The sequence below is a fragment of the Kitasatospora sp. NBC_01539 genome (assembly GCF_045040525.1).
Classification (GTDB): Bacteria; Actinomycetota; Actinomycetes; order Streptomycetales; family Streptomycetaceae; genus Kitasatospora.
This window is the reverse complement of record NZ_CP109390.1, coordinates 6,348,016-6,462,654: the sequence shown is the minus strand read 5'-3', so window position 1 is coordinate 6,462,654 and position 114,639 is coordinate 6,348,016. Positions and strand designations below refer to the sequence as shown.

Genomic DNA, 114,639 nt, shown 5'->3' with positions numbered 1-114,639 from the left:
TCTCGGCGTTCGCGGCGTCGACGGTGGGGCAGCTCGCCGTGGGCCGGCTCGGCGTGCGGCGGGCGCTGCCCGTGGGCTGCGCCGTGCTGGTCGTCGGGCTGGTACTGCTGGGCGGGTCGCTGCTGCGCGAGGTGCTGGTGCTGCTGGTGCTGAGCGCGCTGGTCGGCGGGGCGGGCCAGGGGCTGTCGCTGCGCGGCGCGGTCGGCGCGGTCGCCGGGGCCGCTCCGGCGAAGGAGCGGGCGGCGTCGCTGTCGGCGCTGTTCGTGGTGGCGTACCTGGGCATCTCGATCCCCGTGATCGGGGTGGGCCTGCTGACCGGGCCGCTCGGTCTGGAGGAGGCGGGCATCGTCTTCATCTGCTGCATGACGGTGCTGGCCGCACTGGCCGGGGTCCGGCTGGTCCGCCGGCCCGCCCCGGCGGGCTGAGGGCCCGGCCCGCGCCCCTGCCGGGGGCGTGTGCGAGCAGGGCGCGGGCGGATGCGGGGTCGCTCGGGACGGCCGACGGGGACGGCGCAGACGTGCGCCGTCCCCGGGGTGTCCGGATGGGTCAGAAGCCCTGGGCGAGGCGGTGGTAGGCCTGGTTCCAGCGGAGTTCGCGGGTGAACTGGCGCATGGTGGTGGTCTCGTCGATGACGACGAGTTCGACGGCGAGCATCTCGGCGAGGTCGTCGAGTTCCTCGGTGCCGATGGCGGTGGAGAGCACGGTGTGGTGCGGGCCGCCGGCGGTGAGCCAGGCCTCGGTGGAGGTGCGCAGGTTGGGGCGGGGCTGCCAGACGGCGCGGGCGACGGGCAGGTTCGGCAGCGGTTCGACCGGCTCGACGACGTCGATCTCGTTGGCGACGAGGCGGAAGCGGTCGCCCATGTCGGCCATGCCGACGACCACGGCGGGGCCGGTCGCCGCGTCGAAGACCAGGCGGACGGGGTCCTCGCGGCCGCCGATGCCCAGCGGGTGGATCTCGCAGCTGGGGGTGGTGGAGGCGATGCTGGGGCAGACCTCCAGCATGTGGGCGCCCAGGATCAGTTCCCGGCCGGGCTCCAGGTGGTAGGTGTAGTCCTCCATGAAGGAGGTGCCGCCGGGCAGGCCGTGGGCGACGGTCTTCAGGGTGCGCAGCAGGACGGAGGTCTTCCAGTCGCCTTCGCCGCCGAAGCCGTAGCCGTCGGCCATGAGGCGCTGGACGGCGAGGCCGGGGAGCTGGCGCAGGCCGCCGAGGTCTTCGAAGTTGGTGGTGAAGGCGCCGAAGTCGCCTTCGGTGAGGAAGTGGCGCAGGCCGAGTTCGATGCGGGCGGCGTAGCGCAGGGAGTCGTGGCGCTCGCCGCCGGTGCGCAGCTGGGCGTCGAGGCGGTAGAGCTCTTCGTATTCCTTGACGAGTTCGGTGACGTCGGCGTCGGTGCTCGCGTCGACGGCGGCGACGAGGTCGTTGACGCCGTAGGTGTTGACGGAGACGCCGAGGCGGTACTGGGCTTCGACCTTGTCGCCTTCGGTGACGGCGACGTCGCGCATGTTGTCGCCGAAGCGGGCGAGTTTGAGGGTGGTGAGCTCGGCGCGGCCGGTGGCGGCGCGGGCCCAGGAGGCGATGCGGCGGGCGACGGCGGGGTCGGTGGCGTGGCCGGCGACGGTCTTGCGGGCGATGCCGAGGCGGGACTGGATGTAGCCGAACTCGCGGTCGCCGTGGGCGGCCTGGTTCAGGTTCATGAAGTCCATGTCGATGGTGGACCAGGGCAGGTGTGCGTTGGCCTGGGTGTGGAGGTGGAGCAGGGGCTTGCGCAGGGCGTCGAGGCCGGCGATCCACATCTTGGCCGGGGAGAAGGTGTGCATCCACACGATCAGGCCGACGCACTGGTCGGCGGCGTTGGCCTCCAGGCAGGTGCGGCGGATCGCTGAGGCGTCGGTCAGGACGGGCTTCCAGACGATGCGCACGGGCACCTCGCCGGTGGCGGCGATGGTGTCGGCGACCTGCCGGGACTGCTCGGCGACCTGCTGGAGGGTGTCCTCGCCGTAGAGGCCCTGGCTGCCGGTGAGGAACCAGATCTCGCGGCCTTCGGTGGGGTTGCTCATGGGGTGGTTCTCCTTCACCGGGCCGCAGGCACGGACGTGGTCGCGGGTGCGGGCGTGGTCGCGGTCGTGGTCGCGGTCGTGGGCTGCTGGCCGTAGACGTTCTGGTAGCGGTGGTTGAGGGCGTCGATGTCGGCCTGGGCGATGGGCAGGGGTTCGCCGAGCTGGCGGGAGATGTGGACGGTGCGGGCGACGTCCTCGCACATGACGGCGGCCTTCACGGCGGCCTTGGCGTCCTTGCCGATGGTGAAGACGCCGTGGCTCTTCATCAGGACGGCGGGTGAGCGGTGGCCGGTCAGGGTGTCCACGATGCCGCGGCCGATGGAGTCGTCGCCGATCAGGGCGAACGGGCCGACGGGGATCTCGGCGCCGAACTCGTCGGCCATCGCGGTCAGCACGCACGGCACCGGCTCACCGCGCGCCGCCCAGGCGCAGGCGTACGTGGAGTGGGTGTGGACCACGCCGCCGACCTCGGGCATGTGCCGGTAGACGTAGGCGTGCGCGGCGGTGTCGGAGGACGGGCTGTGCCCGCCCTCCACCACGTTGCCCTCCAGGTCGCACAGGATCATGCTGGCGGGCGTCAGCTCGTCGTAGGACACGCCGCTGGGCTTGATGACCAGCAGGTCCTCGCCGGGCACCCGGGCCGAGACGTTGCCGGCCGTCCACACGACCAGGTTGTAGCGGACCAGCTCCTGGTGCAGGTCGCTCACCTGCCGGCGGAGCAGATCGATCAGGTCACTCATGACGGGTCAGACCTCGCTGTCGTGGGTCGCGGCGGTGAGGGCGGTGTTGCGGATGGCGCGCAGGCGGTGGAGTTGCTTGTCGGGGCCGGTGCCGAAGTGGTCGTGCAGGAGGCGGTACTCGGCGAACAGCGCGTCGTAGGCGTCCGCGCGGGCGGCATCGGGGAGGTAGGCGCCCCGCTGGACGCGGCCCATCGCGGCGGACGCGGTACGCACGTCCGGGTAGGCACCGGCGGCGACCGCGGCGTGGATCGCGGAGCCCAGCGCGGGGCCCTGCTCGGAGACCGCCAGCGAGACCGGGCGGCGCAGGACGTCGGCGTAGATCTGCATCAGCAGGGCGTTCTTCTTGAGGCCGCCGGTGACGACGAACTCGGTGACGGGGACACCGCCCTCCTCGAAGGCCTCGACGATGGTGCGGGTGCCGTAGGCGGTGGCCTCCAGCAGGGCCCGGTAGATCTCCTCGGGGCGGGTGGTGAGGGTGATGCCGATGATGACGCCGCTCAGGTGGTGGTCCACCAGGGTGGAGCGGTTGCCGTTCATCCAGTCCAGGGCGATCAGGCCGTGACCGCCCACGCTCTGGCCGGCGGCCTTGCGGGTGAGGAGCTCGTGGAGGTCCTCGCCGGTGGTGTCGGCCTCCAGCTGGTAGTGGGCGGGGACGCCCTGGCGCAGCCACCAGGCGAAGATGTCGCCGACCGCGCTCTGGCCGGCCTCGTAGCCGTAGGAGCCGGCGATGATGCCGCCGTCGACGACGCCGCAGATACCGGGGACGTCCGCGAGGGCGGCGCCGTTGACGACGTGGCAGGTGGAGGTGCCCATGATCGCCAACAGTTGGCCGTTCTCGACCGCACGGGCGGCAGGGGCCGCGACATGGGCATCCACGTTGCCGACGGCCACCGCGACGCCCTCCGGCAGACCGGTCCAGGCAGCGGCCTGCGCGGTGAGCGAGCCGGCGCGGGCGCCCAGCGGGGTCAGGGGGTGCTCCAGGCGGGTGGCCGCGAAGTCCGCGAAGCCGGGGTTCAGCGCGGCGAGGTAGTCGGCGCTGGGGTAGGCGCCGTCCTGGTGGATGCCCTTGTAGCCGGCAGTGCACGTGTTACGGCTCTCGGCGCCGGCGAGCTGCCAGACGATCCAGTCCGCGGCCTCGATCCACCGCTCACACGCGGCGTACACCTGCGGGTCCTCCTCCAGCACCTGCAGCGCCTTCGCGTACTGCCACTCCGCGGAGATCTTCCCCCCGTAGCGGTGGATCCACTTCTCACCCCGTGCATGGGCGAGGTCGTTGATCCGGTCGGCCTGGCCCTGCGCGGCATGGTGCTTCCACAGCTTCGGCCACGCATGCGGACGCCCCGCCCACAACTCGGTCTCGGCCAGCGGCCTGCCGTCCGCCAGCGTCGGCAGCACCGTGCAGGCGGTGAAGTCGGTGGCGATACCGACCACCGCACCCGCATCCACACCCGAGGCCGCCAGCGCTGCGGGCACCGCCGTACGCAGCACGTCCCGCCAGTCCTCCGGATGCTGCAGCGCCCAGTCCGGCGGAAGCTGCTCACCACTGCCCGGCAACCGCTCCTCGATCACGGCGTGCGCGTACTCGTGCACGGCCGAGGCGAGGATCTCACCGTCACGCACCCGGACCACCACCGCACGGCCGGAGAGCGTACCGAAGTCGACACCGACCACGTAGGTGTCCCCGTCACGGGCGGGGGAAGTCTCGGTCACGGTCTCATCCTTCGTACGGGGGTGGGGAGTTCTGGTACCGGCCGCCGGCTGGTCCGCTTCGTCGCGGGCCGGCGGCCGGCCGGAGTTCCGTGCCCTCGACCCTCACGAGGTACGGAACGGTGGCCGCCGGCCGGGCGGACCGAAGCGGGGTGGTCGCCCGGCCGGCGGAGTGGGTGGTCGCGGCGGCCGGGGTGGTGACCTGAGCGGCGTGGCTGCTGTGATTGTTAACGTTCACAATTGGACTGTCAAGGGCGCCCGCCCGAGGTCGGCGCCCCGGGCGGGCGAACGGGAGCGGTCAGGCCTTGCGGCGCACGGTGATCAGGCGCTGCAGCACGATGAAGACGAAGAGCAGCGCACCGATCGCGATCCGGGTCCACCAGGAGCTGAGGGTGCCCTGGAAGCTGATGATCGTCTGGATCAGGCCGAGCACCAGCACGCCGAGCACGGTGCCGAGCAGGAAGCCCGAGCCGCCCGTGAGCAGGGTGCCGCCGATCACCACCGCGGCGATCGCGTCGAGCTCCAGGCCCACCGCGTGCAGCCCGTAGCCGGAGAGCATGTAGAAGGTGAGCAGCACGCCGCCGAGCGCCGAGCAGAAGCCGCTCACCGCGTACACCGTGATCTTGGTGCGGGCCACCGGCAGGCCCATCAGCAGCGCCGACTGCTCGCTGCCGCCCAGCGCGTAGACGTTGCGGCCCAGCCGCGTGTGGTGCAGCACCACGAAGGCGGCCGCGACCACCACCACGGCGATCACCACGCTCGGCGAGACGAACATGTCGCCCGGCAGCGGGATGCGCGTCTGCGCCATCGCCGTGTACGACTCGTCGGTGATCGAGATCGACTCGACGCTGATCGTGTAGCAGAGGCCGCGGGCCAGGAACATGCCCGCCAGGGTGACGATGAACGGCTGGATCTCGAAGGTGTGGATCACCCAGCCCATCACCCACCCCGCCCCGGCACCCATCGCCAGCACCAGCGGGATCACCAGCAGCGCGGGCCAGTGGTGCTGCTCGACCAGCCAGGCCGAGACCATCGTGGACAGGGCGACCACGGCGCCGACCGACAGGTCGATGCCGCCGGTGAGGATGACGAAGGTCATGCCGATGGCGACGACCAGCAGGAAGGCGTTGTCGATCAGCAGGTTGAGCAGCACCTGGCCGGAGAAGAAGCCCTCGTACTGCACCGACCCGGCGCTGAACATCGTGACCAGCAGGACGGCGGTGACCACCAGCGGGATGTGCTCGCGGAGCTTGGTGGCGACGGTGGCGTTCATGCGCCGACCTCCAGGTTTGCGGGTGCGGCCGGCTTCCCCGCCGCGGTGCGGTGGTGCGCCCCGCGGCGCCGGGCCAGCTTCGTGCGGAACTGCGGCGACTGGATGAGGCAGACGGTGATCACGACGACGGCCTTGAAGACCAGCGTGGTCTCCGGCGGGATGCCGATGGTGTAGATGGTGGTGGACAGGGTCTGGATGACCAGCGCACCGAGCACGGTGCCCCCGAGGGAGAACCGGCCGCCGTTGAGCGAGGTGCCGCCGATCACCACCGCGAGGATGGCGTCGAGCTCGATCCACAGGCCGGCGTTGTTGCCGTCCGCGGCCGACACGTTGGAGCTGATCATCAGACCGGCGACGCCCGCGCAGAGCGCGCTGAAGACGTACGCCAGCGCGATCAGCCGCTGCGCGCGGATGCCGACCAGGCGGCTGGCGACCGGGTTGCCGCCGACCGACTCCAGCAGCATGCCGAGCGCCGTGGAGCGCGTGAGCAGCGCCGTCAGCAGCACCATCAGCGCGGCGAGCAGGATGGAGAACGGCGCGGTCAGCCAGTAGCCGCCGCCGATCAGCTTGTACGGCTCGCTGGTGATCGTGATGATCTGGCCGTCGGTGATCAGTTGGGCGACGCCGCGGCCGGCCACCATGAGGATCAGTGTCGCGATGATCGGCTGGACGCCCACCTTCGAGACCAGCAGGCCGTTGGCCAGCCCCAGCACCAGGGCCACGGCCAGCGCGATCGCGACCGCGCCGAGCACCGTGCCGAGGCTCGCCGGGTCAGCCGACTCGCTGATGTGCAGGCACGCGAGTGCGCCCGCGATGGCCACGGTGGAGCCGACCGAGAGGTCGATGCCGCCGGTGGCGATGACCAGGGTCATGCCGAGCGCCACCAGGATCAGCGGGGCGCCGAAGTGCAGGATGTCGATCAGGCTGCCGTAGAGGTGGCCGTCCTTGATCCGGATCGCGAAGAAGTCGTGCGTGAAGGCCACGTTGGCCAGCAGGAGGGCCGCGAGTACGGCCGCGGGCCAGAAGAGGCGGTGCTTGGTCATCGCTGGGCTCCGCTCGCGATCGTCGTCATGATGCGCTCCGGGGTCAGCTCGCCGTCGTTGTGGAGCTGGGCGACCATGCGGTGGTCGCGCAGGATGCCGACCTTGTGGCTGAGCCGCAGCACCTCCTCCAGCTCGGCGGAGATGAAGAGCACGGCCATGCCCTCACCGGAGAGCTTCGCGACGAGCTTCTGGATCTCGGCCTTGGCGCCGATGTCGATGCCGCGGGTGGGCTCGTCGAGGATGAGGAGCTTCGGGTCGGTGATCAGCCAGCGGGCCAGCAGCACCTTCTGCTGGTTGCCGCCGGACAGGTTGCGCACCAGCGCCTCGGGGTTGTTCGGACGGATGTCCAGCGCGCGGATCCAGCGGATGGCCAGCTCGTCCTGGGCGGTGCGGCCGAGCGGACGCGTCCAGCCGCGGGCGGCCTGCAGGGCGAGCACGATGTTCTCTCGGACGGTGAGCTCGCCGACCAGCCCCTCGGTCTTGCGGTTCTCCGAGCAGAAGGCGATGCCGTGGCCGATGGCAGCCCGCGGGCTGCGCAGCGCGGTCTCCTCGCCGTTGATGCGCACCGTGCCGCCGTCCGCCTGGTCGGCGCCGAAGAGCAGCCGGGCCGCCTCGGTCCGCCCGGATCCCAGCAGCCCTGCGAGACCGACGACTTCACCCGGCCTGATGGCCAGGTCGTAGGGTTCGACGGCGCCGCGGCGGGCCAGCTTGTCGGCCCGCAGGAACGGCGCGCCGCCCTTGAGCTCGGCGGGCTGCTTGCGGGCACTGTCCGAGAGGTTCTCCAGCGTCGCGAGTTCGGAGCCGATCATCCGGGAGACGAGCTGCATCTGGCTCAACTCGGAGGTGAGGTACTCGCCTTCGAGGCGGCCGTTGCGCAGGATGGTCATCCGGTCGCAGACCTCGTAGATCTGGTCGAGGAAGTGCGAGACGAAGAGGATCGCCACCCCGCGGTCGCGCAACCGCCGCATCACGGTGAAGAGTTGGGCGACCTCGTCACGGTCGAGGCTGGAGGTCGGCTCGTCCAGGATCAGCACCTTGGCGGAGACGTCCACCGCGCGGGCGATCGCCACCAGCTGCTGGATCGCGATGGAGTGGCTCGACAGCGGGGTCGTGACGTCGATGTCGAGATCGAGAGCGGCCACCGACTCGGCCGCCCGGCGCCGGAGTTCGGCCCAGTGGATCAGGCCGCGGCGGCGCGGTTCGCGGCCGATGAGGATGTTCTCCGCCACCGACAGGTTGGGGCAGAGGTTGACCTCCTGGTAGACCGTGGAGATCCCCGCCTCCTGCGCCTGCAGCGGGCCGGAGATCCGCACCGGGCTGCCGGCCAGCAGCACCCGGCCGCCGTCCGACTCGTACACACCGGTGAGCACCTTGATCAGGGTGGACTTGCCGGCGCCGTTCTCACCCATCAGGGCGTGCACCTCGCCGGGGAAGAGCCGGAAGTCGACCCCGTCCAGCGCCAGCACGCCCGGGAACTCCTTGCGGATCCCGTGCACTTCCAGGACCGGTTGCTGTGACATCGGCCCTCCTCTCGTCGTGTCGGGGGTGCGGGGCCGCCCGCCCGGGTCAGGTGCGGGCGGGCGGCCCCGGCCTCCGGGCCGGATCAGTACTGGCGGGTCGGCAGCGCCGCCGTGGCCTGCTCCGGGGTGAAGGTGCCCTCGACGGTCTTGATCCGGCGCTCGACGCTCTCGCCGGCCTTGACCTTCTTCGCGAGTTCCATCAGCTGGTCGCCGAGGAGCGGGTTGCACTCGACGTCGTAGTTGATCTTGCCCTGGGACATCGCGGTGAAGGCGTCCTTGACACCGTCCACGGAGACGATCTTGATGTCCTTGCCCGGCTTCTTGCCGGCCTCCTCGATCGCCTGGATCGCACCGAGCGCCATGTCGTCGTTGTGCGCGTAGAGCACGTCGATCTTCGGCTGCGACTTCAGGAACGCCTGCATGACCTCCTTGCCCTTGGCACGGGTGAAGTCACCGGTCTGCGAGGCGACGACCTTGAACTTCGGGGTGCCCTTGATCGCGTCCGCGAAGCCCGACTTGCGGTCGTTGGCCGGGGCCGAGCCCGTGGTGCCCTCCAGCTGCACGATGTTGACCTCACCGGCGGCGGACCCGTACTCCTTGACCAGCCAGTCGCCGGCCTTCTTGCCCTCCTCGACGAAGTCCGAGCCCAGGAAGGTCACGTAGAGCGACTCGTCCTTGGAGTCGACCGCCCGGTCGGTGAGGATCACCGGGATCTTCGCGGCCTTCGCCTCCTTCAGCACGGTGTCCCAGCCCGACTCGACCACCGGCGAGAAGGCGATCACGTCGACCTTCTGCTGGATGAACGAGCGGATCGCCTTGATCTGGTTCTCCTGCTTCTGCTGCGCGTCGGAGAACTTCAGCGTGATGCCGGCCTTCTTCGCCGCGTCCTGGACGGACTTGGTGTTCGCCGTACGCCAGCCGCTCTCCGCACCGACCTGGGAGAAGCCCATGGTGATCTTGCCGTCGGAGCCCTTGCTGTCGGAGGAACCGGCACCCGAGGAGCAGGCGGACAGGCCGGCGATCATCGCGCCGGCAACCACGGCTGCGGCAACTCTCTTGTTCATGGGGGACTTCCTCTCGATGGAGCGCCTCCGGCCGCGCCGCCGAGGGGCAGCTACGGCGCACGGCCGGAGGACGGGTGGGGCGGCGGGCGACCGCGGGATGCGGTGGCGCCGCCGGGTGGAGAAGGCGACCCGGGAACCCGGGACGGGGGGGTGACGCAGGTGGGGTGGTGCAGGTGGGGCGGTGCAAGCAGTGCAGGTGGTGCAGGCAGCGCAGGCGGTGCGGGGTGGTACGGCTGGTGCGGATGGAGCCGTCACGCAGGGTGGAACCGGGGCCGTGCCGTGCGGGCCCCACGCGCCCGCTGCGGTCACGTGATGCACTCGCTGGACGAACGGGCTTGATGCAGAAGCGACTTGTCAGATGTCCCGGATGACACAGGGCCCGGGACGAGGCATTGCGGGATCACGCCGCCGGAGCGCGGGATCGCGCATCCGGTGAACGGGATGTGGCCGAGCTGTTTCGCTCGATGGAGATTGTTAACGCTCACATTTGGCCGGGGCAAGAGCTCTGCACGGCGTTACCCAATCTTGACCGCAGCCCCGCCGCGCCCCCGGCACGCCGACGAGGCCGCCCGCCGGAAGGGCGGACGGCCTCGTCGGGACCATCGGGGCAGGTCAGGGCGGTGCAGGGGCGGCCGCCGGTCGTCCGGGCTCAGCCCACCCGCGGGGCAGGCCCGGTGGAACGCCGCAGCACCATCTCCGGGGAGACCAGCACGTGGCTGCGCACGTGCGCCACCCCCACCAGCTCCTCCACCAGCAACTCCAGTGCCCGGCGTCCGAGTTCTCCGAAGTCCTGTCGCACGGTGGTCAGCGGCGGCGTGAAGTACGCGGACTCGGGGATGTCGTCGAAACCGATCACGCTGATCTCGCCCGGCACCGGCCGCCCCGCCTCGTACAGCGCCCGCAACAGCCCGAGGGCCATGTGGTCGTTGGCGCAGAAGACGGCGGTGACCTCAGGGTCCGCCGCGATCCGCAGGCCCGCCTCGTATCCGGAGCGGGCACTCCAGTCGCCGCTGTAGACCTGCGGCACCGGGGCCGCAGCGGTCTCCAGGGTGCGCCGCCAGCCGTCCTGGCGGTCCTGGCTCTCCAGCCAGCCCGCCGGGCCGGCGATGTGGTGCACCGTGGTGTGCCCGAGGTCGAGGAGGTGACGGGTGGCGGCGGCGGCACCGCCGAGGTTGTCGACGGCCACCATCGGCACCCGGGAGCGGGTGCCCGAGCCGACCGCCACGACCGGCACGGAGCTGGAGACCCGGGCGACCGCGCCCACCGCGGATATCTGCGGGGCGATCACCGCCACGCCCTCCACACCCTGGTCGCGCAGCCGGTCGACGGCCTCCTGCACCGAGCGGGTGTCGAGCGAGCGCAGGCTCGCCACGCTGACGAAGTAGCCCGCACTGCGGGCCGCCTGTTCGAGGCCGTCCAGCATGGAGGCCGGGCCGTACAGCGTGGAGGCGAAGCTCACCACGCCGAGGGTCTGGGAGCGGCGCGTGACCAGCGCCCGTGCGGCGGAGTTGGGACGGTAGTCAAGTTCCCGGATGGCGGCGAGCACCTTGTCACGCGTGCCGGGCCGGACGTGCGGGGCGCCGTTGAGGACGCGTGACACGGTCTGGTGGGACACTCCGGCGAGCTTCGCCACATCGGCCATCACAGGCTGTCGGGGATCCATCCCGGCAGTCTCAGTTCCCACTCGCAGCCCCCTCTTCGGTGCCGAGCCAGTTGCGCGGTGCAACTGTCTCACGAGCTTTGAGGGGAGTGTAATTGTTCACGCTCACATATCAATCGCCGTGATCGGCTCCGGAGCGTGACCGGCCGGCGGCCCACGGGGTGGCGGTGGCGTGCGACGGCCCCACGGCGTCCCGGGTCAGGCCGGGACGGGCGCGGGGCCGAAGGAAGGGGGGTCGAAGGAAGGGGGGTCGACGCGGCCGACCGCGGTCGCCGGCCGTTCACGGCCCGGTCCGGCCGGTTCAGGCGGCGGCCACCGGAGCGGCCCCTGCCATGGCGGCGGCCTCCCGCTGCCGCCCGGCGAGCAGCGCCCGCGCCCGGACGAGGGCGGGCTGCGGCTCGTGGACCCCGGTGCAGATGCAGAGTGTGTACTCGGCGTCCGCGCGGCGGCGCTCCTGGTCGGCGTCCGGTGCGGGCAGGGCGGCGAGCGTCTCCAGCTCGTCGACGAGCTCACTCAGCACGGCGTAGTTGATCAGCGGCACGCGCACTCCTCAGGTCGTGGGACGGGCCGGACGGCTCCGCATCCTGCCGCCGCGCGTACCCGGGCGCCGCCACGGCAAGCCCACCACCCTCGGATGGACGCATCCTCTCCACAACTCCCCCGCACCACCGCGAGCCCCTCAGGCCCACCGCGCACCCCCGCTCCCACCCGCGCCCCGGCCGACACGGAGGCCGGGGCCGCGGGCCGGGGCGCCGGCCTCCGCGCCGACCGCGGGGCCGACCGCCGGGTCACCGGCCGGTCAGCGGGTGTCCCAGGGGGTGCGCGGCGGCTGGAGCGGCGGCACCGGCGGCACCGGCGGCGGCGGCGGGGGGTAGAGCGGCGCCTGCGGCTGGAGGGGCTGCTGCGGCGGGTGGGGGTGGTGGTGCGGGGAGCGCCGCGGCGGGGCGAGCGGGCGGTCGGTGTCGGGCGGTGGCGGGGCGTTGCGGCGGCGGCCGGTGCGTCCGGTGAGGCGGCGCAGCAGGCTGTCGTGGGGCAGCACGTCGGCCCAGCGCTCGGGGTACTCGGACGGGGCGTGGTCCTCGTCGTCGTCGGTGTCGTCGTCGTCGGCGCCGTCGGCGAGGCCGAGTTCGCGGACGAGGCGGGCGCGCTGGACGGCGCGGCGGGCGGCGGCCTCGCGGACGACGGTGGCGGCGGCGGCCTCGCTGGCGCGCTCGTTCTCGGCGCGGGCGTCGGCGGTCTCGACGCTGGGCCAGCGGCGGTCGATGGCGGCGTTCATGGCGGCGCCGATGAGGACGGCGAGGGCGACCACGAAGATCCAGAGCAGCACGGCGACGGGTGCGGCGAGGGAGCCGTACACGGAGGGGCCCTCGACGGAGCTGACGAGGTAGACGCGGAGCAGGACGCTGCAGACGACGAGGACGAGGAGGGCGACGAGTGCGCCGGGGATGTCCTCGCGCCAGGGTGTGCTGGCGGGTACCGCGACGTGGTAGAGGGTGGTGAGGAAGATCACCAGCAGCAGGATCGCGGCGGGCCAGTAGAGGGCGTTGACGAGGCCGGCGGAGTCGGGGAGGGCTCCGATGACGAGGCCGGGGCCGGCGACCAGCAGCGGCAGTACGAGGGAGCCGATGAGGAGTGCGCCGAGGTAGAGCCCGAGTGACATGAGGCGGGTCTTGACGATGCCGCGTTTGCCGTCGAGGCCGTACATGACGGTGATGGTGTCGATGAAGATGTAGAGCGCGCGGGAGCCGGACCACAGCGACAGCAGGAAACCGATGGAGATGAGGTCGGGTCGGCCGCTGTCGAAGACGCTGGTCAGCAGGGGTTTGACGATCTGCTCGACCGACTCCGGTGAGAGCACCGTCCCGGATGCCGAGACGACATCGTTCTTGAGGCGGTCGATGGTGCCGGCGCCGAGGATGTCGTCGAGGTAGCCGAGGGTGCCGGCGAGGCAGAGCAGCAGCGGCGGGATGGACAGCAGGGTGAAGAACGCCGCTTCGGCGGCGAGGCCGGTCACCCGGTACTCGACGCAGGTGTTGGCGGTGTCCTTGAGCAGGGCCCACAGGGTTCGGCGCCATCCGTCGCGCCGGGCGCGACGGCGGCCGCCCCTGCGGCGCGAGGGGCGTTCGGCGGCCGGGCCGGAGGTCTCCCGCGGAGTACTGCCTGCTGATTGCACGCCCCTACCGTACTGGCCCCTGTTCCCCTCCTCCGCGCCCGCGCGCGCGATAGGACCGGGGTGGGCCCTCCGGAGGGTGCGGGAGGGGCTTCGGGGGGCCTGGAAGGGCGTGGTCCGGTACCCTCGGCAGCGCTGTGACGACGGGCTATTCGGCCACCATCTCACGATGCGACACATACGCGTCCAGAATGCGGACGTTAGTGGACCGAGGGTCGTTCGCCGTGCGAATCTCTTGCCATGCCAAGCGCCGGAGCCACCCTCGTAGGTCGACTGCACGTCGATCTCCTCCGCGTGTCCAGCGCCATCTGTCCGGTGACCTGAGCCCTACCCGCCGCCTGCACGGCACCGGCGCCACACCTCGCCATCCCCGCCGAAGCGGATGTGCGGGTGCCCACCGGCCGAGGACCACTGCCCCCGTGAGGCCCGCAGCACCAGCGCGGGCCGGGGCGGTTCCGTGCCCGGGTATGCCGACATCCCTCATCAGAGCCAGCTGCCAGAAGGACGAGACACCATGGCCCCTAGCCCCGAACCGGTCGAGCCCACGGTCTCCGGCGCCCCCGTGCGCCGGCCCGCCGCCGCCCGCAAGGTGACCCGCCACCGCGGCGAGGGCCAGTGGGGCATGGGCCACTTCACGCCGCTGAACGCGAACGAGCAGTTCAAGAAGGACGACGACGGTCTCAACGTGCGGACACGCATCGAGACGATCTACGCCCACCGCGGCTTCGACTCCATCGACCCGGCCGACCTCCGCGGCCGCATGCGCTGGTGGGGTCTGTACACCCAGCGCAAGGAGGGCATCGACGGTGGCAAGACCGCCATCCTCGACCCCAACGAGCTGGACGCCGAGTTCTTCATGCTCCGCGTGCGCATCGACGGCGGCCGCCTGACGGTGGCGCAGGTGAAGGCCATCGCCGAGGTCTCCGAACTGTACGGCCGCGGCACCGCCGACCTGACCGACCGGCAGAACGTCCAGTACCACTGGATCCGGATCGAGGACGTCCCCGCGATCTGGCAGAAGCTGGAGGCCGTCGGCCTGTCCACCACCGAGGCCTGCGGCGACACGCCGCGCGTCATCCTCGGCTCCCCGGTGGCCGGCGTCGCCGAGGACGAGATCATCGACGGCACCTCCGCCATCGACGAGATCCAGCGCCGCTTCATCGGCAACCCGGAGTTCTCCAACCTGCCGCGCAAGTTCAAGTCGGCGGTCTCCGGTTCGCCGCTGCTCGACGTGGCGCACGAGATCAACGACATCTCGTTCGTCGGCGTCGTCCACCCCGAGCACGGCCCCGGCTTCGACCTCTGGGTCGGCGGCGGCCTCTCGACCAACCCCAAGCTCGGTGTGCGGCTCGGCGCGTGGGTCCCGCTGGACCAGGTCGCCGACGTCTACGGCGGTGTCATCGGCATCTTCCGCGACTACGGCTACCGCCGCCTGCGCAACCGCGCCCGGTTGAAGTTCCTGGTCGCCGACTGGGGCGTGGAGAAGTTCCGCCAGGTCCTGGAGGACGAGTACCTCAAGACCAAGCTGACCGACGGCCCGGCCCCCGCCGAGCCGGTCGCCCGCTGGCGCGACCACGTCGGCGTGCACCGCCAGAAGGACGGCCGCTTCTACGTCGGCTTCGCGCCGCGCGTCGGCCGGGTCCACGGCAAGCTGCTCGGCCAGATCGCCGACCTCGCCGCCGAGCACGGCTCCGACCGCCTGCGCACCACCGCCGAGCAGAAGATGATCATCCTCGACGTCGCCGGGGACCGCGTCGAGTCGCTCGTCGCCGGTCTGGAGGCGCTCGACCTGCAGGTCAAGCCGTCGACCTTCCGCCGCGGCACGATGGCCTGCACCGGCATCGAGTACTGCAAGCTCGCCATCGTCGAGACCAAGGAGCGCGGCCGCAGCCTGATCGACGAGCTGGAGCAGCGCCTCCCGGAGTTCGACGAGCCGCTCACCATCAACATCAACGGCTGCCCCAACGCCTGCGCCCGCATCCAGGTCGCGGACATCGGTCTCAAGGGCCAGCTGGTCACGGACGACAACGGCGAGCAGGTCGAGGGCTACCAGGTGCACCTGGGCGGTGCGCTCGGCCTGGAGGCCGGCTTCGGCCGCAAGGTCCGCGGCCTGAAGGTCACCAGCGCCGGCCTGCCCGACTACGTCGAGCGTGTGCTGACCCGCTACCAGGAGGACCGCAGGGACGGTGAGCGGTTCGCCCAGTGGACGGCCCGCGCCAGCGAGGAGCAGCTGTCGTGAGCGAGCGCGCGGCGCCGTTCTTCTGCCCGTACTGCGGCGACGAGGACCTGCGTCCCTCGGAGGCCGGGCACGGATGCTGGGAATGCGCGGCGTGCCGCCGGGCCTTCCAGCTGAAGTTCCTGGGGCTGCTGTCGACGAAGAACGGGGGTGCCGCGCATGAGCACGGCAACTGACTACGAGGCGATCGCCACCGCGGCCGCCCGCGACCTGGAGGACGCTCCTGCGCAGGAGATCCTGCGCTGGGCCGCCGACACCTTCGGCAAGCGGTTCTGCGTCACCTCCTCCATGGAGGACGCGGTGGTGGCCCACCTCGCCTCCGGCGTCTTCCCCGGCGTCGACGTGGTGTTCCTCGACACCGGCTACCACTTCGCGGAGACCATCGGCACCCGTGACGCGGTGGCGGCCGTCATGCCGGTCAACGTCATCACGCTGACGCCCCGGCAGACCGTCGCCGAGCAGGACGCCGAGTACGGTCCCGCCCTGCACGACCGCGACCCGGACCTGTGCTGCTCGCTGCGCAAGGTCGAGCCGCTCAACCGCGGCCTCGGCGCGTACGACGCCTGGGCCACCGGGCTGCGCCGCGACGAGTCGCCGTCCCGCGCGAACACCCCGGTGGTGGCGTGGGACGCGAAGCGCCGCAAGGTGAAGCTCGCCCCGATCGCCCGCTGGACGCAGGACGACGTCGACGCCTACGTGCAGGCGAACGGCGTGCTGCTCAACCCGCTGCTGTGGGAGGGCTACACCTCCATCGGCTGCTCGCCGCTGTCCTGCACCGCCAAGCCCGGCGAGGGCGAGGAGGGCCGGGCCGGCCGTTGGGCCGGCTCGGGCAAGACCGAGTGCGGCATCCACCTCTGACCATCCGTCCGTCCGACACGATTCCAGGAGACCCATCGTGACGACAGCCGACACCCTGGGCCGCGGGGACTCCGCCGGGTACGCCGCGGCGGCCACCGCGGCCGACCCCAGCGAGCGCGGCGCCACCGTGTGGCTGACCGGGCTGCCCAGCGCGGGCAAGACCACGCTGGCCTTCGCCCTCGCCGAGCGGCTGCGCGCCGAGGGCCACAGGGTGGAGGTCCTCGACGGTGACGAGATCCGGGAGTTCCTCTCCAAGGGCCTCGGCTTCACCAGGGAGGACCGGCACACCAACGTGGCGCGGATCGGCTTCGTCGCCGAGAAGCTCGCCGCGAACGGCGTGAAGGTGCTCGCCCCGGTGATCGCCCCGTACGCGGACTCCCGCGCCGCCGTCCGCGCCCGGCACGCCGCGCTCGGCACCGACTTCCTGGAGATCCACGTCGCCACCCCCGTCGAGCTCTGCGCCGAGCGCGACGTCAAGGGGCTGTACGCCAAGCAGGCCGCCGGCGAGATCTCCGGACTCACCGGCGTGGACGACCCGTACGAGGCACCGGAGAGCCCGGAGCTGCGTCTGCAGACCCAGGGCCGCGCGGTGGCCGACTCGGCCGCCGAACTTCACGCCTTCCTGACCGAGAGGGGCCTGGCATGACGACCGCCACGCACAGCCTCCTGGACACCCAGGAGAACCCGTACGCGCTGTCGCACCTCGACGCCCTGGAGGCGGAGTCGGTGCACATCTTCCGCGAGGTGGCGGGCGAGTTCGAGCGGCCGGTGATCCTCTTCTCGGGCGGCAAGGACTCGATCGTCATGCTGCACCTGGCGCTGAAGGCCTTCTGGCCGGCCGCGGTGCCGTTCTCGCTGCTGCACGTCGACACGGGGCACAACTTCCCCGAGGTCATCGAGTACCGCGACCGCGCGGTCGCCCGGCACAACCTGCGGCTGCACGTCGCACACGTGCAGGACTTCATCGACGACGGCCGGCTGCGCGAGCGCCCGGACGGCACCCGCAACCCGCTGCAGACCGTGCCGCTGCTCGACGCGATCGAGGGCAACAAGTTCGACGCCGTCTTCGGCGGCGGCCGCCGCGACGAGGAGAAGGCCCGCGCCAAGGAGCGCGTCTTCTCCCTGCGCGACGAGTTCGGCGCGTGGGACCCGCGCCGCCAGCGCCCCGAGCTGTGGTCGCTCTACAACGGCCGGCACGCCGTGGGCGAGCACGTCCGGGTCTTCCCGCTCTCCAACTGGACCGAGCTGGACGTCTGGCAGTACATCGAGCGCGAGGGCATCGAGCTCCCCGAGATCTACTACGCCCACCACCGCGACGTGTTCAAGCGCGACGGCATGTGGCTGACCGCCGGCGAGTGGGGCGGCCCGAAGGACACCGAGCCGGTCGAGCAGCGCCTGATCCGCTACCGCACCGTCGGCGACATGTCGTGCACCGGTGCCGTCGACTCGGACGCCGTCACGATCGCCGACGTCATCGCCGAGATCGCCGCCAGCCGCCTCACCGAGCGCGGCGCCACCCGTGCCGACGACAAGATGTCCGAGGCCGCGATGGAAGACCGCAAGCGCGAGGGGTACTTCTAAGATGACCACCACTCCGGAGACCATCGCCGCGACCTCGCTGCTGCGGTTCGCCACCGCCGGCTCCGTCGACGACGGCAAGTCGACCCTCGTCGGCCGGCTGCTGCACGACTCCAAGTCGGTGCTGAGCGACCAGCTGGAGGCCGTCGAGCACGCCTCCCGCAACCGCGGCCAGGAGGCCCCCGACCTCGCGCTGCTCACCGACGGCCTGCGGGCCGAGCGCGAGCAGGGCATCACCATCGACGTCGCGTACCGCTACTTCGCCACCGCGCGGCGGCGGTTCATCCTCGCCGACACCCCGGGCCACGTGCAGTACACCCGGAACATGGTGACCGGCGCGTCGACCGCCGAGCTCGCCGTCGTGCTCATCGACGCCCGCAACGGCGTCGTCGAGCAGACCCGCCGGCATGCCGCCGTCGCCGCACTGCTGCGCGTGCCGCACGTGGTGCTGGCGGTCAACAAGATGGACCTGGTGGAGTACGCGGAGCCCGTCTTCGCCGCCATCGCCGAGGAGTTCACCGCGTACGCGGCCTCGCTGGGCGTCAAGGACGTCGTCGCGGTGCCGATCTCGGCCCTGGCCGGCGACAACGTGGTCGAGCCGTCCGCGCACATGGACTGGTACGGCGGCCCGACGCTGCTGGAGCACCTGGAGACCGTCGCGGTCGTCGGCGACCCCAGCAGCGAGCCCGCCCGCTTCCCCGTGCAGTACGTCATCCGCCCGCAGACCGAGGAACACCCCGACTACCGCGGCTACGCGGGCCAGCTCGCCTCGGGCGTGCTGCGCGTCGGCGACCCGGTGACGGTGCTGCCCTCCGGCCGCACCACCACCGTCGCGGGGATCGACGTGCTCGGCACGGAGACGGACGTCGCCTGGGCCCCCCAGTCGGTGACCGTGCGCCTCGCCGAGGACATCGACGTCTCGCGCGGCGACCTGATCGCGGCCGACCCGGCCCCGGTGCCCACCAAGGACATCGAGGCCACCGTCTGCCACCTCAACGAGCGGGCCCTGCGCCCCGGGGCGAAGGTGCTGCTCAAGCACACCACCCGCACCGTGCGCGCGCTGGTCAAGGAGATCTCCTACCGCATCGACATCGACACGCTGGAGCAGCGTTCCGGTGCCGACGGCCTGGAGGTCAACGACATCGGCCACGTGGTGCTGCGCACCGCGGAGCCGCTGGCGCTCGACAGCTACTCGGACAACCGCCGGACGGGCTCCTTCCTGCTGGTCGACCCGGCCGACGGCACCACCCTCACCGCCGGCATGGCGGGCGAGGCGTTCGACACCGTGCGCACCACCACGGACGACATCACTTCGGGCGACGAGGAGGACTGGGTCTGATGCCCAGCGAGGCGTTCTCGGGCATGGACAAGGAAGGCGGCCGCATCGGCAGCGGCGTCCTCGGCAGCGGCCAGGGCGGACTGACCCGATGTGGGGGCGGACAGGGGCATTGATCCCCTGTCACCGGGCCGGTCTCTTCCCACAGCAGACACCGCCCGGCTTGCCCGGCATGCGACATGCCGTCAGAACCGCACCGATCCTGCCTCCTTGGCGCCGCACAGGCGCCCCACCATGAACGGGACACTCCTCATGGCACCCAGCACCTCCTCCACGCATACCCCGGCGCGCTTCGGCAGCGGCCGTTTCAGACGCTCCGCCGTGGCCGCCGTCGCGGCGCTCACCGCCACCACCCTGCTGTCGGCCTGCAGCTACGGCGCGAACAAGAGCGACGACAAGGCGTCCGCCGCCCCCGCCGCTTCCGCCGGTACGGCGAAGCTCTCCGCGGACACGGTGAAGATCGGCTACTTCGCGAACCTCACCCACGGCACGGCGCTGGTCGGCCTCAAGGAGGGCCTGATCCAGAAGGAGCTCGGCTCCACCACGATCAAGCCGCAGATCTTCAACGCCGGTCCCGCCGAGATCGAGGCGCTGAACGCGGGCTCCATCGACATCGGCTGGATCGGCCCCTCCCCGTCGATCAACGGCTTCACCAAGTCGGACGGCAAGTCGCTCCGCATCCTCGGCGGTTCGGCCTCCGGCGGCGTCAAGCTGGTCGTCAACCCCGACAAGATCAAGACCCTGGACGACCTCAAGGGCAAGAAGATCGCCACCCCGCAGCTCGGCAACACCCAGGACGTGGCGCTCCTCAACTACCTGTCGACCAAGGGCTACAAGGTCGACGCCGCGTCCGGCGCGGGCGACGTCAGCGTGGTCCGCACCGACAACAAGGTGACCCCGGACGCGTACAAGTCCGGCTCGATCGACGGCGCCTGGGTGCCCGAGCCGACCGCCTCCAAGCTCGTCTCGCTCGGCGCCAAGGTGCTGCTGAACGAGAAGGAGGTGTGGCCCGAGGGCAAGTTCGTCATCACCAACATCATCGTCTCGCAGAAGTTCCTCAAGGAGCACCCGGACGTGGTGGAGGCCGTGCTGCGCGGCTCGGTGAACACCAACGCCTACATCAAGGCCAACCCGGAGAAGGCCAAGGAGGCGGCCAACGCCGCGATCAAGGAGGCGGCCGGCAACGCGCTGGACGCCAAGATCCTCGACCCGGCCTGGCAGGACATCGAGTTCATCGACGACCCGCTGGCGAACACCCTGCAGGCCGAGGCCGACCACGCGGTGACCGCCGGCCTCCTCAAGAAGCCGAACCTCACCGGCATCTACGACCTCACCCTGCTCAACAAGGTGCTCGCGGCCCAGGGCAAGCCCGCCGTGGCGGACGCCGGCCTCGGCGTCAAGTGACCCGCACCCGATAGCCCCGCGGTCCGCCCCGCCCCCGCCCAGTCGATGCCCAGTCACCGGGCGGGGGTGGGGCCGGACCCCGGCCCCCGAGCCACCAGCCGCCATCCCTCCTTGCCCGCAGACGGACAGGAGGGGCCCACGTCCACTCACGGAGGAGGTCCCCGGATGACCCCGGCACTGACCACCACGGAGCCCGCCACCCTCACCGACGCGCCCGCCGACAGCCGGCCTGCCGTCCGCCTCTCGCACGTGCACAAGTCGTTCGGCCGTCCCGGAGCCGCCACCCACGTCCTGGACGACATCACGCTGGACGTCGCCCCCGGGGAGTTCGTGACCCTGCTCGGCGCCTCCGGCTGCGGCAAGTCGACCCTGCTCAACCTGGTCGCCGGCCTCGACCGGCCCACCGCGGGCGACATCGAGGTCGCGGGCGGACGCCCGGCCCTGATGTTCCAGGACCACGCGCTCTTCCCGTGGCTCACCGCCGGCAAGAACATCGAGCTCGCCCTCAAGCTCGCGGGGGTGCCCCGCGAGGAGCGCCGCCCCGAGGCCGAGCGGCTGCTGGAGCTCGTCCGTCTCGGCGGCTCGCACGGGAAGCGCGTCCACGAGCTGTCCGGCGGCATGCGGCAGCGCGTCGCGCTGGCCCGCTCGCTCGCCCAGGGCGCCAACGTGCTGCTCATGGACGAGCCCTTCGCCGCGCTCGACGCCATCACCCGTGACGTCCTGCACGACGAGATCACCCGGATCTGGGCCGAGCGCAAGCTGGCCGTCCTGTTCGTCACCCACAACGTGCGCGAGGCCGTCCGGCTCGCGCAGCGCGTCGTGCTGCTCTCCTCGCGCCCCGGCAGGGTCGCCAAGGAGTGGCGGATCGACCTGCCCCAGCCGCGCCGCATCGAGGACTCGGGCGTCGCGGACCTGTCCGTCGAGATCACCGAAGAGCTGCGTGGGGAGATCCGCCGCCATGTCCAGCACTGACACCCCCACCCTGGTCAAGGACCGGGACGACACCGCGAGCGTCGAGGCAGGCCTCGACGCTCTCGACGCCGTCCAGGTACAGCGCACCCCGGTGACGGAGGTCCTGCGCCAGAAGGTGCTGCCGCCCGTCCTCGGCATCCTGCTCGTCCTCGCCGCCTGGCAGCTCGCCTACAGCCTGGAGCTGACCACCTCGGACAAGCTGCCCAGCCCCTCCGACGTCTGGCAGTCGCTCAGCGACCTCTGGTACGAGGGCACGCTCTTCTCCATCATCTGGACGAGCGTGTGGCGCGGCATCTCCGGCTTCCTCGCCGCCGTCGTCATCGGCACCCCGATCGGCCTGCTGGTCGCCCGGGTCAGGCCGGTGCGGGCCGCCCTCGGGCCGGTGCTCGCCGGCCTGCAGTCGCTGCCCTCGGTCGCCTGGGTGCCCGCCGCCGTCATCTGGCTCGGCATCAACAACTCGGCGATGTACGCGGTGATCCTGCTCGGCGCCGTGCCGTCCATCGCCAACGGCCTGGTCTCCGGCGTCGACCAGGTGCCGCCGATCTACCTGCGGGCCGGCCGCACGCTCGGCGCCACCGGCCTCGCCGGGGCCCGGCACGTGCTGCTGCCCGCCGCCCTGCCCGGCTACCTCGCCGGGCTCAAGCAGGGCTGGGCGTTCTCCTGGCGCTCCCTGATGGCCGCCGAGCTCATCGCCGCCTCCCCCGACCTGGGCGTCGGCCTCGGCCGGTACCTGGAGAACCAGCGCGAGTTCTCCGACATGTCCGGAGTGCTGCTCGGCATCATCCTGATCCTCGTCGTCGGCGTCGCGATCGACCTGATCGTGTTCTCCCCGCTGGAGCGCCGCGTGCTCCGCAACCGCGGCCTGCTGGTCACCACCCGCTGAGGACGACGGCCATGCGCACCGGCACACCGCCCGCCCCCACCGCCCCCGGTGGGGCGGGCGGTCCTGCCCTCCTGCTCGTCGCCCACGGCAGCCGCGACCCGCGGCACGCCGCCACCGTGGACGCGCTCGTCCACCGGGTCCGGGCGCTGCGGCCCGGCCTGGCCGTCACCACCGCCTACCTCGACCACTGCGCCCCGCGGATCGCGCAGGTCGCCGGGCGGCTCGGCGAGGCCGTCGCCGTGCCGCTGCTGCTCAACCGGGCCTTCCACGCGAAGACCGACATCCCCGCCGCCCTGCGCGCGGCCGGCGCCGACCTGCCGCTCGCGGACGTGCTCGGGCCGTCCCCGCTGCTGCTGGACGCCCTCGACCGCCGCCTCTCCGAGGCCGGCCTCCCGATGCGCACCGCCGCGCAGCGCGCCCGCACCGGTGTGGTGCTGGCCGCCGCGGGCTCCTCCGACCCGGCCGCCGACACCGCCACCCGGGCGCTGGCCGCCGCCTGGCGGCGCAGCCGCGGCTGGGCCGCCGTCGAGGTCGCGTACGCCTCCGCGGGCGGGCCGCGGGTGCCGGAGGCGCTCGCCGCGCTGCGGGCCGCGGGTGCCGTACGGACCGCCGTGGCGCCCTACCTGCTGGCCCCCGGGCGGCTGCCCGACCGGATCGCGGCCGCCGCGGGCGACGCGCACGTGCTCGCCGAGGTGATCGGCGCGGCCGAGGAGGTGGCGGTGCTGCTGCTGGACCGGTACGACGCGGCGCTGTCCCTGGCCGGCGCCCGCCGGGCGCTCTCGGCCTGAGCCGCCCGGCCGGCCGCGCTACGCCAGGCCGTCCACCGAGTCGTCGAGCAGTTTCCGCTCGTAGTCGCCGAGGCACGGGAAGAGCGTGCCGCAGTCGCGGCAGGCCCGGGCGAACTGGGCGACGAACGTGGGCCGTGCTCTGAACAGTCTCGGCCGGGGGAACTTGAAGTGCAGGAAGTTCGGCGCGAGCGCCTCCGTCGTCAACTCCCCCACCGGGCTGAGCCGGTCCGACCCGCACACTCCGCATCGCATACCGCGCACCCTACCGGCGCGGTCACGGCCGGCGCCGGGGGTCCGTCAGATCCAGGTCGATCGGGAACGGCAGGTCGAGCGCGAGCCGCTCGCGGTGGATTCCCATGGGCACGTACGTACCGGTCGTGGGCTCCAACTCGAACACGCGGACGGGGAGTTCGCCCTCCTCGTGCCGGTCGGGGCCGTCGGCGGCCCACCCGCTCCCGGGCGGGACCGGCGAGGTCGGCCGGGGTACGGCGGCCATCAGCCACCGCTCCCGGGGGCCGCGTTCTCGCCGGTGGCTCCGGCGCACCCGGCGGTTTCGGATGATCACTCACCCGAACGGGTGATCGCCGCCCGGTAGCGCGGGTCGCCGGGGTCGGCGTCCGCCCAGTGCCAGGCGCCGGCGGCGCACGCGCGTTCGTACGGGGTGCCGGTGGCGAGGACGGTGAGCAGGTGCTCCTGCAGGCGGCGGGCGCCGACCGCGGTGACGAGGGCGGCGGCGAGCCAGCGCGGGGAGCTGGGGTCGTCGTCGTGGACGAGGGCGGTGAGGACCTCCCGCTCGTGGGCGCGGGTGAGCGCGCGGTCGGCGGCGAGCGCCCGGTAGGCCGTCTGCCGCTTGTGGCCGATGCGGTGGTACTGCGGGTAGTGCGGGTGACGCGCGGCGAGGGCGGTGACGCGGGGGTCGTCGTCCGGCGGGGCGCAGGTGAGGCCGAGCGCGGCGAGCAGGGCGTCGAGGCTGTGCTCCTGGCGGTCGAGGCGGTGGGCGGGGGTCACGGGGCGGCCTCCTCGCGGAGGTTCATCCGGGTGAGGGTGTGCAGGCCGGCCCGGACGGTCTCCGGGTCGACGTCGCCGAAGAGGGCCTGCTGGGCGATGAAGCCCTGGGCGGTGGCGATGAGGGTGCGGGCCACGTCGTCGGCGTTCGTGTCGGGCGGCATCAGGCAGGCTGCGCGGTAGTCCTCGGCGAGGTCGGTCCAGATGACGCGCATCGCGGTGTAGCCCTCCTGGAGGGCGGCGGCGAGCACCTCGTTGCGCAGGGTCTCCGTCCAGACCTGGACGATCAGGCGGGCGAAGGCCCGGCGGTCGCCGTCGGGCGACGCCTTCTCGAAGACGGCGCCCAGCACCCGCGGGAGCAGGATGTCGGGGGTGGGCGGCGGTACGGCCGCGGCGGCGTCCGCGAACGCGGCGCGGACCTGGCGGAAGCACTCCTCGGCGATGGCGGCGACGATCTCGTCCTTGCTCGCGAAGTAGCGGTACACCGCACCGGCCGACAGCCCGGATTCACGCAGCAGGTCCTGCATGGACGTGGCGTGGAAGCCGTTGCGGGCGAAGCAGCGGGCCGCGCCGTCGAGGATCTGACGGCGGCGGGCGTCGAGGTGTGCCTGGGATACGCGGGCCATGGTCGAAATTCTAAAACGAACGTTCATTCTTGACAAGGCGCCCCGCCGGGCGGACAGTGGTGCCTGTAAAACGAACGATCCTTCTCTTTGAATCGAGGGCAGCCATGTCCGACACCCCCATCGCCCGGGCCACGACCGCCCCGGACCACGCTGCCCCGCCCACCGGCACCCGGCGGCTGCCGGCCCTGCGCAGGCTCCTCACCGTCTGGGTGCTCGTCCCCGCCATCGCGGCGCTCGCCCTCTGGGCGTTCGCCTGGCCCGCCGCCCGCACCGCCCCGCGCGACCTCCCGGTCGGCGTCGCCGGCGCACCCGCCGCCGTCTCCGCGATGGAGAAGCAGCTCTCCGCACACCAGGACGCGTTCGAGATCCACCGCTACCCGGACGCGGCCGCCGCCCGGCAGGCCGTCGAGGACCGCGCCGTCTACGGCGCCCTCGTCGCCGGCCCCGCCGGACCCGAACTCCTGACGGCCTCCGCCGCCGGCCCGACCGTCGCGCAGATGCTGCGCACGGCCGTCGCCGAGGGCCCCGACGGCACCGCCGTCCACGCCACCGACGTGGTCCCGGTGCCGGCCGCGGACCCGCGCGGCGCCGTGTTCGGCGCGGGCCTGCTGCCGCTCGTCCTCGCCGGGGTCGCCTCCGGCGCCACCGTCACGCTGCTGCGGCTGCGCGGCGCCCGGGCGATGGCCGGCCTGGCCGGCGCGGCCGTGCTCGCCGGGCTCGTGGGCGCCGCGATCGCGCACAGCTGGCTCGGGGTGCTCACCGGCTCGTGGTGGGCCGAGGCCGGAGTGATCTCCCTCACCACCCTCGCGGTCGGCTCCGGTGTCGCCGGCACCGCCGCACTGATCGGCACCGCCGGCATCGGGGTCGCCTCCCTGGTGATGGTGCTGCTCGGCAACTCCTTCGCCGGGGTCACCTCCGCGCCGGAGCTGCTCCCCGCCCCGGTCGGCGACCTCGGGCAGCAGCTGCCGCCCGGCGCGGCGGGCACCCTGCTGCGGTCGGTCTCCTACTTCGGCGGCGCCGGGGCGGGCGGCCCGCTGTTCACCCTCGCCCTCTGGGCCGGACTCGGCCTCACCGCCACCGGCCTGGCCGCCGCCCGCCGCCGCACACCCGCGCAGGACGAGGCCGTCGTGGTGCCCGCACCCGTCGGCGTGCCGGCCTGACGCGGCCCGCAGCCCTGCTGGGCGCCACCGGGCCGCACCCGGTCAGGCCACCCGGCGCAGGGTGAACCCGTCGACGTAGGTCCCGGCGAACAGCAGGTCGAGTCGGCCCGAGAGCCGGTAGACGCTGCCGCCGGGACCTTCGGTGACGGCGGTGACCGCCCGGTCCACGGACGGCGTGAGGGAGGCGAGGCGGGCCGTGCGCCAGCCGTCCTCGGAGCGGAGCACCACGTCGGCGTCGCGGGTGTCGGGGCCGAGACTGTTGGTGACGGCGCGGATCGTGCCGGACGAGCGGCGCAGCATGCCGTCGAGGTGGCGGAGGGCCCCGGCGGGTGCGTCGACGGGGATCCGGGCGAGGGCCGCGGGGTGGTCGATCGGCACCCGCCACAGGGTGCCGTCGTCGGACTTGCCGATCACCAGGGTGCCGCCCTCGCGGACGATGCCGTTGAGGCCGACGGCCCCGTCCGGGGCGGCGAGCCGGGCGTCGCGGACGAGCACGGAGGCGGTGCCGTCGGGCGTGATGCGGTAGACGACGGGGGCGAAGGTGTCGGTGACGTAGGCGGTGCCGTCGGGTCCGAACGCGAGGTCGTTGGCGAGGTGCGGGCCGCCGTCCGCGGCGACCGCGGCGAGGTCGGCGAAGAAGAGCCGCCGGCCGGTGGCGAGGTCGTACGCGCCGACGCCGGCGAGGGTGCGGGTGGTGGCGGGGGTGCTGCGCACGGAGACGCCGAGGTCGCCGGTGGCGGCGAGCACGCGGCCGCGGGCGGCGTCGGCGTGCAGGCCGATGACGGAGACCAGCGCCGGGTCGTCGACGAGGCGGGTGGTGGTGCCGTCGGGGCGGACGGCGTCGACGGTGCCGTGCCGTACGGAGCCGACGAGGAAGCGGTGGCGGGCGGCGTCCCAGGTGGCGCCCTCGGGGTGGAGGGTGGCGGCGCTGCCGACGACGACCGCGGGGTCGCGGTGCGGGTGGTGGAGCGGTGCGGCCGCGGCGGGCACCGCGGTGAGGACGGCGGTGAGTGCGGCGGCGAGCAGGGCCGGGGAGACACTGCGGCGGTTCATCTGATATCCCATCGGAGGAGCTGTGGTGATGTCTCGATCCTCGGGTCGGCGGGCCGGCCGCGGCAGTGCGTGCTGATGGGGGTAGTGCGGCTACCAGGACGGGTGGGGACGGACGTTGACCGGTACACAGGTGCGTCGCAGGGCGCTGTCGTCGTTCCTGCGCAGCCGTCGGGCGCGGCTGTCGCCCGCCGACGTGGGGATGGCGCCCGGGGTGCGGCGCCGCACCCCGGGGCTGCGGCGGGAGGAGCTGGCGGTGCTCGCCGGGGTGGGGGTGACCTGGTACACGTGGCTGGAGCAGGGCCGGGACATCAACCCGTCGCCGGAGGTCCTCGCCGCGCTGGCGCGCACGCTGCGGCTGGACGAGGCGGAGTCGGCGTACCTGTTCCGGCTGGCGGGGTGCGCGCCGCTGCCCGCGGTGCCGGAGGCGGCGCCCGAGGTGCCGGAGGTGCTGCGGCGGCTGGTGGAGTCGCAGGCCCCTGCGCCGGCGCTCCTGGTGGACGCCGCCTGGGACGTGCGGGCGTGGAACGCGTCCGCGGAGGCGCTGTTCGCGCTCTCGGCGTGCGCAGCGGCGGAGCGCAACCTCGCCTGGGCGGTCTTCGCGAACGACGCGCACCGGGCGCGGGTCGTGGACTGGGAGCGGCACGCCCGCCGGACGCTGGCGGAACTTCGCTCCGCGTTCGGGGAGTTGGGCGGGGAGTCCTCGCCGGCCGGGGCCCGGCTGGCGGCGCTGATCCGGCGGCTGCGGGCGTCGTTCCCCGAGGCGGACCGCTGGCTGGACGAGCACGCGGTGCAGCAGCGCCACGGGACGGAGAAGACGATGCTGCACGAGACCGTCGGCGAGCTGCTGATCGACCAGGTGGCACTGCGGGCCGCGGGCGGCTTCCAGCTGGTCGTGCTGGCGCCGCGCGACGAGGCGACGGCCGAGCGGCTGACCCGGCTCGCGTCGGCGTCGGCACCGGCACCGGCACCGGCCTGATCGGCGACGCCGGGTGTGGAACGTGCCGGAGGGGCGCCGGACCTCGGTGGTCCGGCGCCCCTCCGGGCGGCCTGGTGCGGCCGGTACGGCTGGTGCGGCCCGGTCAGTCGGCGGCGCGGCGCTGGCGGCCGGTGCCGTAGTTGCCGCCGCTGCGGGAGCCGCTGCCGGGCTTGGCGCGGCCGGCGGAGCGGCCGATGAAACCGGCCGCGGTGCGGCTCGCGCCGCCGCCGCCGGTGCCGGCGCCGGCACCCATGCGCTGCTTGGGCCGGGCCTGGCGGGCGTTGCCGTTGGCGTCGACGTCCTTGGGCAGCGTCGAGCGCTTGCCCGGGCTGCGGCGCCGGCCGCCGGCCGCGCCGGTGCCCTCGGCCTTGACGGCCGGTTCGGCGGCCTCGGGCACGGCGAGGGCGACGGGCACGCCGCTGGGGGTGCGGGCGCCGGTGATGCGGCGCAGCTCGGCGTCGTCGGGGCGGACCTTGGTGACGGTGGGCCGGATGCCGGCGGTGCCCATGAGCTTGTTGACGTCGCGGCGCTGCTCGGGCAGGACGAGGGTGACGACGGTGCCGGACTCGCCCGCGCGGGCGGTGCGGCCGCCGCGGTGCAGGTAGTCCTTGTGGTCGATCGGCGGGTCGACGTTGACGACGAGGTCGAGGCCGTCGATGTGGATGCCGCGGGCGGCGACGTTGGTGGCGATCAGCGCGGTGATGCGGCCGTCCCGGAACTGGTCGAGCACCCGGTTGCGCTGGGGCTGCGACTTGCCGCCGTGCAGGGCGGCGGCGCGGACGCCGGTCGCGAGGAGCTGCTTGGCGAGGCGGTCGGCACCGTGCTTGGTGTGCACGAACATGATCACCCGGCCCTCGCGGGAGGCGATGTGCGCGGTCGCGGACGCCTTGTCGGCCGGGTCGAGCTGGAGGACGTGGTGGTCCATGGTGGTGACGGCGCCGGCCGACGGGTCCACGGAGTGGGTGACCGGGTCGTCCAGGAAGCGGCGGACGAGGCGGTCGATGTTGCGGTCGAGGGTGGCGGAGAAGAGCATCCGCTGGCCGCCCTCGGCGACCTGCTCCAGCAGCTTGCTGACCTGCGGCAGGAAGCCCATGTCGGCCATCTGGTCGGCCTCGTCGAGCACCGTGACGGTGACGTCGGAGAGGTCGACGTCGCCGCGGTTGATGAGGTCGTCGAGGCGGCCGGGGGTGGCGACGAGCACCTCGGTGCCGCGGCGGACCAGGTTGGCCTGGCGGCCGATGGGCATGCCGCCGACGACGGTGGCGATGCGCAGCTGGAGGGCCTGCGCGTACGGCGACAGGGCCTCGGTGACCTGCTGGGCGAGCTCGCGGGTGGGCACCAGCACGAGGGCCAGCGGGCAGCGGGCGGCGGCGCGCTTGCCGGCGGTGCGGGCGAGCAGCGAGAGGCCGAAGGCGAGGGTCTTGCCGGAGCCGGTGCGGCCGCGGCCGAGCACGTCGCGGCCGGCGAGGGCGTCGGGCAGGGTCGCGGACTGGATCGGGAAGGGCTCGGTGACGCCTTCACGGGCGAGGGCGGCGAGGAGCGGCTTCGGCATGTCCAGTTCGGCGAAGGTGGCCGCCGGCGGGCGGGCCGGGGTGCCCTCGACGACGGTGAACTCCTGCGTCGCGGGGGCGGCGGTGCTGCGGGGTGCCCGGGGGGCGCGGCGGTCGCCGGCGGCCGCCGTGCGGGTGCTCGCGGCGCGCTGGGGGCGGGCCGTGCCGCCGGTGCGGCGGGAGGTGCCGCGCTGCGGGCGTGCTTGATCGGTCATGGTGCTCCGTCCTGATCGGCCGGCGGTCACGGTGGTGCCGTGCGCTCGGACCTGGTGGGTCGGCCGTCAGGAGTGGAAGCGGGGCCGCCCCGGCCGTTCGGCGGCAATGCGCGAGGGCCCGCACCCTGGGGGTGCGGACCCTCGCTTCACAACGTGAGTCGGCTGTGCGCCGGACTCAGATGGGGCGAATGTTCTCGGCCTGCGGGCCCTTCTGGCCCTGCGTGACGTCGAACTCGACCTTCTGACCCTCGGCGAGCTCACGGAAGCCCTGGGCGTTGATGTTCGAGTAGTGGGCGAAGACGTCGGCGCCGCCGCCGTCCTGCTCGATGAAGCCGTAGCCCTTTTCGCTGTTGAACCACTTCACGGTGCCGGTAGCCATGACCGTCTCCTCTACCTGGGGGAACCAGGAGCCTGCACCTCGCAGACCCCGAGTAGCCGCGATCCCCATCCGGAGACAGAACACCGGATAAAAACAAATGCGCCTGTTGGTTGGTACCAGCAGGCGCACACACACGTTCATGGGAACCAAAACTGCAACTGCACCGACTGTAGCACGGGGTGCGGGGTGATGATCGGGAGAGTTTCCCTCGTCACACCGGGGGTTGACCTGGGCACGGACGGGGCATGCACGGTAGTTCGCATGCCCCGTCCGCGGGTGCCGGACGGGTCAGATCCGGCCGGCCGGCTCCGGCTGCTGCTGCAGCGCGGGGCCGGTGTCGCCGTGTCCGGCGGCGTCGGCGCCGTGGCCGGGCCACCAGGCGGCGCGACCCAGGAGCGCGGTGAGCGCCGGGGTGAAGAAGAGCGCCATCACGAACGCGGAGACGGTGATGCCGAAGGCGATGGAGAAGCCCATCTGGCTGAAGAGCGAGTTGCCCGCCAGCAGCATCGTGGCGAAGGTCGCCGCGAGGATGAAGCCCGCCGAGGCGACGGTCGGACCGGCGTGCTTGATCGCCTCGCCGGCGGCCTCGCGCGGGGTCCGGCCCTCCTTCACCTCTTCACGGAGGCGGGCGATCATCAGGATGTTGTAGTCGGTGCCGATGGCCACCACGAAGAGGTAGATGAAGATCGGCAGCATGAACATCAGGCCGGGCTCGCCGCCGAGCCTCTGGAAGACCAGCGAGGTGGCACCGAGGGTGGCGCCGAAGCCGAGGCCCACGGACGCCATCAGGTACCAGGGGGCGACGACGCTGCGCAGCTGGAGCGCCAGGATGATCAGGATCAGCAGCGCGGCGACCGGGAAGACCAGCGAGTAGTCGTGGGCCATCGCGGTGTTGATGTCCTTGTACACGGACGTGATGCCGCCGACGTACGCCCGGGTGCCGTCCGGGGCGGCGGCGTGGGCCGCGGTGCGCAGGTCGGTGACGGTGTCGATGGCCTCGTTGGTGGCCGGTGCGTCCTTCAGCATGACGGTGAAGTCGGCGGTGAGGCCGTCCTTGCTGAGGGCGGGCTTGGGCTGCACCTGGGCGACGCCGGCGGTCTTGGCGAGGGTCTCGCCGTAGCCGGGGAGGGCCGCCGCGTCGAGCGGGCTGCCGTTGGTGGCCGTCAGGTAGACGTGGCTCGGGTCGGCGGCGCCGGCCGAGAACGCGCCCATCAGCGTGTCCTGGACGACCATCGACTCCTTGGTCTTCGGCATGGAGCTGCCGGCCAGGTCGAAGGTGCCCTTGTAGCCGAAGGCGGCGAGGGTCAGCACGAGCAGGACGAGGCCGGAGGCGAGCGCGGCGACGGCGGGGCGGCGGCGTACGGCGTCGCCCATGGTCGCGAAGCGGGTGCCCTTCTTGGCCTGCATCCAGTGCTCGGGGAAGCCGCCGCCGGGGCGGGGGCTGCGGCACCGGCCGGCGAGCCACTTGAGGTGGCGGCCGTCCCAGCGGAGCCACTCGACGACGCGGCGGAACAGCACGCGCTCGGGGAGCACGGACAGCACGGCGGGCACGAGGGTGATGGAGGCGAGGGCGGTGACGGCGACGGCGATGGCGAGGGCCGGGCCGAGCGCCTTGAACATGCCGAGGCTGGAGAGCACGAGCACGGCGAAGGCGACGACGACGGCGCCCGCGGCGGAGGCGATGGCCTCGCCGACCCGGCCGACGGCGTTGACGACGGCCTCCTTGCGCTCGTCGCCGGCCCGCAGCCGCTCGCGGTAGCGGAACATGAGGAAGAGGAAGTAGTCGGTGCCCACGCCGAAGAGCACGACGATGAGGATCGCGGACATCGACGAGTCGGCCTTGAGGCCGAAGAGCTTGCTGGCGTCGGCGATGAGGCCGTTGGCGACCATCGAGTAGACGAAGATCGACAGGATCGGCAGCAGCGCGATGATCGGGCTGCGGAAGAGCAGCCACAGGGTGAGCAGGATGATCAGCACGGTGCCGAAGCCGATCAGCGCCTCGGCGATCTTCGAGGAGTCCTGCTGGTCGAGGTTCATCGCGGCCTGGCCGCCGAGGAGCATCTTGACCGGGGTGCCGGCGGTGAGGGCGGCGCCCTCCTCGCGCAGGGCCTTGGCGGCGTCGCCGGCCTCGGGCTTCTGCATGACCGTCTTGTCGATGGCGATCATCGACAGGCCGTACTTGCCGTCCTTGGAGAACGACTGCGGGCCGACCGGCAGGACGGTCTCGACGTACTCGATGTGCTTGGCGCCGAGGCCCTGCACGACCTTGCCGACGGTGGCCTTGTCCGCCTCGTCGAGCGCGCCGCCGTCGGTACGCTCGAACATGGCGATCGCGCCGGGCGTGAAGTTCGCCGGGAACGCCTTCTCCTGGAGCTGCGAGGCCTGGATCGACTCGTAGTGCTTGGGCAGGAACGCAGCCTCGTCGGTCTGCGCGGTGATCGTCGGCGCGCTGCCGATGATCGCGACGGCGGCGACCAGCCAGGCGCCGATCACCCACCAGGCCCGCCTGACGACGAATTGTCCGATTCGGTGGAACATGCTCGTGATGCCTCCTGGGCATGGTTCACCGCAGCCCCGGGGGGACGGAGACCGGGCAACGGCAGGACCGGCCGGGGATCATCCCCTAGCCGGTCGGCAGGTAAGTAGTGGTGGGCATCCTACGCGACACTGCTCGGCGCCCGGCGGGTCACCCCGTCACCGGGGACACCCCTAGGGGGTGTCGTCCGCCCGCCCCCGTCCATCCTCACCCATGCGAGGCCGCCCCCACCTCCTGCTCCGGGTGGATCCCCCTCCCCCTCAAGGTGGATCCCGCCCCTGAGACGGCCTCGGATCCCGGCCGCGGGAACCCTGCCTTCCGCCCCGGGACGCGGTAGGGAAAACCCCACCCCCGGCCTCGGGACAGGCCCAGGGTCGACTCACCCGCCAGCCGGATCCCCCGCGGGCCCTCCGGTTCCTAGGGTTTTCACCAGCAGCCGGGAGCCCGGACTGCCGGCCCGGCGGGCCCGAACCGCCGCTCTCCCAGGGGGACCTGTGACACCCAAACTCGGACTCGCCGCCGCCATGGGCGCGTGGAGCGCCCGGCATCGCAAGACGGCGGTGTTCGGCTGGCTGCTCTTCGTCGTCCTCGCCGCCGCCCTCGGCGGCCTGCACGGCAGCACCGAGGTGACCGACGCCGAGGCGATGCCGGGCGAGGTGACCCGGGCCGCGAAGATCCTCGACGAGGCCGGGATCACGACCCCCGCAGGGGAGACGGTGCTCGTGCAGAGCGCCACGCTGACCGCCGACGACCCGGCGTTCCGCGCCGTCGTCGAGCAGGCCGCCGCGGCCGTCGCCGCCACCGGCGCAGCCGCCGACGTGCGCAGCCCGTACGACACGCAGGCGCTCTCCGCCGACCGGCACTCGGCGCTCGTCCAGTTCACCGTCAAGGGCGCCGGGGGGCGCGAGGAGGCGGTGGAGAAGGTCCCGGTGCTGCTCGACGCCGTCGCGAAGGTCCAGGCGCAGCACCGCGACCTGACCGTCGAGGAGTTCGGCGAGGCCAGCTCCGGCAAGTGGTTCGAGGACCAGTTCGCGAACGACTTCAAGCGCGCCGAGTGGACGGCCGTCCCGCTGGCGCTCGGCATCCTGCTGATCGCGTTCGGCGCGGTCGTCGCCGCCGTCCTGCCGGTGGTGCTGGCCATCACCGCGTTCGTCGCCGCGGGCGGCCTGGTCGCCCTCACCAGCGGCGTGCTGCACACCAGCGACGACGCCAGCTCGGTGATGCTGCTGGTCGGCCTCGCCGTCGGCGTCGACTACTGCCTCTTCTACCTGCGCCGTGAGCGGGAGGAGCGGGCCGCCGGACGCGACGCCGCCACCGCCCTGCGGATCGCCGCCGCCACCTCGGGCCGGGCCGTCCTCGTCTCCGGTGTCACCGTGGTCGTCGCCATGGCCGGTCTCTTCCTCACCGGCATCGCGGACTTCCAGGCGATGTCCTTCGCCACCATCCTGGTCGTCGTCACCGCCGTGCTCGGCTCGCTCACCGTGCTGCCCGCCCTGCTGTCGATGCTCGGCGACCGCGTCGACAAGGGCCGGCTGCCGCTGCTGCACCGGCTGCGCCGCCCCGACACCGGCAACGGCGGACGGCTCTGGAACGCCCTGCTCACCCCCGTGCTGAACCGCCCGCTGGCCGCGACCGTCCTCGCCGGCGGCCTGCTGCTCGGCCTCGCGGCCCCGCTGCTGACCATGCACACCGCCAACCTGACCTTCCAGCAGCAGCTGCCGAAGGGCAACGCCCTGGTCGCCACCTCCCAGCGGATCGAGGCGGCCTTCCCCGGCAGCCCCGCCCCGGCGACCGTCGTGGTCAGGGCCCGGGCGATCGACTCCCCCGAGATGCGGGCGGCCATCGCCGACCTGCGGACCAGGGCCCTGGCCACCGGCCGGATGCACGGGCCGATCCAGGTGACGCTGCACCGGGAGCAGAACGTCGCCCTGATCGACGTCCCGCTGGCCGGCAGCGGCAACGACACCGCCAGCACCGACGCGCTCGCCGCGCTGCGCGACGACGTCGTGCCGGCCACCGTGCTGAAAGTGCCCGGCACCGAGGCCCCGGTCACGGGCAGCACCGCGGGCTCGCACGACTTCAACGAGCAGATGTCCGACTCGATGCTCCCGGTCTTCGGCTTCGTCGTGGCCTTCGCCTTCCTGCTGATGCTCTGCTCGTTCCGCTCGCTCGGCATCGCGGTGACCGCGGTGGTGCTCAACCTGCTGTCGGTCGGCGCCGCGTACGGCGTGCTCGCGCTGGTCTTCCAGCACGGTGTGGGGGCCTCGCTGGTCGGCACGGCCGGTGTCGGCGCCGTGGAGTCGTGGGTGCCGCTGTTCCTCTTCGTGATCCTCTTCGGCCTGAGCATGGACTACCACGTGTTCGTGGTCTCGCGGATCAAGGAGGCGCACGACCGCGGCCTGAGCACCCGCGCCGCCGTCTCGTACGGCATCCGCTCCACCGCCGGTGTGGTGACCAGCGCGGCCGTGATCATGGTCGGTGTGTTCGGGGTCTTCGGCACCCTCTCCATGCAGTCGATGAAGCAGATGGGCGTCGGCCTCGCGGTGGCCGTGCTCGTCGACGCCACCGTCATCCGCGCCGTGCTGCTGCCCGCCGTGATGACGCTGCTCGGCGAGCGCAACTGGTACCTGCCGCGCTGGCTGCGGTGGCTGCCCGACCTGTCGCACGGCGAGTCCTTCCCGCCGGTGACGCCCGCCGCCCCGGCCCCTGCCGGACTGCACCTGCCGGACGCGCCGTCCCCCGGACGCGCCCGGGTCTGACCCGCCCCCGCGTCCCCGGCCGGGCCCCGCCGCACGCGGGGCCCGGCCGCGGTGCGCCAGGATGGTGCGGTACGCGTACCGAGGAGCCCCCTGTGACCGCCTTCGACGAGGCCCGCGCCCGCACCCTGCTGGCCGACGCCTGCCGCACCGCCGGACTGCCCGCACCGGACGCCGCCCGTCTGCTCGCACTCGGCGAGAACGCCGTCCTCGACCTCGGCCGGCCGGCGCTGGTCGCCAAGATCGGCCGCGGCCCCGAGCTGCTGGCCCGCGCCGAGCACGAGCTCGCCGTCGCCACCCGGCTCGACGCCCTGGGCATCCCGGTCGTCCGCCCGTACGCCCCCGCCGCCGTGACCGCCGCCGGACACCCCGTGACCTTCTGGCACCGGCTGCCCCCGGCCGTCCGCGAGACCCGGCCCGCCGACCTCGCACCGCTGCTCCGTGCCCTGCACGCGCTGCCCGGCACCGGCCTCGCGCTCCGCCCCCGCGACCTGCTCGCCCCGGTCGACCGCTGGCTGGCCGCCGCCGACGGGCACGTCGACCCCGCCGACGCCGCGTACCTGCGCGCGCGCAGGGAGAGCTTCGTCACGGCGGCGGCCGCGCTCACCCCCCGGCTCACGCCCGGCGTCGTGCACGGCGACGCGCTCCCGCGCAACGTGCACGTCGGCCCGGACGGCCCCGTCCTGCTCGACCTGGAGAACGTCGGCGACGACCTCCGCGAGCACGACCTGGTGGTCCTCGCACTCGCCCACGACCGTTACGGCGTACCGGCGGAGGACTACGCGGCCTTCACCGACGCGTACGGCTGGGACGTCCGGGAGTGGGACGGATTCGCGGTGCTGCGCGGCGCCCGGGAGACCGCGAGCGCCGCCTGGGTCGCGCAGCGGGTGCCCGGCAACCCGGCCGCGGCCGCCGAGTTCGGCAGGAGGGTCGACTCCTTGCGCCGCGGCGAGACCTCCGTACGCTGGTACCCGTTCTGAGGCCCGGCGCGACCGGGCCGGTCCGGAGAAGCAGGCGGCGGAACCGGCGGCTCACCGCACGGCGTCGTCCCCGGCACATGCCCCCACCCGGGGTGGCCGGTACGACGTCAGGAGTCGTCCCCATGCGGATACCCAGCCCCCGAGCCCGCCGCACCCTCGGGCTCGGACTCGCCGCGCTGCTCGCCCCCGCCCTCGTCACGGGCTGCGGCTCCGCCGACGACCTCCACCGCGCCACCACCAGCATGGAGGGCGTCCGCACCACGGCCGCCGCCGTCCCCCCGCGGGAGGGCGCCGCGGCGACGGACACGTCAGCGAGCCCGTCGGCGGGCATCCCCTCCCAGCGCACCGCCCCGCCGTCCGGGGGCCCGGCCCCGCGGCCGGCCGGCGCCACGGCGCCCGCGGCCCCGACGGCCACCGCCACCCCGACCGCGAGCCCCACGCCGACCGCCGGCCCGAGCACCCCGCCGCAGCAGAGCCGGGTGATCCGCACCACCGCGGGTGGCAGCCGCACCGTCGCGCTGACCTTCGACGACGGGCCCGGCCCGGCCACCCGTCCGATCCTCGACCTGCTCGCGCAGTACCACGCGCACGCGACGTTCTGCCTGGTCGGCGACGAGGTGCGCCGCGATCCCGGCGCCGTGCGCCGCATCCTCGCCGAGGGCCACCGGCTGTGCGACCACACCGTCGACCACCCGCAGCCGCTGCACGCCCTCCCCCACGACCGCCAGGTCCACGAGATCGCCGACGCCGAGGACGCCATCGTGCGCGCGGGCGGCCCCGGCACCCGGGTCGCGTGGTTCCGGGCGCCCGGCGGGGACTTCACCGCCGAGAACGAGCAGATAGCCGCCGACCACGGCATGGCCTCCCTCGGCTGGTCGGTCGACCCGCGGGACTGGGCCCGGCCGGGCACCCCCGCGATCGTCGCCGACGTCGAGCGCCACCTGCGGCCCGGCGGGGTCGTGCTCATGCACGACGGCGGCGGCGACCGCAGCCAGACCGTCGCCGCCTTGCGCGACCTCCTGCCGTGGCTCACCGCCCAGGGCTACACCTTCGCCTTCCCGGCCGAACACTGACCGGCCGGACACTGACCGGCCGGCGGCAGGGGCCCGGTGGCGGTGGCCCGGCGGCGGTGACCGCCCGTCAGCCGGCGGCGGCGACCGCCTCGGGCGCGTACGGCACGACCGGCCAGGCCGGCTCGACCGACGCCTGCGGGTCGGACGTGCGGCGCAGGTACTGCTGGAACGACGCGGCCTGCTCGGCGGCGGCCCGCACCTGCAGGGCGTGCAGGTCGGCGAGGGGGCTGCCGCCGACCGCGGGGAACACCTCGCCGAGGCGCCGGGCGACCCCGGCGGCGGCGACGGCGTCGGCGCCCGCCTGGTGGGCGGCGTCGAGCGCGACGCCGTAGTGCGCGCAGAGCGCCTGCAGGTTGCGCTTGCCGCGGCGGTAGCGGTCGGCGTGCTTGTCGAGCACGAGCGGGTCGATGACCGGGGCGGGGGTGCCGCCGAGCCGCGAGGAGAGCGGGGCGACGCCGTGCCGGCGGCATTCGCGGTCGAGCAGCGAGAGGTCGTAGCGGGCGTTCATGATGACCAGCGGGATGCCGGAGCGCAGGGCGTCCGCTATGGCCCGGGTGATCTCCTCGACGGCGCCGGCGGCGGGCACGCCCCGGCTGCGGGCCTGCTCGGTGCTGATGCCGTGGATGGCGCTGGCCCCGGCCGGGATGGGTATGCCCGGGTCGACCAGCCAGTGGCGCTCGGCGGCGGGGCTGTCGTCGGCCTCCAGCCTGACGAGGGCGGCGGTGACGATCCGGTCGTGCTCGATGTCGGTGCCGGTGGTCTCCAGGTCGAAGGCCAGCAGGGTGGCGCCGGGCCAGCTCATCGCGGCGTCCTCCGTCCGGTGCGGCGGTTCCGGGCGGGTGCGGTCGACTTGCCCCTCCTGCGCGTCATCTGGCTGTCCTTCCGTCGGTCCTGCCGTGACGGGCACCATCATCGCCTGCACGTGTGACAGCCCCGCCGGGCGGGGCGCCGGCGGGGCTGTCGTCGCGGCGGGGGTCAGGTGCTCGCGAACATGCCGCTGCCCAGCCAGTCGGCGGTGGTGCGGACGCCCGGCAGGGCGAAGAAGTAGCCGCCGCCGACGGGCGCGAGGAAGGCGGCCAGCGGCTCGCCCGCGAGGCGGCCCTGCACGGCCTCGAACTGCCGCTGCACGTCGCGCTGGTAGCAGCAGAAGGCGAGGCCCATGTCCAGGCCGCCCTCGCCGTCGGTGCCGCGGTCGTAGTTGAAGCCGCGGCGGTAGATCCGGGAGTCGGCCGAAGCGGCGGTACGCGGGTTGGCGAGCCGGATGTGGGCGTCGAGCGGGGTGACCGCGCCGTCCGGGTCGTCGGCGTAGCGCGGCCGGTCGTCCTCGGTGCTGCCGTCGAGGGGCGCGCCGGTGCCCTTGCGGCGGCCCACCATCCGTTCCTGCGCCTCGACGGGCACGCCGTCCCAGGCCTCGACGAGCATCCGGATGATCCGGATGACCTGGTAGCTGCCGCCGGCGGCCCAGGCGGGCTCGCCGTCGGCGGCGGCGACCCAGACCAGCTCGTCCATCTCGCGCTGCGAGCCGGGGTCGGGGTTGACGATGCCGTCCTTGAAGCCCTGCAGGTTGCGCTGGGATCCGTCCGGGCGGCCGGGGTTCTGGAAGCCGTCGACCCGCCAGCGGGCGCGCAGCCCGCCGTCGGAGGCCCGCAGGAGGTCGCGCAGGGCGTGCAGCACGGTGTCCTGGCTGTCGGCGCAGATCTGCAGCGACAGGTCGCCGTGGAGTTCGGCGTCGCGCGGGGAGTCGTCGGGGAAGGCGGGCATCGCGGTGAGCCGGGCGGGACGGGCGGGGCCGAGGCCGTAACGGGTGTCGAAGAGCGAGGCGCCGACGCCGACGGTGACGGTGAGGTTGTCGGCGGGGAGCTCCGCCCCGAGCATGCCGTTGTCGCCGTCCGGGGCGGGGCCGCCCGCGGTGAGGAGGCGGATCCGGTCGGTGAGGGTGCGCAGGAGGACTTCGAGGGCGGCCCGGTCCCGGGAGTGCACGTCACAGGCGAGGAAGGTCGCGAAGCCCTGGGCGGGGGTGGTGATGCCCGCCTGGTGGGGGCCGAGGAAGGGGACGGCGGTGCGCACCAGGCGGGGGGCCGCCGCGGGGGCTGCCGCGGGGGCCGCCGCCGCGGGCCGGCCGCCGGCGAGGACGACGGTGCCGGCCGCGCCCGCGGCGAGCGCGGCCTTGACGACACCGCGCCGGCCCGGCCGGGCGGGCGCGAAGGGGCAGGAGCCGGTGGCTATGGGCTGACTGGTCATCGGGCGACTCCCGGGGTGTCGGCGGGGCGGGGCGCGGCGCGGGCGCCCGTGACGGCCGCGGGGCCGCCGGACGCTGCGCATCCGCACCAACGGTGCCGGTCGGACGGCCGCCGGACGACCGCCGGGCCCGGCCCCTACGAGCCGTCCCGCCGCGAACTCCGCTTCCCTGCTGCCGACTTGACCACCGGTCCGGCCGGTCGGACGTCTCCCGCACGGGTGAGGCCGGGTGCGCCGACTGGCCCTGCCGGGCGGGGCGCCGGGCGGGGGCACCGGGCGGGGGCCGCCGCGGGTCAGGAGACCGCGCGGGAGTCCGCCCAGCTGCCCTCGAACTCCTCGCGGTAGACCTCCAGCAGGCCGGGCTCGGTGCCGCCGGGCTCCTGGCCGGCGCCGCCGCGCAGCACCAGGGCGGGCGATTCGATGCCGCGGGCGCGGCGCAGGTAGGGCTGCACCACGCCGACGTCCCCGCCGCGCCGGCGGCCGCCGGCCTGGCCGGGCGTCCGGGGGCCCTCGACGAGGTAGGCGGTGAAGCGGGGCATCTCGTCGAAGACCCGGATCTCGAAGCCGCCTGGGTCGCGGAGCCGGGCGCGCACCCGCCGCACGTGCATGATGTTCATCTCGATGGAGCGGCCGAGCTCGCCGCGGCCGATGCCGAGTTCGCGTTCGCGGCGGCGCACGGCGCTGCTGGCGGGGTTGAGGAAGAGCAGCCGGACGCGGCAGCCCTCGGTGGCGAGGCGGACGAGCCGCTTGCCGGTGTAGTTCTGGCAGAGCATGCCGAGGCCGATGCCGAGGGCGTCGAGGCGGCGGGCGCCGTCGAGGAGGTCCTCGACGGGCAGCTCGCGCTGGAGGCGGACGCGGTCGGCGTGGACGGCGACGACGTCGGCGTAGCGTCCGGCGACGAGTTCCTCGACGACGTCCGCGGGCACGCCCCCGCCGCCGCCGTCGAGGAGGCCGAGCAGGCGGGCGGCGGCGCGCTCGGTCTGGTCGAGGACGGTGCGCGAGAGGCTGCGGTTGCGGGAGACGACGTGCCGGGCGACCTCCAGCTCGTCGAGGGCGAGCTCGACCTCGCGGCGGTCGAGCACGTACGGCTCGAAGCAGGGCCAGTGCTGCACCATCAGCTCGCGCAGCTGCGGCAGGGTGAGGAAGACGAGGGGGTCGTCGTCGGCGGGGTCGAGGAGGTAGCCCTTGCGGCGGCTGATCTCGCGGACGGCGCCGGCGCGCAGCACCCACTCCTCGCCGGCGGGGCCGGCGGCGGCGGTGACCCAGTCCTCGCCGTGGGCGGGGGCGTAGACGGGGCGCAGCGCCTCGTCGACGAGGGCGCGCAGGCGCTGTTCGACGAGGTTGAGCCAGACGTAGGCGCGGCCGGCGAGGCGGACGCGGCGGTAGGCGTCCTCCCATTCGCCCGGGGTCCAGGCGGGCGCGGGCCCGTCGGGGCCGGGCGGGGTGGTGCGGCCGGAGTGGCCGGAGCGCATGACGACGGTCTGGGCCTCGCTCCGGCCGGGGCCCGGCTCCGGCCCGTCGAGGCTGTCGCCCCGGCCGTCCGCGGGGAACCCCATGCAGTACCTCACCTCTCGGCCGCCAGTCACGCTGCGTGACGGTCCGTCCACTGACACGTTCTCGACCATGGCGGTCCCGGCAGCGCCTGCGCCCGCATGGAACCGGCGGTGCGCGGCGCCGGACGATCAAGGGTACTGCCCGCTCCCGGCGGGACGCAGCCCGTTGACGGCACAACAGTTCCGGGGGTGGCAGGCGACACGGGCGAGCGCCGGGTTTTCGCGCCACGGACACCCGTTCGGGCGAACAACGGGTGAATGGGCTCGGCCGGCGGGCGGGCGTTGGGGAGTATGCGCATGTGCCGTGCGTCACGGTACGGACGGTCCGCACATGCCCCGGCACCCCACCGGGCAGATCCGAGGGAGCGCCAGTTCCCCCACGCAGCAAGGAAATTGAGGTCTCATGCAGGTCTGGCCAGGGCAGCCGTACCCGCTCGGCGCCACGTACGACGGGGCCGGCACCAACTTCGCGGTGTTCTCCGAGAGTGCCGACCGGATCGAGCTGTGCCTGCTCGACGAGGACGGCTCCGAGACGGCGATCGAGCTCCGCGAGACGGACGCCTTCGTGCGGCACGCCTACCTGCCCGGCGTGCAGCCCGGCCAACGGTACGGTTTCCGGGTGCACGGGCCGCACAATCCGGGCCTGGGCCAGCGGCACAACAGCGCGAAGCTGCTGCTCGACCCGTACGCGAAGGCGATGAGCGGTGACATCGACTGGGACGAGTCGGTGTACGGCTACCACTTCGGCGCCCCGGAGCGGCGCAACGACCTGGACTCGGCGCCGCACACCATGCACTCGGTGGTGATCAACCCGTACTTCGACTGGGGCACCGACCGGCCGCCGCGCACGGACTACCACCGCACGGTGCTGTACGAGGCGCACGTGAAGGGCCTGACCCGGCTGCACCCGGAGATCCCGGAGGAGATCCGCGGCACGTACGCGGCGCTGGCGCACCCGGCGCTGATCGAGCACCTGGCGAAGCTGGGCGTCACGGCGATCGAGCTGATGCCGGTGCACCAGTTCGTCCGCGACCACCGGCTGCGCGACCTGGGGCTGTCGAACTACTGGGGCTACAACACCGTCGGGTACTTCGCCCCGCACTCCTCCTACTCCTCGACGGGTGACCGCGGGCAGCAGGTGCAGGAGTTCAAGTCGATGGTGAAGGCGCTGCACGCGGCGGGCATCGAGGTGATCCTCGACGTGGTCTACAACCACACCGCCGAGGGCAACCACCTGGGTCCGACGCTGTCGTTCCGCGGCCTGGACAACGCCTCGTACTACCGGCTGGCGAAGGACCGGCGGTTCTACGAGGACACCACGGGCACGGGCAACAGCCTGCTGATGCGCAGCCCGCACGTCCTTCAGATGATCATGGACTCGCTGCGGTACTGGGTCACCGAGATGCACGTCGACGGCTTCCGCTTCGACCTCGCCGCCACCCTCGCCCGGCAGTTCCACGAGGTCGACCGGCTGTCGTCGTTCTTCGACCTCGTCCAGCAGGACCCGGTCGTCTCCCAGGCCAAGCTGATCGCCGAGCCCTGGGACCTCGGCGAGGGCGGCTACCAGGTCGGCAACTTCCCGCCGCTGTGGACGGAGTGGAACGGCATGTACCGCGACACCGTCCGCGACCTGTGGCGCGGCGAGAACGCCGCGCTCGCCGAGTTCGGCTCCCGCCTCACCGGCTCCTCCGACCTCTACCAGGACGACGGCCGCCGCCCGATCGCGTCCATCAACTTCGTCACCTGCCACGACGGCTTCACCCTGCGCGACCTCGTCTCCTACAACGAGAAGCACAACGCCGCCAACCACGAGCAGAACCGCGACGGCGAGTCCCACAACCGCTCGTGGAACTGCGGCGCCGAGGGCGACACCGACGACGCCGGCGTGCTGGAGCTGCGCGCCCGCCAGCAGCGCAACTTCATCGCCACCCTGATGCTCTCCCAGGGCGTGCCGATGCTCGCGCACGGCGACGAGTTCGGCCGCACCCAGCAGGGCAACAACAACGCCTACTGCCAGGACAACGAGCTGACCTGGGTGGAGTGGCCCGCCGGCGGCGGCGAGGCCGCGCAGCTGCTGGAGTTCACCCAGGGCATGATCTGGCTCCGCCGCGACCACCCGGTCTTCCGCCGCCGCCGTTTCTTCCACGGCCGCCCGGTCTCCGGCACCCACGACGACCTGACGGACATCGCCTGGTTCACCCCCGGCGGCGAGGAGATGACCGGCCAGGACTGGTCGACCAGCTACGCGAAGTCGCTCACGGTCTTCCTCAACGGCCACGCCATCTCCGAGCCGGACCGGCGCGGCGGCAAGATCGTCGACGACTCGTTCCTGCTGATGTTCAACGCGCACTCCGCCCCGCTGGAGTTCACCGTGCCCACCGACCACGGCGACGCCTGGCAGGTCGCCGTCGACACCAGCCGGCCGGTCCTGCCGGCCCGCGGCACCGGCACCCGGGTCAAGGCCGGCGACGTCCTGTGGCTCGACGACCGGTCGCTGATGGTGCTGCAACGGCCGGCCTGACCGGGTGCCGACGGGGGCGGCGGTGGGCCATTCGTGGCACCCCGGCGATAGCCGCCCCCCGGCGCGGGTAGGCATCACCGCATGACCTCCGCCGCCGCACACCCACCGACGGCCAGCTACCGGCTCCAGCTCCAGCCGGGCTTCACCCTGCACGACGCCGAGCGCGCGGTGCCCTACCTGGCCGCGCTCGGCGTCTCGCACGTGCACCTGTCGCCGCTGCTGCAGGCCGCCCCCGGCTCCACGCACGGCTACGACACGGTCGACCACAGCCGGATCAGCGAGCAGCTCGGCGGGGAGGACGCCCTCAGATCGCTGGCCGCCGAGGCGCACCGGCACGGGCTGCACCTGATCGCCGACGTGGTGCCCAACCACATGGCTCTGCCGGTGCCCGAGCAGCTCAACCAGCCGCTGTGGCACGTCCTGCGGGACGGCCCGGACTCCCGGTACGCGGCCTGGTTCGACATCGACTGGACGGCGCAGCCCGGCCCGGTCGGCGAGCCCGGCCGCGGCCGGCTGCTCCTGCCGCTGCTCGGCGACCGGCTCGGCAGCGTCCTCGACCAGCTGACCGTCGACAAGGACGTGCTGCGCTACCACGACCACGCGTTCCCGCTGCGGCCCGGCACCGAGAACCTCCCCCTGCCCGCCCTCCTTGACCGTCAGTGGTACCGCCTCGCCTGGTGGCGGCTGGCCAGCAGCGAGCTGAACTACCGCCGTTTCTTCGCCATCAACGACCTGATCGCGGTGCGGGTCGAGGTGCCCGAGGTCTTCCAGGCCACCCACGCGGTGCTGCTGCGCCTGCACGGCGAGGGCGTGCTGGACGGCTTCCGCGTCGACCACCCCGACGGCCTCGCCGACCCGCGCGGCTACCTGCGGCACCTCGCCGACGCCACCGGCGGCGCGTACACCGTCGTCGAGAAGATCCTCACCGGCGACGAGCGGCTGCCCACCGACTGGCCGTGCGCCGGCACCACCGGCTACGACGCGCTGCGCCGGATCGACGGGGTGCTCACCGACCACGCCGGCGCGGAACGGCTGATCACCTCCTACCAGCGGGACGTCGCCGACCGCACCTCGGCCGCCGAGGCGGCGCTGCGCGGGCGCGCCGAGCTGACCGGCCCGCACGGCGAGCTCGCCGCCGAGGTCGACCGGCTGCTCCGGATCGTCCGGCGGATCTGCGCCGCCGAGCCCGGCCTCGCCGACCACCGGCTGCCCGACCTGCGGGACGCGCTCCGCGGCCTGCTCACCGAACACCCCGTCTACCGGCCGTACGTGGTGCCCGGCGAGGACGCCCCGCCGGAGGCGGTCGAGCACCTCGCCGGGCCCGCCGGGGCGGACCCGCGCGGGGCGGACCGGCTGCTGCGCGACCTCGCGCTCGGCCGGCTCGGGCGCAGCGCCGAGAAGGACGAGTTCTGCCGGCGGTTCGCCCAGACCACGTCCGCGGTCGCCGCGAAGGGCGTCGAGGACACCGCCTTCTACCGGTGGAACGCCCTGGTGGGCCTCAACGAGGTCGGCGGCGACCCGGGCCGGCCGGGACTGAGCCCGGCGTCGTTCCACCGCTGGTGCGCCGCGCAGGAGCGCGACTGGCCCGCCGCGATGACCGTGCTCTCCACCCACGACACCAAGCGCAGCGCCGACGCCCGCGCGCGGCTGGCCGTCCTCGCGGAGCTGCCGGAGGCGTGGGCCGCGGAGTGCGCGGCCTGGACGACCGCCGCCGGGCCGTGCCCGGACCGCGCCACCGCCTGGCTGCTGTGGGAGACGATGGTCGCCGCCTGGCCGATCGACGAGGAACGCCTCGTGCAGGTGGTGCTGAAGTCGGTGCGCGAGGCGAAGGTGCGCACCTCGTGGACGCAGCCCGACGAGGCGTTCGAGCGGACGCTGACGGCGTACGTCCGCGGGGTGTTCGGCAACGCCGGGCTGTGCCCGCGGATCGCCGGGTTCGGGCAGCTCCTCGCCCCGTACGCGCGCAGCAACAGCCTGGCCGCGGCGCTCCTGCACCTGACGGTGCCGGGCGTGCCGGACCTCTACCAGGGCAGCGAGGAGCCGCTGTACACGCTGGTCGACCCGGACAACCGGGCGCCGGTCGACCTGGGCGCCCTCGCGGTGCGGCTGACGGACTCGCCCGCCGAGCGCGCCGGCGACCTCGCCCGGGAGAAGCTGCACCTGACGACGACCGCCCTGCACCTGCGCCGCACCCGCGAGCTGGGCGCCTACCGGCCGGTGGCGGCGGACGGGCCGGCCGCCGCGCACCTGCTGGCGTTCGGGCGCGGCCCGGGGGTGCTGGCGGTGGCGACCCGGCTGCCGTACGGTCTGCAGCGGGCCGGGGGCTGGGGGGACACGGTGCTGGACCTGCCGGAGGGCCGGTGGACGGACGCGCTGACGCAGCGCCAGTACGAGGGCGGGCGGCTGCCCGTGTCGTGGCTGCTGGAGCGGCTGCCGGTGGCACTGCTGACGGAGGACGGATGACGACGTACCGGGTGTGGGCGCCCGACGCGGATCTGGTCGAGGTGGAGGTCTCCGGCACGTCCTACCCGATGGTGCGGGCGGGCGACGGCACGGACGGCTGGTGGCACGGCGCCGCACCGGAGGGCGACTACGGCTTCCGGCTGGACGGCGGCCGGGCCCTGCCCGATCCGCGTTCCCCGCGGCAGCCGGACGGGCCGGACGGGCTCAGCCGCGCGGTCGACCACGCGGCGTTCGCCTGGTCCGACACGCCGTGGCACGGCCGGGCTCTGCCCGGCGGCGTGCTGTACGAGCTGCACGTGGGCACCTTCACCCCGGCGGGGACGTTCGACGCGGCGGCGCAGCACCTCGACCACCTCGTCGACCTCGGGGTCGACCTGGTCGAGCTGATGCCGGTCTGCCCGTTCCCCGGCCGGTACGGCTGGGGCTACGACGGGGTGTCGCTGTGGGCGGTGCACGAGCCGTACGGCGGCCCGGACGGGCTGAAGCGGTTCGTCGACGCGGCCCACCGCCGCGGGCTGGGCGTGGTGCTGGACGTCGTGCACAACCACCTCGGGCCGTCCGGCAACTACCTTCCGGCGTACGGCCCGTACTTCACCGACCGGCACCACACGCCGTGGGGCGCCGCGGTCAACCTCGACGCGCCCGGCTCCGACGAGGTACGGCGCTACCTGATCGGCAGTGCGCTGGCCTGGCTGCGCGACTACCGGATCGACGGGCTGCGCCTGGACGCCGTGCACGCCCTCGCCGACGACCGGGCCCGGCACTTCCTGGAGGAGCTCGCCGACGAGGTGGCGCAGCTCGCCGCCGCCACCGGCCGCCCGCTGTTCCTGATCGGCGAGTCCGACCTCAACGACCCGCGCACCACCAACCCGGTGCAGGCCGGCGGGCTGGGCCTGACCGCGCAGTGGAGCGACGACTTCCACCACGCGCTGCACACCCTGCTGACCGGCGAGTCCGGCGGCTACTACGCCGACTTCGCCGCCGACCCGTACGCGGCCTGCGCCAAGGCGCTGACCCGGGGCTTCTTCCACGACGGCAGCCGGTCGTCGTTCCGCGGGCGGGCGCACGGGCGGCCGTTCCCCCCGGCGTACGGCCACCGGCTGCTCGGCTACACGCAGACCCACGACCAGATCGGCAACCGGGCGCGGGGCGACCGGCTGTCCGCGTCGCTCTCCCCCGGCCGGCTGGCCGCGGGGGCGGCGCTCGTCCTGACCTCGCCGTTCACGCCGATGCTGTTCATGGGCGAGGAGTGGGCGGCGGGCACGCCCTGGCAGTACTTCACCGACCACCAGGACCCGGCGCTCGCGGAGGCCGTCCGGCAGGGCAGGCGCCGGGAGTTCGGCGCGCACGGCTGGCAGCCGGACGACGTCCCGGACCCGCAGGCGCGGGCCACGGTGCTGGCCTCGGTGCTGGACTGGTCCGAGCGCACCCGGGAGCCGCACGCCGCGGTCCTCGACTGGTACCGGCGGCTGATCCGGCTGCGCCGCGAGCACCCCGGGCTCGCCGCGCCCGACCTCGGCGCCGTCCGGGTCGAGCACGACGCCGCGCAGCAGTGGCTGGTGGTGCACCGCGGCCCGTACCGGGTCGTCGTGCACCTGGGCACGGACGGCCCGCGGCGCGTCCCGCTCGACCGGCCCTACGCGGCGACGCTCGCGCTGTACGGCGACGCCTGGCCGGCCTCCGACGGCGCGCTGCACCTGGCGACGGAGTCCACGGCGGTCGTGCGGGTGGAGTGAGGACGCCCGGCCGGCACGCGATCTGACGTTCCGTCACGAATGGGTTGCACAGCGGCCCGTTCCGCCCGCGGGCGGGCGCCACCGGCCTACCCTTCCCCCGTGCCGGCGTTCCCGCCCGGCCTGTCCGCCCTCGTCGCTCCCCGCGCTCCCCGCGCTCCCCGGCCGATTCCCCCGCGCCGGTGTGTGCCGCACCTGGTCGGGGAGGATTCCCCGCGGCAGCCTGCTGCACGGGGAGGCGCCGGGACCGGTCGGGCCCGCGCACTCCCGGCCGGCCGGAACCGCACACCTGGGGGCAGCCTTGAGCACGGAGTGGTACGAGAACGAGGAGTGGGCGGACATCCCGCTCGGCCGGGACGGCAGGTCGGGCACCGCACGGGCCCTCTTCCCGCGGGACACCGAGTGGATCCGCCGGTGGTCCTGCTACGCCGAGGTCATGGACACCGTCCTCCGGCACACCGACGACAGCCTGGAGTCGCTCTTCCCGAAACTCGGCGACCCGCACCTGCGCGTCTACCAGGAACTCGCCGACCCGGTGCACTTCCACACCGCCTCGCTGGAGGACACCGGGCGCCGGCTCCACCAGCTGGTCGTGGCCGCGGTGCGCCGTCTGGCGGAGGACGAGGAGGCCCTGCTCTCCGAGTTCGCCGACCTGCCCGCCCCGCAGAGCCAGCAGGCCCGCGAAGCCGTCCAGGCCTGGAACTGCGCCCTCGCGAGCCCCGGACAGTTCACCAGGGCCGCACGGCGGTGGGCGTCGCTCTTCCGCAGCGAGGCCACCACCAAGTCGTACGAGCGCACGATGCGCGACCGCCTCTGGCGGCACGGCCTCGCCAAGCCCGACGACTACCCGCCGACGTGCGCCCGCGGGCTGCAGGCCCTGACGCGGGTGCTCGACGACGCCATGCGGCCGTACCTGCGGGTCGGCGCCGCCGAGGACGCCGACCTCGTCGACCAGCTGCTCCCCACGTCCATCGCCCGGCGCATCCGGCGCGACGCCGAAGGGCTCAAGCGCAAGCGCCAGGAGTACCCGCCCGAGGTCGTCGACAGCCTCGGCATCGACGAGGACGGCTACACCGACCTGCTGGCCGCCGCCCTGCCCCGGCTGCGCGGCTGCATCGCCAAGGGCGAGTCGATGCTGGTGCTCGGCCCCACCTCCAGCGGGAAGAGCCGGATCGGCCGGATCGCCGTCTGCCACGCCATCACGCGGGCGCAGCGCCGGCACGGCCGGGCGATCGTGCTGCTGCCCACCAAGGCCCTGGTGAACCAGGCCGTCGCCGAGTGGCGCGACTTCCTGGAGGACACCCCGTACCGCGACTGGCGCATCCTGCCGGGCTCGCGGGACCACGCCCAGAACGACGAGGCCATCGCCCGCCGGGAGTTCGACATCGCCGTCATCATCCCCGAGAAGCTGGCGGGGCTGCTCGCCGGCGGGATGACGCTCGACGGCTGCGACATCGTGATCGTCGACGAGCTGCAGAACCTGGCGGACCCGCAGCGCGGGCCCCGGCTGGAGATGCTGATGACCTCGATCCGCGCGCAGTACAAGATCCCGATGATCGGGCTGTCCGCCACCCTGACCGAGCAGGCCGCCGAGGACGTCCGGCGGTGGCTGCAGATCGAGCCGTCCGCCGTCATCAGCAGCAGCCGCCGTCCCGTTCCCCTCGACCTCGCGGTCTGCGACGAGCAGCAGGCGCGGGTCCGGACCGCCGAGCTCCAGGAACTCCGCCGGGAGCAGCACCTCAGCACGCTGCTGCGGCAGTGGGAGCGCGACCCGGATCTCAAGCGCCAGCTGCAGGCCGTCGGCGCCTACCGGCGCGCCCTCGCCCTGGCCGTGTCGCTCCTCAAGGGCAGCGCCGCCGTCCACGGCGGCGACGTGCACAGCGTGCTGTGCTTCGTCGGTTCGCGCGAGGACGCGCAGAAGCTGACCCGGATGGCCCAGACCCTCCTGGACCGCGACCCCGGCATGCGCCAGGTCGACCCGGACTCCAACCCCTTCCTCGGCCGCTTCAGCAGCCTCGACGAGGAGACCGCGCAGCAGCGCAACCGCACCCTCCTGCGCTTCCCGCACAAGGCGCTGCGCGACTCCGTGGCCCGGTCGCTGCGCACCGGCGTCGGCTACCACTCCGCCCGGCTGGAGCAGGACATGCGGGTGGAGGTGGAGACCGCCTTCCGGGACGGCGTCATCCGGCTGCTCTTCGCCACCGACACGCTCAAGCTCGGGATCAACCTGCCCGCCGACGCGGTCGTCGTCGCCTCCGTCACCACCCCGACCGGCAACGGCAAGAGCCAGGTGCTCAACCGCGACACGGTGGCCCAGCGGCTCGGCCGGGCGGGCCGCCTCGGCATCGGGGTGAGCCCCCGCGGCTACGGCTACCTGGTGGTGCCCGAGAAGCGGCCGACCAAGCACCGCGTCGAGTTCGAGGAGACCGAGCTCGTCGGTCTCGCCGAACTCGTACCGCCCACCGTCGACAGCGAGCCCGACATCGACCGCGCCCTGCGGGCCCTCATCGACGTGGACGCCGTCTTCCGTCACTACATCGGCTACACCTCCCCCGGCGCGGCGATCTCCTCCCGCGTCGACGAGACCTGGTTCTCCACGCAGTTGCTGCACTGGGCCGTGCGCGAGGGCGTGCCGCTGCGGCGCAGCGCACTCCAGGAGCAGACCCTGGCCTTCTACGGCGCCTCGCTCGGCGCGGTCACCGACGTGCCGCCGCCCGACCCCGCGGCCGTCGTCGGGCGGCTGGAGAGCTACGACCTGATCGCGGCGGTCGACGGCGGCGAGGGGGCGGAGGGCGAGCACCTCATGGTCACCGGCCTCGGCCGGGCGGTCGCCGCGTCCGGGCTGCCGTTCGAGGACTCGGCGACCGTGGAGCAGCTGATGCGGGCCGGCGCGGAGGGTGCCGGCGACCTGACGCTGCTCTGGCTGGCCACCGGGTCCCGGCACGTCCGGGAGACCATGAACTGGATCTCCATCGTGCCGCAGCTCGACGACGACCCGGCCGAACAGGCGCAACGGCACAACGCCGTGGACCTCGCCCGCGTGTTCGCGGCTCCTCCCGCGGACCGGGCCGGGCACGCCCGCCTGCTGCGCAGCGCGAACTTCGTCGACGCCCTGCCCGACCGCGACCTGCTGGGCCGGGGGGCCGTCGCCGACGACCTGCGGCGGCTCGTGGACGGCCCGGCCCCGGACCCGGGGCCGGAGAAGATCAACGCGCTGCTGCGCGCCTGCGTGCTGCTGCTCTGGAAGGAGGGCTGCCCGCTGGCGCTGATCGAGACGGCCGTGCAGGAGAACCTCAAGATCAAATCGCGTCGGGGCGAGCGCACCGTCAACATCCACTCCGCCGACGTGCGTACGCTCGGCGGGAACACCAGCTACCTCTTCGACGCGGTGCGCGAACTCACCGGGGTCCGCCCGCAGGGGACGGACTTCCGGCGGTTCGAGGCGCTGGCGGAGAGCGTGGAGTTCGGCGTGCCGCCGGTGCTGGCGCCGCTGGCCCGGCTGTTCCTGCGGGCGACCCACCGGGAGCGCATCGTCGGTCTGATCCCGGTGCTGCGGGCGAACCCGGAGTACCGCTTCGACAGCCACGCCGAGCTGGTCGACCGCTACATGCGCCGGCCCGCGACGCCGCCGCGGGACCGCGCCCTGGCCCGGGAGCTGGCGCAGTTCGCGCTCACCGACTCCGAACGGGCCCAGGTCCGCGGCGAGCTCGACAAGATCGACCAGCGGCGGCGGCGCGGACTGCGGCTGCCGCTCGAACTCCGGCAGTCGCTGCTGCCGGGCACCGACACCTACACCCTGGAGGACGCGCTCGACCAGCTGGCGCGGCGCGACGGTGAGCACACGCCGCGGCAGGCGGCACGCATCCTGACGTCGTTCGGCCTGGACGTGGAGGACGGCGAGGACGGCACGATCGTGCTGCGCAGCCGGATCACGCCGGACCTGTCCGCCCGGATGGCCGTGCACACCGACGAGTTCCGCGTGGGCGACCTCGAACGGGCCCGCGGGCGTGCGGACATCGTCCTCGCCTGCGCGGGCACGACCGACGGAGTGCGGATCGCCGAGATCCGCTCCGACCGGCCCAACCCGGTGGTCGTGCAGCCCACGATCCTGCTGGAGGCGGCGGCGCGGATCGCCCGCCTGACCGGTCCCGAGGAGCAGGACCGCGGGACGGACCTCCTCGCGCTGCTGTCCGGACTCCACGCCGCGGGCGGCCCCGAGGACGACCCGGCCGCGGAGGCGGACGGCTGGGACGAGGACGGCTGGGACGACCAGGCCGCCTGGGAGGAGCTCGACGACGGCCGCGCCGACCTGCGCGGCCACGAGGCCGCCCGCGGGGGGCACCGCCTCCTGGAACTCCTCACCGCCGCGCCGCCCGTCCTGGGGCGCACCGAACTCAACCGCCTGGTCGCCGGGATGACCGTGGCACCGCCGCCCGCGATCCCCGCCGCCCACCGGGCGGACCGCACCGTCGAGGAGACCGTCTGATGCCCCGCTTCAGCCTGGGAGTGTTCGTCGACGCGCACCACCTCGTGGGCGTCGAACAGCGGACCCGCGACGCCGCCGACCTGCTGGAGCGGCTCCAGCTGGCCGCCGAGCAGATGTGCATGGCGAGTGGCGTCGCCCACCGCGTCGTCGTGGCGGACTGCTCGGACCCGGAGGCCAGGAGCATCGCCGAGGACTTCGGCGAGCACGGCTTCCGGATGCGCCACGTCCCCCGGGCGGGAGGGGGCACCGCGGGCCGGGTGCTCGCCGCCGAGGTGTTCGAGGCCCTCGCGGGGCAGCCCGACCTGCTGACGGTGGCGGTCGTCGCCGGGCAGGAGACGCATCTGCCGCTCGCCGAACCGCTGCACCGGACCGGCCGGATGCTCATCGTCTGCTCCGCGGGCCCGGCGGACTTCCGCGGGTGCGCCGACCACGTCATCGCCCTGCCGCTCGGCCTCTCGGGGCTGCGCACCCGGGTGCTGGAGGCCGTCGGGGTGCTGCGCGCCGAGGGGGTCGCGTCGGCGGACATCGCGAAGCTGGAGAACGTGCTCCGCCGCGACCCGGCCGGATACCGGGCCGCGGACTACGGGGTGCGGACCCGGGACGTGCTGCGGTCGCTGTCCGGTGCGGGGTTCACCTTCCGGCACCCCGACCGCATCGAGCTGCACGGGGAGGTCGCGGCGGTCACGCCGCCCCCGGGGCACATCCCCCCGCAGGTCGTCCCCGACCTGTGCCGGTCGCTGGCGGAGGTGACGGGCCATGACGTCGACGACGTGGTCGGCGCGGTCGGGGCGGTCCTCGGCGCCGTGGCCGGGAGCCCGGTCGTCCGGGCCGCCGCGGAGGGCCCGGAGGGGCTGAAGCTGGCGCAGGTGGTGGCGGGCGTCAAGATCGTGACCCCGGCGTACAAGCTGTCCGGGGTGTCCACGACCGACCTGTTCCGCCGGGCCGCGGAGGGCACCGACTGGACGGTCTGGCAGAACCCGGACCAGCCGGCCGACGTCCGGCTGCGGCTCCCCTCCCCTCCCGGCGGGGACGGAGCCTGACGGTCCGACGGGTCTCCGGCCGTTCCCCGGCCCGTTCCCCGAGGAAGTCTCCGCAGCGGCTGGCCGGGGAGCAGTCCCCCGGCCAGTCTGGGGACAGCCCGGAGGGACCGGGTGCCCGCCGTCCGCGGGCATGCACGGGAGGGAGGAAGGAGAGATGTCGAGCAGCCCGTACGCCCGCCGGGAACACCGGTGGCTGACGGTCGGCCTCGTGCTGACCGCGATCGACATCCTGGTCACCGTGGCCGACCTGGTGTCGCGGTTCGTGTAGGCCGGGACAGTGGAACCCTCCGACGTCAATTCGGAGGGTTCCACGTGTCGTTCCATTCAAGCACCCGGCCGGGCACAGCACCATGGCCCGCGGGCGCGCGGACGGGCGAACCCGTCCCGTGCGCGCGCCCGCGGCGGCACGGTGGGGCCGGCGGGCGCGCCGCTCAGCCGGGCTTGCAGACGACGAAGCGCGGGTACGGGTGCCGGCCGGGGCGGTCGCCGATCTCGCGGCAGGCCGCGACCAGGTCGTGCAGGTCGGCGACGGCGAGTTCGAGCGGCGGCTCGTCGGGCTGGTAGGTGGTGCGGACGGGGTGGTCGACGCCCGGCTCGCCGGTCATCTCGATGTGGCAGCCCAGCACGTGGGTGACGGGGCGGCTGTCGGCGAACGCCGCGAGCCGCTCCGCGGTGCGGGTGAAGGCCGCCCAGTCGTCGACGTACAGGCGGCCCGGGTAGACGGTGTCGCCGGTGAGCAGGAAGCCCGTGCGCGGGTCGAAGTACGTGACGGCGCCCGGGTGGTGGCCCGGCGTGGCGAGGCACTCCAGCACGCGGCCGCCGAGGTCGAGCGGGCGCACCTCCTCCCCGCGGAAGCCGAACCACGCGAGCGTCTCCCCCGCGGGCACCAGCTCGGTGCCGGGACGGTCGGCGAACTGCGCGTCGCCGGCGGTGTGGTCGCCGTGGCCGTGCGAGTGCAGGACGAGCAGCCGGTAGTCCTCGCGCGGGTGGACGGCCAGCCACCGCGCGACGAGGCCGTCGACGGTGCGGCGCAGCGGGAAGTACGCGGCCGGGGCGGTCGCGCCGGTGTCGATCAGGACGGCCCGCTCCTCGCCGAAGAGGAGGAAGAGGAACGGCGCCTCGTAGTCGACCGCCTTGTTCTGCCGCAGGATCACCGTGTGCGGGTCGTGGGCGAACACCTGGATGTCCGGGTCGGTGTTGTGCTTCGCCGACGGCGAGCCGTGGATCCACCGGACGTCCAGCGGCGGGTGGTGGTGGTGCGCGGTCATCGGGGCCCCCTTCGTCCGCGAAGGTACCAGAGGCGCCGGCGGCCGACCGGCACCGCACGGGTGCGGGCCGGGCCGGGCCCGCGCGGTGAGGGGACGTCAGCGGCCGGAGCGGCTCAGCCTGTGCAGGGTCCAGCCCTCGCCCGCCGGGTCGAGCGGGCGGGTGGCCCGCTTGAAGAGGTACTCGGCGCGCTCGTAGGAGAGCCGGCCGCGGCCCGTCTCCGGGCAGAGGTCGGCGGGCGCCGGCCGCCGGGCCGGTGCGGGGCGGCGGTCGGACAGGAACACCGGTCCGCGGGTGCGGCCGGCGACGAGCAGGGCCAGCAGCCCGGCCGCCGCGGGCCCCCAGGTGAGCCGGACGGCACCGTCCGCGCCGGGCCGCCGGGTGCCGCGCGCGTCCGGGGCGAGGTCGTCGACGTCCAGCGCGAGGGCCTGCGCGGCGGAGGCGCCCGACTCGTGCAGGAGCCGCCACAGCGCCTGCTCGCGCAGGGCGGTGCCGGGCAGCTCCCACAGCGCCCGCACCTGCGCGGCGGCGACGGGCGGGCGGCGCGTGCGGTCCTCGGCCCGGCGCTCCAGCCCGGCGGCGAGACCGGCGACGGACGGGGACGCGGCAGCGGCCCACGCGGCGAACGACCGGACGGCCGCCCGGTGGCGGTTCCAGGTCCGGGCCGCGGTGCCGCCCCACGCGAGGACGGCCGTCCGGGCGACGGCGTCGGCACCGACCGCGGCCAGCGGGGTGTCCGCACCGAGGTCGAGGCAGAGCCGGCGCAGCGTCTGGCCGTACGAGCGGAGCGTCGCCGGGTCGAGGTCGTCGCGGGCCAGGAAGGCCCGGGCCGCCGCCCCCAGGGTGGTTCCGGCGGGCGGCGCGGCGGGGAGGGCGGCGGCACGGCGCAGCAGGAAGGCCCGCTCCGGGACGTTGCGGGTGAGGGCGGCGGCGCGGGCGAACTCCGTCCGGGCCTCGTCGTGCCGCCCCAGCCGGGCCAGGAGGTCGCCGCGGACCGCGGACAGCGGGTGGTAGTCGCGGAACGCCGGGTCGCCGGTCAGCGTGTCGGCGAGGTCGAGCCCGGCCTGCGGGCCGCGGGCCATGCCGAGGGCCACCGCCCGGTTGAGCTGCACGACGGGTGAGGGCACGAGCCGGGCGAGGGCGTCGTAGAGCACGGCGATCTGCTGCCAGTCGGTGTCGCCGGGCGTCCGGGCCTGCGCGTGGCAGACGGCGATCGCGGCCTGCAGGACGTACGGGCCGGGCGGGCCGCCCGCCTCCCTGGCGCGCAGCATCGCGGCGAACCCGCGGCGTACGAGGAGCTGGTCCCAGCGGCCGCGGTTCTGCTCGTGGAGCTGCACGGGCTCGCCGTCGGGGCCGGTCCGGGCGGCGGCGCGGGAGGCCTGGATCTCCATCAGGGCGGCCAGGCCGTGCACCTCGGCGTGCTGCGGCGCCAGCGCGGCCAGCACCCGGCCGAGCCGCAGGGCCTCCAGGCAGAGCGAGGGCCGCATCAGGTCGTCGCCGGAGGTCGCCGCGTAGCCCTCGTTGAAGATCAGGTAGATCACCTCCAGCACCGAGGCCAGCCGGGCGGCGAGCTCCGGCCCGGCGGGGAGGTCGAAGGGGACGTCCGCCGCGGCGAGGGTGCGCTTGGCCTGCGCGACGCGCTGCGCCGCGGCCGGGACGGTCAGCAGGAACGCCCGGGCGATCTCCTCGGTGGTGAGTCCGCCGAGCAGCCGCAGGGTGAGCGCCGCGCGCTGCTCGGCCGGCAGCACCGGGTGGCAGGAGACGAACATCAGCCGCAGGACGTCGTCGTCCTCGCCCGGTGCCCCTTCGGGGCCCTGCTGTTCCAGGGCGTGCGCGATCTGCTCGTGCTTGCGCCCCAGCCGCTCGGTGCGCCGCAGGTGGTCGACGGCGCGGCGTCTGGCGGCGGTCGTCAGCCAGGCGCCGGGGTTGTCGGGGACGCCGCGCTCGGGCCACTGTTCGAGGGCGGCGACCAGGGCGTCCTGGGCGAGCTCCTCGGCGAGGCCGACGTCGCGGACCATCCTGGTGAGTCCGGCGACGATCCGCGCGGACTCGAGCTTCCAGACCGCGTCGATCGCGCGGTGGGCGTCCGGGGCCGTCACAGCAGGATCACAGCACCGCCCCCGGCCGTCGTGCAAGCCGGGGGCGATGCCGGGGCCGGTCGGGCCGGGCGTCAGCCGAAGATCTGCTGCATCCGGCCCTCGCCGTCGCCGACGATCCGGAAGAAGCGGCGGGAGAGCTCCAGGGCCTCCTCCCGCGAGCGGACCTCGATCAGGGCGAAGCCGCCGACCACCTCCTTCGCCTCGGTGAACGGCCCGTCGACGACGGTGATCTCGCCGCCCTTCGACGTGATCAGGCTGCCCTCCACCTCCATGCCGCCGGTGGCCAGCAGCACCCCGGCGGCGGTCAGTTCCCCGATGAACCGGCCCATCTCCGTGTACAGCGCCTCGTCGGCCTTGCCCTCGCTGATGCTCGTCAGAAGGAATCGCATCGTTCTCGCTCCGTTCGTGGTGGGTCTCTGCCCTGGCGTCGAACGAGGCGATGTGACAGGGAACGCCGCCGTGCGGCGAGTGGCGTTCCCTGTCACATCGACCGGACGACGCAGGGGTGGAAAGCCCGCCACGACGAGAGGAACCCCGATGACCACCACCGCCACCGCCCCCGCGATCACCGCCCCGCCGACCCGCCCGCTGCTCGCGGCGGCCGCCCTCGCCACCCCGCTGTGGACGCTCGTGTCGCTGGCCCAGGCGCTGTCCCGGAGCGGCTTCGACCCCACCCGCCACCCGCTCAGCGCCCTCGCCGGCGGTCCGCTCGGCTGGATCCAGGGCGCCTCCTTCCTGGTCACCGGCACCCTCCTCGCCGTCGGCGCGTCCGGGCTGCGCCGGGCGCTGCGCGGCACCCCCGGCGGCACCTGGGCCCCCCGGCTCGTCCTGGTGGCGGGCCTCGGCACGGCCGCGGCCGCGTTCTTCCGGATGGACCCGGCCGACGGCTTCCCCGTCGGCACCCCGGCCGGGCCGCCGGCCTCGGTCTCGTGGCACGGCGCGCTGCACATGGCGGCGGGCTCGGTGGCGTTCACCGCGCTGGCGGCGGCCTGCCTCGTCCTCGCCCGGCACCACGCCCGGGCCGGCGCCCACCGCGCCGCCCTCGGCGCACGGGCCGCCGCGGCGGCGATCGTCCTCGGCAACGCCTGGGCGATGGCCGGCGGCCGGGCGGGCTCGCTGACGCTCGCGGTGGGCGTGACCGCCGCGATGGCCGCGGTCTCGGCGACCGCCGCCGGCCTGTACCGCCGCACCGCCTGACCTGCCCCGCACCACCCCGCGCCACCGCGCACCGCCCGCCCGCACGTACCCTCTGGAAGGAACCCGTCATGCCCGCCTTCGCCACCGTCGACGCCTACCTCGCCTCCCTGCCGGAGGCCCGGCGCGCGACCACCGACGCACTGCTGCCGATCATCGAGGCCGTCCTGCCCGGCAGGGGCGCCGTCTGGCACGGCCACCCCGTGTGGAGCCTCGGCCCGAAGCCCGGCGTCTCCCCGGTCTGCCACCTCAAGGCGTACGACGCGTACGTGACCTTCGGCCTGTGGCGCGGCCGGGCCGTCACCGACCCGTCCGGGCGGCTGGCCGCCAACGCCCAGGAGATGGCCTCCGTCAGGCTCCGGACCCCGGCCGACGTCGACGCGGCGCTCTTCACCGACTGGCTGCGGCAGGCCGTCGACCTCGGGTAGGGCCGCGCGCGCACCCGGTCAGCGCAGGAAGGCGGCGATCCGCCCGTGCAGACCGGCCGCGTCGAGGCCGTACGCCGCGAGGTGCTCGGGCACCGACCCGTAGTGCCGGTGCTCCTCGCGCGGCACGCCGAGGGCCAGCACCCGGTGCGGGAGACCGGCGAGCGCCTCGTGCACGGCGAGGGCCGAGGTGCCCGCCAGGTACGGCTCGACGAGCACCACCGGCGTCCCCTCCCCCGTCGCGGCGCGCAGGCCCGCCGCGTCGAACGGCCGCACGGTCGCCGCGTACAGCACGGTGACGTCGAGGCCCTCCGTGGCCTCCAGCACCGCGTCGAGCATCGGGCCGACCGCCAGCACCACGCCCCGGCGTCCCGGCCGCACCCGGAGCAGGCGGCCCGGCTCGACGGGCTGCGCCGCGGCGTTGGCGTGGGCGGAGAGCCGCAGGTAGACCAGGCTGTCGCCGTCCGCGGCGGCGTGCCGCAACAACGCCTCCGTCTCGTCCGGGTGGCCCGGCACGTGGACCGTCCAGCCGGGCAGCGTGTCGAGCAGCGCCACGTCGCCCGGCGCCATGTGGGTGCGCCCGCCGGCCGGCCAGTCGTACGAGCCGCCCGCGCTGACCAGCACGGCACCGACGCCCTGGTGCACGAGGTCGAGCTTCAGCTGCTCCCAGGGCCGCTCGACGAGGAAGCTCGCGAAGGTGTGCGCGATCGGCCGCAGCCCGGTGAGAGCCAGGCCGCCCGCGACCCCGATCTGCAGCTGCTCCCGGATGCCCACGTTGACCACCCGGTCGGGGTGGCGGGCGGCGGCCGGCCGGAAGGCGTCGGCGCCGATGTCGGCGAGCACCAGGGCGAGCCGCGGATCGCGGTCGAGCAGCTCTGTGGTGACGGCGGTGAAGCGGTCGCGCATGGTGTCCATCGGTGGGACCTCCCGGACTCTGGGGGCTTCGGCGGGGCAGGGCGGCGGGTCAGGGGCGGCGGGTCAGGCCGATGCGTTCTTCGGCTCGACGCGGGCGACGACCGCGTGCGGCCGTCCGGGATGCGGTGCGGTGAACGCCGCGTACAGCGCCTCGTGGTCGCGGCCGTCGACGGTGGCGGTCGACCAGCCCTCGGTGGCGAAGCGGGCCGCGAGGCCGCCGCGCGGGCCGTGCGTGGCCGAGGAGTTGTCGACCACGACGGTGTGCAGGCGTTCCAGGCCGACCGCCCCGGCGAAGGCGATCGCCTCGTGGTTGCTGCCCTCGTCGAGTTCGGCGTCGCCGACGAGCACCCACACCGCCGGGTCGTCCAGGCCCTGGGCGCGCAGGCCGAGTGCGGTGCCGACGGCCAGCGGCAGGCCGTGGCCGAGCGAGCCGGAGGCGATCTCGACGCCCGGTACGAGCAGCCGGTCCGGGTGGTGGCCGAGCGGCGAGTCGTAGCCGCCGAAGCCCGGCAGCACCTCCGCGGGCAGGAAGCCCCGGGCGGCGAGCACGGCGTAGTAGGCCATCGGGCCGTGGCCCTTGGAGAGCAGGAAGCGGTCGCGTCCGGGGTCGGCCGCCCGGTCCGGGGCGACGTGCAGCACGCGGTCGTGGAGCACCCACAGGGCGTCCAGGGTGGAGGTGGCGGCGGGTCCGTGCTTCTCGTCGCCGGTCATCAGGGCCATCAGGGCCGACAGGTCGGCGTAGCCGTACGGCCCGGGGCGGGGCGCTGCGGTGGTCATGGGGAAAGCCTGCAAGTTGAAGTCGGCTTCAGGTCAAGGAGGTATCGTCGCCGCCATGGGACCGACCCGCCACGACCTGTTGACCATCGGGCAGCTCGCCGCGCGCAGCGGGCTGGCCGCCTCCGCGCTGCGCTACTACGAGCGCCTCGGCCTGATCCACGCCGAGCGCACCGCCGGCAACCAGCGGCGCTACGCCCGGACGACCCTGCGCCGCATCGCCTTCGTCCGGGCCGCCCAGCGCGTGGGCCTCTCCCTGGAGGAGGCCGGCACCGCCCTGGACCGGCTGCCCGAGGACCGCGCCCCGAGCACCGCCGAGTGGGGCGCGGTGGCCGCCACCTGGCAGGACAGGATCGACCGGCAGATCACCGAACTCCAGCTGCTCAAGCAGAAACTGACCGGGTGCATCGGGTGCGGCTGCCTCTCGCTGGCGCGCTGCGCGCTCTACAACGCGGGCGACCGCGCCGCCGCGGCGGGCCCGGGCGCACGCTACCTCCTCACGAGGGACCCGGCGGACGCACCGGCGGACGGACCGTCATGATCGGGACGTACCGACCTTCGCCGCGGGCGGGCCCCGCGGCCCGTCTATGCTGCCGGGGTGAGACCCGACCAGCCCCAGGGAGTGCGGACATGACCGACCATCAGGAGATATCGCTGGAGTGGATGTCGGGTGACGGCGAGCCGCACACGCCGGTCGACCTCCGCCCCGAGGTCCCGCACCCGGCCCGGATGTACGACTACTACCTGGGCGGCAAGGACAACTTCCCGGCCGACCGCGCCGCCGCCGAGCAGGTCGTCGCGCTCAGCCCGCTGGTGCGGATCAGCGCGCGGGCCAACCGGGCCTTCCTGCAGCGGGCGGTGCGGCACCTCGCCGAGCAGGGCGCCCGGCAGTTCCTCGACATCGGCACCGGCATCCCGACCGCCGGAAACACCCACGAGACGGCGCAGCAGCTGGCCCCCGACGCCCGGGTCGCGTACGTGGACAACGACCCGATCGTGCTGGTGCACAGCCGGGCCCTGCTGGCCGGGGCGAGCCAGGGCACCGTGACGGTGACGCAGGCCGACCTGCGCGACCCGAAGGCGATCCTCGCCGACCCGCAGGTGCGCGAACTCCTCGACCTGGGGCGGCCGGTGGCGCTGCTGCTGTTCGCGGTGCTGCACTTCGTCGACGACGCGGACGACCCGTGCGGCATCGTGCGCACCCTGGTCGACGCACTGCCGTCCGGCAGCCACCTGGCGATCTCGCACGCCACCGCCGACTTCATCGTCGAGACCGAGGCCGACAAGGGCCCCGCGATCTACCGCAGCGCGACCGCACAGCTGAGCATGCGCAGCCACGCGGAGGTGCTGCGCTTCTTCGACGGACTGGAGCTGCTGGAGCCGGGCCTGGTCACGGCGCCGCAGTGGCGTCCGGACGCGGCGCCGGAGCCGACCGACGCCGAGGTGGCGATCTGGGCGGGCGTCGGCCGCAAGGCCTGATCCGCGCGCGGGGCCGCGGGCCGGTGATCAGCCGGTCCGCAGGCCCTGCAGCTGTGCCCAGACCGCGTGGACGCGGTCGGTGAGGCCGTCCAGCGGGCCGCTGTTGTCGATGACGAGGTCGGCGACGGCGAGCCGGGCCTCGCGGGTGGCCTGCGCGGCCATCCGGGCCCGCGCCTCGTCCTCGGCCATGCCGCGCAGCCGGACGAGGCGGTCGAGCCGGACGTCGTCCGGGGCGTCGACGACGATCACGCGCTCGTAGAGGTGGCCGAGGCCGTTCTCGGCGAGCAGCGGCACGTCGTGCACCACGACGTCCTGCGGGCCGGCCGCGGCCTCCAGCTCGGCGGAGCGGGCGCGCACCAGCGGGTGGACGATCGCGTTGAGGGCGGCGAGCCGCCCGGCGTCCGCGAAGACCAGGCGGCCGAGGGCGGGGCGGTCCAGCGAGCCGTCGGCCTGCAGCACGCCGGGGCCGAACTCGGCGGCGACGGCCCGGAGTCCGTCGGTGCCGGGGGCCACCACCTCGCGTGCGATGACGTCGGAGTCGACGATCACGGCTCCCAGCGCGGCGAGCTGCCGCGACACCTCGCTCTTGCCCGCGCCGATCCCGCCGGTCAGTCCGATCCTCAGCATGCGGTCAGGCTACCGCCCGGGGTCGGCGGCCTCGGAGGCCCCCGCCCCGGGCGACGGTGCCGCTCAGCCGAGGTCGAGCTGCTCGCCCGCGGCGAGCTGGGTGAAGGGCGCGCCGGTGCCGGGGCCGCCCGCGCCGAGGAGCCGGCCGTGGACCGCCTGCCCGGCCTCGCTCAGGACGGCCTCGTGGATGGCGAGCGCGCGGCCGGGGCCGGCCTCGCGGACGTAGTCGATCAGCTCCGACACCTTGGACCAGGGGCCGGCGATCGGCAGCAGCAGCGTCTCGACGGGGTGCGGCGGCAGGGTGAGCGCGTCGCCCGGGTGGAAGAGCCGGCCGTCGAGCAGGAAGCCGATGTTGCCGACCTGCGGGATGTCGGGGTGGATGACGGCGTGCCACTCGCCGTGGACGCTGACGCCGAGGCCGTCGATGTCGAAGGCGTCGCCCTCGCCGACCACGGTGACGTGCGCGCCGATGCCGTCGAGTTGCGCGGCGACGGCGCGGTTGGTCCAGATCCGCAGCCCGGGGTCGGCGGCGACGGCGGCGCGCAGCCGGTCCTCGGCGAAGTGGTCCATGTGTTCGTGGGTGATGAGGACGGCGTCCGCCCCGGACGTGGCGTCGGCCTCGGTGAACAGGCCGGGGTCGATGACGACGGTGGTGTCCTGGTGCTCGATGCGGACACAGGCGTGCCCGAGCTTGGTCAGTCGCATGAGGAAAACACTACAGCAAGACTGTACAGTCTGGCTGGAAGCCGATCCGCTACCATCATCGGCATGGACGAGGTCGACCCGCTGGAACTGGCCGCCGAACTGCGCACCGCGATCGGCACGCTGGTCCGCTCGCTGCGCCCCGGCGACGAACTGCCGCAGAACCAGGCCGCCGTCCTCGGCGTCCTGGTCCGCGAGGGCCCGCACACCACCAGCGAGCTCGCGACGCTCCTGCGCGTACGCCACCAGTCGATGGCCCGCACCGTCTCCCTCCTCACCGCGGCGAGCCTGGTCGCCACCAGCCCCCACCCCACCGACGGCCGCAAGACGGTGCTCGCCGCCACCCCCGCCGGCACCGAGGCCCTGCAGGCGCAGCGCGCCCGCCGCGAGGGCGAGATCGCCACGGCGCTCACCGAGCGCCTCACCCCCGCCGAACAGCGGCTGCTGCGCGACGCCGTGCCGCTGCTGCGCCGCCTCGCCTGAGCGGACGGCACCGCCGGGGACGCCGTCACCCGTCCGGGCGCATGCCGGGCGGGCCGGCCGCGCGTTGGGCAGGCCGCCCAGCTCCGCGCATCCGAAGGGACGCCCCGCCATGACCCCCGTCCGTACCGCCCTCGTCCTCGCCGCCGCCGTGTGCGGTCTGCTGCTCGGCACCGCCGGGTCGGCCGCCGCCTGCGGCCCGCTGGACGTCGCCGCCGGGCTTGCCCCCGGCTTCGGCAACGCCTGCGTCAACCGCTGACGGCCGCGAGCTCCTCGGCGTCGGTGCGCTGCACCGGCAGTGCCGCCCTGGCGCCGAGCGGCGGCAGCGCGACGTGCTCGCTCAGGCCGAACCGGCGGTGCAGGCGGCGCAGCGGCGCCGGGGCCCACCAGTTGAACTCGCCGAACAGGCTCATCGTGGCCGGCACCAGCAGGCACCGCACCAGGGTGGCGTCCACCGCGACGGCCACGGCCAGCGCGATGCCCATCTGCTTCACCATGAGCATCTGGCCGGCCGCGAACCCGGCGAAGACGATCACCATCAGCAGGGCGGCCGAGGTGATGATCCGCCCGCTGCGCTGCAGGCCCAGCTGCACCGAGCGGGTGCAGCCGTGGCCCTGGTCGTACAGCTCCTTGATCCGGGAGAGCAGGAAGACCTCGTAGTCCATCGACAGGCCGAACGCGAAGGCGAAGACCAGCACGGGCACGAAGGTCTCCAGCCCGCCCGCGGGGGTGAAGCCGAGCAGCCCGCTGAACCAGCCGTGCTGGAAGATCATGGTGAGCGCCCCGAGCGAGGCGCCGAGCGACAGCACGTTCATCAGCAGGGCCTTGACCGGCATCACCACCGAGCCGGTCATCAGGAAGAGCAGCAGCAGCGTGCCGACCGCGACCAGGCCGAGCGCCCACGGCCCGCGGGTGGAGATCTCGTGCTGGAAGTCGACCACCGAGGCGGCGTCGCCGGTGACGTACGTGGTGAGGCCGCCGCGGTCGGCCCGCAGCCCGTCGACCACGGCCTTGGCCCGGGATCCCTGCGGGTCGCCCGCGACCAGCACGTCGATGGCGGTCAGGTCGTCGCCGACCGGGGTGACCGCACGGACCGAGGTGACGCCGGGGATCTTCTCGACGACCGTGTCGGCGTACGCCTGGGCGGCCCGCCGGTCGCTCTCGACGACGACGGTGACCGGAGCGGCGGCCTGCCCGGGGAAGCGCTCCGCGACGGTCTCGGCGACCTGCCGGGCGGCGAAGGACTTCGGCAGCACCTCGGCGCCCGAGGTGCGGGGGTGTGCGGTGAGGAAGGGCGCGCCGGCCGCGACCAGGAGGGCGACGGACACCACGGCCACGGGTATCGCCCGGCGCTGCACCCGGCGCACGGTGCGGGAGAAGAAGCCCTCGTCGGGGACGGGTTCGGCGGGCGCCTTGATGCGGCGGCCGACGAAGCCGAGCAGGGCGGGCACGAGGGTCAGGGCGGCCGCGACCGAGATGACGACGACGCTGACCCCGGCGACGGCGACGGCCCGGAAGACCGGGCTGGTGAAGACGAAGAGGCCCGACAGGGCCACCGCGACGGTCAGCCCGGAGAAGGCCACGGTGCGGCCCGCGGTGGCGGAGGTGCGTTCGACGGCCTGGGCGATGGTGGCGCCGTGGCCGCGCTCCTCCCGGAAGCGGTTGACCATCAGCAGCGCGTAGTCGATGGAGAGGCCCAGGCCCAGCACGGTGGCGATGGGCAGCACGCTGGTGTCGATGTCCATCAGCCGGCTGAAGCCGAACATCGCGAGCAGCGCCCCGCCGACCGAGGCGATCGCGCCGATGCCGGGCAGTCCGGCGGCGGCGAGCCCGCCGAAGACCAGCACCATGACGATCAGCGTCAGCGGCAGCGTGACGATCTCACCGAAACGGGTGTCCCGTTCGGTCTGCTGCTTGACCTCCTCCTGCAGCACGAGGTCGCCGCCGACCGTGACGTGCGCCCCCTCGGCGTCGATCTGCGCGAGGCGGTCGGTGACGGTGTGCAGCTGCGCGGTGGTGGAGGCGTCGGTCATCCGGACGGCCACCAGGCTCGCGTCGCCGTCGGTGGACGCCATCGACGCGCCCGCGGAGTACGTGTCGGCGACGGAGGCGACGCCGGGCAGCTGCGCGAGGTCCGCCGCCGCCGCGGTGACCGCCGCCCGGACGGCGGGGTCCGTCACCGGCGCCCCGTCGACCACGGCCGTCACCGCGCCCTTCACCGGGTCCGCGGCCTGCACCACGGCCGTGCCGCGGGCCGCCTCGGAGCCGCCCGTCCCGCCGCCGGCCACCGTGCTCTCGAAGACGCGTCCGCCGATCAGCACACCCGCGGCGAGGACGAGCGCCCAGAAGGCGAGGACCCAGCGGCGACGGCGGTGGCAGGCACGACCGAGGGCCGCGAGCCGCCCGCCGACCCGGTGGTCGGCGGACGCCTGCGGACCGGCGGTGAGGGGGATGCGCATGAGTGGCCTTTCGGGCAGTTCCCCTCAATGTAGGGCGTCCGCCATGACCGTCCTATAGAGGGACGATGAGCCTCATGTCACATCATTCGGGATCTAAACCCCAGATAAGGAATATCGGGCACGACAAAAGCGGAACCCCCGCCCGGACGAACCGGGCGGGGGTTCCGCTTCTACTGCTCAGCTCTCAGGCTGCGATCAGCTCTGGCCGCCGGCCAGCTTCTCGCGGAGCGCGGCGAGCGCCTCGTCCGAAGCGAGAGCGCCGGAGCCCTCGTCGCTGCTGGACGAGTAGGACGAACCGCCACCACCGGAGACCGGGGCCTCTTCGCCGGCCTCGGCGGCCGCGACGGCGTCCGCCTCGCGGCTCTTGATGACCTGGGCCTGGTGCTGCTCGAAGCGGGACTGCGCCTCGGCGTACTGGCGCTCCCACTCCTCACGCTGCTTCTCGAAGCCGGACAGCCAGTCGTTCGCCTCGGGGTCGAAGCCCTCCGGGTAGATGTAGTTGCCCTGGTCGTCGTACGAGGCAGCCATGCCGTACAGGGTCGGGTCGAACTCGACCGACGCCGGGTCGGCACCGAGGGACTCGTTGGCCTGCTTCAGCGAGAGGCTGATGCGACGGCGCTCGAGGTCGATGTCGATGACCTTGACGAAGATCTCGTCGCCGACCTGGACGACCTGCTCCGGGATCTCGACGTGGCGCTCGGCCAGCTCGGAGATGTGGACCAGGCCCTCGATGCCCTCGTCGACGCGCACGAACGCACCGAACGGGACCAGCTTGGTGACCTTGCCGGGGACGACCTGACCGATCTGGTGCGTCCGGGCGAACTGCTGCCACGGGTCTTCCTGGGTCGCCTTCAGCGACAGGGAGACGCGCTCGCGGTCCATGTCGACGTCGAGAACCTCGACGGTGACCTCCTGGCCGACCTCGACGACCTCGGAGGGGTGGTCGATGTGCTTCCAGGACAGCTCGGAGACGTGCACCAGGCCGTCGACGCCACCCAGGTCCACGAAGGCACCGAAGTTGACGATCGAGGAGACGACGCCGGAGCGCACCTGACCCTTCTGGAGGGTGGTGAGGAAGGTCTGGCGGACCTCGCTCTGGGTCTGCTCCAGCCAGGCACGGCGGGACAGGACCACGTTGTTGCGGTTCTTGTCCAGCTCGATGATCTTGGCCTCGAGCTCCTTGCCGACGTACGGCTGGAGGTCGCGGACGCGGCGCATCTCGACCAGCGAGGCCGGGAGGAAGCCACGGAGGCCGATGTCGAGGATGAGACCACCCTTGACGACCTCGATGACGGTACCGGTGACGATGCCGTCCTCTTCCTTGATCTTCTCGATCGTGCCCCAGGCGCGCTCGTACTGCGCGCGCTTCTTGGACAGGATGAGACGACCCTCCTTGTCCTCCTTCTGGAGGACCAGGGCCTCGATGTTGTCGCCGACGGAGACAACCTCGTGGGGGTCGACGTCGTGCTTGATCGAGAGCTCGCGGGACGGGATGACACCCTCGGTCTTGTAACCGATGTCGAGGAGCACCTCGTCACGGTCGACCTTCACGATGACGCCCTCAACGATGTCGCCGTCGTTGAAGTACTTGATGGTCTCGTCAATGGCGGCGAGGAAGGCCTCGGCATCGCCGATGTCGTTGACCGCAACCTGCGGGATGGTGCTGACAGAGGTGTCGGTGGGGCTCGTCATTAGGAAAAGGGCTCCGGTACGGACATGAAGTCGTAGGTAATGCCACGCGGAGGGCCCGTTATCGCTCCCACCGAAAGCCGGACAGCCAAGAACACGGCGCACCGACCCGAAAATCCGAAGGTGGTGTCCGTCTTGCAGACCGTGGGGTCTTCGACAGATGCGAGCGCGACCTGCTCCGTCTGAGGCGCGCAGGCCCGCAGCGCAACTTGTAGCATACGGGGACAGCCGGGCACGGTCAACGCGAAGAGCATCGAGACCGGTAGAGGCCGGGATCAATCAGGCCATATCCTCCGATGGCGCACCGCAACGGGCGGCTTTCGAAGGGGCCCTCCCCGGATGCCACCGCCCCGAGCCGACCCTGGTCGGAGCCGGTTCACGGCAGCGGCGCTTCCGCACCCCACACCCTACGCGACGGGCCTCAGCATCGTGACCACCACCCCCGAAATCCCCGCCGGCGGCGACGAGGACGACGCGCTGCGGCGGGCCGCCGGCACCGGCGAGTCCAGCCGCGCCAGCCGGCACTGGTGGGACCGCAACGCCGACGAGTACCAGGACGAGCACGGCGCCTTCCTCGGCGACGACCGCTTCACCTGGTGCCCCGAGGGCCTCGACGAGGCCGACGCCCGGCTGCTCGGCGAGCCCGGCACCCTCAAGGGCCTCGACGTGCTGGAGATCGGCGCCGGCGCCGCCCAGTGCTCACGGTGGCTCGCCGCCCGCGGCGCCCGCCCGGTCGCCCTCGACATCTCCTTCCGCCAGCTCCAGCACTCCCGGCGGATCGACCTCGGGCGCGGCGGCGAGCCCGTCGCCGTCGTCCAGGCCGACGCCGCCGTGCTGCCCTTCGCCGACGGCGCCTTCGACCTCGCCTGCTCCGCGTACGGCGCCGTGCCCTTCTCCGCCGACACCGCGGCCCTCATGCGCGAGGTGCACCGGGTGCTGCGGCCCGGCGCCCGCTGGGTGTTCTCGGTGACCCACCCGATCCGCTGGGCCTTCCCCGACGAGCCGGGCGTCGAGGGCCTCACCGCCACCGCCTCCTACTTCGACCGCACCCCGTACGTCGAGCAGGACGAACGGGGGCGCGCCACCTACGTCGAGCACCACCGCACGCTCGGCGACCGGGTGCGGGAGCTCACCGCCGCCGGCTTCCGGCTGCTCGACCTCGTCGAGCCCGAGTGGCCCGAGGGCCACGAGCAGGAGTGGGGCGGCTGGTCGCCGCTGCGCGGCCGGCTCCTGCCCGGCACCGCGGTCTTCGTCGCGCAGCGGGGCTGAGCGGTGCGCCCGGCCGGAACCGACCTGCCCGTCCGCACCGCCGTGGCGCCCCTGCAGCGGGCGCTGGCCGGCCACGGCGCGGCCGTCCTCACCGCCCCGCCCGGCTCCGGCAAGACCACCCTGGTGCCGCTCGCCCTCGCCGGGCTGGTCGACGGCCTGCCCGGGCCCGCCCGTCGCGTCCTGGTGGCGGAGCCCCGGCGGCTCGCGGTCCGCGCGGCGGCCCGCCGGATGGCCTGGCTGCTGGGCTCCGCGGTCGGCGAGGAGGTCGGCCTCACCGTGCGCGGCGAGCGCCGCACCGGGCCGCGCACGGTCGTGGAGGTCGTCACCACCGGTGTGCTCCTGCAGCGCCTCCAGCGCGACGCCGAGCTGCCGGGCGTCGACGTCGTGATCCTCGACGAGTGCCACGAGCGCCACCTCGACGCCGACACCGCCCTCGCCTTCCTGCTGGACGTCCGCGCCGCGCTCCGGCCCGAGCTGCAGCTCGTCTGCGCCTCGGCGACCTCCGACACCGCGGCGTGGGCCGCGCTGCTCGGCGGTGCGCCCGTCGTCGAGGCGCACGGCCTCGCGCACCCGGTGGAGGTGGTGTGGGCGCCGCCGCCGCGCGCCGTCCGGCCCGCCCACGGCACGCGCACCGACCCCGCGCTGCTGGAGCACGTCGCGGCGACCGTGCGGCGGGCCCTGGCCGAGCGCGACGGCGACGTGCTGTGCTTCCTGCCGGGCGTCGGCGAGATCGCCCGGGTCGCCGGGCAGCTGCACGTGGACGCCGAGGTGCTGCAGCTGCACGGTCGGGCCCCGCAGGCCGTCCAGGACGCCGCGCTGGCCGCGGGCGGGAGGCGGCGGGTCGTCCTGGCGACCTCGGTCGCCGAGTCCGCGCTGACGGTGCCCGGCGTCCGGTCCGTCGTCGACTCCGGGCTCGCCCGCGAGCCGCGCACCGACCACGCCCGCGGCCTCGCCGGCCTGGTCACCGTCCGTGCCTCGCTGGCCGCCGCCCGGCAGCGCGCCGGGCGTGCCGGACGCGAGGCCCCCGGCACGGTCTACCGGTGCTGGGCCGAGGTCGAGGACGCCCGCGCGCAGCCGTTCCCCACGCCGGAGATCGCGCTGGCCGACCTCACCTCGTTCGCGCTGCAGGCCTCCTGCTGGGGCGACCCGGACGCCACCGCCCTGGCGCTGCCCGACCGGCCGCCGGCCGGGGCGATGGCCGCCGCCCGCACGGTGCTGCAGGCGCTCGGCGCCGTCGGCCCGGACGGCCGGGCCACCGACCGCGGCCACCGCATCGCCCGCACCGGGCTGCACCCGCGCCTCGCCCGCGCCCTGCTCGACGGCACCGGTCTGGTCGGCGCGCGCCGCGCCGCCGAGCTCGTCGCGCTGCTCTCCGAGGAGCCGCCGCGGGCCCTCGGCGACGACCTGCTCGCCGTCTGGCGGGCCGTCCGCACCGGGGACGACCCGTACGCGCGCCGCTGGCGCGAGGAGGTGCGGCGGCTGCGCCGCGACGGCGCGGACGGCGTCGGGCCCGGCGACGCCGGCGCGGCCGGCCTGGTCGTCGCCCTCGCCCACCCCGAACGCATCGCCCGCAGCCGCGGCGCCGACCGCGGCTACCTGATGGCCTCCGGGACGGCCGCCGAGCTCGGCCCCGGCTCGCACCTCGCCGGCTCCGCCTGGCTGGCGGTGGCGGTCGCGGACCGTCCTGCGGGCTCGCCGTCCGCCCGGGTGCTGCGCGCCGTCGCCCTCGACGAGGCCACCGCCCGGCAGGCCGGCGAGGCCCTGCTCACCGAGCACGAGGAGGTGCACTGGTCGTCCCGGCGGGGCGAGCTGACGGCCCGCCGGGTCGCCCGGCTGGGCGCCGTCGAGCTGGCCGAGTCCGTCCTCGGCGCGCCCGACCCCGCGCTCGTCCGGGCCGCCCTGGTGGACGGCCTGGCCCGTGAGGGCGTCGGCACGCTGCTGACCTGGCCGGCCGCCGCGACGGGCCTGCGCGCCCGGCTGGCCTTCCTGCACCGGGCGCTCGGCGAGCCCTGGCCCGCGGTCGACGACGACGCGCTGCTCGCCCGCGCCGGGCAGTGGCTGGAGCCCGAGCTCTCCCGCGCCCGGCGCCGCGCCGACCTCGCCCGGATCGACACGGCCTCCGCCCTCCAGCGGCTGCTGCCCTGGGCGGGCGGCGAGGCCGGCCGGCTCGACGAGCTGGCCCCCGAGCGGATCACCGTGCCGAGCGGCTCCAAGGTGCGGGTGGACTACACGGCCGACCGGCCGGTGCTCGCCGTGAAGCTCCAGGAGCTGTTCGGCTGGCAGGCCGCCCCGGCGCTGGCCGGCGGGCGGGTGCCGCTCACCGTGCACCTGCTCTCCCCCGCCGGGCGCCCGGCCGCCGTGACCGGTGACCTCGCGTCGTTCTGGCGCGAGGGCTACCGGGCCGTCCGGGCCGAGCTGCGCGGCCGCTACCCGCGGCACCCCTGGCCGGAGGACCCGGCCGCGGCCGAGCCGACCCGGCGGGTCAACCCGCGCCGCTGACGCGCGCCGGCCGGGGTCAGCCTGCGTGCGGCGGCTCCCACGGGCTGAACCACGGGTCGGGCCACTGCTCGGCGGCGGCCATGAGCGGGTAGAGCGTGGCGCCGTCGATGGTCTCCCGGATGATGTCGGCGTGGCCGCCGTGCCGGGCGGTCTCCTCGATGAGGTGCAGCAGCACCCAGCGCACCGACCACGCCTCGACGTCGGCAGGGAACCACGGCAGGCCCTTCGGCACCGGCACCGGCTGCCCGAGGTCGGCGATGCCGCGCACGACCGCGTCGGTCTCGGCGGCGGCCTGCGCGTAGTCCTCCAGCACCCCGGCGAGCGTCTCGCCGGCGGTGAGGACGAAGTCGGAGGCGTCGTCCTCGTCGGCCGTCCGCTCGGGGCCGCGGGTGCGCTGCAGCACGAGGTCCGTCCAGCCGCGCTCGCAGCGGGCGGCGTGCTTGATCAGGCCGGCGATGCCGAGCTCGCTGGCGGAGGGCGCCGACCGGGCCTGCTCCTCGGTGAGGCCGTGCGCGGTGACCCGCAGGCTCTGGCGCTGCTGGGCGAGGTAGGCGAGGAGGGCGTCGCGCTCGTCGGTGACGGGCGGGGCGTGTCCGGGCATGCGGGGGCCTTTCGGGGCGGTGGGTGGGTGGCCGCAGGGCGGCGCGCACGCCCGCAGGTCGACCCTCCCGTCCCGCGCCCGCCCGGGTCAAGAGAAATCGAAAAGATTTTCGGTAACTTGCTGCAAGGTATTGCACGAGCTCGGAACGGGTGGCGGAACGCGCGCGGCGGGCCCGCCCCCGAGGGGTGGGCCCGCCGCGACGGGTCGGGTACGCCGCCGGGTCAGTGCGCGGCGGCCTCCCAGTTCGCGCCGACGCCGACCGAGACGTCCAGCGGGGCCCGCAGCGGGTACGCACCGGCCATCTGCGCGCGCACCAGCGCCTCGACCTGCTCGCGCTCGCCGGGGGCGACCTCCAGCACGATCTCGTCGTGCACCTGCAGCAGCATGCGCGTGCCCAGCCCGGCCTCGGTGAGCGCGCGGTCCACGTGCAGCATGGCGATCTTGACGATGTCCGCGGCCGACCCCTGGATCGGCGCGTTGAGCGCCATCCGTTCGGCCATCTCGCGGCGCTGCCGGTTGTCGCTGGTGAGGTCCGGCAGGTAGCGGCGGCGGCCGAGGAGGGTCTCGGTGTAGCCCACCGCGCGGGCCTCCTCGACGACGTTCTGCAGGTAGTCGCGGACACCGCCGAACCGCTCGAAGTACGTGTCCATCAGGCCCTGCGCCTCGGCGGGCCGGATGTTGAGCTGCTGCGACAGGCCGTAGGCCGAGAGCCCGTACGCGAGGCCGTAGGACATCGCCTTGATCTTGCGGCGCATCTCGGCGTCGACGGCGTCCCGCGCCACCTCGAAGACCTGCGAGGCGACGGTGGTGTGGAGGTCCTCGCCGGAGGCGAACGCCTCGACGAGCGCGGCGTCCTCGGAGAGGTGCGCCATGATGCGCAGCTCGATCTGCGAGTAGTCGGCGGTGAGCAGCGTCTCGTAGCCCGTGCCGACGACGAAGGCGCGGCGGATCGCGCGCCCCTCCTCGGTGCGGACGGGGATGTTCTGCAGGTTCGGGTCCTGCGAGGAGAGCCGGCCGGTCGCGGCGACCATCTGGTTGAAGGTGGTGTGGATGCGCCCCTGGTCGGAGACGGTCTTGAGGAGGCCCTCGACCGTGGTGCGCAGCTTCGCCTGGTCGCGGTGGCGCAGCAGGATGACCGGCAGTTCGTTGGTGGTCTGCGCGGCGAGCCAGGTGAGGGCGTCGGCGTCGGTGGTGTAGCCGGTCTTGATCTTCTTGGTCTTGGGCAGCGCGAGCTCGCCGAAGAGGATCTCCTGGAGCTGCTTGGGCGAGCCGAGGTTGAACGGGCGGCCGGCGGCGGTGTGGGCCTCCTCGACGCAGCGCTGGATCTCGGCGGCGAACTGCGACTCCAGGCCGGTGAGCCAGTCGCGGTCGGCGGCGATGCCGTACCGCTCCATGCGGGCGAGGAGCTCGGCGATGGGCAGCTCCATGTCGTGGAACAGCCCGGCGGCGCCGACCTCCGCGAGGCGGGTGTCGAACAGTTCGGCGAGGTCGAGCACGGCGCGGGCCTGCACCATGAGGGCGCGGGCCGCGGCGGTGGTGTCCTCCTCGGGGGCGTCGAAGGAGAGCTGGCCGGTCTCGGCCGCGGCGGCGGGCTCCAGCGAGCGGGCGAGGTACTCCTCGGCGAGGACGTCGAGGGTGAAGGTGCGGCGGCCGGGCTTCTCCAGGTACGCGGCGAGGGCGGTGTCGGCGGTGACGCCGCGGATCGTCCAGCCCTGCTCGGCGAAGGCCCGCATGACGTGCTTGGCGATGTGCAGCGCCTTGGGGCGGTCGGGGTCGGCGAGCCAGGCGGCGAACGCCTGGTCGTCGGCCTGGTCGAGCGCGGCCGGGTCGAACCAGGCGGCGGCCTCGCCGGCGGCGAGGGCGACCTCCTGGACGCCGCCGGTGCCCAGGGCCCACGTGTGGACGGTGGCGAGGGCCGTCCGGCCGGTGGCGTGCTCGGCGAGCCAGGCGGTGAGGGCGCCGGGCCCGGTCAGGACGTCGCCGTCGACCTCGGGGCCGGCCTCGGTCTGCGGTGCCTCGGCCTCGGCGGCGCCGGCCGGGTCCATGCCGTGGACGCGCTCGCGGAAGTTGGGGTTGCGGAACTCCAGCGCTTCGAGGATCTGTCCGACGGCCGGCCGGTCGAACGGCGTACGGGCCAGGTCGGCGACGCCGAGCGGGAGTTCGACGTCGCGCACGAGCTCGGTGAGCACGCGGTTGCGCTTGACGGAGTCGAGGTGCTCGCGGAGCTTCTCGCCGATCTTGCCCTTGACCTCGTCGGCGCGGGCCACGAGCTCGTCGAACGAGCCGAACTGGTTGACCCACTTCGCGGCGGTCTTCTCGCCGACGCCGGGGATGCCGGGCAGGTTGTCCGACGGGTCGCCGCGCAGCGCCGCGAGGTCCGGGTACTGGCGCGGGGTGACGCCGTACTTCTCGGCGACCTTCTCCGGGGTGTAGCGGGTGAGCTCGGAGACGCCCTTGGTCGGGTAGAGGACGGTGACCTGCTCGCTCACGAGCTGGAGGGAGTCCCGGTCGCCGGTGACGATCTGCACCTCGAAGCCCTCCGCCGCGGCGGCGGTGGCGAGGGTGGCGATGACGTCGTCGGCCTCGAAGCCCTCCGCGGTGATCCGCGGGATGTGCATGGCGTCGAGGAGTTCGCCGATCAGGCCGATCTGGGCGCGGAACTCGTCCGGCGTCTTGGCGCGGTTCGCCTTGTAGTCGGGGAACTCCGCGGAGCGGAACGTCTGCCGGGACAGGTCGAACGCCACCGCGAGGTGCGTCGGCCGTTCGTCACGGACGGTGTTGGCCAGCATCGACGCGAAGCCGTAGACGGCGTTGGTCGGCTGCCCGGTGATGGTGCTGAAGTTCTCCACCGGCAGCGCGTAGAAGGCCCGGTAGGCCATCGAATGCCCGTCGAGCAGCATCAGGCGGCGCGGGCCGCCACCCGCCGTGTCCTGTGCCGCACCCTGCGTAGCCACGTCAACGTCCGTTCCTGCCGGTTCCTCTGCCACGCCCCGATCCTAGGGCCGGTCGCCGACATCCCCCGCAACGGCGCCGAGGCCACCGGCGGCCCGCGGACCGCCCGCCGTACGATCACGGGGAGACGACGACGTGACCCCTCACCGGCAGGAGCACCATGACCGACGCGGCCCCCGTACTCAAGGTGCCCCAGGACGTCCTCGACCACTTCGCCAAGCTCGGGGTGAGCCCGGAGACGTTCTCCGGCGGGCACCTAGGCGAGAAGCTCGGCATCAGCATCACCGAGGCCTCCCCGGACCGCGTGGTCGGCACCATGCCGGTCGAGGGCAACCAGCAGCCGTACGGCCTGCTGCACGGCGGCGCCTCGGCGGCGCTCGCCGAGACGCTCGGCTCGATCGGCGCGATGCTGCACGCCGGGCCCGGCCGGTACGCGGTCGGGGTCGACCTGAACGCCACGCACCACCGCTCCGCCACCTCCGGCCTGGTGACCGGCGTGGCGACGGCCGTCTTCAAGGGCCGCACCGCGGCGACGTACGAGATCGCCGTGACCGACGACACCGGCCGCCGGATCACCAGCTGCCGTCTGACCTGCATGCTGCGCGACCTGTAGGCCCGGCTCAAGGGCGCACCGCGCGCCCCGTCCGCCCCCTCGTCCCCGCAGGCCCCACCCGTCGACCCGGCCGGGTGTTCGATCCTGGTTGTTTGGCCACGCCCGGCCCCGGGCAGGTGGTGCCCAGACGAGGGGGCGGCAGCATGTCCGGCAGGGGGCACGGCGACGCGCGGCACGGCGGCCACGGGGACATCGGCCCGGTCGAGCCGGCCGGGCGGACCGAGGCGCCGCCGCCCGACCCGCCGCACCCGCGCGGTCCCGTGCCGCGCCGTCAGATCCTGCTGCTCGCCGGGCTCGCCGCGGCGCTCGCCGCACTGCTGGCCCCCCGCGGGGAGCACCGGCCCGGGCCCGCACCCCCGCCCGACGGGCGCCCGCCCGTGCCCGCCCTGGTCGCGCACCTGCGCTACGCCGGGCCGGCCCCTGCCGCTCCGGGGCCGCCCGGCGCCTTCGCCCTGCGGCTGTGGGCGGCGGCGGACTCGCCGTACGAGGTGGTGGCGGTCCGCCAGGGCTATCCCGGTTTGTCCGTCTCCCTGCGTGGTGGCGGGCCGGTGCCGGTGACGCCGGGTCAGGCGGTGCTGCTGACGGTCGACTACCGCGTCACCGACTGCTCCTCGGCCCCGCCGGACGCGGGCATGCCTTTCCTGGATGTAACGCTGCGTAACACGCGCGCAATGCAGACCGTGAGTCAGATCCTGGGGGGGGCGGTATCCGCTGGATCTGTCCGAACGGCTGCATTCGGCCTGCCCGATTTCCGCTGACCGGACACCTGTGTCCGCAGAGAAGAGCTCGGACACTCGCGTCCGATAGTCGAACACTGCCGGTAGCAGGCCCTTTGCGGCGCTCAACCGTATCGAGGGACGAGACAGCTCTTACCATCCCGCGCAGAATCGGGCGCTTATGACCAATATTCGAGATTCTTCCGAAGGGTCCTCATAACAAGAGAATCACAGCATGTCCGGAGGGCTGCCCGAGGCGCCGAAGCCGTTCTAGAGTCACGGCCAGTCACCGCGCCATCCGATCGGGCCAGGCCCCAGCGCGCGACCCGGCACCCGCCACTCCGGCGTCCCTGCCTACCTGATCCAGAAGGGGAACTTCGTGCGTAACCGTTCCATGCTTGTCGTGAGCATCGCCGTCGTCGGAGCGCTCACCGTCACCGCCTGCGGCTCGCGCGGTGAGAAGTCCGGCACCAGCGGCGACGCGGGCGGCACCACCGTGACCATCGGCGTGGACGCGCCGCTCACCGGTGACCTCTCCGCCCTCGGCATCGGCATCAAGAACTCGGTCGACCTGGCTGTCAAGAAGGCCAACGAGACCAACGAGGTGCCCGGCATCAAGTTCGAGATCAAGGCGCTCGACGACACGGCCAAGCCGGCCCCCGGCCAGCAGAACGCGACCCAGCTCGTCGCCGACAAGAAGGTCGTCGGCGTCGTCGGCCCGCTGAACTCCTCCGTCGCCCAGTCGATGCAGCAGATCTTCAACGACGCCAACCTCGTGCAGATCTCCCCCGCCAACACCGGCGTCGCGCTCTCCCAGGGCGAGAAGTGGGCCACCGGCACCAAGGCCCGCCCGTTCAAGTCCTACTTCCGCACCGCCACCACGGACGCCGTGCAGGGCCCGTTCGCCGCGCAGTACCTGGTGAACGACGCCAAGAAGAAGAAGGTCTTCCTGATCGACGACCAGAAGACCTACGGCGCCGGCCTCGCCTCCACCTTCAAGGGCGAGTTCACCAAGCTCGGCGGCACCATCGTCGGCGAGGAGCACGTCAACCCCGACGACCGCGACTTCAACGCCATCGTCACCAAGGTCAAGTCCTCCGGCGCCGAGGCGGTCTACTACGGCGGCGAGTACCCGGCCGCCGGCCCGCTCTCCCTGCAGCTCAAGGACGCCGGCGTCAACATCCCCCTCATGGGCGGCGACGGCATCCAGAGCGGCGACTTCATCAAGCTCAACCCCAAGGGCCAGGGCGACCTCGCCACCGCCGTCGGCCTCCCCGTCGAGCAGCTGCCCTCCGCCGCGAAGTTCATCGCGGACTACAAGGCCGCCGCCTACAAGGACGCCTACGAGACCTACGGCGGCTACTCCTACGACAGCGCCTGGGCCATCATCCAGGCCGTCAAGGCCGTCGCCGGCGCCAACGGCGGCAAGCTGCCCGACGACGCCCGCGCCAAGATCGTCGCCGCCGTCCAGTCGGCCTCCTTCGAGGGCGTCACCGGCAAGGTCTCCTTCGACGAGTTCGGTGACACCACCAACAAGCAGCTCACCGTCTACTCGGTGAAGGACGGCAAGTGGGCCGTGGAGAAGTCCGGCACCTTCGCCGGCTGACCCGAACCCCAGCACCACCGCACCACACCGCGCGGGGGCGCCACGAGCGCCCCCGCGCACCCACATCCCCCCACCAGCGCACCACGCACACGGAGGCCGAGCGGTGAACGAGCTACCGCAGCAGTTGGCCAACGGCCTGATCCTGGGAGCCCTCTACGGGCTCGTCGCGATCGGCTACACGATGGTTTACGGCATCGTCCAACTCATCAACTTCGCCCATGGCGAGATCTTCATGGTCGGCGGCTTCGGAGCCCTCACCGCCTTCCTCGCCCTCCCGGGCGGAACCACCCTCTGGCTCGCCATCCCGTTGATGCTGCTGGCCGGCATCCTCGTCTCCACCCTCGTCGCCGTCGGCGCCGAGCGGTTCGCCTACCGGCCGCTGCGCACCGCGCCCCGGCTGGCACCGCTCATCACCGCGATCGGCCTCTCGCTCGCCCTGCAGCAGCTCGTCTTCGCGTTCTACCCGGACGCCAAGAAGGCCCGGGTCTTCCCGAAGATCCCCGGCGACCCCTTCGAGCTCGCCTCGGTCACCATCCAGCGCAGCGACGTCTTCCTCATCATCGCCGCCCCGGTCTGCATGCTGATCCTCGGCTGGTTCGTCACCAAGACCCGCTCCGGCCGCGCCATGCAGGCCACCAGCCAGGACCCCGACACGGCCAAGCTGATGGGCATCGACACCGACCGCATCATCGTCATGGCCTTCGCCATCGGTGCCGCGTTCGCCGCCGTCGCCGCCGTCGCCTACGGCCTGCGCACCGGCCAGGTCGACTTCCGCATGGGCTTCCTCCTCGGCCTCAAGGCGTTCACCGCAGCCGTCCTCGGCGGCATCGGCAACATCTACGGCGCCATGCTCGGCGGCCTCGTCCTCGGCCTCGCCGAGAGCCTCGCCACCGGCTACATCCAGCACCTGCCCGGCATGCACCTCTTCGGCGGCGGAGCCTGGAAGGACGTCTGGGCCTTCGTACTCCTCATTCTCGTGCTGCTCGTGAGGCCACAGGGCCTGCTCGGCGAGCGCGTCGCGGACAGGGCGTGACCACCATGAGCACCGAAATCACCCCGGTCGTCCCGCTCCCCGCCGGAGCAGCCCGCATCGCCACCGCGGTCGGCGCCGCCGGCACCGTGGCCTCCGCGTTCCTCGCCTGGACCTGGACCTCCGAGTTCCCCGGCGACCTCACCGTCACCGGCTACCCCGGCGGCCTCCAGTGGTTCACGCTCACCGCGGGCGTCGCCACCCTGCTGCTGTTCCTCGCCACCCAGGGCGTGCCCGGCCTGCGCTGGCTCAGCCCGCGCGGCAGCAACAACGGCGTCCTCCTCGCCGCCGCCGGCGCCGCCGTCACCACCTGGTACACCCTGATCTCCATCTCGGTCGACCTCGGCGGCTCCGCCAACCTGGAGCCCGGCGGCTGGGTCGCCGGCGTCTTCTCGCTGATCGCCCTCACCGGCGCCCTCGGCCTGCCGCTCGACCGCCGCACCACGGTGCCGGTCAAGGTCCTGCCGCTGCCGGTGTTCTCGCTGCTCGTGATCGGCCCGCTCGCCATCGTCGGCGCCGACGCCATCCCCGAGACCCACCCCGTCGCCGACGTCATGGTGATGCTCGCCGTCGGACTGCTGATCGCCGCCGGCGGTGTGATCCTCACCCAGCTCGTCCACCTGGCCAACAGCTGGCTGCGCCTCGGCACCATCGAGCGCCCGCTCCCGCCGACCCGCACGCTGCCCTCCTGGGTCGAGCTGCTGTTCGTCATCGGCGCGTTCGGTGCGGGCCTGTTCATCGTCACCTTCGGCATCGACACCGAGTACGGCGAGCTGTTCACCGGCTACCTGTTCCTGCTCGGCTTCCTCATCGCCGCGTTCACGAAGGTCGGCCTGGTCGCCCGCCTGCGCGCCCTGACGGTCAAGCACCGCTCGGTCACCACCGGCGCCGCCTTCGCCGCGGCCGCGAGCTTCCCGTTCACGCAGACCAGCGACCAGTACACCTCCGTCGCGACGAACATCCTGATCTTCGCGACCGTCGCCCTCGGCCTGAACATCGTCGTCGGCCTCGCGGGCCTGCTGGACCTCGGCTACGTCGCCTTCCTCGGCGTCGGCGCGTACACCGCGGCCCTCTTCTCCGGCTCCCCGGCCTCCCCGATCCAGCTGCAGCTCCCCTGGTGGGCGGCGATGCTGATCGGTGCCGCGGTCTCCATGATCTTCGGTGTCGTGATCGGCGCCCCCACCCTGCGGCTGCGCGGCGACTACCTCGCCATCGTCACCCTGGGCTTCGGCGAGATCTTCCGCATCACCATGCTGAACCTCAACGGGACCACCGGACCGGACATCACCAACGGCTCCAACGGCATCCCGCGGATCCCCGACATGGAGATCTTCGGTTTCGACCTCGGCCAGAAGCACACCGTGCTCGGCGTCGAACTCGGCCGGTTCTCCAACTACTACCTGCTGATGCTCGCCGTCACCGCCGTCGTGGTGCTGGTCTTCGCCCGGGTCTCCAACTCCCGCCTGGGCCGCGCCTGGGTCGCCATCCGCGAGGACGAGACCGCCGCGGAGGCCATGGGCATCAACGGCTTCCGGGTCAAGCTCGTCGCCTTCGCCCTCGGCGCCTTCCTCGCCGGCCTCGCCGGCACCGTGCAGGCCCACGTCAGCTACACCGTGACGCCGGACCAGTACACCTTCGCCGAGGCCCTCCCGCCGAACTCCGCGTTCCTGCTCGCCGCGGTCATCCTCGGCGGCATGGGCACCATCAGCGGCCCCCTCGTCGGCGCCACCCTCCTCTTCCTCATCCCGAAGAAGCTGGAATTCCTCGCCGACTACCAGCTGCTCGCCTTCGGCATCGCGCTGATCATCCTCATGCGGGTCCGCCCCGAGGGCCTCATCCCGAACCGCCGTCAGCAGCTCGAATTCCACGAGGCGGCGGACATCCCCGCCCAGGCGTCGCCCGTCGACGACGCCCTCACCAAGGCAGGGGCGTGACCACCCAGATGACCACCGAGACCGCCCCCGCCGCCACCGCCACCGCGCCGGTGCCCGTCCTCGAAGCCAGCGGCGTCGTCATGCGCTTCGGCGGCCTCACCGCCGTCAACAACGTCGACCTCACCGTCAACAAGGGCGAGATCGTCGGCCTGATCGGCCCCAACGGCGCCGGCAAGACCACCTTCTTCAACTGCCTCACCGGCCTGTACGTCCCCACCGAGGGCACCGTCCGCTACCAGGGCACCGTGCTCCCGCCCAAGCCCCACCTCGTCACCACCGCCGGCATCGCCCGCACCTTCCAGAACATCCGGCTCTTCGCCAACATGACCGTCCTGGAGAACGTGCTCGTCGGCCGCCACAGCCGCACCAAGGAAGGCCTCTTCTCCGCCATCCTCCGCGGCCCCGGCTACAAGCGGGCCGAGGCCGAGAGCCGCGAGAAGGCCATGGAACTCCTGGAGTTCACCGGCCTCGCCGCCAAGGCCGAGCACCTCGCCCGCAACCTCCCCTACGGCGAGCAGCGCAAGCTGGAGATCGCCCGCGCCATGGCCAGCGAGCCCGGCCTGCTGCTGCTCGACGAACCCACCGCCGGCATGAACCCGCAGGAGACCCGCGCCGCCGAGGAGCTCGTCTTCGCGATCCGCGACAAGGGCATCGCCGTCCTCGTCATCGAGCACGACATGCGGTTCATCTTCAACCTGTGCGACCGCACCGCCGTGCTCGTCCAGGGCCAGAAGATCGTCGAGGGCGACCGGGAGACCGTCCAGAACGACGAGCGCGTCATCACCGCCTACCTCGGTGCACCCCTCGAAGGCGCCACCGAGACGGCAGCAAGCACGGAGGCAGACCTGTGACAGCCCTTCTCGAGGTCGAGGACCTCCGCGTCGCCTACGGCAAGATCGAAGCCGTCAAGGGCATCAGCTTCACCGTCGAACAGGGTGAGGTCACCACCCTCATCGGCACCAACGGCGCCGGCAAGACCACGACGCTGCGCACCCTCTCCGGGCTGCTGCGGCCCACCAGCGGCACCATCACCTTCGACGGCGCACCGCTCACCAGCGTGCCCGCCCACAAGATCGTGTCGCTGGGCCTGGCCCACTCCCCCGAGGGCCGGCACATCTTCCCGCGGATGAGCATCGAGGAGAACCTCCTCCTCGGCGCCTTCCTCCGGAAGGACACCGCCGGCATCACCGAGGACGTCGAGCGTGCCTACACGCTCTTCCCGATCCTCGGCGAGCGCCGCAAGCAGGCCGCCGGCACGCTGTCCGGCGGTGAGCAGCAGATGCTCGCCATGGGCCGCGCCCTGATGTCCCGGCCGAAGCTGCTCATGCTGGACGAGCCCTCGATGGGCCTGTCCCCGCTGATGATGCAGAAGATCATGGCGACCATCGTCGAGCTCAAGGCGTCGGGCACCACGATCCTGCTCGTCGAGCAGAACGCCCAGGCGGCGCTGTCGCTGTCCGACCAGGGCTACGTCATGGAGACCGGCCGCATCGTGCTCAAGGGCACCGGCGCGGACCTCCTCCACGACGAGTCCGTCCGCAAGGCGTACCTCGGCGAGGACTGAGCCCCGCCGTCCCGCTGCAGAAACGGTCCGCCCCGGAGCCACCAAGGCTCCGGGGCGGACCGCTTCCGTCCGGGCCCGCTCACTGCACGCAGGACGACGCCGGAACGGCCTGCGGGCACGGCTGCCTCGACACGGTGGCCGCCAGCCGGTCGCCGGCCGCGGCCGTCGACGCCGGCACCCGGAACGCCCACTCCGGACGCTGCACCGCCTCCTCCCACCACGTGGGGCCGAACGGCGGCCGGGGCATCACCGCGTCGCCGACCACGCCGTTGCCCGCCCGAAGCTCCACCAGCTCACCGTTCGGCCGGTACAGCCGCACCACGTCCTCGAAGAAGCCCCCCACGGTCGTGTGCGTCACCCCGCTGAACAGCGTGCCGCCGTCCGCCAGGAGCCGGGTACGGCACCCGGCCTCCTCCACGCCGGGCTGGCGTGGACCCCGGTCCTTGTACCGCTGCTCGCCCGCACCGAAGTCCGCACACGCCGTGGCGACGTCCGCCGGCCGCACGTTCCGGTACATCCGCACGGTCAGCGACACCGGAGCCGAGTTCCGCTCGTAGCCCACGACCACCGCCGCCACCCTGTCGACGTCCGCGCCCGAGGTCGCGTACGGATCCAGCCCCACGAACCGCCCACCCGGCGGCAGCACGTCCGACAGCACCTGCAGCACGGACGGCCACGTCGCGTCCACCGGCGGCGGCTCCGCCGTCACCGCGGGCCCGGACGGGCCGCCGGACACCGTGGCCAAGGTCGGCGGGCCCGCCGCCACCTCCCGTGGGGCGCCCCACCGGTCCGGCCACACCGCCGGGCCCGCCGCCACCACCGCCACCGCGAGGACGGCCGCGCCCCCGGCCACCAGCCGGCGCACCCGCCGGCGGCGCCGCCCGATCCGGCCCGCCTCCCGCACCATCTCGCCCACCGGCGGCCGGAGTTCGGACACCCCGTCCGCCAGCAGCCGCCCCAGCCCGTCCTCGATCTCCACCCTCGCACCCCTCGCTCTCCGGACCGCTCCGGACTCGTACGGCTCACCGATCGACCCGCACCGCACCTCATCGCATCGCAGCGCGCCGGTGCGGGCGCCGGTGCGGGCCGGTGCGGGCCGCGGGCATCAACTCCACTGGAACAGGTCTCGGTCGCCCAGCAGCTCCCGCAGCTTCGCCAGCGAACGCGTCGTCAGGCTCTTCACCGCCGCCGGGGACGTGCCGAGCATCTCCGCGACCGCCTCCACGCTGTGGTCCTCCAGATAGCGCAGCACCACCACCGCCCGGTTGCGCGGCGGCAACTGCGCCAGCGCCTCCACCAGCACCAGCCGCAGCTCCGTACGGCCCGCCCCGCCGTCCGCCGCACCGTCCGACGGGGCGTCGGGCACCCGCTCGACCGTGAGCTCCGACGAGCGCCGCAGACGCCGGTGCGACAGGTAGGTGCGCAGCAGCACCTTCCGCGCGTAGGCGTCGAGCCCCGCGTCCCCGTCCTCGAACCGCAGCCGCCCCCAGACCGCGTACATCTTGCCGAGCGCCGTCTGCACCAGGTCCTGCGCCTGGTACCAGTCGCCGCACATCAGATAGGCGATCTGGAAGAGCCTGCGGGCCCTGCCGGCTGCGAACTCCTCGAAGTCCGGCCTCTCGCGCATCCCGCTCTCCCCCGACGACCACGAACCGTTCTGCTGTCACCCGTACAGAACGCCCCCATCCGGCACGAGGTCTCACGCGGAGATCGAATACCGGGAACGGGGGCGGGAACGACGCCGCCCCCGCCGGAGGGACTCCGGCGGGGGCGGTCAGGTCCTGCGGACGGGTCAGGCCTCGGACTCGGGCTTCTTCCGGTCCTGGGCCTCGCCCTCCTCGATGACGGCGTGGGCCACGGCGGCCATCGTCATCCGGCGGTCCATCGACGTCTTCTGGATCCAGCGGAACGCGGCGGGCTCGGTCAGCCCGAACTTCGTCTGCAGCACGCTCTTCGCGCGGTCCACCAGCTTGCGGGTCTCCAGGCGCTGCGAGAGGTCCGCGATCTCCTGCTCCAGCGTGCGCATCTCGGTGTAGCGGGAGACCGCCATCTCGATCGCCGGCACGAGGTCGCTCTTGCTGAACGGCTTCACGATGTACGCCATCGCGCCCGCGTCCCGCGCCCGGTCGACCAGCTCGCGCTGCGAGAAGGCGGTCAGCATGAGCACCGGAGCCAGGTGCTGCTCGTGGATGCGCTCGGCGGCGGACAGGCCGTCGAGGACGGGCATCTTGACGTCCAGGATGGCGAGGTCGGGCTTGAGCTCCTCGACGAGCTTCACCGCCGTCTCGCCGTCCCCGGCCTCGCCGACGACGGTGTATCCCTCCTCCTCCAGCATCTCCTTCAGGTCGAGGCGGATGAGGGCCTCGTCCTCGGCGATGACGATGCGGGTGATCGGGGGCGGGTCGAGCTCAAGCGGCTGGGGCTGCTCGTCGGCGGTGCTCACGGGGCTCCTTGTTCCGGCGGGGTGCTGCATGCACGAGCCTACCTAGACACGGTATGTTTGAGTCACAGCATATCGGGGGCAACCTTTGATTCGCTGGTCGCTCCGGTAGCCCAAGGGCAGAGGCGATGGTCTCAAACACCATTCAGTGTGGGTTCGAATCCCACTCGGGGCACTTACCTTTACTTTGAAGGTCGGGGACCCGTTGGAGATCTTCATCACTTCGGGTACGTAATTCGTCCGGGCCGACCATTCCCCCCGACGCGGCGGACGATCGGCCGCATGTACGACAGCGACACCCGCCGCGCCGCACTCGGCCTCCTCCGCACCGGAGCGACCGTCAGCGCCGCGAGCCGGGCGACCGGCATCTCCCGCTCCACCCTCCGGTCCTGGACCCTGCGGCCCGACCCGAGCCCGCGGATGACCGCCGACTGCCCCCTGCGCGACGGCCAGCCGAACCCCGTACCACCGCCCGGCAGTTACTCCTACCTCCTCGGCCTCTACCTCGGCGACGGCTGCCTCAGCGAGGAACGCCGCGGCGTCCACGCCCTGCGCATCGCCTGCGCCGACGCATGGCCGGGGCTGATCGACGAGTGCGCCGCGGCCGTGCGGGCCGTGCTCCCGGGAAACGCCGTGCACCGGGTCCGGGCGCCGGGCTGCACCAGCGTGGTGAGCCGCAGCAAGCACTGGCCCTGCCTCTTCCCGCAGCACGGGGCCGGGCCCAAGCACCTGAGCCCCCTCGCCCTCGTCCCCTGGCAGCGGAGCGAGGTGGCCGCGGCCCCCCTGGCACTTCGTCCGGGGCCTGATCCACTCCGACGGCTGCCGCACGGTGAACCGGGTCCGCCGACAGGGCGCCGACGACGTCACGCGGGAGAACGCCTACCCGCGCTACTTCTTCACCAACGGCTCCCGCGACATCGTCGGCCTCCTCACCGGAACCCTCGACACGGTCGGGGTCGAGTGGCGCGTCCGCGAACGCCGGAGCGGCCACCTCGACGTCTCCGTCGCCCGCAGGGCGTCCGTGGCGCTGATGGACGCGCACGTCGGCCCGAAGTGGTGACGGCGGGCCCCGGCGGCCCGGGTGGTGACGGCACGGTTCCTCGCCGCGCCGTCACCACCCCTGTTCAGTTGTCGAGTTCGCCGACGTGGTGGACGCGGACGAGGTTGGTGGAGCCGGCGAGGCCGGGGGGTGATCCGGCGGTGATGACGACGATGTCGCCCTTCTCGCAGCGGCCGAGGCTCAGGAGCTGGGCGTCGACCTGGGCGACCATCTCGTCGGTGGTGAGGACGAACGGTCCGAGGAAGGTCTCGACGCCCCAGGTGAGGGCGAGCCGGCTGCGCACGGCGGGTTCGTAGGTGAAGGCGAGCACGGGGATGGGCGAGCGGTAGCGGGTGAGGCGGCGGGCCGTGTCGCCGCTCTGGGTGAAGGCGATGAGGTACTTGGCGTGGAGGAAGTCGCCGATCTCGGCGGCGGCACGGGCGACGGCGCCGCCCTGGGTGCGGGGCTTGTTGCGCTCGGTGAGCGGGGGGAGGCCCGCGGCGAGGACCTCGTTCTCGGCGGCCTCGATGATGCGGCCCATGGTGCGCACGGTCTCGACGGGGTACTTGCCGACGGAGGTCTCGCCGGAGAGCATGACGGCGTCGGTGCCGTCGAGGACGGCGTTGGCGACGTCGGAGGCCTCGGCCCGGGTGGGCCGGGAGGCGTGGATCATCGAGTCGAGCATCTGGGTGGCGACGATGACCGGCTTGGCGTTGCGCTTGGCCAGTTTGACGGCGCGCTTCTGGACGATCGGCACGTCCTCCATCGGCATCTCGACGCCGAGGTCGCCGCGGGCGACCATGATGCCGTCGAAGGCGTCGACGATGGATTCGAGGTTGTCGACGGCCTGGGGCTTCTCGACCTTGGCGATGACGGGGAGCCGGCGGCCCTCCTCCTCCATGATGCGGTGCACGTCGTCGGCGTCCTTGCCGCTGCGCACGAAGGAGAGGGCGATGATGTCGGCCCCGAGACGGAGGGCCCAGCGCAGGTCGTCGACGTCCTTGTCGCTCAGCGCGGGCACGGAGACGGAGATTCCGGGGAGGTTGAGACCCTTGTGGTCGGAGACGAGGCCGCCTTCGACCACGGTGGTGCGGACGTTGGGTCCGTCGACCCCGGTGACCTGCAGGCAGACGCGGCCGTCGTCGACGAGGATGTGCTCGCCGGCGGCGACGTCGGCGGCGAGGCCGGCGTAGGTGGTGCTGCAGAGGTCGCGGGTGCCTTCGGCCTCGTCGACGGTGATGGTGAACTCGTCGCCGCGTTCAAGAAGTACGGGGCCGTCGGCGAAGGTGCCGAGGCGGATCTTCGGACCTTGGAGGTCGACGAGGATGCCGACGCTGCGGCCCGTCTCGTCGGCGGCCTTGCGGACGCGGTGGTAACGCTCCTCGTGTTCGAGCTGGGAGCCGTGGCTGAGGTTGAACCGGGCGATGTCCATGCCGGCCTCGACCAGGGCCTTGATCTGGTCGTACGAGTCGGCGGCGGGCCCGAGGGTACAGACGATTTTTGCTCGGCGCATGCCTCCAGAGCGTAGGCATTACCGGGGCGTAACATCGCTGTTCCGGCAGGCTCCCTTGCGGCAGTTGCTGAAAGTTTTGATTAACAAACTGACACAACGTGACTTCGCGTGCTGTGAGGCCGCGTTGGTGCCGCCGGCGGTCTCCGTCGACCTGCGCAAACGCTCTCCGGTGGTGGGGGCCGGCGCCCTGCCGGGTGAGCGCGGGGCACCGGGTTGACGAAGGCCCCGGAGCCGGCCCCCGGGGTGCGGCCGCCATGCCGGGGTCACCGACATCTCACCTGCCGGAAACGTCCGGGGGCTGTCGGCGGGGGCGTTTTCCGGGCAGACTTCTACGCGCGTTTCTCTACGCGCGTCAACGTCGGCTGCGCCGTTGACGGTCCGTCCCGCACCACGCTGGAGTCGTCCATGCCCCTGAACCGCCGTGACTTCGTCTCCCGCTCGGCCGCCACCGCGGCCGGCGCCGCCCTGGCCGGCGCCGTGCCGGTCGCCGCGGCCTCCCCGGCCGCCGCGGCCCAGGGCGGGGACGGCGCCCGCGGGAAGGCCCCGCAGAAGGAGGCGTTCACCGTCATGGGCACCACCGACCTCCACGGCCGGGTGCTCAACTGGGACTACTTCACGGACGCCGAGTACGACGACAAGGCGCACAACGACGTCGGCCTCGCGAAGATCTCCACGCTCGTCGAGCAGGTCCGGGCCGAGAAGGGCTGTCACCGCACCCTGCTGATCGACTCCGGCGACACCATCCAGGGCACCCAGCTGAGTTACTACTACGCCCGGGTCGAGCCGATCACCGCCAAGCGGCCGCCGCGCCACCCGATGGCCGCCGCGATGAACGCCATCGGCTACGACGCCGCGGCCCTCGGCAACCACGAGTTCAACTACGGCATCCCGCTCCTGCGCGCGTACGAGGAGCAGCTCGACTTCCCGCTGCTGGGCGCCAACGCGCTGTTCGCGAAGAACGAGAAGCCGGCGTTCGATCCGTTCGTCGTCAAGACGCTGCACCTGGGCCACGGCCGCCCGCTGCGGGTCGGCATCCTGGGTCTGACCAACCCGGGCATCGCGATCTGGGACAAGGCCAACGTGAGCGGGCAGATGGTCTTCCCGGGCATCGTGGAGGCGGCGAGGAAGTACGTGCCGCGGATGCGTGCGGCCGGCGCGGACGTGGTGGTCGTCTCCTCGCACTCCGGTGTCGACGGCGCCACCTCGTACGGCGACCAGCTGCCGTGGGGCGAGAACGTCTCCAGGCAGCTCGCCGAGACGGTGCCGGGCATCGACGCGGTGCTGGTCGGGCACGCCCACAAGGAGATCCCGCAGCAGCTGGTCGTCAACACGGAGACCGGGAAGACCGTCGTGCTCTCCGAGCCGCTCTGCTACGGGCAGCGGCTGACGTGCTTCGACTTCGAGGTGGAGTACGCGCACGGGGCCTGGCAGGTGACGTCGGTGGCGGCGCGGGTGCTGAACGCCAACACGGTGCCGGAGGACCCGAAGATCGTGAAGCTGATCGCCGGCCAGCACCAGAAGGTCGTGGCGTACGTCAACCAGACGATCGGCACCTGCAAGGCCGAACTCTCCATCGCCGAGGCGCCGTTCAAGGACGTGCCGATCATCGACCTGATCGGCCGGGTGCAGGCCGACACGGTGCGGACGGCGCTGGCGTCGACGGAGTACGCGGCGCTGCCGGTGCTGGCGCAGGCGGCGCCGTTCAACCGCACCGCGCTGATCCCGGCGGGTGACGTGCGGCTGCGCGACGCGGCGGGCCTGTACATCTACGAGAACACCCTGGAGGCGCGGATCCTGACGGGTGCGCAGATCAAGGACTACCTGGAGTTCTCGGCGCGCTACTTCGCGCAGCTGGCGCCGGGTGCGCCGGTCGACCTCGCGACGCTGACCAACGCGCAGTCCACGCCGGACTACAACTTCGACTCGGTGTACGGCGTCTCGTACGACATCGACATCGCGCAGCCGGCCGGTTCGCGGATCACGGGGCTGTCGTACGCGGGTGCCCCGGTCGACCCTGCGGCACAGTTCGTGCTGGCGGTCAACAACTACCGGGCGGGCGGCGGCGGCAACTTCCCGCACGTCGCGGGCGCCAGGGTGGTGTGGTCGAACTCGGAGGAGATCCGCAACACGATGATCGCCTGGGTGAAGGCGAAGGGTGTCATCGACCCCGCGGAGTTCGGCGGCGTGACGTGGCGGCTGGTCCGTGCGGGCGTGCCGGTGTTCTAGCCGGCGGTGCGGGTGGCGCCTGCGGGCGTCACCCGCGGCGCTGCACGGTGGACGGCGGGGTGAGTTCCTGCCGTCCACCCGTGGCGAGCATCCGGACCTCGTCGCGGTCGCTGATCTCGGCGCGGACGATGCCGCTGTCGTCGGTGTAGACGGGGTGCCCGCCGGGGCCGAGAGTGCCGGTGGGGTGCACCACCACGTGGTCGTCGGCGTCCTGGCCGGGGTGCGGGAAGGTCAGCTCGTACTCGGTCATCGGGCACCTCCTCGGGCCTCGCGGGTGCGTGGGCCGCTCACCAGTCTCGCCCGCGGGGGCCGTCCGCGCCTGCGGAACCCCGGGACGCCCGCCTGCGTCACAGTGCCGTCCGGTCGGCGAGCGGCAGGGGTGTGCGATGCGCGGGCGTGCGGGAGCGGTGGCGTTGCTGGTGTTGCTGGCGGCGGGGTGCGGCAGTACGGCGGGCGGCGGTGGCGCGCCGTCCGCGGCGGTGCAGGCGGCGGCCCGGGAGCGGGCGGCCGCGGTGGCCCGGGCCTGGCCGGGGTCGCCGCAGGAGCAGGTGTGGCGGACGGGCTACGCGCCGCTGGACGTGCCGCCGGAGTGGCTGCCCGCGGACGCGTTCCACGACGACGCGGACAAGCAGGCGTACGCCGCGGGCCGGCTGGTCCTGACGGGCGGGCTGCCGCGGACGTTCTCCGGGCGGGCGCAGGTGCGGTGGGCGGACGGCGCGGAGCTGTCGCTGCCGCTGCGGTCGGCGGATGCGGTGTTCCGGGGCCTGGTGGCCGCCGGGAAGCCCTGCGGGGGCGACTGCGGGCGGCCGCTGGAGGTGACCGGCGCGCAGCCGGGTACGCGGGAGGTCGCGACGAGCCGGGGGCGGGCGGAGATCCCGGTGTGGGAGTTCGCGGTGGCCGGGTACGCGGCGCCGTTCGTGTATCCGGCGGTGGAGGGGCAGCTGCCGCCCCCGGACGTGCCGCGGGCGCCCCAGGACCTGGAGGGGGTGCTGGGGGCTGCGGGGCCCGCCGTGTCGGCGGACGGGCGGACGCTGACGGCGTCGGTGGGCCACGGCTCGTGCGAGCGGCCGGAGCGGGCCGAGGCGTACGAGACGGATGCGGCGGTGGTGCTGATCGCCCTGGCGCGGCCGACGGCGGGGCCCGGGACGGCGTGCGACGCGGCGCTGCGGATGTCACCGGTGGACTTCCGGCTGGAGCGGCCGCTGGGCGACCGGGTGGTGCTCGATCTGTGGACGGGGGCTCCGGAGCTGCCGCGGGAGGGCCTCGGCGGGCCCTCGCAGGGCGGCACGGGCGGGCGGTAGCGCCCGGGGTGGGGCCGCGGGGCAGGATCGGGGCGTTGCGACGGCGTGTGGAGGCTGTGATGTGGCGGACCGGGCGGCTGGTGCTGCGGCAGTGGGAGGCGGGCGACGTGGCGCGCGCCTTCGACCTGTACCGGCGGTGGGAGGTGGCGCGGTGGCTGGGTGCGGCTCCGCGGGTGCTCGCGGACGAGGCCGAGGCCGCGGCGATGGTGGAGCGGTTCCGGGGACGGTCGGCGGATCCGCGGTTCGGTGTGTGGGCGGTGGAGCGGCTGGACACGGGGGTGGTGGCGGGCTCGGTGCTGCTGGTGCCGATGCCGGACGGGGACGGCGAGGTGGAGGTCGGCTGGCACTTCCATCCGGACGCGTGGGGCAACGGCTTCGCCACCGAGGCCGCGGCGGCCGTGGTGGCGAAGGGTTTCGCGGACGGCCTGGCGGAGATCCACGCCGTGGTGCGGCCGGACAACGAGCCGTCGGCGGCGGTGTGCCGGCGGCTGGGGATGGCGTCGCTGGGCCGGTCGGACCGCTGGTACGGCACCGAGCTGGAGGTGTTCCGGCTCGGCCGGCCGACCGTGTGAGGCCGGCCGGCCGCGGGCGGGCGAGGTGCCCAGCGGGCCTCCGGGGCTCCCGGGGTCAGTCGGTGGTGCGGTCGCGGAGCCAGGCGAGCGCGTCCTCGGCGCTGCCGAGCACGGAGATGTGGCCGTCGCCGGGGGTGGTGCGGAGTTCGGCGGTGGGCAGCCGGCGGGCGAGCCAGCGGCTGTGGGCGGCGGGGACGACGCGGTCGCGCTCGCCGTGCAGGAGGAGAACGGGGCAGCGCACGTCCGCGGGGTCGAACCCCCAGGGGGCGGTGTAGGCGAGGTCGTCGTCGATCAGGGCGGCGGGACCGGCGGCGACGGCGGGGCCGACGACCTCGTCGAACCACGCCCAGGCGCCGTGGAGCGCGGCGAGGTCCGCGGGGGTGAACTCCGGGTCGTAGACGGCGCCGGAGGACGCGTGGGCCTCCTTGGCGGCGCGTCCCGCGGCGGCGGAGCGCAGCGAGGCGACGCCGGAGGCGGTCATGCCGGCGTACCAGTCGAGACCGGGGGCGCCGTACGGTGCGAGGCCAGCGGACGCGACGGCGGCGAGGACGCGGTCGGGGAGGAGGGCGGCGCAGGCGAGGGCGTGCGGGGCGCCGCCGGAGTGGCCCATGACGGCGAACCGGTCGATGCCGAGGGCGGTGGTGACGGCGGCGGTGTCGGCCGCGGCGGAGGCGATGTCGCGTCCGGGGTGCGGGGAGGAGCCGCCGTAGCCGGGGCGGTCGTAGGAGACCCAGCGCAGGCCGAGGCGGTCGGCGGCGGCGAGGAGCGGCCCCGGGGGTGCGCCGGTGTTGGGGGTGCCGTGGTGCCAGACGACGGCGAGGCGGGCGTGGTCGCCGGGGGCGGTGTCGTAGGCGTGGAGGGTGCGGCCGTCGGGGAGCGCGAGGTCGGTCTCCGTCGTGGCGGGTTCCGGCGCCCCTGTCCCGTGCACCTGGTTTCCTCTCCGTGCTCCGGCCGTCCGTGCTCCACCGTACGCGGCCGGGCCGTCCCTCCGGGGCTGGTCCCGGGGGGTGTGCGGCGGCCCGGCCGGGCCCCGTGGCGGGGCGCGGCCGGGCCGGTGCGGTGGCCGGTCAGAACGGGAAGCGGGTGCGCCCGTGCTGGATCGAGATCCACTTGACGGTGGTGAAGGCCTCCACGGTGGCCTCGCCGTTGAGACGGCCGACGCCGGAGTTCTTCTCGCCGCCGAAGGGCACGATCGGCTCGTCGGCGATGGTGCCGTCGTTGATGTGGATCATGCCGGTCTCGACGCGCTGCGCGAGCGCGACGCCGCGCTCGATGCTGCCGGTGTGGACGGCGCCGCTGAGGCCGAACGGCGTGTCGTTGGCGATCGTGACGGCCTCGTCGTCGCCGTCGAAGGGCAGGACGACGACGACCGGGCCGAAGATCTCGCGGCGCAGGATCGTGGCGTCGTGCGGCACGCCGGCCAGGACGACCGGGTCCATGAGGGTGCCGACGGTGGAGCCGCGGAGCAGCACCTCGGCGCCCTCGGTGACGGCCTGGTCGACCTGTGCGGTGATGGAGTCGGCCTGGGCGGTGTTGATGAGCGGGCCGATGTCGGTGGCCGGGTCCAGCGGGTCGCCGACGGTCAGGGTGCGGATCTTGGCCACGAACTTCGCGGTGAACTCGTCGATGACCGAACGGTCGACGAGCACGCGGTTGGCGGCCATGCAGACCTGGCCCTGGTGGGCGAAGCGGCTGAAGACGGCGGCGTCGACGGCGTAGTCGAGGTCGGCGTCGTCGAGGACGATCAGGGCGCTGTTGCCGCCGAGTTCGAGCACGGTGCGCTTGAAGTGGCTCGCGGCGACGGTGGCGACGTGCCGGCCGACCTGGTCGGAGCCGGTGAAGGCGATGACCTTGGGCACCGGGTGCTCGATGAAGGCGTCGCCGATCTCGGCGATGTCGGTGAGCACGACGTTGAACAGGCCGGCGGGCAGGCCCGCCTCCTCGAAGATCTTCGCGATCAGGGTGCCGCCGGTGATCGGCGCGTCCTGGTGGGGCTTGAGCACCACGCCGTTGCCGAGGGCGAGGGCGGGGGCGACGGCCTTCAGCGAGAGGAACAGCGGGAAGTTGAACGGGCTGATGACGCCGACGACGCCGACCGGGAGGCGGTAGAGGCGGTTCTCCTTGCCGTCCACCGGGGAGGGCAGGATGCGGCCCTCGGCGCGCAGGGAGAGCTGCATGCACTCGCGGAGCATGTCCTTGGCGAGCGATATCTCGAACCCCGCCTTGAGGCGGGTGCCGCCGAGCTCGGCGATGATCGTCGCGGTGATCTCCTGCTCGCGGTCCTCCAGGATCCGCAGGGCGCGTTCGAAGACCAGCCGCCGGGTGTAGGGGTTGATCTTCGCCCAGGCGCGCTGTGCGAGGGCGGCCGCCCGGTAGGCCTCGTCGACCTCGTCGGCCGTGGCCACGGTGATGGAGGCCAGCTTCTCGCCGTTGTACGGGTTGATGTCGACGATGTCCCACGAGCCGCTGCCGGGGCGCCACCGGCCGTCGATGTACTGCTGCGACAGTTCCGTGAAGTGAGACATCCGCTGCCTTTCGATGAGTTCCGTCCGCGCGAACGGATCTGACGAAAGCTCATCCTACTGATAGCGGATCAGATCTCTTCGTGAACGGTCCGGAGAAGAGCGAGCGAACGCTCCGGGGAGAGGCTCGCCTCGCTGAGCCGCCGCAGCGCCGCCGCGTACTCGGCGACCTCCGCGGGCCGGTCGAGGTAGAGCGCGCTGGTGAACTGCTCCAGGTAGACCACGTCGGGGAGTTCCGCCTCCGCGAAGCCCAGCACGGAGAACGCCCCGGCCTCGGCGCCGGGCAGGTCCGTGCCCAGCGGCACCACCTGCAGGCGGACGCCCGGCCGCCCGGCCGCCTCGATCAGGTGCCTCAACTGGCCGCGCATGACGTCCGGCCCGCCGCAGGGGCGGCGCAGCGCGGCCTCGTCGAGCACGGCGTGCAGGGCGGGCGCCCGGCGGGAGGCCAGCACCTGCTGGCGGCGCATCCGGACGGCGACCCGGCGGTCGACCTCCTCCGGCTCCGCGTTGTGGCGTCCGAGCAGGACGACGGCGCGGGCGTACGCCTCGGTCTGCAACAGCCCGGGCACGTACTGGATCTCGTAGCTGGCGATGCTGGAGGCGGCCTCCTCCAGCCCGAGGTAGGTCTGGAACCAGGTCGGTACGACGTCCTCGTAACCGTGCCACCAGGACACGGCGTTGGCCTCGGCGATCAGGCCGAGCAGGGTGGTGCGCTCATCGCCATGGTCCAGGCCGTAGAGGGTGAGGAGGTCGGCGACGTCGCGCTCCTTGAAACCGACCCGGCCCAGCTCCATGCGGCTGATCTTCGACTCGGAGGCGCGGATCGAGTAGCCGGCGTCCTCCCGGGAGACACCGCGGGCCTCGCGGAGCCGTCGTAGCTGCGATCCCAGGAGCAGCCGGTGGGCGGTGACCCCGCCGCCCGTGTGGAGCATGCTCATCACGCCGACCTCCGTGTCCCGTAGGGCAGTTGCCCGTCCGCGGCAGTCTGCCACCCGGGTCCGACAGTCGGAGGGCCGATCGGCCCGCTCCCAGTCGATTGCCAGGAATACCCGCTTCCGGCTCCGCGAAACCTCGAACAGGAACGGGACGAGCGGGCGACAACACCGCCCCGAGCGGACCGGGAGCGCCCGGAGGCGAGCGGGCGACAAAACAGCCCAACACAACGACGCCTGCCCCCAACTTGGTCGGGGAGAGGGCAGGCGTCGTACCGCATGGGCCCGGCGGCTCTGGCGGGTCGCGGTGTGGAGCAACCGGGTGCGGCCCGGCGGTTCAGGTGAGGGTGTGACCTGTCGTCAGACCACCAGGGGGCGGTCGGTCGGACGGATCGGGGCGGGCAGCGGGGTCTTGCCGCCCAGGTACGTGTCGACCGCGGCGGCGGCCGAGCGGCCTTCGGCGATGGCCCAGACGATCAGGGACTGGCCGCGGCCGGCGTCGCCGCAGACGTACACGCCGTCCACGTTGGTGCCGAACTTGCCGTCGCGGGCGACGTTGCCGCGGTTGTCGAGGTCGACGCCGAGCTGCTCGACGAGGCCGTTGCGGACGTCGGTGCCGGTGAAGCCCATGGCCAGGGTGACGAGCTGGGCCGGGAGGGCCCGCTCGGTGCCGGGCACCGGCACGAACCTGCCGTCCTTGAACTCGACCTCGACGAGGTGGAGCTCCTGGACGTTGCCGTCCTCGTCGCCGGTGAAGTGGGTGGTGTTGACGGAGTAGACCCGCTCACCGCCCTCCTCGTGCGCGGAGGTGACCTTGTAGGTCATCGGCATGGTCGGCCAGGGCTGGTGGCCGGGGCGGTCCTCGGTGGGCCGCGGCATGATCTCCAGCTGGGTGACCGAGGCCGCGCCCTGGCGGTGGGCGGTGCCGACGCAGTCCGCGCCGGTGTCGCCGCCGCCGATGACGACCACGTGCTTGCCCTTGGCGCTGACCGGCGAGTCGACGAAGTCGCCCTCCTGCACCTTGTTGGCCAGGGGCAGGTACTCCATGGCCTGGTACACGCCCTTGAACTCCCGCCCGGGGACGGGGAGGTCGCGGGCGGTGGTGGCGCCGGCGGCGATGACGACCGCGTCGAAGCGGTCGCGCAGCTGCTGGCCGGAGATGTCGACGCCGGCCTCGACACCGGTGCGGAACCGGGTGCCTTCCGCGCGCATCTGCTCGATGCGGCGGTTGATGTGGCGCTTCTCCATCTTGAACTCGGGGATGCCGTAGCGCAGCAGGCCGCCGATGCGGTCGGCGCGCTCGTACACGACCACGGTGTGGCCGGCCCGGGTGAGCTGCTGGGCGGCGGCGAGGCCGGCCGGGCCGGAGCCGATGACGGCGACGGTCTTGCCGGACAGGCGCTCCGGGACCTGGGCGGCGACGCCGCCGCGGTCCCAGGCCTTGTCGATGATGGTGACCTCGACGTTCTTGATGGTCACCGCGTCCTGGTTGATGCCGAGGACGCACGCCGACTCACAGGGCGCCGGGCAGAGGCGGCCGGTGAACTCCGGGAAGTTGTTGGTGGCGTGCAGGCGCTCGATGGCGCCGGCCCAGTCGTCCCGGTACGCGAGGTCGTTCCACTCGGGGATGAGGTTCCCGAGGGGGCAGCCGTTGTGGCAGAACGGGATGCCGCAGTCCATGCAGCGGCCGGCCTGCTTGGTGATGATCGGCAGGAGGCTGCGTTCGACGTAGACCTCGTTCCAGTCCCGCAGACGGACGTCGACGGGGCGGCGCTCGGCCAGCTGCTTCGGGGTGGTCAGGAAGCCCTTCGGGTCAGCCATGTGCCGCCTCCATCATCTTGCGAGTGGTCTCGGACTCGGAGAGCCCGTCGCGCTCAGCGGCATCCTTGGCGGCGAGCACAGCCTTGTAGTCGGTGGGCATGATCTTGGAGAAGCGGGAGACCCCGCCGCCCCAGTCGGCCAGGAGCTCGGCGGCCACGGTGGAGCCGGTCTCCTCGTAGTGCTGCTGCACGGTCTCGCGCAGCCATTCGCGGTCCTTGGCGTCGGGGGCCTCGATGCCGACCATGCCGCCGTTGACATTGGCCGGGCGCAGGTCGAGGACGTACGCGACGCCGCCGGACATGCCCGCGGCGAGGTTGCGCCCGGTCTCTCCGAGGACGACGACCCGGCCGCCGGTCATGTACTCGAGGCCGTGGTCGCCCACGCCCTCCACGACCAGGGTAGCGCCGGAGTTGCGGACGGCGAAGCGCTCGCCGGCCTTGCCGCGCAGGTGGATGCGGCCCGAGGTGGCGCCGTAGCCGATGGTGTTGCCGGCGATGACGTGGTTCTGGGCGTCGGCGCCGATGGCCGCGGCGTCGCGGGCCGGGCGGACGACGACGATGCCGCCGGAGAGGCCCTTGCCGACGTAGTCGTTGGCGTCGCCTTCCAGGCGCAGGGTGATGCCGGTGGGCACGAAGGCGCCGAACGACTGGCCGGCGGAGCCGGTGAAGGTCACGTCGATGGTGCCTTCGGGGAGGCCCGCGCCGCGGTACCGCTTGGTCACCTCGTGGCCGAGCATGGTGCCGACCGTGCGGTTGACGTTGCGGATCGGCAGCTGGATGCGGACGGCCTCGCCGCGCTCCAGGGCGTCCTCGGCGAGCTCGATGAGCTGGTTGTCGAGGGCCTTGTCGAGCGAGTGGTCCTGCACGGTGGTGTTGTGCAGGGCCGCGCCCTCGGGGAGCTCGGGCACGTAGAAGAGCGGCGCCAGGTCGAGGCCGGCGGCCTTCCAGTGGTCGATGGCGGCGGCCGCGTCGATGTGCTCGGCGTGGCCGACGGCCTCCTCGATGGAGCGGAAGCCCAGCTCGGCGAGGATCTCGCGGACCTCCTCGGCGATGAACTCGAAGAAGTTCACGACGAACTCCGGCTTGCCGGAGAAGCGCTCGCGGAGCACCGGGTTCTGGGTGGCGACGCCGACCGGGCAGGTGTCGAGGTGGCAGACGCGCATCATGATGCAGCCGGAGACGACGAGCGGGGCGGTCGCGAAGCCGAACTCCTCGGCGCCCAGCAGGGCGGCGATGACGACGTCGCGGCCGGTCTTCAGCTGGCCGTCGGTCTGGACGACGATGCGGTCGCGCAGGCCGTTCAGCAGCAGGGTCTGCTGGGTCTCGGCGAGGCCGAGCTCCCAGGGGCCGCCCGCGTGCTTGAGCGAGGTGAGCGGGGAGGCTCCGGTGCCGCCGTCGTGGCCGGAGACGAGCACCACGTCGGCGTGCGCCTTGGAGACGCCCGCGGCGACGGTGCCGACGCCGACCTCGGAGACCAGCTTCACGTGGATGCGGGCCTTCGGGTTGGCGTTCTTGAGGTCGTGGATCAGCTGAGCCAGGTCCTCGATGGAGTAGATGTCGTGGTGCGGCGGCGGGGAGATCAGGCCGACGCCCGGGGTGGAGTGCCGGGTGCGGGCGACCCACGGGTAGACCTTGTGGCCGGGCAGCTGGCCGCCCTCGCCGGGCTTGGCGCCCTGCGCCATCTTGATCTGGATGTCGTCCGCGTTGACCAGGTACTCGCTGGTGACGCCGAAGCGGCCGGAGGCGACCTGCTTGATCGCGGAGCGGCGCTCCGGGTCGTGCAGGCGCTCCGGGTCCTCGCCGCCCTCACCGGTGTTCGACTTGCCGCCGAGGCGGTTCATCGCGATGGCGAGGGTCTCGTGCGCCTCCATGGAGATGGAGCCGTACGACATGGCGCCGGTGGAGAAGCGCTTGACGATCGCGGAGACCGGCTCGACCTCGTCGACGGAGATCGGGGCGCGGCCCTTGCCGTCGAGCTTGAAGAGGCCGCGGAGCGTCATCAGGCGCTCGGACTGCTCGTTCACGCGGTCGGTGTACTGCTTGAAGATGTCGTAGCGCCGGTTGCGCGTGGAGTGCTGCAGGCGGAACACCGTGTCCGGGTCGAACAGGTGCGGCTCGCCCTCGCGGCGCCACTGGTACTCGCCGCCGATCTCCAGCGCGCGGTGCGCGGCGGGGATGCCGGAGGCCGGGTACGCCTTGGCGTGGCGGGCGGCCACCTCCTTGGCGATCTCGTCGAGGCCGATGCCGCCGAGCTTGGTGGTGGTGCCGGCGAAGTACGAGTCGACGAGGCCCTGGGAGAGGCCGATCGACTCGAAGACCTGGGCGCCGCGGTACGAGGCCACGGTGGAGATGCCCATCTTCGACATGACCTTGAGGACGCCCTTGCCGAGCGCCTTGATCAGGTTCTTGATGGCCTTGTCGGCCTCGACGCCCTCGATGAAGACGGCCTGCGCGACGAGGTCCTCGACGGACTCCATCGCCAGGTACGGGTTGACCGCGCCGGCGCCGTAGCCGATCAGCAGGGCGACGTGGTGCACCTCGCGGACGTCGCCGGCCTCGACGACCAGGGACACCTGGGTGCGCTGCTTGGTGCGGATCAGGTGGTGGTGGACCGCGGAGGTGAGCAGCAGCGACGGGATCGGCGCATGCTCGGCGTCCGAGTGGCGGTCGGAGAGGACGATGATGCGGGCGCCGTCGGCGATCGCGGCGTCCGTCTCGGCGGCGATCTCGGCGAGGCGGGCGGCGAGGCCCTGGCCGCCGGTCGACACCTTGTACAGGCCGGACAGCGTGACGGCCTTGAGGCCGTTCTGGTCGCCGTCGGCGTTGATGTGGATGAGCTTGGCCAGTTCGTCGTTGTCGATCACCGGGAAGGTGATGCCGACGGAGCGGCAGTGCGACGGCGCGGCGTCGAGCAGGTTGCCCTCGGGGCCGAGGTTGCTCAGCAGCGAGGTGACGAGCTCCTCGCGGATGGCGTCCAGCGGAGGGTTGGTGACCTGCGCGAAGAGCTGCACGAAGTAGTCGAACAGCAGGCGCGGCTTCTCGGAGAGCGCGGCGATCGGGCTGTCGGTGCCCATCGAGCCGAGAGCCTCGCCACCGGTCTTCGCCATCGGCGCCAGGATGACGCGCAGCTCTTCCTCGGTGTAGCCGAAGGTCTGCTGGCGGCGGGTGACGGAGGCGTGGGTGTGGGCGATGTGCTCGCGCTCGGGGAGCTGGGCGAGCTGGATCTGCCCGGCGGCGATCCACTCCTCGTAGGGGTGCTCGCCGGCGAGGGAGGACTTGATCTCCTCGTCGTCGACGATGCGGCCCTCGGCGGTGTCGACGAGGAACATCTTGCCGGGCTGCAGGCGGCCCTTGCGGGTGACCTTCTCCTGGTCGATGTCGAGCACGCCGACCTCGGAGGAGAGGACGACGAGGCCGTCCTCGGTGATCCAGTACCGGGCGGGGCGCAGGCCGTTGCGGTCGAGGACCGCGCCGATCTGGGTGCCGTCGGTGAAGGTGACGCAGGCCGGGCCGTCCCAGGGCTCCATCAGGTTGGAGTGGTACTGGTAGAACGCGCGGCGGGCGGGCTCCATGGTGGCGTGGTTCTCCCACGCCTCCGGGATCATCATCAGCACCGAGTGCGGCAGCGAGCGGCCGCCGAGGTGGAGCAGCTCCAGGACCTCGTCGAACGACGCGGAGTCGGAGTGGTCCGGGGTGCAGATCGGGAAGATCCGGTCGAGGTCGCCGGGGATGAGGTCGGTGGCGAGCTGCGACTCGCGGGCGGTCATCCAGTTGCGGTTGCCCTTGACCGTGTTGATCTCGCCGTTGTGCGCGACGAAGCGGTACGGGTGGGCGAGCGGCCAGCTCGGGAAGGTGTTGGTCGAGAACCTCGAGTGCACCAGGCCGATGGCGGAGGCGTAGAGCCGGTCCGACAGGTCGGGGAAGAAGGGCTCCAGCTGGCCGGTGGTCAGCATGCCCTTGTACACGATGGTGCGGGCGGAGAGCGACGCGAAGTACACGCCCGCCTGGCGCTCGGCGCGCTTGCGGACGACGAACGCGACACGGTCGAGCGTGATGCCGCTGCGGTCGCCGTCGGCGAGGAACACCTGACGGAAGCGCGGCATGACGGAGCGGGCGGTGGCGCCCAGCAGGTCCGGGGTGACCGGGACGTCGCGCCAGCCGAGGACGGTGAGGCCCTCTTCGGCGGCGATCGTCTCGATGGCCGCAACCGCGGTGGCGTCAGCGGCGTCCTCGTCGGGGAGGAAGGCGATGCCGACCGCGTACGAGCCGGCGGCCGGGAGGTCGAAGGAGACCTTCGAACGCAGGAAGGCGTCCGGGATCTGGGTGAGGATGCCCGCGCCGTCACCGGAGTCCGGTTCGGCGCCGGTGGCGCCTCGGTGCTCCAGGTTGCGCAGGACGGTGAGCGCCTGGTCGACGACGGTGTGGTCGGCGATGCCGGTCAGCGTGGCGACGAAGCCGACGCCGCAGGCGTCGTGCTCGTTCCGCGGGTCGTACAGGCCCTGAGCAGCAGGTCGCGCATCCGGAACGAGCGCATACGGGCGGTTGGCCTGCGCGGGCTCGTTGGCGGAGTGCATGGATGCAGACAGCATCGGCTCTCCCGTCGTCGTCATTGGCAAGTTGCGTAGTGCAATAGGGACGACGTTGGCCCTCATGCGATTTCGTGCAGGTTACATGATGCCGAACATCCCGGGAAGTGGAACACGGCGTCCACATGGCGGACGCAACCCGCAGGTCAGCGGCGGTTACCGATCAGTAGGGGCGGCCCAACGGAGTGGCGGCCCGACCGCGCGCTTCCACCAGTGTGCCCAACCTGCCGCGGGGTGAAACAGGGCCGAAACGCCCTGTCCACCTGCACCGTCCGAGGCCGCCTGCGAATCCAACCCGCACGACCGACCGCCGGAATGGATTCCGAGGGCGGGCGGCGCCCGGGCCAGGTCTAGGCCAGGCGGGCGACCGGGGCCCGTGTGTGGAACGTCACGCGGGCCGCAGCATAGCCATGCAGGGCCCTGTCGCATCGCACAAGGTAATCCTGCGGCATCGTACGAGGTCAGCCGCCCCGGCCCCGCGGCGGGACGCCCCACCGGCCGGCACCGGGCCCGCCGCGCACGGCCGAGGACGACGGACGGGCCGGGCACGACGGGCAGCAGACGGCGGGGCCGACAGCGACAGGCGGCGGGCGGCGGGGCCTGCGGGCGGCAGGCGGCGGGGCGGGGCCGGCAGGCGGCGGACGGCGAACGGCGAACGGCTCAGCCGATCCGGCCGCCGATCACCGACCCGAGCAGGTAGGTGAGCCCGGCCGCCGCGCCGCCGAGTACCAGCTGGCGCAGTCCGCTGAACCACCAGCTGCGCGCGGTGACCCGCGCGACCACGGCGCCGCACAGGAACAGGCCCGCCGTCGCGAGCAGCAGCGCCGGCCAGAGCGCGGTGGCGCCGAGCAGGTACGGCAGCACCGGCAGGAGCGCGCCCACCGCGAAGCAGGCGAAGGAGGACGCGGCGGCCACGAGCGGGGACGGGAGGTCGTCCGGGTCGACTCCGAGCTCCTCCCGGGCGTGCACGGCCAGGGTCTGCTCCGGGTCGCGCGAGAGCTGCCGGGCGACCTCGTGGGCGAGTTCGGGGTCGACGCCGCGCGCGGTGTAGAGCTGGGCGAGTTCGGCGAGCTCGCCGTGCGGGTTGCGGCGCAGCTCCAGCCGCTCGGCCTCGATCTCGGCCTCGACGAGCTCGCGCTGCGAGGCGACCGAGGTGTACTCCCCCGCCGCCATCGAGAAGGCGCCTGCCGCGAGTCCTGCGAGCCCGGTCAGGACGATCGTGCGGTGGCCGACGTCGCCGCCGACCACGCCGGTCATCAGGGCGAGGTTGGAGACCAGGCCGTCCATCGCGCCGAAGACCGCCGGTCGCAGCCAGCCGCCGTTGACGTCGCGGTGGTGCCCCTCCTCGGGGATGCGCGGCTGGGGTTCCCCGGTGGTGGTCGCGGCTGTCGCGGTCGTGGTCATGGCGGTGCGCCCTCCCCTGTCGGATGTCGCCCCGCACAGCCGGTACGGCGACTCTGCCGTGGAAACCGGGCTGCCCCCAGGGCGCTCACCTGTCGAACGTAGCCCGTTGACCTGGGACTTTCCAGCAAAGTAAGGCTGTCCGAACATGCTTGCGGCCGCCGGCCACGGAAGGTGGCGGGCGGCCGCAGGGCCGGGAACATCGCAGGTCAGACGGCCTGCCCGGGGGTCACACCATCCCGCACGGAGGACCGCTCCGTGGTCGGCGGGGTGTCCGAGGGGCGGGACGGACCGTCGGTCGGGTCATCGGCACTGCCGATACCGCCCGCCTCGGTGTCGCCGTCGGCCGCGGCCTTCGCGGTGGCGGTGCCGTCCTCTGCGCCGTCTCCCGGTGCGGCGGCATCGCTGCCGTCGGTGTCGCTGCCGTCGGCGTCCGCGGGGCGGGAGGCCGGGTCGATGGAGTCCGGTGCCTCACGGCCCGGGCGCAGCTTCGCGGAGACGACCAGGTAGACCACCGCGCCGACGAAGACCAGGATCGACGTCCAGTCGTTCAGCCGCAGGCCGAGGATGTGGTGGGCCTCGTCGATGCGCAGGTACTCGATCCAGAACCGGCCCACCGTGTACGCGGCGACGTACAGCGCGAACGCGCGGCCGTGGCCGAGGGTGAAGCGGCGGTCGGCCCAGATCACCAGCAGGGCGACGCCGACGCACCACAGCGACTCGTACAGGAAGGTCGGGTGGTAGACACCGTCGATCACGGTGCCGTCGGTCTCCACCTTGTGGATCTCCAGGCCCCAGGGCAGCGTGGTCGCCTTGCCGTAGAGCTCCTGGTTGAACCAGTTGCCCCAGCGGCCGCAGGCCTGGGCGAGGGCGATGCCCGGCGCGATCGCGTCGGCGTACGCGGGCAGCGGCACCCCTCGTCGACGGGCGCCGATCCACGCTCCGACCGCACCGAGGGCGATCGCGCCCCAGATGCCGAGGCCGCCCTCCCAGATCTTGAAGGCGGCCCAGGCGTTGCGGCCCTCGCCGAAGTAGAGCTGGTGGTCGGTGATGACGTGGTACAGGCGGCCGCCGACCAGGCCGAAGGGCACGGCCCAGACGGCGATGTCGCCGACGGTGTGCTTGGCACCGCCCCGGGCGACCCAGCGCCTGCTGCCGAGCCAGACGCCGACGACGACGCCGATGATGATGCAGAACGCGTAGGCGCGAAGCGGGACCGGTCCGAGGTGGAGGACGCCCCGCGACGGGCTCGGGATGTATGCGAGATCCATGGCAGGGTCGACGCTACCCTGTCGGGGCCGTCGGACCGGCACCGGTCCGGGTCACATCTTCCGAACGGTCGCGGGGCTGGGCCGTCAGGACGACGGCGGGGTGTTGGACTCCGCCGCGGTGCTGGACGGCGCCGGGCTCTGACCGTGCGAGCCGGGGGTGCCGAGCTGCTTGCCCGCGTTGGCCTCGTCGACCCACTTCACGAGGTTCTCCGGGGAGATCTGCTCGTCGCCCTTCGACGGGTAGATCGGCTCGCCGTTGAGCAGGAGGGTCGGGGTCGACTTGTAGCTCGACTTGTCGAAGTCCTGCTGGACGGCCGAGACCCAGTCACCGTACGTGTTGTCCTGGACGCACGTCTCGAAGGCGGGGTTGTCGAGCCCGGGCACCTTCTTGCCGAGGTCGATCAGCGTCTGCTTGTCGCCGAAGGCGTCGGAGGTCTCGTCCGGCTGGTTGCGGTAGAGCACGTCGTGGAAGTCGCGGAAGTGTCCGGCGGTCTGCGCGCAGGCCAGGGCGTTGACGCCGTACTTGGAGCCCTTGCCGCCCAGCGAACGGTCGATGAACGACACCAGGTGGTAGTCGACCCGCAGCTTGCCCGCGTCCTCCAGCTGGTCGATGGTCGGCGAGAACGTCCGCTCGAAGCTGCCGCAGGCCGGGCAGCGCGGGTCCTCGTAGACGGTCAGGACGGACGGGGCGTCGGCGGCGCCGGAGGGGATGACGAGGTTCTTGTCGCCGGTGGCTCCGGCTGGGAAGGCGACGGGCGTCTCCGGCTTGGACCGCTGGTTCTGCACGATCACGCCGGTGACGACGGCGGCGGCGATCACCGCGAGCACCACGCCGCCGACCACCAGCTGCTTCTTGCGCTTGCCGCGGGCCTCGTCGGCGGCCCGCTGCTGGGCCATCCGCTCGCGGGCGGTGCGCTTGCCGTCTCGGTTCTTCTCGCTCATGGGTGCTGTGTCCAAAGCCGTGTCCGGTCGTCGGGAGGGGAATGTGGGGGCAGGCGGGGGCCTCGCGGCCTAGGCCGCGAGCCAGGCGTCGGCCGAGAGCTTCGTCCGCGGCCGGGCGATCAGCCACGCGGACATCAGCAGGAAGCCGGAGTCGCGGAGGATCTCCTGGAGGTACTCGGTCTTGGAGGCGTCGACCGTGCCGCCCCCGCCGAAGCAGCCGCAGTCGATCGAGATGCCGCGGGCCCAGGCGGAGGCGATGCCGGTGATGAAGGCGAGCAGCAGCAGGGCCGAGACCGAGGCGACGATCCGGGTGCCGAGGCCGATGACGAGCAGGAGGGCCAGGGCCAGCTCCAGGAACGGCAGCCCGTACCCGATCGGCTTGACCAGCGACTCGGGGAGGATCTCGTAGGCGCGCACCGCCTGCGCCGCCTCGGCCGGGTCGGCGATCTTGGCGAGGCCGGCCCAGCCCCAGACCAGGGCGAGGCCCAGCCGGACGGCCAGCCCGAACCACTCGGCGGCCGGGCCGTCCAGCGCCCGGCGCAGCGCGCCGGGCCGCCTCGCCTCGACCGTCTGCGGACTGGCCATCGGACTCCCCCTCGGAGTGGTGCGGCTGCCGCGGGAGAGCGGCTTCCTGACGGATGAACCGTAGGGGAAGCCGTCCGGTTCCTCCACATTGACGAATTAAGCCGAAAGGGTGATGAATTGAGCGATTGAGCCCGTTCTGTTCTAAGGGATCCGGCGGTGCGGCGGGCCGCACCGGCCCGGCGGGCCCTCGCCGGGCCGCGGCCCGGCCCCGTCCGCCCGGGGCCGGAGGGCGCCCAGGTCGGCGACCGCGGCGGCGGCCTCGACGCAGGCGCGGGCGTTGCGCTCGGCCTGTTCGGCACCCCGTCTGGCCAGTGCCTGACCTGCTGCGGCCTGCACCCCGAGGGCGGCCCCGAGGGCGAGGGCGGCCGCGGAGGCACGGAGGAGTACGGCGCGGTGCGGGAACAGCACGGGCAGCCCTTTCGACCGGTCGGCCTGGGTGAACGGTGCACGAACCACGAGGCGCGGACGGCACGGTCAACCCGTCCCTCCACTCAACGCGGGTCAATCACCGTCGATGCGCCGACCGTCCACTCTCCACTCGTCCGGGTGAATCCGCCTGCGGCTGGGAACGCCGACGGCCCGTCACCTCCTCTGAGATGACGGGCCGTCGGGACGGGGGGTCAGCGCTTGCGGACACCCGCCGCGAGGTCGCCGGCGAGGTCGCGGACGGCGGCCAGCGCCGCCTGCTCGTCGCCGTCGGCGTCCAGGATCCGCTGGACGAACGCGGAGCCGACGATGACACCGTCGGCGAAGGCCGCCACCTCGGCCGCCTGGGCGGCCGTGGAGACGCCGAGGCCGACGCAGACCGGCAGGTCGGTGGTGGCCCGGGTGCGGGCGACCAGGTCCTCGGCGAGGTTGCCGACCTGGGCGCGGGTACCCGTGACGCCCATGACCGCGGCGGCGTACACGAAGCCGGAGCCGGCCGCGGTGACCTCGGCGAGGCGCGGGTTCTTGCTGCTGGGGGCGACCACGAACACGGTGTCGAGGCCGTGCTCGCCCGCCGCCTTGCGCCACTCCGCGGACTCCTCGACCGGCAGGTCGGGCAGGATGCAGCCCGCGCCGCCGGCCGCCGCGAGGTCCGCGGCGAACCGCGCGGTGCCGTAGCGGTCGACCGGGTTCCAGTAGGTCATGACCAGCACCGCGGCCTCCGGGTGCGCCGCGGCGACCTCGGCGACGGTGCGCAGCACGTCCTTGATGCGGACGCCGCCGCGCAGTGCGATGTCGTCGGCGGTCTGGATGGTGGGACCGTCCAGCACCGGGTCGGAGTGCGGGAGGCCGACCTCGACGATGTCGCAGCCGCCCTCGACGAGGGCCTTGACGGCGGCGATGCCGCCGTCGACCGACGGGAAGCCGGCGGGGAGGTAGCCGATCAGTGCGGCCCGGTCCTCGGCCCTGGCCGCGGCCAGGATGGTGCTGAGCTTCGATGCCATGGTCACTTGCCCCCGCCGGTCTCGGTGTTCTCCGCGTCGTCCTGCGCGGCCTGCTGCGCGTCGTACAGACCGAAGTACTCGGCCGCGGTGTGCATGTCCTTGTCGCCGCGGCCGGAGAGGCTGACGAGGATGGTCGCCTCCGGGCCGAGTTCGCGGCCGAGCTCCAGGGCGCCGGCCAGCGCGTGGGCGCTCTCGATGGCCGGGATGATGCCCTCGGTGCGGGAGAGGAGGCGCAGGGCCTGCATGGCGGCGTCGTCGGTGACCGGGCGGTACTCGGCGCGGCCGGTGTCCTTGAGCCACGCGTGCTCGGGGCCGACGCCGGGGTAGTCCAGGCCGGCGGAGATGGAGTGCGACTCGATGGTCTGGCCGTCCTCGTCCTGGAGGACGTAGGTGCGGGAGCCGTGCAGCACGCCGGGGTCGCCCTTGGTCAGGGTGGCGGCGTGCCTCGGGGTCTCGGCGCCCTCGCCCGCGGCCTCGCAGCCGACGAGGCGGACGCCGGAGTCGGGGATGAACTCGTGGAAGATGCCCATCGCGTTGGATCCGCCGCCGACGCAGGCGACGACCGCGTCGGGGAGGCGGCCGGTGCGCTCCAGGACCTGCTCGCGGGCCTCGACGCCGATCACGCGGTGGAAGTCGCGGACCATCATCGGGAAGGGGTGCGGGCCGGCGACGGTGCCGAAGAGGTAGTGGGTGGAGTCGACGTTGGCGACCCAGTCGCGGAACGCCTCGTTGATGGCGTCCTTGAGGGTGCGGCTGCCGGAGGTGACGGCGACGACCTCGGCGCCGAGCATGCGCATGCGGGCGACGTTGAGCGCCTGGCGCCGGGTGTCGACCTCGCCCATGTAGATGGTGCAGTCGAAGCCGAAGAGGGCGCAGGCGGTGGCGGTGGCGACGCCGTGCTGGCCGGCGCCGGTCTCGGCGATGATCCGGGTCTTGCCCATCCGGCGGGTGAGCAGGGCCTGGCCCAGCACGTTGTTGATCTTGTGCGAGCCGGTGTGGTTGAGGTCCTCGCGCTTGAGGAGGATCCGGGCGCCGCCGGCCTCCGCGGAGAAGCGGTGGACGTCGGTGAGCGGGCTCGGCCGCCCGGTGTAGTCCTTCAGCAGGCCGTCGAGCTCGGCGGTGAACGCCGGGTCGGTCTTGGCCTTCTCGTACTCCTCGGCGACCTGCTCGACGGCGGCGACGAGCGCCTCCGGGATGAAGCGGCCGCCGTAGGCGCCGAAGTAGCCGCGGGCGTCGGGCACCTGGGCACCCGGAAGGTAGTCCTTCTCGGACATGGTCGAACGTCCTCATGGGTCGATGGAAGGGCGGACGGGGCGCGGTTCAGCCGCGCGGGCCGCGCCATCGACGACCGGGGACCTGGCCGGGCTCGCAGCCGATCACGTAGCGCACCCGCCGCCCCAGCACCCGGCGTGCGGGCGCGCGGCAGCCGCGGGGGCGGCAGCCGGGGGCGAGGCGGGAGGCGAGTGACATGGCGGTGGGTCAGCCCTTGTGCCGGATGGCGGGGTGCACGCCGGCGGCGACCAGGTCGGCCACGGCCGCCTTCGGGTCGCGACCGGTCACCAGCGACTCGCCGACGAGGACGGCGTCGGCGCCGAGGTTGGCGTACTGGATGACGTCGAGGGGACCGCGCACACCGGACTCGGCGACCTTGACGATCCCGGCGGGGATCGCGTCGACGACGTTGCCGAAGGTGTTGCGGTCGACCTCCAGCGTCCTGAGGTTGCGCGCGTTGACGCCGATGATCTTCGCGCCGGCGTCGACCGCGCGGGCGATCTCCTCCTCGTCGTGCACCTCGACGAGCGGGGTCAGGCCGATCGACCCGGCCCGCTCGATCAGCGAGACCAGGGCCTCCTGTTCGAGGGCGGCGACGATCAGCAGGGCGAGGTCGGCGCCGTGGGCGCGGGCCTCCCACAGCTGGTAGGCGGTGACGATGAAGTCCTTGCGGAGCACCGGGGTGTCGACCGCGGCGCGCACGGCGTCGAGGTCGGCGAGCGAGCCGCCGAAGCGGCGCTGCTCGGTGAGCACGCTGATCGCGGCGGCGCCGCCGGCGGCGTAGTCCTGCGCGAGCGCGGCCGGGTCGGCGATCGCCGCCAGGGCGCCCTTCGAGGGGCTGGAGCGCTTGACCTCGCAGATCACCCGGACGCCGTCGCCGCGCAGGGCGGCCACGCCGTCCTTGGCCGCGGGCGCCTTGGCGGCGAGCTCCTTGAGCTCGTCCAGGGAGACCTGGGCCTGTCGCTCGGCGAGGTCCTCACGGACCCCGTCGATGATCTCGTCGAGCACACTCACGAGAGCGCCCCCATCGTTTGCTGGCAAGGAGCCGGGTGGGCATGGCCTGCCCGGCCTGGTGCGGTCAGCCGTCGGAGGTGTGTCGCACGGACCTTGCGGATCCTCGGTGCGCACGCCTGCCCCGTCGGCCCTTCGATGGTATCCGGCACCCGGCGCGCGCGGCGCATCCGCCCGGCGCGCGTCTCGCGGAGCGGACCGGGCCGCCGGGCCGCCCGGGCCCCCGCGGCGGGCGGACGGCGCCCCGCGGGGCGTCCGCGAGGGCCGCGGAGGGCGGAGCGGCAGCGGTCGGAGCAGCAGCGGGCCGAGCGGCAGCGGTCGGAGCGGCCGCGGTCAGAGCGGCAGCGGGCCGAGCCCGGCGCCGGCCGGGAGGTTGCGCAGCACCGTGAAGACCGCGAGGACGACGGCCGCCACGACGGTCTGCCGCAGGGTGATCGTGAACCGCGGCGGTGCGCCCCCGGTGAGGGCCGCCCACGCCCAGCGCAGCCAGAGGACGGCCGCCGCCACCGCGAGCACCATGACCAGCAGGTTGTCGTGGCCGGCGGCGTTGAGGTCGCCGTGGGTGAGGGCGTGCACGCAGCGCAGGCCGCCGCAGCCCGGGCACCACCAGCCGGTGGCCTGCAGCACCGGGCACACCGGGTAGTGGCCCGGCGCGTTGGGGTCGACCTGGGCGACGTACGCGGTCGGCAGGGCGACGGCCACCAGCGCGGCGAGCGGGCGGGTGAGCCGGCGGCCGAGCGGGGCGGGGGCGGCGGGAGCGTTCACCCCGCCGATTGTCCTCCGTCGGCGGGCGGCCGTCCGGGAACGCGAACGGCGGGCGTGGCGCGCCCGCCGTCCGGTGCCTCCGACCCGCAGGTGTCGCGGCCGGGTCAGGCCGCGGCGACCGGCGTGCGCTCCTCGGCGGCCACGGCCGGGGCCGCCGGGGCGAAGTTGGTGCTGGGCTGACGGCCCATGCCGGCCATGGACATCGCCTTGCCGACCACGCCCGCGACCACGACGATCGCCAGGCCCGCCCAGACGAGCAGGACGTTGGGGATGATCATGGCGACGCCGCTGACCGTGAAACCGATGAAAGCGATGGTCACGCCGGTCCAGGCGGCGGGAGTGTGGCCGTGCGCTGCTGCCGACATCTGATGGTGCTCCTTGTTATCCGGATCCCGGCCGACGGCCCGTGGGGCGCGGCTGGTTGACCCGTCCATTGTGCCGGGCCCTCACACCCATCCCCAAGGCGGCCCCGGGCTCAACGGGTGGGATCTTCGCCACGGTCGAGGGCCTTCCACAGCTCCGCGGCGCTGTCGACGGGACGGGCGGCCCGGGGCGCGGGCGCCGTCCTGCGCGCGGGCGCCTCGTAGCGGGCGCCCATCGCGGGCCAGTCCCGGCCCGCCCGGACGGTCACGGCGCCCGCCAGTGCCAGCAGGACGCCGCCCGCCGCGGCCACCCAGGGCCAGAGCGTGTGCGTGACGTGCTCGGCGTGCGCGCCGGCGAGCGCGAGCCGGCCCGCGGCCTCGGTGTCCAGCCCCGCGGTGTCGGTGGCCCCGGTGACGGCCGCGGCGACCACGCCGAGCCCGGCCAGCAGCATGAGCACCCCGACCGCGGCCCGGGTCCGGCCGCGGACGGCGAACACCGCCACGGAGGCGGCCATCCCGGCCAGCGCGAGCCCGCCGGGCAGGCCGGTCAGCCGGGAGCCGGTGGCGCTCACGTCGAGGCGGCCGCCGGCGGTGCCGGTGACGACCCCCTCGGCCCAGGTCCGGCCGGTCGCCGTCAGGACGAGCACGGCGCCGAGCACGGTCAGCAGCAGCATGAGGGCGAGGGAACGGCGGCCGGGGCGGGGTGCGGGTGAACTCACCCGTCCACTATCCACGACGGCGGGCGCGGGTCGGTCGGGCGGGGTCCGCCGGGAGGCCCGCGGTGTCGATGACCAGGGTGCGGCCGGCGAGCTGCAGGTGGAGGTCCTCGCCGAACGGCACCTTCTCCGCGAGGTGGTACGCGCCGGGGCGCTGCGGGTCGGTGTGCACGGTGCAGACGGCGCCGGCCGGGTCGACCGCCACGTACACCGGGACGCCGGAGGCCGCGTACAGGCGCAGCAGGCGGGCGAGGTCGGGGCCGGGGGCCGGGCGGGGCAGGACGTCGAGGACGGCCTCCAGGTCGGTGGCGGCCCAGCGTCCGTCGCCGCCGGGGGCGGCCCCGGGGGCGGTGACCGCGAGGTCCGGGGCGTAGCCGGGCGGCGCGCCGGGGAGGTCCACCGCGGGGTCGCGGAGGACCTCTCCCTGCCCGCCGAGCTGGGCGGTGATCTGCGGCTCCGTGCCGCCGAGCACCTGCCGCCGCCGGCCGCCGGCCGTCATGCGGGCCTCGTGGTGCGTGTCGCCGTCATCCGAGCGTCTCCCGGTCCGGCCTCGCCTGGTCCGGCCGTCACCCCGGCCGGGCCGTCCCCCGGCGTTCCGGGTGACCGGCGCCCCGGGCGGCCGATGTCCTCACGATACCGGCGATGCCGGCGGGCGCAGGGTGTTGGCGGTGGCGACGGCGCGGAGCACCGCGGCGGCCTTGTTGCGGCACTCGGTGTCCTCGCCGTGCGGGTCGGAGTCGGCCACCACGCCGGCGCCGGCCTGGACGTACGCGGTGCCGTCGCGGAGCAGCGCGGTGCGGATCGCGATGGCGGTGTCGGAGTCGCCGGCGAAGTCGAGGTAGCCGACGCAGCCGCCGTAGAGGCCGCGGCGGGTGGGTTCGAGCTCCTCGATGATCTGCATGGCGCGCGGCTTGGGGGCGCCGGAGAGCGTGCCGGCGGGGAAGCAGGCGGTGAGCACGTCGAAGGCGGTGCGGCCCTCCGCGACCCTGCCGGTGACGGTGGAGACGATGTGCATGACGTGGCTGTACCGCTCGATCGCCATGAAGTCGACGACCTCGACGGTGCCCGGGGTGCAGACCCGGCCGAGGTCGTTGCGGCCGAGGTCGACGAGCATGAGGTGCTCGGCGCGCTCCTTGGGGTCGGCGAGGAGTTCGGCGGCGAGGTCGGCGTCCTCGTGCGGGGTGGCGCCGCGGTGCCGGGTGCCGGCGATGGGGTGCAGCATCGCCTCGCCGTCGCTGACCTTGACGAGCGCCTCGGGGCTGGAGCCGACGACGTCGAAGCCGCCCTCGGCGCCGCCGCCCGGCCCGGGGAAGCGGAAGAGGTACATGTAGGGGCTGGGGTTGGTGGTGCGCAGCATCCGGTAGACGTCGAGGGCGGAGGCGGGGCAGGGCACCTCGAAGCGCTGGGAGGGCACCACCTGGAACGCCTCGCCGGCCCGGATGCGCTCCTTGACCGTCTCGACGGCGGCCCGGTAGGGCGCTCCGCCGAACGGCGAGTGCGCCTCCGAGGTGGTCGGGGTGAAGGTGGCGAGGCCCGGGTCGACCGGCTTCAGGAGGTCGGCCTCCATGGCGTCGAGGCGGGCGACGGCGTCCGCGTAGGCCTCGTCGACGCCGCTGTCCAGGTCGTTGTGGTTGACGGCGTTGGCGATCAGCAGCACGGTGCCGTCCGCGTGGTCGAGGACGGCGAGGTCGGTGGCGAGGAGGAGGGTGAGCTCGGGGAGCTTCAGGTCGTCCGGGGTGAGGTCGGGGAGCTTCTCCAGCCGCCGGACGACGTCGTAGCCGAGGTAGCCGACCAGGCCGCCGGTGAGCGGCGGGAGGCCGTCGTCGGTGCGGCGGGGGGTGTGGAGGGTGGCGAGGGTGGCGCGCACGGCCTCCAGCGGGTCGCCGCCCTGCGGGATGCCGACGGGCGGGGTGCCGTGCCAGCGGGCGGTGCCGTCCGGGTCGGTGGTGAGGGTGGCGGCGCTGTGCACGCCGACGAAGGAGTAGCGCGACCAGTTGCGGCCCTGTTCGGCGGATTCCAGCAGGAAGGTGCCGGGGCGTTCGCCGGCGAGACTGCGGTACAGCCCGATCGGGGTGAGGCCGTCCGCGAGGAGCCGGCGGGTGACGGGGATGACCCGGGTGTCTGCGGCGAGTCGGCGGAAGGCCTCAAGGTCCATGGGGGCGGGCACCGTTCGGGGAAGGGGCGGGCTGGTTCGGGGAGAAGACTAGCGAGCGACGGGGAGGACGTCGGCGTCGAAGCAGGTCCGGGCGCCGGTGTGGCAGGCGGCCCCGGTCTGGTCGACCTTGACGAGCAGGGTGTCGGCGTCGCAGTCGAGGGCGACGGACTTCACGAGCTGCACGTGGCCGGAGGTGTCGCCCTTGACCCAGTACTCGTTGCGGCTGCGGCTCCAGTAGGTGCAGCGGCCGGTGGTGAGGGTGCGGTGCAGGGCCTCGTCGTCCATCCAACCGAGCATCAGCACCTCGCCGGTGTCGTACTGCTGGGCGATGGCGGGGAGCAGGCCGTCGGCGGAACGCTTGAGGCGGGCCGCGACGGCCGGGTCGAGGGCGGTGGTGCCGGGCGCGGCGGGTGTGGAGGACATGGGGACATTCTCGCAGGTCCGTTCCGCCGGGTTGATCAGCGCGGGGCGGGGCTCTCGCAGCCGTCCGGCCAGACGGTGCGGACGTCGAGGCCGGCGGCGCGGGCGGCGGCGACGGTCCGGGCGGGTTCGCTGCCGGGGCTGCCGTCCCAGACGGCGACCAGTGCGTCGACCGTGCCCACGAGGGTGCGGCCGGCGGTGCCGGCGGGCAGCCGGTGGACGGCGGTGGCCGCGGCGAGGAGCGCCGCGGGGGCGGCGGTGTCGTCGGCCGGGAGGAGGGCCTCGATCCGGCCGCCGTGGTCGAGCACGGCCCGGGCGAACCACCGCTCCGGGCCGGGCCGGAGCCGGCCGACGCCGACGAGGTCGTGGGCCCCGTGGGCGGTGACGAGCCGCCGGAGTTCGCCGCGGACGAGCATGTCGGTGAGGTCCGAGAGTGCCGGGTGTCCGGTGATGCCGACGCGCAGGGGAGTTTCGACCCCTTGTCCGGGTCGTGCCGCGCCCAGCGTATCGGGCCCGGCGGGCGGCCCGGCGGGGCATGCTGGGACGGGAGCGCCCGACGGGTGCGCAGGGAGAGCGAGGACAGCCGTGATCGTGGCCTTCTCCGTCACGCCGCTGGGCGTGGGCGAGGACGTGGGCGAAGCCGTGGCGGCGGCGGTTCGGGTGGTGCGCGCCAGCGGGCTGCCGAACCGGACGGACGCCATGTTCACCTCGGTCGAGGGTGAGTGGGACGAGGTGATGCCGGTGGTGCGGGCGGCGATCGAGGCGGTGAAGGCGTACGCGAACCGGGTCAGCACCGTCATCAAGATCGACGACCGGGCGGGGGTGACGGACGGCC

At 73.6% G+C, this 114,639-nt stretch carries 100 protein-coding genes and 1 tRNA gene (2 of these 101 cut by a window edge); 43 read left to right on the top strand and 58 right to left on the bottom strand.

The genetic code is table 11. The features are described from left to right. Positions 1-425, top strand: partial view of an MFS transporter gene (locus OG335_RS28020; RefSeq protein WP_405013902.1) — the 3' portion only. It extends 778 nt beyond the left edge of the window; the window shows 425 of its 1,203 coding nt (coding positions 779-1,203); its start codon lies beyond the left edge, outside the window; it ends in the stop codon at positions 423-425. A gap of 121 nt (positions 426-546) precedes the next feature. On the opposite strand, the gene araA is transcribed toward OG335_RS28020, so the two are convergent. The 10 genes from araA to OG335_RS27970 form a co-directional block, all read right to left on the bottom strand. Next, positions 547-2,055, bottom strand: coding sequence for an L-arabinose isomerase (gene araA, locus OG335_RS28015; RefSeq protein ID WP_405013901.1), 1,509 nt, complete (start codon positions 2,053-2,055; stop codon positions 547-549). A gap of 14 nt (positions 2,056-2,069) precedes the next feature. Next, entirely contained in the window at positions 2,070-2,795 is a 726-nt protein-coding gene (locus OG335_RS28010; protein WP_405013900.1) for an L-ribulose-5-phosphate 4-epimerase, read from the bottom strand. A gap of 6 nt (positions 2,796-2,801) precedes the next feature. Beyond that, on the bottom strand, positions 2,802-4,505 hold the full coding sequence (locus OG335_RS28005) for a ribulokinase (RefSeq protein ID WP_405013899.1): 1,704 nt from the start codon (positions 4,503-4,505) through the stop codon (positions 2,802-2,804). Between the two features lie 295 nt (positions 4,506-4,800). Beyond that, positions 4,801-5,775 carry a galactofuranose ABC transporter, permease protein YjfF gene (yjfF, locus tag OG335_RS28000; RefSeq protein WP_405013898.1) on the bottom strand — a complete coding sequence of 325 codons (975 nt, stop codon included), beginning with the start codon at positions 5,773-5,775 and terminating at the stop codon, positions 4,801-4,803. After that, positions 5,772-6,818 (bottom strand): ABC transporter permease, encoded by a 1,047-nt coding sequence (locus OG335_RS27995; protein ID WP_405013897.1) that lies wholly within the window; start codon positions 6,816-6,818, stop codon positions 5,772-5,774. Before OG335_RS27995 ends, yjfF begins: the two co-directional genes overlap by 4 nt. Then, on the bottom strand, positions 6,815-8,338 hold the full coding sequence (locus tag OG335_RS27990; protein WP_405013896.1) for a sugar ABC transporter ATP-binding protein: 1,524 nt from the start codon (positions 8,336-8,338) through the stop codon (positions 6,815-6,817). The genes OG335_RS27995 and OG335_RS27990 overlap by 4 nt, the downstream gene beginning before the upstream one ends. 83 nt (positions 8,339-8,421) lie before the next feature. Next, positions 8,422-9,402, bottom strand: a complete 981-nt coding sequence (locus OG335_RS27985) for an ABC transporter substrate-binding protein (protein WP_405013895.1) — start codon at positions 9,400-9,402, stop codon at positions 8,422-8,424. A gap of 649 nt (positions 9,403-10,051) precedes the next feature. Next, positions 10,052-11,065 carry a LacI family DNA-binding transcriptional regulator gene (locus tag OG335_RS27980; RefSeq protein WP_405013894.1) on the bottom strand — a complete coding sequence of 338 codons (1,014 nt, stop codon included), beginning with the start codon at positions 11,063-11,065 and terminating at the stop codon, positions 10,052-10,054. Positions 11,066-11,363: 298 nt separating this feature from the next. Further along, a complete protein-coding gene (locus tag OG335_RS27975; protein WP_405013893.1) occupies positions 11,364-11,603 on the bottom strand; it encodes a DUF5133 domain-containing protein in 240 nt (79 codons plus the stop codon). A 258-nt stretch (positions 11,604-11,861) separates the two neighbouring features. Further along, the gene (locus OG335_RS27970) at positions 11,862-13,235 is read right to left on the bottom strand and encodes a YihY/virulence factor BrkB family protein (protein WP_405013892.1); all 1,374 of its coding nucleotides are present in this window, start codon (positions 13,233-13,235) and stop codon (positions 11,862-11,864) included. Between the two features lie 237 nt (positions 13,236-13,472). On the opposite strand from OG335_RS27970, the gene OG335_RS27965 reads away from it, so the two are divergent. From OG335_RS27965 to OG335_RS27915, 11 genes are all read left to right on the top strand, one after another. Then, positions 13,473-13,556 (top strand): putative leader peptide, encoded by an 84-nt coding sequence (locus OG335_RS27965; protein WP_317634116.1) that lies wholly within the window; start codon positions 13,473-13,475, stop codon positions 13,554-13,556. Between the two features lie 190 nt (positions 13,557-13,746). Beyond that, positions 13,747-15,471: a nitrite/sulfite reductase gene (locus tag OG335_RS27960; protein WP_405013891.1), complete on the top strand. Its 1,725-nt coding sequence runs from the start codon at positions 13,747-13,749 to the stop codon at positions 15,469-15,471. Then, positions 15,468-15,644: a hypothetical protein gene (locus OG335_RS27955; protein WP_405013890.1), complete on the top strand. Its 177-nt coding sequence runs from the start codon at positions 15,468-15,470 to the stop codon at positions 15,642-15,644. The genes OG335_RS27960 and OG335_RS27955 overlap by 4 nt, the downstream gene beginning before the upstream one ends. Continuing rightward, positions 15,628-16,326 carry a phosphoadenylyl-sulfate reductase gene (locus tag OG335_RS27950; protein ID WP_405013889.1) on the top strand — a complete coding sequence of 233 codons (699 nt, stop codon included), beginning with the start codon at positions 15,628-15,630 and terminating at the stop codon, positions 16,324-16,326. The genes OG335_RS27955 and OG335_RS27950 overlap by 17 nt, the downstream gene beginning before the upstream one ends. Positions 16,327-16,381: 55 nt before the next feature. Further along, positions 16,382-16,972: an adenylyl-sulfate kinase gene (cysC, locus tag OG335_RS27945; protein ID WP_405015550.1), complete on the top strand. Its 591-nt coding sequence runs from the start codon at positions 16,382-16,384 to the stop codon at positions 16,970-16,972. Beyond that, complete coding sequence (gene cysD, locus OG335_RS27940) at positions 16,969-17,907, top strand: sulfate adenylyltransferase subunit CysD (protein WP_405013888.1); 939 nt, start codon at positions 16,969-16,971, stop codon at positions 17,905-17,907. Before cysC ends, cysD begins: the two co-directional genes overlap by 4 nt. 1 nt (position 17,908) lies before the next feature. Then, complete coding sequence (locus tag OG335_RS27935) at positions 17,909-19,243, top strand: sulfate adenylyltransferase subunit 1 (protein WP_405013887.1); 1,335 nt, start codon at positions 17,909-17,911, stop codon at positions 19,241-19,243. A gap of 249 nt (positions 19,244-19,492) precedes the next feature. Then, positions 19,493-20,644, top strand: coding sequence for an aliphatic sulfonate ABC transporter substrate-binding protein (locus OG335_RS27930; RefSeq protein WP_405015549.1), 1,152 nt, complete (start codon positions 19,493-19,495; stop codon positions 20,642-20,644). Positions 20,645-20,809: 165 nt separating this feature from the next. Further along, complete coding sequence (locus OG335_RS27925; RefSeq protein WP_405013886.1) at positions 20,810-21,616, top strand: ABC transporter ATP-binding protein; 807 nt, start codon at positions 20,810-20,812, stop codon at positions 21,614-21,616. After that, the gene (locus OG335_RS27920; protein WP_405013885.1) at positions 21,603-22,499 is read left to right on the top strand and encodes an ABC transporter permease; all 897 of its coding nucleotides are present in this window, start codon (positions 21,603-21,605) and stop codon (positions 22,497-22,499) included. The genes OG335_RS27925 and OG335_RS27920 overlap by 14 nt, the downstream gene beginning before the upstream one ends. A gap of 11 nt (positions 22,500-22,510) precedes the next feature. Next, the gene (locus tag OG335_RS27915; protein ID WP_405013884.1) at positions 22,511-23,287 is read left to right on the top strand and encodes a sirohydrochlorin chelatase; all 777 of its coding nucleotides are present in this window, start codon (positions 22,511-22,513) and stop codon (positions 23,285-23,287) included. 18 nt (positions 23,288-23,305) lie between these two features. On the opposite strand, the gene OG335_RS27910 is transcribed toward OG335_RS27915, so the two are convergent. From OG335_RS27910 to OG335_RS27895, 4 genes are all read right to left on the bottom strand, one after another. Further along, positions 23,306-23,539, bottom strand: coding sequence for a hypothetical protein (locus OG335_RS27910; RefSeq protein ID WP_405013883.1), 234 nt, complete (start codon positions 23,537-23,539; stop codon positions 23,306-23,308). Between the two features lie 22 nt (positions 23,540-23,561). Next, positions 23,562-23,783, bottom strand: a complete 222-nt coding sequence (locus tag OG335_RS27905) for a hypothetical protein (RefSeq protein ID WP_405013882.1) — start codon at positions 23,781-23,783, stop codon at positions 23,562-23,564. A gap of 65 nt (positions 23,784-23,848) precedes the next feature. Beyond that, complete coding sequence (locus OG335_RS27900) at positions 23,849-24,295, bottom strand: hypothetical protein (protein ID WP_405013881.1); 447 nt, start codon at positions 24,293-24,295, stop codon at positions 23,849-23,851. After that, entirely contained in the window at positions 24,292-24,918 is a 627-nt protein-coding gene (locus OG335_RS27895; protein ID WP_405013880.1) for a TetR/AcrR family transcriptional regulator, read from the bottom strand. Before OG335_RS27895 ends, OG335_RS27900 begins: the two co-directional genes overlap by 4 nt. Before the next feature lie 176 nt (positions 24,919-25,094). Between OG335_RS27895 and OG335_RS27890 the strand changes: the two genes are divergently transcribed. Further along, positions 25,095-26,078, top strand: coding sequence for an ABC transporter permease (locus OG335_RS27890; RefSeq protein ID WP_405015548.1), 984 nt, complete (start codon positions 25,095-25,097; stop codon positions 26,076-26,078). Between the two features lie 42 nt (positions 26,079-26,120). On the opposite strand, the gene OG335_RS27885 is transcribed toward OG335_RS27890, so the two are convergent. Continuing rightward, positions 26,121-27,131 (bottom strand): gluconolaconase, encoded by a 1,011-nt coding sequence (locus OG335_RS27885; protein WP_405013879.1) that lies wholly within the window; start codon positions 27,129-27,131, stop codon positions 26,121-26,123. A 115-nt stretch (positions 27,132-27,246) separates the two neighbouring features. On the opposite strand from OG335_RS27885, the gene OG335_RS27880 reads away from it, so the two are divergent. Beyond that, positions 27,247-28,107 carry a helix-turn-helix transcriptional regulator gene (locus OG335_RS27880; RefSeq protein WP_405013878.1) on the top strand — a complete coding sequence of 287 codons (861 nt, stop codon included), beginning with the start codon at positions 27,247-27,249 and terminating at the stop codon, positions 28,105-28,107. Positions 28,108-28,210: 103 nt separating this feature from the next. Here OG335_RS27880 and OG335_RS27875 read toward each other — a convergent pair whose 3' ends face one another. The 3 genes from OG335_RS27875 to OG335_RS27865 all read right to left on the bottom strand — a co-directional run bounded on the left by OG335_RS27875 (position 28,211) and on the right by OG335_RS27865 (position 32,789). After that, positions 28,211-29,872 (bottom strand): DEAD/DEAH box helicase, encoded by a 1,662-nt coding sequence (locus OG335_RS27875; RefSeq protein ID WP_405013877.1) that lies wholly within the window; start codon positions 29,870-29,872, stop codon positions 28,211-28,213. 175 nt (positions 29,873-30,047) lie between these two features. Continuing rightward, positions 30,048-30,251: a cold-shock protein gene (locus tag OG335_RS27870; RefSeq protein WP_405013876.1), complete on the bottom strand. Its 204-nt coding sequence runs from the start codon at positions 30,249-30,251 to the stop codon at positions 30,048-30,050. Positions 30,252-30,539: 288 nt separating this feature from the next. Further along, positions 30,540-32,789, bottom strand: coding sequence for an MMPL family transporter (locus OG335_RS27865; protein ID WP_405013875.1), 2,250 nt, complete (start codon positions 32,787-32,789; stop codon positions 30,540-30,542). 522 nt (positions 32,790-33,311) lie between these two features. On the opposite strand from OG335_RS27865, the gene OG335_RS27860 reads away from it, so the two are divergent. The 3 genes from OG335_RS27860 (at position 33,312) to OG335_RS27850 (ending at position 37,596) form a co-directional block, all read left to right on the top strand. Further along, entirely contained in the window at positions 33,312-35,546 is a 2,235-nt protein-coding gene (locus OG335_RS27860; RefSeq protein ID WP_405015547.1) for an MMPL family transporter, read from the top strand. Between the two features lie 92 nt (positions 35,547-35,638). Continuing rightward, a complete protein-coding gene (locus OG335_RS27855) occupies positions 35,639-36,523 on the top strand; it encodes a phosphotransferase enzyme family protein (protein WP_405013874.1) in 885 nt (294 codons plus the stop codon). A 122-nt stretch (positions 36,524-36,645) separates the two neighbouring features. Continuing rightward, a complete protein-coding gene (locus tag OG335_RS27850) occupies positions 36,646-37,596 on the top strand; it encodes a polysaccharide deacetylase family protein (RefSeq protein ID WP_405013873.1) in 951 nt (316 codons plus the stop codon). Positions 37,597-37,663: 67 nt separating this feature from the next. Here the strand turns inward: OG335_RS27850 and OG335_RS27845 are convergent, their stop codons facing one another. From OG335_RS27845 to OG335_RS27835, 3 genes are all read right to left on the bottom strand, one after another. After that, the gene (locus OG335_RS27845) at positions 37,664-38,398 is read right to left on the bottom strand and encodes a 3'-5' exonuclease (protein ID WP_405013872.1); all 735 of its coding nucleotides are present in this window, start codon (positions 38,396-38,398) and stop codon (positions 37,664-37,666) included. Positions 38,399-38,571: 173 nt separating this feature from the next. After that, the gene (locus OG335_RS27840) at positions 38,572-39,837 is read right to left on the bottom strand and encodes a Dyp-type peroxidase (protein WP_405013871.1); all 1,266 of its coding nucleotides are present in this window, start codon (positions 39,835-39,837) and stop codon (positions 38,572-38,574) included. A 290-nt stretch (positions 39,838-40,127) separates the two neighbouring features. Beyond that, on the bottom strand, positions 40,128-41,306 hold the full coding sequence (locus OG335_RS27835) for an SAV2148 family HEPN domain-containing protein (RefSeq protein ID WP_405015546.1): 1,179 nt from the start codon (positions 41,304-41,306) through the stop codon (positions 40,128-40,130). 484 nt (positions 41,307-41,790) lie between these two features. Between OG335_RS27835 and glgX the strand changes: the two genes are divergently transcribed. From glgX to OG335_RS27810, 5 genes are all read left to right on the top strand, one after another. Next, entirely contained in the window at positions 41,791-43,908 is a 2,118-nt protein-coding gene (gene glgX, locus OG335_RS27830; RefSeq protein ID WP_405013870.1) for a glycogen debranching protein GlgX, read from the top strand. A gap of 81 nt (positions 43,909-43,989) precedes the next feature. Next, a complete protein-coding gene (gene treY, locus OG335_RS27825; RefSeq protein ID WP_405013869.1) occupies positions 43,990-46,371 on the top strand; it encodes a malto-oligosyltrehalose synthase in 2,382 nt (793 codons plus the stop codon). Continuing rightward, positions 46,368-48,107: a malto-oligosyltrehalose trehalohydrolase gene (gene treZ, locus OG335_RS27820; RefSeq protein WP_405013868.1), complete on the top strand. Its 1,740-nt coding sequence runs from the start codon at positions 46,368-46,370 to the stop codon at positions 48,105-48,107. The genes treY and treZ overlap by 4 nt, the downstream gene beginning before the upstream one ends. Before the next feature lie 298 nt (positions 48,108-48,405). Continuing rightward, complete coding sequence (locus tag OG335_RS27815) at positions 48,406-52,590, top strand: DEAD/DEAH box helicase (RefSeq protein ID WP_405013867.1); 4,185 nt, start codon at positions 48,406-48,408, stop codon at positions 52,588-52,590. Then, a complete protein-coding gene (locus OG335_RS27810) occupies positions 52,590-53,630 on the top strand; it encodes a hypothetical protein (RefSeq protein WP_405013866.1) in 1,041 nt (346 codons plus the stop codon). The genes OG335_RS27815 and OG335_RS27810 overlap by 1 nt, the downstream gene beginning before the upstream one ends. 431 nt (positions 53,631-54,061) lie before the next feature. Here the strand turns inward: OG335_RS27810 and OG335_RS27805 are convergent, their stop codons facing one another. The 3 genes from OG335_RS27805 to OG335_RS27795 form a co-directional block, all read right to left on the bottom strand. Then, the gene (locus OG335_RS27805; RefSeq protein WP_405013865.1) at positions 54,062-54,898 is read right to left on the bottom strand and encodes an MBL fold metallo-hydrolase; all 837 of its coding nucleotides are present in this window, start codon (positions 54,896-54,898) and stop codon (positions 54,062-54,064) included. A 96-nt stretch (positions 54,899-54,994) separates the two neighbouring features. Then, positions 54,995-56,995 carry a sigma-70 family RNA polymerase sigma factor gene (locus tag OG335_RS27800; protein WP_405013864.1) on the bottom strand — a complete coding sequence of 667 codons (2,001 nt, stop codon included), beginning with the start codon at positions 56,993-56,995 and terminating at the stop codon, positions 54,995-54,997. A gap of 71 nt (positions 56,996-57,066) precedes the next feature. Continuing rightward, the gene (locus tag OG335_RS27795; RefSeq protein ID WP_405013863.1) at positions 57,067-57,384 is read right to left on the bottom strand and encodes a YciI family protein; all 318 of its coding nucleotides are present in this window, start codon (positions 57,382-57,384) and stop codon (positions 57,067-57,069) included. Positions 57,385-57,532: 148 nt separating this feature from the next. Here OG335_RS27795 and OG335_RS27790 point away from each other — a divergent pair, with 148 nt between their 5' ends. Further along, positions 57,533-58,192, top strand: coding sequence for a DUF998 domain-containing protein (locus tag OG335_RS27790; RefSeq protein WP_405013862.1), 660 nt, complete (start codon positions 57,533-57,535; stop codon positions 58,190-58,192). A 68-nt stretch (positions 58,193-58,260) separates the two neighbouring features. After that, on the top strand, positions 58,261-58,617 hold the full coding sequence (locus OG335_RS27785; RefSeq protein ID WP_405013861.1) for a DUF1801 domain-containing protein: 357 nt from the start codon (positions 58,261-58,263) through the stop codon (positions 58,615-58,617). A gap of 18 nt (positions 58,618-58,635) precedes the next feature. Here OG335_RS27785 and OG335_RS27780 read toward each other — a convergent pair whose 3' ends face one another. Further along, positions 58,636-59,529, bottom strand: a complete 894-nt coding sequence (locus OG335_RS27780; RefSeq protein WP_405013860.1) for a transketolase family protein — start codon at positions 59,527-59,529, stop codon at positions 58,636-58,638. Positions 59,530-59,592: 63 nt separating this feature from the next. Continuing rightward, positions 59,593-60,306, bottom strand: a complete 714-nt coding sequence (locus OG335_RS27775; RefSeq protein WP_405013859.1) for a transketolase — start codon at positions 60,304-60,306, stop codon at positions 59,593-59,595. A 55-nt stretch (positions 60,307-60,361) separates the two neighbouring features. Here OG335_RS27775 and soxR point away from each other — a divergent pair, with 55 nt between their 5' ends. Next, positions 60,362-60,844, top strand: a complete 483-nt coding sequence (gene soxR, locus OG335_RS27770; protein WP_405013858.1) for a redox-sensitive transcriptional activator SoxR — start codon at positions 60,362-60,364, stop codon at positions 60,842-60,844. 122 nt (positions 60,845-60,966) lie between these two features. Beyond that, the gene (locus OG335_RS27765) at positions 60,967-61,782 is read left to right on the top strand and encodes an SAM-dependent methyltransferase (RefSeq protein WP_405015545.1); all 816 of its coding nucleotides are present in this window, start codon (positions 60,967-60,969) and stop codon (positions 61,780-61,782) included. 27 nt (positions 61,783-61,809) lie between these two features. Here the strand turns inward: OG335_RS27765 and coaE are convergent, their stop codons facing one another. Both coaE and OG335_RS27755 read right to left on the bottom strand, forming a co-directional pair. Next, positions 61,810-62,409, bottom strand: coding sequence for a dephospho-CoA kinase (gene coaE / locus OG335_RS27760; RefSeq protein WP_405013857.1), 600 nt, complete (start codon positions 62,407-62,409; stop codon positions 61,810-61,812). Positions 62,410-62,472: 63 nt separating this feature from the next. Next, entirely contained in the window at positions 62,473-63,114 is a 642-nt protein-coding gene (locus OG335_RS27755; RefSeq protein WP_405013856.1) for an MBL fold metallo-hydrolase, read from the bottom strand. A gap of 63 nt (positions 63,115-63,177) precedes the next feature. Here OG335_RS27755 and OG335_RS27750 point away from each other — a divergent pair, with 63 nt between their 5' ends. Next, entirely contained in the window at positions 63,178-63,594 is a 417-nt protein-coding gene (locus OG335_RS27750) for a MarR family winged helix-turn-helix transcriptional regulator (protein WP_405013855.1), read from the top strand. Positions 63,595-63,703: 109 nt separating this feature from the next. Further along, positions 63,704-63,850: a hypothetical protein gene (locus OG335_RS27745; RefSeq protein ID WP_405013854.1), complete on the top strand. Its 147-nt coding sequence runs from the start codon at positions 63,704-63,706 to the stop codon at positions 63,848-63,850. Here the strand turns inward: OG335_RS27745 and OG335_RS27740 are convergent. Both OG335_RS27740 and rpsA read right to left on the bottom strand, forming a co-directional pair. Further along, positions 63,840-66,050 carry an MMPL family transporter gene (locus OG335_RS27740; protein ID WP_405013853.1) on the bottom strand — a complete coding sequence of 737 codons (2,211 nt, stop codon included), beginning with the start codon at positions 66,048-66,050 and terminating at the stop codon, positions 63,840-63,842. The two genes, OG335_RS27745 and OG335_RS27740, sit on opposite strands and share 11 nt — an antisense overlap. Positions 66,051-66,245: 195 nt before the next feature. After that, positions 66,246-67,742 (bottom strand): 30S ribosomal protein S1, encoded by a 1,497-nt coding sequence (gene rpsA, locus OG335_RS27735; RefSeq protein WP_405013852.1) that lies wholly within the window; start codon positions 67,740-67,742, stop codon positions 66,246-66,248. 426 nt (positions 67,743-68,168) lie between these two features. Here rpsA and OG335_RS27730 point away from each other — a divergent pair, with 426 nt between their 5' ends. Together OG335_RS27730 and hrpB are read left to right on the top strand one after the other, a co-directional pair. Then, entirely contained in the window at positions 68,169-69,008 is an 840-nt protein-coding gene (locus OG335_RS27730; RefSeq protein WP_405013851.1) for a class I SAM-dependent methyltransferase, read from the top strand. Positions 69,009-69,011: 3 nt separating this feature from the next. Beyond that, positions 69,012-71,507 carry an ATP-dependent helicase HrpB gene (gene hrpB, locus OG335_RS27725; protein ID WP_405013850.1) on the top strand — a complete coding sequence of 832 codons (2,496 nt, stop codon included), beginning with the start codon at positions 69,012-69,014 and terminating at the stop codon, positions 71,505-71,507. 16 nt (positions 71,508-71,523) lie between these two features. Here the strand turns inward: hrpB and OG335_RS27720 are convergent, their stop codons facing one another. Beyond that, a complete protein-coding gene (locus OG335_RS27720; protein ID WP_405013849.1) occupies positions 71,524-72,108 on the bottom strand; it encodes a DinB family protein in 585 nt (194 codons plus the stop codon). 221 nt (positions 72,109-72,329) lie between these two features. Then, positions 72,330-75,008 carry a DNA polymerase I gene (gene polA, locus OG335_RS27715; protein ID WP_405015544.1) on the bottom strand — a complete coding sequence of 893 codons (2,679 nt, stop codon included), beginning with the start codon at positions 75,006-75,008 and terminating at the stop codon, positions 72,330-72,332. Between the two features lie 212 nt (positions 75,009-75,220). Here polA and OG335_RS27710 point away from each other — a divergent pair, with 212 nt between their 5' ends. The 7 genes from OG335_RS27710 to OG335_RS27680 all read left to right on the top strand — a co-directional run bounded on the left by OG335_RS27710 (position 75,221) and on the right by OG335_RS27680 (position 82,523). Continuing rightward, entirely contained in the window at positions 75,221-75,673 is a 453-nt protein-coding gene (locus OG335_RS27710) for a PaaI family thioesterase (RefSeq protein WP_405013848.1), read from the top strand. Between the two features lie 92 nt (positions 75,674-75,765). Continuing rightward, positions 75,766-76,431, top strand: coding sequence for a hypothetical protein (locus tag OG335_RS27705; RefSeq protein WP_405013847.1), 666 nt, complete (start codon positions 75,766-75,768; stop codon positions 76,429-76,431). Positions 76,432-76,768: 337 nt separating this feature from the next. After that, positions 76,769-77,995: an ABC transporter substrate-binding protein gene (locus OG335_RS27700; protein ID WP_405013846.1), complete on the top strand. Its 1,227-nt coding sequence runs from the start codon at positions 76,769-76,771 to the stop codon at positions 77,993-77,995. 103 nt (positions 77,996-78,098) lie between these two features. After that, a complete protein-coding gene (locus OG335_RS27695) occupies positions 78,099-79,028 on the top strand; it encodes a branched-chain amino acid ABC transporter permease (RefSeq protein ID WP_405013845.1) in 930 nt (309 codons plus the stop codon). Positions 79,029-79,033: 5 nt separating this feature from the next. Next, positions 79,034-80,959, top strand: a complete 1,926-nt coding sequence (locus OG335_RS27690) for a branched-chain amino acid ABC transporter permease (RefSeq protein WP_405013844.1) — start codon at positions 79,034-79,036, stop codon at positions 80,957-80,959. An 8-nt stretch (positions 80,960-80,967) separates the two neighbouring features. Further along, entirely contained in the window at positions 80,968-81,810 is an 843-nt protein-coding gene (locus OG335_RS27685) for an ABC transporter ATP-binding protein (protein ID WP_405015543.1), read from the top strand. Further along, on the top strand, positions 81,807-82,523 hold the full coding sequence (locus OG335_RS27680; RefSeq protein WP_405013843.1) for an ABC transporter ATP-binding protein: 717 nt from the start codon (positions 81,807-81,809) through the stop codon (positions 82,521-82,523). Before OG335_RS27685 ends, OG335_RS27680 begins: the two co-directional genes overlap by 4 nt. Positions 82,524-82,602: 79 nt before the next feature. On the opposite strand, the gene OG335_RS27675 is transcribed toward OG335_RS27680, so the two are convergent. The 3 genes from OG335_RS27675 to OG335_RS27665 all read right to left on the bottom strand — a co-directional run bounded on the left by OG335_RS27675 (position 82,603) and on the right by OG335_RS27665 (position 84,966). Next, positions 82,603-83,502: a hypothetical protein gene (locus tag OG335_RS27675; RefSeq protein ID WP_405013842.1), complete on the bottom strand. Its 900-nt coding sequence runs from the start codon at positions 83,500-83,502 to the stop codon at positions 82,603-82,605. 126 nt (positions 83,503-83,628) lie between these two features. Then, positions 83,629-84,150: a SigE family RNA polymerase sigma factor gene (locus tag OG335_RS27670; RefSeq protein WP_405013841.1), complete on the bottom strand. Its 522-nt coding sequence runs from the start codon at positions 84,148-84,150 to the stop codon at positions 83,629-83,631. Positions 84,151-84,315: 165 nt separating this feature from the next. Beyond that, positions 84,316-84,966 carry an ANTAR domain-containing response regulator gene (locus OG335_RS27665; protein WP_405013840.1) on the bottom strand — a complete coding sequence of 217 codons (651 nt, stop codon included), beginning with the start codon at positions 84,964-84,966 and terminating at the stop codon, positions 84,316-84,318. A gap of 99 nt (positions 84,967-85,065) precedes the next feature. On the opposite strand from OG335_RS27665, the gene OG335_RS27660 reads away from it, so the two are divergent. After that, a tRNA-Leu gene (locus OG335_RS27660) sits at positions 85,066-85,138 on the top strand. Between the two features lie 654 nt (positions 85,139-85,792). Then, positions 85,793-86,023, top strand: coding sequence for a hypothetical protein (locus OG335_RS27655; protein ID WP_405013839.1), 231 nt, complete (start codon positions 85,793-85,795; stop codon positions 86,021-86,023). Positions 86,024-86,087: 64 nt separating this feature from the next. Here the strand turns inward: OG335_RS27655 and pyk are convergent, their stop codons facing one another. After that, complete coding sequence (gene pyk / locus OG335_RS27650; protein ID WP_405013838.1) at positions 86,088-87,515, bottom strand: pyruvate kinase; 1,428 nt, start codon at positions 87,513-87,515, stop codon at positions 86,088-86,090. Positions 87,516-87,920: 405 nt separating this feature from the next. Here pyk and OG335_RS27645 point away from each other — a divergent pair, with 405 nt between their 5' ends. Beyond that, positions 87,921-89,741 (top strand): bifunctional metallophosphatase/5'-nucleotidase, encoded by a 1,821-nt coding sequence (locus OG335_RS27645; RefSeq protein ID WP_405013837.1) that lies wholly within the window; start codon positions 87,921-87,923, stop codon positions 89,739-89,741. Positions 89,742-89,769: 28 nt separating this feature from the next. Here OG335_RS27645 and OG335_RS27640 read toward each other — a convergent pair whose 3' ends face one another. Beyond that, positions 89,770-89,991, bottom strand: coding sequence for a DUF6296 family protein (locus OG335_RS27640; protein WP_405013836.1), 222 nt, complete (start codon positions 89,989-89,991; stop codon positions 89,770-89,772). 136 nt (positions 89,992-90,127) lie between these two features. On the opposite strand from OG335_RS27640, the gene OG335_RS27635 reads away from it, so the two are divergent. Both OG335_RS27635 and OG335_RS27630 read left to right on the top strand, forming a co-directional pair. Further along, positions 90,128-91,042 (top strand): hypothetical protein, encoded by a 915-nt coding sequence (locus tag OG335_RS27635; RefSeq protein WP_405013835.1) that lies wholly within the window; start codon positions 90,128-90,130, stop codon positions 91,040-91,042. A gap of 59 nt (positions 91,043-91,101) precedes the next feature. Then, positions 91,102-91,614: a GNAT family N-acetyltransferase gene (locus OG335_RS27630; RefSeq protein WP_405013834.1), complete on the top strand. Its 513-nt coding sequence runs from the start codon at positions 91,102-91,104 to the stop codon at positions 91,612-91,614. A gap of 55 nt (positions 91,615-91,669) precedes the next feature. On the opposite strand, the gene OG335_RS27625 is transcribed toward OG335_RS27630, so the two are convergent. From OG335_RS27625 to OG335_RS27525, 21 genes are all read right to left on the bottom strand, one after another. Beyond that, entirely contained in the window at positions 91,670-92,542 is an 873-nt protein-coding gene (locus tag OG335_RS27625; RefSeq protein WP_405013833.1) for an alpha/beta fold hydrolase, read from the bottom strand. Positions 92,543-92,681: 139 nt separating this feature from the next. Beyond that, positions 92,682-94,139 (bottom strand): aldehyde dehydrogenase family protein, encoded by a 1,458-nt coding sequence (locus OG335_RS27620; protein WP_405013832.1) that lies wholly within the window; start codon positions 94,137-94,139, stop codon positions 92,682-92,684. A gap of 68 nt (positions 94,140-94,207) precedes the next feature. Next, the gene (locus tag OG335_RS27615) at positions 94,208-95,074 is read right to left on the bottom strand and encodes a helix-turn-helix domain-containing protein (RefSeq protein ID WP_405013831.1); all 867 of its coding nucleotides are present in this window, start codon (positions 95,072-95,074) and stop codon (positions 94,208-94,210) included. Between the two features lie 354 nt (positions 95,075-95,428). Beyond that, positions 95,429-96,889 carry a glutamate synthase subunit beta gene (locus OG335_RS27610; protein ID WP_405013830.1) on the bottom strand — a complete coding sequence of 487 codons (1,461 nt, stop codon included), beginning with the start codon at positions 96,887-96,889 and terminating at the stop codon, positions 95,429-95,431. Continuing rightward, complete coding sequence (gene gltB, locus OG335_RS27605; RefSeq protein ID WP_405015542.1) at positions 96,882-101,462, bottom strand: glutamate synthase large subunit; 4,581 nt, start codon at positions 101,460-101,462, stop codon at positions 96,882-96,884. The genes OG335_RS27610 and gltB overlap by 8 nt, the downstream gene beginning before the upstream one ends. Positions 101,463-102,134: 672 nt before the next feature. Then, positions 102,135-102,878 (bottom strand): VIT1/CCC1 transporter family protein, encoded by a 744-nt coding sequence (locus OG335_RS27600; protein WP_405013829.1) that lies wholly within the window; start codon positions 102,876-102,878, stop codon positions 102,135-102,137. Positions 102,879-103,084: 206 nt separating this feature from the next. After that, a complete protein-coding gene (lgt, locus tag OG335_RS27595; RefSeq protein WP_405013828.1) occupies positions 103,085-104,146 on the bottom strand; it encodes a prolipoprotein diacylglyceryl transferase in 1,062 nt (353 codons plus the stop codon). Between the two features lie 84 nt (positions 104,147-104,230). Beyond that, positions 104,231-105,088 (bottom strand): DsbA family protein, encoded by an 858-nt coding sequence (locus OG335_RS27590; RefSeq protein ID WP_405013827.1) that lies wholly within the window; start codon positions 105,086-105,088, stop codon positions 104,231-104,233. Between the two features lie 69 nt (positions 105,089-105,157). Next, the gene (locus OG335_RS27585) at positions 105,158-105,673 is read right to left on the bottom strand and encodes a MauE/DoxX family redox-associated membrane protein (RefSeq protein ID WP_405013826.1); all 516 of its coding nucleotides are present in this window, start codon (positions 105,671-105,673) and stop codon (positions 105,158-105,160) included. Between the two features lie 141 nt (positions 105,674-105,814). Then, positions 105,815-106,129: a hypothetical protein gene (locus OG335_RS27580; protein WP_405013825.1), complete on the bottom strand. Its 315-nt coding sequence runs from the start codon at positions 106,127-106,129 to the stop codon at positions 105,815-105,817. A gap of 164 nt (positions 106,130-106,293) precedes the next feature. Then, a complete protein-coding gene (trpA, locus tag OG335_RS27575; RefSeq protein ID WP_405013824.1) occupies positions 106,294-107,103 on the bottom strand; it encodes a tryptophan synthase subunit alpha in 810 nt (269 codons plus the stop codon). Between the two features lie 2 nt (positions 107,104-107,105). Then, positions 107,106-108,377: a tryptophan synthase subunit beta gene (gene trpB, locus OG335_RS27570; RefSeq protein ID WP_405013823.1), complete on the bottom strand. Its 1,272-nt coding sequence runs from the start codon at positions 108,375-108,377 to the stop codon at positions 107,106-107,108. 46 nt (positions 108,378-108,423) lie between these two features. Further along, positions 108,424-108,573, bottom strand: a complete 150-nt coding sequence (gene trpM / locus OG335_RS27565) for a tryptophan biosynthesis modulator TrpM (protein WP_405013822.1) — start codon at positions 108,571-108,573, stop codon at positions 108,424-108,426. 9 nt (positions 108,574-108,582) lie between these two features. Then, positions 108,583-109,389: an indole-3-glycerol phosphate synthase TrpC gene (gene trpC / locus OG335_RS27560; protein WP_405013821.1), complete on the bottom strand. Its 807-nt coding sequence runs from the start codon at positions 109,387-109,389 to the stop codon at positions 108,583-108,585. A 330-nt stretch (positions 109,390-109,719) separates the two neighbouring features. Then, a complete protein-coding gene (locus tag OG335_RS27555) occupies positions 109,720-110,151 on the bottom strand; it encodes a DUF2752 domain-containing protein (protein ID WP_405013820.1) in 432 nt (143 codons plus the stop codon). Between the two features lie 104 nt (positions 110,152-110,255). Further along, positions 110,256-110,516 (bottom strand): HGxxPAAW family protein, encoded by a 261-nt coding sequence (locus OG335_RS27550; RefSeq protein WP_405013819.1) that lies wholly within the window; start codon positions 110,514-110,516, stop codon positions 110,256-110,258. 110 nt (positions 110,517-110,626) lie between these two features. Then, positions 110,627-111,232 carry a TIGR02234 family membrane protein gene (locus tag OG335_RS27545; protein ID WP_405013818.1) on the bottom strand — a complete coding sequence of 202 codons (606 nt, stop codon included), beginning with the start codon at positions 111,230-111,232 and terminating at the stop codon, positions 110,627-110,629. A 7-nt stretch (positions 111,233-111,239) separates the two neighbouring features. Next, positions 111,240-111,728, bottom strand: a complete 489-nt coding sequence (locus tag OG335_RS27540) for a Uma2 family endonuclease (RefSeq protein ID WP_405013817.1) — start codon at positions 111,726-111,728, stop codon at positions 111,240-111,242. A gap of 129 nt (positions 111,729-111,857) precedes the next feature. Then, complete coding sequence (locus OG335_RS27535) at positions 111,858-113,384, bottom strand: anthranilate synthase component I (protein WP_405013816.1); 1,527 nt, start codon at positions 113,382-113,384, stop codon at positions 111,858-111,860. Between the two features lie 48 nt (positions 113,385-113,432). Continuing rightward, complete coding sequence (gene hisI / locus OG335_RS27530) at positions 113,433-113,807, bottom strand: phosphoribosyl-AMP cyclohydrolase (protein ID WP_405013815.1); 375 nt, start codon at positions 113,805-113,807, stop codon at positions 113,433-113,435. 35 nt (positions 113,808-113,842) lie between these two features. Then, positions 113,843-114,220 carry a hypothetical protein gene (locus tag OG335_RS27525; RefSeq protein ID WP_405013814.1) on the bottom strand — a complete coding sequence of 126 codons (378 nt, stop codon included), beginning with the start codon at positions 114,218-114,220 and terminating at the stop codon, positions 113,843-113,845. 169 nt (positions 114,221-114,389) lie between these two features. Here OG335_RS27525 and OG335_RS27520 point away from each other — a divergent pair, with 169 nt between their 5' ends. Further along, a protein-coding gene (locus OG335_RS27520) for an MTH1187 family thiamine-binding protein (RefSeq protein WP_405013813.1) crosses the window boundary here: on the top strand, positions 114,390-114,639 show its 5' portion. Its footprint extends 50 nt past the window's final position; only the first 250 of its 300 coding nucleotides appear in the window; its start codon is at positions 114,390-114,392; its stop codon lies off the right edge, out of view.

Bases quoted from the DNA above. Each gene is read 5' to 3' on its own strand.
- araA (WP_405013901.1), bottom strand. From the start codon at position 2,055: ATGAGCAACCCCACCGAAGGCCGCGAGATCTGGTTCCTCACCGGCAGC.
- OG335_RS28010 (WP_405013900.1), bottom strand. From the start codon at position 2,795: ATGAGTGACCTGATCGATCTGCTCCGCCGGCAGGTGAGCGACCTGCAC.
- yjfF (WP_405013898.1), bottom strand. From the start codon at position 5,775: ATGAACGCCACCGTCGCCACCAAGCTCCGCGAGCACATCCCGCTGGTG.
- OG335_RS27995 (WP_405013897.1), bottom strand. From the start codon at position 6,818: ATGACCAAGCACCGCCTCTTCTGGCCCGCGGCCGTACTCGCGGCCCTC.
- OG335_RS27990 (WP_405013896.1), bottom strand. From the start codon at position 8,338: ATGTCACAGCAACCGGTCCTGGAAGTGCACGGGATCCGCAAGGAGTTC.
- OG335_RS27985 (WP_405013895.1), bottom strand. From the start codon at position 9,402: ATGAACAAGAGAGTTGCCGCAGCCGTGGTTGCCGGCGCGATGATCGCC.
- OG335_RS27980 (WP_405013894.1), bottom strand. From the start codon at position 11,065: ATGGATCCCCGACAGCCTGTGATGGCCGATGTGGCGAAGCTCGCCGGA.
- OG335_RS27965 (WP_317634116.1), top strand. From the start codon at position 13,473: ATGCCAAGCGCCGGAGCCACCCTCGTAGGTCGACTGCACGTCGATCTC.
- OG335_RS27960 (WP_405013891.1), top strand. From the start codon at position 13,747: ATGGCCCCTAGCCCCGAACCGGTCGAGCCCACGGTCTCCGGCGCCCCC.
- OG335_RS27950 (WP_405013889.1), top strand. From the start codon at position 15,628: ATGAGCACGGCAACTGACTACGAGGCGATCGCCACCGCGGCCGCCCGC.
- cysD (WP_405013888.1), top strand. From the start codon at position 16,969: ATGACGACCGCCACGCACAGCCTCCTGGACACCCAGGAGAACCCGTAC.
- OG335_RS27935 (WP_405013887.1), top strand. From the start codon at position 17,909: ATGACCACCACTCCGGAGACCATCGCCGCGACCTCGCTGCTGCGGTTC.
- OG335_RS27930 (WP_405015549.1), top strand. From the start codon at position 19,493: ATGGCACCCAGCACCTCCTCCACGCATACCCCGGCGCGCTTCGGCAGC.
- OG335_RS27925 (WP_405013886.1), top strand. From the start codon at position 20,810: ATGACCCCGGCACTGACCACCACGGAGCCCGCCACCCTCACCGACGCG.
- OG335_RS27920 (WP_405013885.1), top strand. From the start codon at position 21,603: ATGTCCAGCACTGACACCCCCACCCTGGTCAAGGACCGGGACGACACC.
- OG335_RS27915 (WP_405013884.1), top strand. From the start codon at position 22,511: ATGCGCACCGGCACACCGCCCGCCCCCACCGCCCCCGGTGGGGCGGGC.
- OG335_RS27910 (WP_405013883.1), bottom strand. From the start codon at position 23,539: ATGCGATGCGGAGTGTGCGGGTCGGACCGGCTCAGCCCGGTGGGGGAG.
- OG335_RS27905 (WP_405013882.1), bottom strand. From the start codon at position 23,783: ATGGCCGCCGTACCCCGGCCGACCTCGCCGGTCCCGCCCGGGAGCGGG.
- OG335_RS27895 (WP_405013880.1), bottom strand. From the start codon at position 24,918: ATGGCCCGCGTATCCCAGGCACACCTCGACGCCCGCCGCCGTCAGATC.
- OG335_RS27885 (WP_405013879.1), bottom strand. From the start codon at position 27,131: ATGAACCGCCGCAGTGTCTCCCCGGCCCTGCTCGCCGCCGCACTCACC.
- OG335_RS27875 (WP_405013877.1), bottom strand. From the start codon at position 29,872: ATGACCGATCAAGCACGCCCGCAGCGCGGCACCTCCCGCCGCACCGGC.
- OG335_RS27870 (WP_405013876.1), bottom strand. From the start codon at position 30,251: ATGGCTACCGGCACCGTGAAGTGGTTCAACAGCGAAAAGGGCTACGGC.
- OG335_RS27865 (WP_405013875.1), bottom strand. From the start codon at position 32,789: ATGTTCCACCGAATCGGACAATTCGTCGTCAGGCGGGCCTGGTGGGTG.
- OG335_RS27860 (WP_405015547.1), top strand. From the start codon at position 33,312: ATGGGCGCGTGGAGCGCCCGGCATCGCAAGACGGCGGTGTTCGGCTGG.
- OG335_RS27850 (WP_405013873.1), top strand. From the start codon at position 36,646: ATGCGGATACCCAGCCCCCGAGCCCGCCGCACCCTCGGGCTCGGACTC.
- OG335_RS27845 (WP_405013872.1), bottom strand. From the start codon at position 38,398: ATGAGCTGGCCCGGCGCCACCCTGCTGGCCTTCGACCTGGAGACCACC.
- OG335_RS27840 (WP_405013871.1), bottom strand. From the start codon at position 39,837: ATGACCAGTCAGCCCATAGCCACCGGCTCCTGCCCCTTCGCGCCCGCC.
- OG335_RS27835 (WP_405015546.1), bottom strand. From the start codon at position 41,306: ATGCGCTCCGGCCACTCCGGCCGCACCACCCCGCCCGGCCCCGACGGG.
- glgX (WP_405013870.1), top strand. From the start codon at position 41,791: ATGCAGGTCTGGCCAGGGCAGCCGTACCCGCTCGGCGCCACGTACGAC.
- treY (WP_405013869.1), top strand. From the start codon at position 43,990: ATGACCTCCGCCGCCGCACACCCACCGACGGCCAGCTACCGGCTCCAG.
- treZ (WP_405013868.1), top strand. From the start codon at position 46,368: ATGACGACGTACCGGGTGTGGGCGCCCGACGCGGATCTGGTCGAGGTG.
- OG335_RS27810 (WP_405013866.1), top strand. From the start codon at position 52,590: ATGCCCCGCTTCAGCCTGGGAGTGTTCGTCGACGCGCACCACCTCGTG.
- OG335_RS27805 (WP_405013865.1), bottom strand. From the start codon at position 54,898: ATGACCGCGCACCACCACCACCCGCCGCTGGACGTCCGGTGGATCCAC.
- OG335_RS27795 (WP_405013863.1), bottom strand. From the start codon at position 57,384: ATGCGATTCCTTCTGACGAGCATCAGCGAGGGCAAGGCCGACGAGGCG.
- OG335_RS27790 (WP_405013862.1), top strand. From the start codon at position 57,533: ATGACCACCACCGCCACCGCCCCCGCGATCACCGCCCCGCCGACCCGC.
- OG335_RS27785 (WP_405013861.1), top strand. From the start codon at position 58,261: ATGCCCGCCTTCGCCACCGTCGACGCCTACCTCGCCTCCCTGCCGGAG.
- OG335_RS27780 (WP_405013860.1), bottom strand. From the start codon at position 59,529: ATGGACACCATGCGCGACCGCTTCACCGCCGTCACCACAGAGCTGCTC.
- OG335_RS27775 (WP_405013859.1), bottom strand. From the start codon at position 60,306: ATGACCACCGCAGCGCCCCGCCCCGGGCCGTACGGCTACGCCGACCTG.
- soxR (WP_405013858.1), top strand. From the start codon at position 60,362: ATGGGACCGACCCGCCACGACCTGTTGACCATCGGGCAGCTCGCCGCG.
- OG335_RS27765 (WP_405015545.1), top strand. From the start codon at position 60,967: ATGTCGGGTGACGGCGAGCCGCACACGCCGGTCGACCTCCGCCCCGAG.
- coaE (WP_405013857.1), bottom strand. From the start codon at position 62,409: ATGCTGAGGATCGGACTGACCGGCGGGATCGGCGCGGGCAAGAGCGAG.
- OG335_RS27755 (WP_405013856.1), bottom strand. From the start codon at position 63,114: ATGCGACTGACCAAGCTCGGGCACGCCTGTGTCCGCATCGAGCACCAG.
- OG335_RS27750 (WP_405013855.1), top strand. From the start codon at position 63,178: ATGGACGAGGTCGACCCGCTGGAACTGGCCGCCGAACTGCGCACCGCG.
- OG335_RS27745 (WP_405013854.1), top strand. From the start codon at position 63,704: ATGACCCCCGTCCGTACCGCCCTCGTCCTCGCCGCCGCCGTGTGCGGT.
- OG335_RS27740 (WP_405013853.1), bottom strand. From the start codon at position 66,050: ATGCGCATCCCCCTCACCGCCGGTCCGCAGGCGTCCGCCGACCACCGG.
- rpsA (WP_405013852.1), bottom strand. From the start codon at position 67,742: ATGACGAGCCCCACCGACACCTCTGTCAGCACCATCCCGCAGGTTGCG.
- OG335_RS27720 (WP_405013849.1), bottom strand. From the start codon at position 72,108: ATGCCCGGACACGCCCCGCCCGTCACCGACGAGCGCGACGCCCTCCTC.
- polA (WP_405015544.1), bottom strand. From the start codon at position 75,008: ATGCTGCTCGACGGGCATTCGATGGCCTACCGGGCCTTCTACGCGCTG.
- OG335_RS27710 (WP_405013848.1), top strand. From the start codon at position 75,221: ATGACCGACGCGGCCCCCGTACTCAAGGTGCCCCAGGACGTCCTCGAC.
- OG335_RS27690 (WP_405013844.1), top strand. From the start codon at position 79,034: ATGAGCACCGAAATCACCCCGGTCGTCCCGCTCCCCGCCGGAGCAGCC.
- OG335_RS27685 (WP_405015543.1), top strand. From the start codon at position 80,968: ATGACCACCGAGACCGCCCCCGCCGCCACCGCCACCGCGCCGGTGCCC.
- OG335_RS27670 (WP_405013841.1), bottom strand. From the start codon at position 84,150: ATGCGCGAGAGGCCGGACTTCGAGGAGTTCGCAGCCGGCAGGGCCCGC.
- pyk (WP_405013838.1), bottom strand. From the start codon at position 87,515: ATGCGCCGAGCAAAAATCGTCTGTACCCTCGGGCCCGCCGCCGACTCG.
- OG335_RS27645 (WP_405013837.1), top strand. From the start codon at position 87,921: ATGCCCCTGAACCGCCGTGACTTCGTCTCCCGCTCGGCCGCCACCGCG.
- OG335_RS27640 (WP_405013836.1), bottom strand. From the start codon at position 89,991: ATGACCGAGTACGAGCTGACCTTCCCGCACCCCGGCCAGGACGCCGAC.
- OG335_RS27635 (WP_405013835.1), top strand. From the start codon at position 90,128: ATGCGCGGGCGTGCGGGAGCGGTGGCGTTGCTGGTGTTGCTGGCGGCG.
- OG335_RS27630 (WP_405013834.1), top strand. From the start codon at position 91,102: ATGTGGCGGACCGGGCGGCTGGTGCTGCGGCAGTGGGAGGCGGGCGAC.
- OG335_RS27620 (WP_405013832.1), bottom strand. From the start codon at position 94,139: ATGTCTCACTTCACGGAACTGTCGCAGCAGTACATCGACGGCCGGTGG.
- OG335_RS27615 (WP_405013831.1), bottom strand. From the start codon at position 95,074: ATGAGCATGCTCCACACGGGCGGCGGGGTCACCGCCCACCGGCTGCTC.
- OG335_RS27610 (WP_405013830.1), bottom strand. From the start codon at position 96,889: ATGGCTGACCCGAAGGGCTTCCTGACCACCCCGAAGCAGCTGGCCGAG.
- gltB (WP_405015542.1), bottom strand. From the start codon at position 101,462: ATGCACTCCGCCAACGAGCCCGCGCAGGCCAACCGCCCGTATGCGCTC.
- OG335_RS27600 (WP_405013829.1), bottom strand. From the start codon at position 102,878: ATGACCACGACCGCGACAGCCGCGACCACCACCGGGGAACCCCAGCCG.
- lgt (WP_405013828.1), bottom strand. From the start codon at position 104,146: ATGGATCTCGCATACATCCCGAGCCCGTCGCGGGGCGTCCTCCACCTC.
- OG335_RS27590 (WP_405013827.1), bottom strand. From the start codon at position 105,088: ATGAGCGAGAAGAACCGAGACGGCAAGCGCACCGCCCGCGAGCGGATG.
- OG335_RS27585 (WP_405013826.1), bottom strand. From the start codon at position 105,673: ATGGCCAGTCCGCAGACGGTCGAGGCGAGGCGGCCCGGCGCGCTGCGC.
- trpA (WP_405013824.1), bottom strand. From the start codon at position 107,103: ATGGCATCGAAGCTCAGCACCATCCTGGCCGCGGCCAGGGCCGAGGAC.
- trpB (WP_405013823.1), bottom strand. From the start codon at position 108,377: ATGTCCGAGAAGGACTACCTTCCGGGTGCCCAGGTGCCCGACGCCCGC.
- trpM (WP_405013822.1), bottom strand. From the start codon at position 108,573: ATGTCACTCGCCTCCCGCCTCGCCCCCGGCTGCCGCCCCCGCGGCTGC.
- OG335_RS27550 (WP_405013819.1), bottom strand. From the start codon at position 110,516: ATGTCGGCAGCAGCGCACGGCCACACTCCCGCCGCCTGGACCGGCGTG.
- OG335_RS27540 (WP_405013817.1), bottom strand. From the start codon at position 111,728: ATGACGGCCGGCGGCCGGCGGCGGCAGGTGCTCGGCGGCACGGAGCCG.
- OG335_RS27535 (WP_405013816.1), bottom strand. From the start codon at position 113,384: ATGGACCTTGAGGCCTTCCGCCGACTCGCCGCAGACACCCGGGTCATC.
- hisI (WP_405013815.1), bottom strand. From the start codon at position 113,807: ATGTCCTCCACACCCGCCGCGCCCGGCACCACCGCCCTCGACCCGGCC.
- OG335_RS27525 (WP_405013814.1), bottom strand. From the start codon at position 114,220: ATGCTCGTCCGCGGCGAACTCCGGCGGCTCGTCACCGCCCACGGGGCC.